Origin of the sequence: Pseudogemmobacter lacusdianii, assembly GCF_030848395.1 — a bacterium.
GTDB classification, from domain to species: Bacteria; Pseudomonadota; Alphaproteobacteria; order Rhodobacterales; family Rhodobacteraceae; genus Pseudogemmobacter; species Pseudogemmobacter lacusdianii.
On sequence record NZ_JAVDBT010000008.1, the window covers coordinates 1 to 109,677 of the forward strand.

The window sequence follows — 109,677 nt, forward strand, 5'->3', positions numbered from 1 at the left end:
CCGTCGTCGCCCTCGCCGCAACCGTCATCTTCTGGCTATGACACAAGAACGAGTCCTGACCCTAGACTGGAGACAGGCGGGCGTTCTACGGGGGAACAGGGGAGCTGAGCTGCCAATTGGCGATGGGTTAAGAGTTTATCCCGACCGCCCCACAACCGGCCCCTTGCCTCTCTCTAGCCGCAGGCCTAGGGTCCGGCGCCATGATGATACCCAGCTCCAATGCCAGTCCGACACGCGGGATCTTATTGATGATCCTTGCAATTTTTTGCTTCACCTTGATGGATGCCACCGCCAAGGGCTTGATCGAGAAATATTCAGCCCCCTTGGTCATTTGGGTGCGCTTTGCCGGGCAATTGCTGATCGTATTGGCGATTTTGGGACCACGCGTGAAGCCGATGATGCGCACGAACTTTCCCGTTCTGCATGCCTGGCGCTCGCTCTTTCAGTTCGGCGCGACGGCGTTCTTCTTCCTGTCTTTGCCCTTCATCGGACTTTCTGAAGCCACCGCCATCACCGACATCAACCCGGTCCTGATCACCCTCGGCGCCGCGCTCTTCTTGGGCGAGCGTCTGGGGCCGCGTCGGGTTGCGGGCGTCGTTGCGGCGCTGATCGGCGCGCTGATCATCATCCGTCCGGGCGCGGGTGCCTTCAACGCTTGGGCGATTTTGCCGCTTTGCTGTGCGATCTCTTACGCGGGCAGTGCGCTTTTGACCCGCAAGATTGGCGCGCAAGAGCCGGTTTGGGGCTCGATGATCTATGCTGCCCTCTTCGGCACCATCGTTGCGGGCTGTGCCGTGCCCTTCGTCTGGCAACAGATCGAGGCCGTAGATCTGTGGAAATTCGTGGTGATTGGCTGCCTTGGCACACTGGCGCAGCTTTGCATCATCCGCAGTTTTTCGATCACCGAGGCCGGGATCGTGGCGCCTTTTGCCTATCTCGGCATCATCTTTGCCACCTTCTGGGGGGCCATCTTCTACGACCAATGGCCAGACCGCTGGTCGGTGATTGGTGCGCTTGTGATCGTGGTGGCGGGCCTTTATGTCTGGAGGCGCGAGACAATTGTCGCGCGCAGGGCCAGATAGAGGGCCAGTTGGGCTGATGGCACAAACGAACGGTAACACTTTGCGGCTTTGGCTGCAGGATCGGTTTTTGCGCGGCCTTATTTGGGCGCTGATGCGGCTGCCCTATCGCTGGCGGGTGCCGCTTTGTGGTGCTGCGGTCACACATCTCGTGGCGCCGGTGGCGGGCTACCGCAAGCGCATCCGAGAGAATCTGGCCTATGTCTTGCCAGAGCTCGCACCTGTCGAGGTTGAACGCATCGTCCGCGCAGTGCCCGATAATGTCGGCCGCACCATCATTGAGATCTATTCGGGCGCCGAATTCGCCGCCCATGCCATGCGCCATCCTCTGACAGGCGGTGGCGTCGCGGCGCTTGAGGCTGCGCATCAAGCCGGCCAGCCCGTGATCCTCGTGACCGGGCATTTTGGCAACTATGACGCCAGCCGTGCCGCTTTGGTGGGGCGCGGCTACCGCGTCGGCTCGCTCTACATGCCGATGACCAACCCCTATTTCAACGCGCATTATGAAGCGGCGATTGCCGCCATCGGCAAGCCGATGTTCCCGCGCGGTAAGGCGGGTCTGGGTGCGATGGTGCGCCATCTGCGCAGTGGTGGCATGGTGGGCATGGTGGTCGACCAAAACATGAATCACGGCGCGCCTTTGAAATTTTTCGGCAAGACCGCGCTGACGGCTTTATCGGCTGCTGAGCTGGCGCTGAAATACAACGCGCTTTTGGTGCCAACCTACGGCATCCGCAGCGAGGATGGCCTTTCGTTCACCATCGTGGTCGAGCCGCCGGTGCCGCAAGGCACGCCCGAGGCGATGACGCAGGCCTTGAATGACAGCCTTGAAGTGCTGGCACGCCAACATCTCGACCAGTGGTTCTGGATCCATCGCCGCTGGAAAGGTGGCCAAAGATTTGACGGCGCAGCAGGCTCAGCCTCAGAGTAACGGCAAAGCACGCGCCGTTTCAGCTGTGATCAGTTTACCTGCGCAGCGGCTAAGATTGACGCAGGCCCCGGGTCTTGCAAAATCACCACGGCCGGATCCTCGCCGGTGACCTTTGTCGTAACCGACAAAGGCGAGTCGCCTGCCCAATCGCCCAAGACATCCCATGTGGTCACAATATTGCGGTAAGTGATCACCTGCCCCGCATTTTCGCCCCGCTCAATCTGCACCGTCTCGGCCGGCTTGTAGCGCACGAGTTGCACCTGCACGGCCGCACTCAGCGGCGTCAGCGCTTGCGCTTCGATCAACAGCACATCTCCCTGGCGCTGCACGCGAAGCGCAACATGCGCGCCTTGCGCCACATGCTGTGCGATGGCCGCACCAAGCGCGTCCGGATCATACCCCTCGACTCGGTCTTGCCCGGCCACAATCATCTGCGGCGTGTAGATCATCCGCGAGCCATTGGCGCGGGCATAGGCCTTTTGCCGGGCCGTAAAGGCGGGGTCGGCGAATTTGTCGGCCCAGCCGATATAGTCCCAATAATCGACATGCAGCGACAAGGGCAGGATCTGCGGGTTCTGCGCCAAGCCTTCAACCAGCGCATCCGCTGGCGGGCAGGACGCGCATCCTTGCGATGTAAACAATTCGACCACCACCACCGGCGTGGCCACCACAGGCTCGGCCAGCAATGGCGCGGCCAAGGTCACCCAAAGCCCACAAGTGGCGCCGACGATATGTCGCATCCTGACGATCCGGTATTTTGTTCCCCAAGCGAGTTATAGGCGGGCCAGCCCGTGCCTGCCAATCAAGGAATTGCGATTGTATGTTATAAGATGCGTCACTTCGGCCTTGACGGATGGTTTTAGCCCCTTGCCGTAGGGTCATCCAAAGATAGGCCCCCGCGCTGGACAAGGCCTCCACTAAGCTGTTTGTTAAGCACAACTTTTCTGAGCACCTCGAACGACCACCCGACCGAATGAGGCGAAGGCAAGCAGGCACTTCAAGCGCAAGGCCACAGCCCGCACATCCACAGCTTAGCCCGATCCGCCTGCCTTTGGCGCAAGCGAAACGCTTGAGGACGGCACATCCAGCGCCCCAAACTCTGTGCAAAGGCTCTGGCAATACGGCATACAATTGCATACAATAGCGCCACATCCTACGATTCACTTGCGCGCGCAGCCCTCAACGGGCATGTGTCAGCCAGTTCAGCCAGCCCGCCAAGGAGGCCCGCAGCATGACAGTCACCGTCGGTCACGACAGCAGCAAGACCCGCAAGACCCTGACCGCAGGCGGCCAGACGCTGTCTTATTACTCGATCCCCGCCGCTGAAGAAGCTGGCTTGGGCGAATTCTCGCGCCTTCCCGCCGCTTTGAAGGTGGTGCTGGAGAATATGCTGCGCTTTGAAGATGCAAAGACCGTCTCGGTCGATGACATCAAAGCCTTCTCCGATTGGGGCAAGCTGAACGGCAAGAACCCGATTGAGATTGCCTACCGCCCTGCCCGCGTCTTGATGCAAGACTTCACCGGCGTTCCGGCCGTTGTGGACCTTGCCGCCATGCGCGACGGCATCAAAGGCCTTGGCGGCGACGCACAAAAGATCAACCCGCTGAACCCGGTCGATCTGGTCATCGACCACTCGGTGATGATCGACGAATTCGGCAATCCGCGCGCCTTCCAGATGAACGTGGACCGCGAATACGAGCGGAACATGGAGCGTTATGTCTTCCTGAAATGGGGCCAGAACGCCTTCAACAACTTCCGCGTCGTGCCGCCCGGCACCGGCATCTGCCACCAGGTGAACCTTGAATACCTCGCCCAGACGATCTGGACCGACACCGACCAAGACGGCAATCTGGTCGCCTATCCCGACACTTTGGTCGGCACCGACAGCCACACCACCATGGTGAACGGCCTGGCCGTTCTGGGTTGGGGCGTGGGCGGCATTGAGGCTGAGGCCGCGATGCTGGGCCAGCCGGTTTCGATGCTGATCCCGGAAGTCGTGGGCTTCAAGCTGACCGGCAAGATGGTCGAAGGCACCACCGCGACTGACCTTGTGCTGAAGGTCGTGGCGATGCTGCGCAAGCATGGCGTTGTGAACAAATTCGTCGAATTCTACGGCGAAGGTCTTGACCATCTGCCGCTCGCTGACCGCGCCACCATTGCCAACATGGCACCGGAATATGGCGCGACCTGTGGCTTCTTCCCGATCGATGATGAGACCCTGCGCTACCTGCGCAACACGGGCCGCGAGGAATCGCGCATCGCTCTGGTCGAGGCTTATGCCAAGGCCAACGGCATGTGGCGTGGGGCGGATTACAATCCGATCTACACCTCGACGCTTGAGCTGGATATGGGCACCGTCGTCCCGGCGATCTCGGGCCCGAAACGCCCGCAAGATTACCTGCCGCTGACCGAGGCTGCCCGCAGCTTCTACAAGGTCGTCGCGGGCTATCGCGGCACCGATGTCAGCATCGATGCGCAAGAAATGGTCGATGAGGGCGGCGCAGTGCTGGCCCCGGCCAAGGATCCGCGCCGTACCGTGGCCGTCGAAGGCAAAGATTACACGATCCGCGACGGCTCGGTCGTGATCGCGGCGATCACCTCCTGCACCAACACCTCGAACCCCTATGTGATGATCGGCGCAGGCCTTGTCGCCCGCAAAGCGCGCGCTTTGGGTCTGACCCGCAAGCCTTGGGTGAAAACCTCCTTGGCACCCGGATCTCAGGTCGTGGGCGAATATCTGGAAAAAGCCGGTCTGCAAGAAGATCTCGATGCGATCGGCTTCAACCTTGTGGGCTATGGCTGCACCACCTGCATTGGCAACTCGGGCCCGCTCGGCGATCCGGCGATCTCGAAAGCGATCAACGACAATGATCTGGTGGCCACGGCTGTGCTGTCGGGCAACCGCAACTTCGAAGGCCGGATCAGCCCCGACGTGCGGGCGAACTTCCTCGCTTCGCCGCCGCTGGTCGTGGCTTATGCTTTGGCCGGTGATCTGAACATCGATCTGACCAAGGATGCTTTGGGCATTTCCAAGGACGGTAAAGAGGTCTTCTTGAAAGACATCTGGCCGACCAACCAAGAGATCGCTGACCTCGTCCATGCGACCGTAACGCGTGAGGCCTTCCAGTCGAAATATGCCGATGTTTTCAAGGGCGATGAGAAGTGGCAAGCCGTGAAGGTGTCGGATTCCGAGACCTATGACTGGCCGCCGACCTCGACCTATATCCAAAACCCGCCCTATTTCCGCGGCATGTCGAAAACCCCAGGCGTGATCAAAAACGTCGAAGGCGCGCGGGTTCTCGCGATCCTTGGCGATATGATCACCACCGACCACATCTCGCCGGCGGGCTCGTTCAAGCCCACCACCCCGGCCGGTAAATATCTGGTTGAGCGTCAGGTGCCGGTGTCGGAGTTCAACTCCTACGGCGCGCGTCGCGGCAACCACGAAGTGATGATGCGCGGCACCTTCGCCAATATCCGCATCAAAAACGAGATGCTGGACGGCGTGGAAGGCGGCTACACCAAGGGTCCGGATGGGGTGCAAACCTCTATCTTCGACGCCTCGATGGCCTATCAAGAGCAAGGCACCCCGCTCGTCATCTTCGGCGGCGTGGAATACGGTGCAGGCTCCTCGCGCGACTGGGCAGCCAAAGGCACCGCACTTCTGGGCGTGAAAGCCGTAATCGCCGAGAGCTTTGAGCGGATCCACCGTTCGAACCTCGTCGGCATGGGCGTCATCCCGTTCGAGTTCCTGCCGGGCGAAAACCGCAAGACCTTGGGCCTGAAGGGTGATGAAACCGTCACCATCGAAGGCCTTGAGGGTGATCTGAAACCGCTGAGCACGGTACCCTGCCACATCACCTATGCCGATGGCAGCACCAAGACGATCCAGATCAAATGCCGGATCGATACCGCGATCGAGATTGAATATGTCGAGAACGGTGGCGTGCTGCATTATGTGCTGCGGAACCTTGCCAAAAACTGATCCCAGTTCGGCAACAGTCTGTTCTTCGTGCAACCCCCGGTTTAACGCCGGGGGTTACTTTATTTTAACTTTTGGATGTCTAATAATTGCAAATATCGCGGGTCCGTCAGCAACTTAGCTACGAACCAGAGGTTCAGGCGATCAGCGCCCTGATCTGTAAAAACGCGATTGTGTTTTCTCGTTTTACGAGTGTCATTCGCCTATAGGGCCCATCGTAAAGCAGGACCTCATTGCCATGAGCAAGGCCATATTCCCGCCGCTCGCGCCGCAACAACGCCAAGCGCATCCCGCCAGAGCCGGGGCTCTGCGGGCGCGAAAGCGGCTCTGGTCCGGCTCTTTGCCGATGGTGGAATGGATGGTGATCTGTGGCGTCGGTGTGATGCTCTTGATGACCTAAAAGCCTTCGCTTTTAGCGGCCTGAAACGCCCGCGCGTTTACGGCGCACAGGCCTCTTCGCGACCATCTGTCACCGCCCAAAGCGTGTAGCGCGCACCGGCCTCGTTGGCAGGTTCAAGGATATTGCGAACCTCGGTAAAGGTGCTGACCTGCAAAGGCATGGGCAGATCAGTCTCATCGGCGGTCTCAGCGCCGCAACTGCGGACAACCAACCCCCAGCCTTGCGCTGCTGGCTCAATGCGCACCAGATCATTCAAAAGACCCGGCGGCATGGCCGCATCCCGCCCGACACGCTGGTAGACGCCAGAAAAGAACGCCGGATCAGGCAGACTGTCCTCGGCCCTCGCTGGCCCGGTGACACCGCTCAGCAGCGCCATCATCGCCAAACCAGCGCGGTTCATTGCAACGCCTTTTCCAATTCGGGAAGGAAGCGGGTCTCGTAATCGGTGCCGACCAACGGCCCAGTAAATTTGAACAGCACCGTGCCATCGCCGCCGATGATAAAGGTCTCGGGCGGGTTGGTGACGCCCCATTCCACACGGTTGCGGCCGATCGGATCGGTGGCCAGCGCGAAGAACGGGTTGCCGTCGCGCTGCAGATAGGCGGTGGCGTCGGCCTCGGCATCCATCATATTGATGCCCGCCACGCGAATGCCGCGCGCATCCATCTCTTTCAGCACCGGATGCTCGGCCCGGCACGGCGGGCACCAACTGGCCCAAAAGTTCAGCACCGTCACCTCACCCTTGCGCAGGTCTTCCGCCGTCAGCTGCGGGATGCCGGGCAACCCCGTCTCGGGCAGCACGGGTGCCGCTTTGCCAATGAAGGCCGAGGGCAGATCGGTGGCACTTTTGCCATCCATTCCTGCGTAAAAAAGCAAAGCGAGTCCCGCAAACAACGCCGGAGGTGCGGCCAGCAGCCATTTAGCCATCAGATTTCTCCATCCGCGCCTCACTCTCCGCCAAGGCGCGGATCGACTTGGCACGGTGCCAAACCGTCACCCCCACCAGAGCCGCCAAAAGCGCGAAGGTCGCCCCGTAAGAGGCCAGAACCGCAAAGGCGTATTTTCCCAAATCAGGCATCATGCCAAGCGCTCCCTTGCTGCCAAGGCTTGCGCGCGGCGCAGCCGGATTTCGCTGCGGGTGCGGATCAGCACCAGTGCCAAAAACAAAAGCTCAAACCCGATGATGCAGACCACCAAAGGCAGCCAGAACACGTCCGAGACGTTTTCCTTGGCATCAAGCGACAAGCTCGCGCCTTGGTGCAGGCCTTGGTTCCAGAAATTTACCGCATAGCGCGACAAAAGTGCAAAGACCGAGCCGACGATGCAAAGCACGCCCGTCAGATCGGCGGCGGTATCGGGGTTCTCCACCGCTTCCCACAGAGCGATGTAGCCCATGTAGAACAAGGCGAAGATCAAGAAGCTCGTCAGCCGCGGGTCCCAAGCCCACCAGGTGCCCCACATCGGCTGGCCCCAAAGCGCACCGGTGATCAGCGCGATCAGCGTGAAGGTCAGCCCGACCGGCGCCGCCGCTTTCGCCACCAAGGCCGAGACATGGTGCCGCCGCACGATCCAGATCAGCGAGGCCACCAGCATCACCGCCCAAGCGTTGATCGCCGCCGAAGCTGCCGGCACATGGATGTAGATGATCTTAACGGTCGAGCCTTGCTTGTAATCATCAGGCGTGAAGAAGAAGCCCCAGATGATGCCAATGCCCAAAGACAGCACCGTCAGCGCGACGATCCACGGCAAAAGCCGGCCCGAAAGGGCCATGAATTTCTTTGGATTGGCATATTCCCAGAGCGACATGGTGTTTCGTTCATTCCCCGGCTGGTCTGGATCTAGATGGTCTCGGTTACGCCTTTAGCACGTTCTGATCTAGCGGAGATTGACGCGGATTGCCGCAGCCGCCGCAAAGGGCAACAGCGCGCCGCTGACCGCGGTGATTGCCACCAAAAGCGCCAACGGCGTGACGGCATCTGCACCGCTTGCGCCGCGCTTGATCACTTCGGCGCCGAAAATCAAGGTGGGCACATAAAGCGGCAGCACCAAAAGGCTCAGGAGCAGCCCGCCGCGTTTGATCCCCACGGTAAGCGCCGCGCCAAAAGCGCCAATCATCGAAAGCGCAGGCGTGCCAGCAAGCAGCGAGAGAATCAGCCACAGATAGCTCTCGGCGGGTAGATTCAGCAAAAGCCCCAGAACCGGTGCCAACAGGGTCAGCGGCAGGCCCGTGACCAGCCAATGCGCCAGCGCTTTCACCGCCACCGCCCCCTCCATCGGCAAGGGCGAGGTGGCAAGCAAATCAAGGCTGCCGTCTTCAAAGTCGAGCGCGAAGATGCGGTCGAGCGACAGAAGGCAAGCGAGCAAAGCCCCGACCCAAAGGATGCCGGGGGCGATTTTGGCCAATGTCGTCGGCTCGGGGCCGACGCCCAAAGGCACCAGCACCGCCACCAGCAAGAAGAAGGCCAGCCCAAGGCCGAAGCCCCCCCCGGCGCGGAAGGCAAGTCGCAGATCGCGAAAGAGAAGCGCGCTCATAGGAAGGCCTCTTGAAAGGCATCCGTGCGGCGGATTGTGGCGGCGGTCGCACGGTAAGGCGTCAGGTCCAAGGTCTCGGCCTGCGCCAGCCCCAGATCGATATGGGTCGCCATCAAAGCCGCGCCACCTTGCGCCAGATGGCCCTGCACCACGCCCGCGAACAACGCGACCGAAGCGGCATCCAAACTGACCGTCGGCTCATCCAACAGCCAGATCGCCCGGCCCGACACCATCAACCGCGCCAACCCCAAACGGCGCTTTTGTCCTGCCGAAAGGCTCCCGGCCCAGCGGTTGCGCAAGGCGGTTAGGTTCATCGCCTGCAAAGCGTCTTCCACCAAATCGGTGCCATAGACCGAGGCCCAAAAGCGCAGATTTTCTTGCACGCTGAGGGTGGCTTTCAGCCCATCGGCGTGGCTGGCATAGGCCAGCGTCTCTGGTGGGACATTCAACTCTCCGGCGGCTTTTGGTTGCAACCCGGCAATCGTGCGCAAAAGCGTGGTTTTGCCGATGCCATTGGCGCCGCGCAGCACCAAAGCCTGCCCGGCGGCAAGACTGAAGCTTACGCCTTCCAGCACGGTCAGCCCGCCGCGCTGCACCGCCAGATCTTTGACCAGCAATTCCATAAGAGAGACCTAGCGCATGCGTGGCAGTTGCAAAAGCCCTGCCCGCTTATGCTGTTTAGCCGACCGGCAACAAGGCTGCGGCAATGCGGCGGCCTTCGCTGAGAAGCACGTTATAGGTGCGCGCGGCGGCGGGAGAGCTCATCACTTCAAGCCCGATCCCCGCCTCTTCAAAAGCGGCACGGAACGCTTTTGGCGGATGCGCGATGTCAGCGCCCATCCCCAACAGCAAAACGTCGATCTGCCCGGCCAGAGACAAAGGCGTCTCCAGATCCTCGAGCCCGGCCCAAAGCCCAGCATCATAAGGCGTCACCAGACAAGCGCCGCGCAGAAGATGCCCGCCGACCCGGAAAAACCCCGGCCCATAACCGTCGATCGGCTGGGCCAGGTCATAGCTGATTTCGGTCAGGCGCATCGACAAACCCGCTTAAGCGTCAATATCGGCGAATTCGTTGGAGCTTTTCTTCGGCTTGTCGCCGCGATCCACACCCAAGAACAGCACGACATTCTTCGCCATATAAAGCGTCGAATAGGTGCCCAGAACCACGCCCAAGATCATCGCGAAAACAAAGCCGCGAATCACGTCGCCGCCCCAGATGATCAGCACCGTCAGCGAGATCAGCGTTGTCGTCGCGGTCATCACCGTACGGCTCAGCGTCTCATTCGCAGTGAGGTTCATCATCTCACGCAGGGGCATGGTTTTGTACTTGGCCAAATTCTCGCGCAGCCGGTCGAAGATCACCACGGTGTCGTTGACCGAATAGCCCAAGATGGTCAGCAAAGCCGCCACGATCGACAGATCGAACCGCAGGCTAAAGAGCGAGAAGATGCCAAGCGTGACGATCACATCATGCAGCATCGCCGAGACGGTACCGACCGCCATCTGCCATTCGAACCGCATCCAGATATAGACCATGATCCCGGCCGAGCCGATGAAGACGGCCAAGACGGCCTTCCAGATCAACTCACCCGAGACTTTGGGGCCAACCGATTCGACCTGGGCAAAGACCACCGCAGGATCGACGGCTTTCAATGCCGCCTCGGCCGCTAGGATGGCATCCGAGGTCACCGCCTCTTCACCATCGCGCGCACCGATGCGGATTTGCGCCACATGCTGGTCTTCGCGGAAGCCGGGATCGTTCACCTCGGTGATGGTCACATCGCCCAGATCCAAGGGGGCCAAAGCGTCACGATAGACCGAGATATCCAAGGGCGTGGTGCTCTCGGTGCGGATCGTGGTGCCGCCCAAGAAGTCGACGCCAAAGTTCAGCCCCTTGACCGCGACAGTGCCAAGCGAGGCGACGATCATGAAGATCGAGAAGCCAAAGGTAAGCCACTGCCAGCGGAAGAAGTCGATGTTGGTCTTTTCAGGGACCAGTTTCAGACGGAATGCCATTGCTGTTCCTCCCTCAGACCACGATCGTCTTCGGACGTTTCCGGTTGAGATAAATCTCGATCACAAGCCGGGTCACATAGACCGCGGTGAACATCGAGGTGATGATGCCAAGGGTGAAGGTCACCGCGAAGCCGCGGACCGGACCGGAGCCCACCGCATACATGATAATACCGGTGAGAAGGCCGGTGATATTGGCGTCCATAATCGCCGAGAAGGCGCGATTAAAGCCCGCCTCACAGGCCTTGGCCGGAGAGGCCCCATCGCGCAATTCCTCGCGGATCCGCTCGAAAATCAGCACGTTTGCGTCAACCGCCATCCCCATGGTCAAGACGATCCCGGCGATGCCCGGCAGGGTCAGCGTGGCGCCAATCGACGACATCAGCGCGACCATGATGATCACGTTGAGGATCAGCGCGATATTGGCGAACCAGCCGAAGATGCCATAGGACAGCACCATATAAGCGATGACGGCGATGGCACCGATGATGGCAGCTTTCTTACCGGCGTCGATCGAATCCGCGCCCAGTTCCGGACCGATGGTGCGTTCCTCAAGGAACTCCATCTTGGCGGGCAAAGCCCCTGCCCGCAGCAGAACCGCCAGCTGGGTGGCCTCTTCAATGGTGAAGTTGCCAGTGATGATGCCCGAGCCGCCGGTGATCGCTTGGTTGATACGCGGCGCCGAGATGACTTGGTTGTCGAGAACGATGGCGAAGGGCTTGCCGACATTGGCGGCGGTATATTCGCCAAACTTGCGCCCACCTGCCCCATCAAAGCGGAAGCTGACGGCGGGGTTCGAATTTTGGTCAAAGGCCGGTTGCGCATCTTGCAACTGCTCGCCGGTGACGACGGGCGTATCTTCCAAGACGTAATAAACGCCCGGCTCATCCAGCGAGGGCACCAGCGAATTACGCGCACCGGGGCTGGTCGCGGGGTTGGTGGTGCGGCTGACCACCGGCTGGAAGGTCAGTTTCGCGGTGGTACCGATCAGCTCTTTCAGCTCTGTCGCCGAGCCGATGCCCGGCACTTGGATCAAGATGCGGTCGGCGCCTTGGCGTTGGATCGTGGGTTCGCGGGTGCCCGCTTGGTCCACACGGTTGCGAATGATCTCAAGGCTTTGACGCATGCTGCGCTCATCGATCGCGGCTTTCTCCGCATCCGAAAGCTGCACCACGATATCAGCACCATCCGAAGTCACTTCGATATCGGTATGGCCCACGCCGGTCAGCGAGGTGATGGGCGTTGCCAAAGCACGCACAGCCGTCAGCGCGGCCGGCATCGCCTCGGGGTTCGCAATCGTGACCCGCAGCACGCCATCGACCGAAGGGGCGCGCCGCACGCCGCCCACCTCGTTGCGAATGTCGCGCAGCGCGTCACGCACTTCAGGCCAGCGGGCGTCGATGGTGGATTTGTAAACTTCGGACAGCTCAACCCGGCCCAAAAGATGCGCACCGCCGCGCAGATCGAGACCAAGGTTCATCAAGGCCGAAGGCAGGAATGAGGGCCAGCCCGACAGGGCCTCGGCCTGTTCCGGGGTGGCCACACCTTCGCTGGCCGCAATCGCTTTGGCCGCGTCGTTATGGGCCTCAACCCGGGGGTAAAATCCATTCGGCATTGCCGCTAGGATACCCCAGCCGCAAAAGACGAAGATCAAGACACGTTTCCACATGGACGTGGGGTTCATCAAGGGGCCTCAGTCATTCACGGAAAAACTGGAGCCGGGCCCGGAGCCGGGCCACGGCTTGAAGGGACGAGCGGCAGAAGGCTCAGCTCGCGGCCGGCTCGGTCTTGTTGAGCACGGCGGTGATGGTGTGGCGCAAGACTTTGACGCGAACGTTATCAGCGATTTCCACCTCGATCATGCCATCTTCTTGCACTTTCGAGACCTTGCCGACGATGCCACCTTGGGTGACGATCTGATCGCCGCGGCGCAGAGCTTCAATCATGGCACGGTGCTTTTTGGCCTGCTTTTGCTGCGGGCGGATGATCAAGAGATACATGATCCCGAAGACCAGTACCATCGGGATGAGCATCGAACCCAGCGCGCTGGCGCCGGCTGCATCTGCGGATTGTGCAAAAGCGGGGGTAACGAACATGGGCGTCCTTTCCTGTTGCCGACCGGGAAAGAGATCCCAGCTTGAGACGGGCGCCCTTCACGGCGCATCGCGCGACATCTAAGCGGTTTTTCGCTGCGATGCCAGAGGGCAGCACTCAAGCCCGCGTGTGATTGAGTGCTGCCCAAGGCCCGCAAGCCTCACATGCGCACCCGTCACCTAGAGCATCCCCTTCACCACCGGCAGTCGTTTACAGAGCCAAGTCGCGCCCCAAGCGCCGAAAAGCGCCACCGCCGTGGGCCAAGCCGTGCCACCATCGGCGCCAAAGATCTTATAACCGACCAGCATGAAAAACGGGTGCAAGAGGTAGAGCCCAAAGGCATAGCCGGCCAAATCCGTCATCCATTGCCCCTGCCAACGCAGCCGGTAGCCGATCTCAAAGATCACCGCGCATAGGATCAGTTGGATGCTTGCAACATCCCAATCAAGCGCCAAGAGCACCGCGCTGGAGACGAAGGCCGCCGCCAAGGTGATCTCGGGCCGCCCCAACCGATGCGCCACGGCCGCCAGCGCCCCCCAAATGAAGATCGGCAGCGAAAAGGCCCATTGCGGCACGGGCGGCACAATCGGCCCGTCCGAGATCAGCCAACCCTCCAAGCCCGATTTGGCATGGATCAAACCCAAAGCGATCGACAAAGGCACCAAAATCACCGACGCCAGCACCAGTTGCGGCACGCGCTCCACATCGCGGGCAATGGCCGGGATGAAGATCATCGCCAGCGCAGCAAAGGGCAGGAACCACAGATGGATCGACGGTCCGATCAACAGGGTGAAAGGATCTGAGAGCAGCTGGAATGGCTCATCCGAGACGACCTCCCAGACCAGCCGGTAAAAGGCGCACCAAAAAAGCCAAGGGACCAGCATGCGCTTGGCGCGATTGCTCCAGAACCCGCCGCCCTGCCCCTCTTGGCCCATCGCTCGGCGGTATGAGCCCACTCCGAAATAGGCGGTCAGGATCAAGAACAGGCCAAGTGCGGGGTAGCCCACCACCGCCCAGCCCATCCCGTGATCCAAGACAATCCCCACCGCGGCCAGAAAGCGCAAAAGATCAATCACCCGGCGATATTCACGCTTGGGCTGAGGCTGCGGATTCGGTCCAGAGGAAGGCAGATCCACCGGATCCACACGCAAAGCCGTTGTCATAAAAACATTCTCCGCCTGAATTTCCGATGCAAACGCCCGCGGCAAGGTCACCGAAGAACGCCTTTCAACTTGCGGCACAGCACGGCGCAGTGAAGGAAGCATCGGTCGGATCAGGAGCTTGCTGCTAAATCCTCAAGCCCGCTCCAGTGATGCCCCCAATTCGAAAAAATCTTTGTTCAACTTGTCGCGACACTTTTAAAAAACCAGTGTCGCCCCTCCCTAGCGCGCGCAAAGCCCCGACCGCAAGTGCAGGTTGCCCCAAGGACATAGCGACAGCCCGCCGCTTGAGCCCGCTCTTCCCCCGCTGACGGTGATCTGGCATAAGCGCGCTGACAGTTTGAAACGCGCCGCAGCGCTGCGGCCCGAAAGCCTGTATCACGACCCTTTCGCCCAAAAGACAGAGGCCAAAATGCACGATATCCGCGCCATCCGGGAAAACCCTGCCGCTTTTGATGCAGCACTTGCCCGCCGGGGTCTCTCGCCTCTGTCGTCGGAGCTTTTGGCCATTGATGAGGCGCGCCGCGCCCTTATCAAACAGGCCGAGGATGCCAAAGCCGCGCAAAACGCTTTGTCAAAAGAGGCGGGCCAAGCCAAGGCCAAGGGCGATGAGGCCGAGTTTGTTCGTATTCGCGAAGAAGTCAGCCGCCGCAAAGCCGTTGAAGGCGGACTTCTCGAGCAGGCGAACGCCGAAGATCTGCGCCTGAAAGCCGCTTTGGAAGTGATCCCCAACCTGCCCTTAGACGAAGTGCCCGAGGGCAAGGATGAAGACGACAACGTCGAAATCCGCCAATGGGGCACGCCCCGCGCCTTCGACTTCCAACCGGTCGAGCATTTCGACATCGCGGGCGTCAAACCCGGGATGGATTTCAACACCGCCGCCAAGCTTTCTGGCGCGCGCTTTGTGGTGCTGAAAGGCGCTGTCACCCGCGTCCACCGCGCCTTGGCGCAATTCATGCTCGACACCCATGTCAATGAACATGAGTTGGAAGAGACTTGGACCCCGGTCTTGGTGAAGTCCGAAGCCATGTATGGCACCGGCAACCTGCCGAAATTTGCCGAGGACAGCTATAAAACCACCAATGATTGGTGGCTGGTTCCGACCGCCGAGGTGACGCTGACCAACACCGTCGCGGGCGATATCATCGACGGCGCTGATCTGCCGATCCGGATGACCGCGCATACGCAATGCTTCCGCTCCGAGGCCGGCTCGGCCGGTAAGGACACCTCGGGCATGTTGCGCCAGCACCAGTTCGAGAAGGTCGAGATGGTGACGATCTGCACCCCCGAGACCGCCTTGGCCGAGCATGATCGGATGACCCGCTGCGCCGAGACGATCTTGGAAAAGCTGGGCCTGCCCTACCGCACCATCGTGCTTTGCACCGGCGATATGGGCTTTGGCAGCCAAAAGACCCATGACATGGAAGTTTGGCTGCCCGGCCAGAACCGCTACCGCGAAATCTCGTCCTGCTCGACCTGTGGCCAGTTCCAAGCGCGGCGGATGAATGCGCGCTACCGTGCAGGCTCGGGTGCGAAACCGGATTTTGTTGCAACCTTGAATGGATCCGGCTTGGCCGTCGGGCGTTGTCTGATTGCCGTTTTGGAAAATGGTCAGCAGGCCGATGGCTCGGTTGAGCTGCCAGCGGTGCTGCACCCCTATTTGGGCGGCAAAACCCGTATTTCGGCCGAAGGTAAATTGGTCTGATATTTTAGAGAGGTGAAGGTTTGAACAACGCAATCGTCACACGTGCCGTCTTGGCTTTTGTCGCGGTTTTGGCCTTCGCCATCTCTCCGCTTTTGTTCGCAAATTTCTCAGGCTGGGAGCCGTCGCGCTTCCCGGTTGAGATTGCGCGCCATCCGATCCAACCGGCGGGCTATGCCTTCTCGATCTGGGGGCTGATCTATCTGGCGCTGGTGGTGCATGGCGCCTTCGGGCTTTTCGCCCGGCGCGAGAGCGCTGAATGGGACGCCGTGCGCCTGCCCCTGATCATCGCGGCGGCGATTGGTTTTGTCTGGATGCCGATCGCCAATGCCAGCCCGCTTTGGGGCACGCTGACGATCTGGCCGATGGCCGCCGCGGCGCTGAGCGCTTTCGTGCTGGCCGATACTGGGCAGGACCGTTGGCTCCTCTCTGGCCCCTTGGCAATCTTTGCGGGCTGGATGTCGGCGGCGGCTTGCGTCTCGACGGGCGTGTTCTTGGGTGGCTACGGGGTCTTGGCCCCCTCGACGGCGGCTTGGCTGATGGTAGCGGTGATGCTGGTGATTGCCATTTCCGTGCAGCGCTTCAAACCGGCACAGCCGCTTTATGGGCTGACCGTGATCTGGGCGCTGGTGGGCGTGGTGGTGGCCAATTGGGCTGACACGATGAACGTGGTCCTGGGCGCGAGCCTTGGCATCCTGCTGATGGCAGCCACCGTGGTTATGGCGCTGCGCGGGCGCTAAGCCCCTGCTTCCCCCGCAAAAGACAAACGGCGCGCTGATCAGCGCGCCGTTTTCATTTCAGCCTTTCGGCTTCATCTTATCTTTGTGTTTGCGCAGACGCGACGGCGTGTTGAACTTGCGGACCTTCCACGGGTTCTCGTCGCCTTGGCTGCGCAGATAAAGCCGGATCGGCGTGCCCGGCATATCGAAGTGATCGCGCAAGCCATTGACCAGATAGCGTTTGTAGCTTTCGGGCAGCTCATCGGGGCGCGAGCATTTGATCACGAAACCCGGCGGGCGGGTCTTGGCTTGGGTGATATAGCGCATCTTGATGCGATGCCCACCCGGTGCGGGCGGCGGGTGCGCCTCGGTCATGGCACCGAGCCACGAGTTCAAACGCGCCGTCGGCACACGCCGGTTCCAGACGTCATGAGCTTTCACGATGGCATCATGCAGCCGGTCAAGGCCGCGCCCGGTCTTGCCTGAGACGGTGATCAGCGGCGCGCCGCGCAACTGCGGCAAGAGACGGTCGAACATCTCTTTCAACTCGGCCAGTTTGCCCTGCTTTTCTTCCTCAAGATCCCATTTATTGACAGCAACCACCACCGCCCGACCTTCGGTCTCGGCAAAGTCTGCGATCCGCAAATCTTGGGTTTCAAACGGAATTTCAACGTCAAGCAACACGACGACGACTTCAGCGAAGCGCACCGCCCGCAGGCCATCGGCAACCGAAAGCTTTTCCAGCTTCTCCGTCACCCGCGCCTTTTTGCGCATCCCCGCCGTATCCCAAATCCGGATCGGCGTGCCTTGCCAATCGGCCCGAACCGAGATTGCGTCGCGGGTGATGCCCGCTTCCGGCCCGGTCAGCATGCGGTCTTGGCCAAGGATCTTGTTGATCAACGTGGATTTGCCCGCATTCGGGCGGCCAATCACGGCAATCTGCAACGGCTTCGACGGCGTCGCGCGATGGGCGAATTCATCGACCTCCAGCTCGGCGTCTTCTTCCGAGATATCAACCTCGATCTCAGGATTGATCTCGGCCTCACGGGCTTTGAACTCACCCTCGATCGGGCGCAGAACGTGGTAGAGGTCGTCCATCCCCTCGCCATGCTCGGCGGAAAGGCGCAACGGCTCACCCAGACCCAGCGAATAGGCCTCAAGCGCGCCCGCCTCACCGGCTTTGCCTTCAGCCTTGTTGACGCCAAGGATCACCCGCGCGCCTTTGCGGCGCAGGATCTCGGCGAAAACCTGATCCGAGGGCGTCACGCCGACCCGACCGTCCAGCAAGAAGAGGCAGACATCTGCCATATCCACCGCCCGTTCGGTCAGCCGCCGCATCCGGCCCTGAAGGGAATCGTCGGTGACCTCCTCAAGGCCAGCGGTGTCGATGATGGTGAAGCGCATGTCGAAAAGTCGCGCGTCACCCTCCCGCAAATCGCGGGTCACACCGGGCGTGTCATCGACCAGGGCGAGCTTGCGCCCGACCAGCCGGTTGAAGAGGGTCGATTTGCCCACATTGGGGCGGCCCACGATTGCGAGGGTAAAGCTCATATCAAGCGTCCGTCATCCATAAGCCCCCCGCTTACACGGGTTAGAGGCTAGCGGAAAGCCACAACCTGCCCTTTGGTCGTTACGACGTAAAGGACACCACCGGCCACAGCGGGTTGCGCTGCCGCACCGCCAGGGATTTCGGTCTGGTACACCATCGAGCCGTCGGTCGGTGAGAAGGCCGAGAGCTTCCCATCGGACGAGGCGACCCAGATCCGCTCACCCGCCAGAACCGGGCCGTAATGCGCGGTGATGGCTTGGCGTTTCTTGGGCTTGGCGTTTTCAAAATAGGGCATATCCACGGCCCAGATCAGCGAGCCATCGGCGGCATCAAGCCGCACGAGCCGCGCTTCGTCATTGACCATGAAGATCGACCCGCCAGCGATGGCCAAGGGGCCCATTGCGCCCTGCATCGCGCCCCACAGTTGCTGGCCCGAGGCCGCATCAACCGCAATGGTGCGCCCAGCACCGGTGCCTGCGTAAAGCGTCTGGCCGACCAAAGCCGCATCGCCGGTGATGTCAAAGCTGCCAGCATAGGCCCGGCCCAAGCGCTTGCCCGCGGCCGAGGAATGCCAGATCGGCGTGCCGCCGCCCGGCTTCAAAACGGCCATAAGATCGCCCGCATTCGAGGGGAAATAGACCAAGCCATCGCCCACGGTGGGCGCAGCCGCGCCAAGCCAGCCAGATTTGCCGGGTGCGCCGAAGACTTGCCAAACCACCTTGCCGGTGCCGCTGTCCAAGGCCCAAGCCGAGCCGTCGCGGCCCGAGACATAGACCCGGCCACCGTCAACCGCAGGGGCGCCAATCGCCGGTGCATCGATGCGTTGGCGCCAAATCACGCCGCCGGATTTGGCATCGAGAGCAACGACTTCGCCATAAGCGGTGGTCGCAAAGACTTGCGCGCCATTGCTGGCCAGGCCACCGCCCGAGACACCGCCGCCGGTGTCAAAGGCTGCCGTCAGATCGGCCTGCCACAAAAGTCCGCCGCCCGTCGACAATGCCGAGACGACCGCGCTCGAATCCATCGCAAAGACCCGACCGCCCGCCACCACGGGCGCGGCCGAGATGCGGTTCTTGCGGCTGTTGCTTGCGCCGATATTCGCGGCCCAAACCGCATTCGGCGCTTTCGACAAAGCGGCATGCGGCGCGACATGGCGCGCGTTGCCGTTGCGCTGCGCCCATTCGGCATTCATCTGCGCCGCCGGCAGGCTGATCGCCCGGCTCGTCGCCGCGGCGCTCTCTTGCCCCTCGGACGCCGCGCGGATCGACAGGCGTTCGCCCGGCAAGATAACCTCGCGCTCGCCACAGGCCGCCAGCAGCGTCAGCGCTGCAACGCCTGCCAAAAGCCCAAGGCGCTTGCCGCCATTCCTGCCCGAAACCAGTTTATGCGAAACTGCCACCTTGCCTGCCCTCATTCCTGTTGCCGTCCTCGGTTCAAGCGCCCGCAAAGGGATTAATCCTCGAACCCGTCGTCGATTTCTGCGGTGGGAGTGGCGGTCTCGGCCACTGGCGGCGCTTCGGGCGTACCGCCCAAAACGGTGATCATCTGCGCCGCACGGCTTTGCAGCGCGCGCGAGACGCCTTGTTCTTGGATCAAAGCCTGCAAAGCAGCGATTGCCTCGGGCGCTTTGCCCTCTTCGACCATCAGATAAGCCAGCTGTTCACGGGCCAAGGCGCTATAGGGGCGCAAAGGCTCGGCCAAGGGCTCAAGGCTGGCGCGGCGCTCGGCCACGGGCATATCGCCACCGGCCACCAAAACGCGGCGCAACACCGCCAGATCGCGGTAAGCGGGTGCCAAGCTGGCGTCGGAGATCATCCGATCCAAAGCGGCCAAAGTCGCGGCTTTGTCTTCCGCCGGATCGGCGGCTTCGATCAAGGCCAAGAGATGGGCCTGATCGCCATCGGCGCTGATCGCGGCCAAGGCGGCACGGCGATCGGCAGCATTGCCAAGGTCATAGGCTTCTAGAACGGCATCGCCAAAGGCTTCGGCCCGCGCCTCGGCTTGGGCATTGCGCCATTGCACAACACCGGTGCCGACCACGATACCGATAATCAGCACAACGCCGATCCAGCCATATTTGCGGAATACCCGGAACAGGCGGTCGCGCCGCAGTTCTTCGCTTACTTCGTCGATAAAACTGTCAGGATTGCTCACGACTTCTCCGACCTTCCTTCTTGCCCCGCAAATAAGTGGCGAGGCCAATGCTTTGGCCCGTCATCGAGGCAAAACCCTCAGACAGGCAAAACCGTCTTACAGGCAAATCTGCGGACTTGCCAAGCCCCGCACAGGTGAAGCGGCAATCCTCGCCCCCCCCGCCGCGCAAGGCGGATCACGGGCTATTTCCCCGCGAGAGCTTCGGTCAAGCGCGCGATCCATGCGTCATACCCTTCGGGCAGGGTTCCAGCGGCCTGCAGGCCTTGTAGCAGCTGCAGCGATTCCCGCTGATAGGGCGTGGCATCGGTGACATAGCTGGTGATGCGGTCCAAAGCATCTGCCACATCCAAAGTATTCCAAGGATCGCTCGGCTCTTGCGCAAGAATGCCGCGCAAAATGGCCAAAGCCTCTTCTTCGCGCTTCAGCCCTTCAGAATAAGCATTTTCGTGAAAGTAACTCTCGCCCAGCTTTTGCAGCGCATATGCGTGCTCCCGCAGTGGCTGCAACGCACCGGGCTGCTCGGCGGCCAGCGCGGCCCGCATCTCAGCCGCGCTTTGCAGCGCCGCCCGCGCCGTGGGGTAATCCTGCGCCGCCAAATGCGCCTCACCGAGCCGCAAGAGGGCCAGCGCATAGGTCCATGCGGCGCTGGTGCTCGTCGGGGCATCGGTCGAAATCTGATAGCCAACATCTGCCATCAACTGAAAGGCCCAGATCGCCGAAGGCGCATCATCGGCCCGCAAAGCCGCATCGCCGTAGCGGTTGGCCGCAACCAACCGACCCTGCTGGTAGTCCTGAACACCCGGTCGCGCGGCGATCAGCCGATCGGCAGCCGCAAGCGAGCGTTGCGCATAGTCCATCGCCTGAGTATAGGCGCCGAGCCTCGTCAACAGCTCCGACAGATCGGCGGTATAGATCATCAGGTCATAACCCGTCGGCAAATCCGATGGATCGCTATCGATCAAGGCCTGCAAGACGGTGATCGCGGCCTCGTAATGGCTGACCGCTGGTTCAGACTGGCTCATCCGCTGCAATAGCTGTGCCATCGCTATATGCGAAAACGTAATATCCAGCTGTAAGCGCCGCTGCTCGGGGTCAATCGAGGCGGTGCGCTGGCGCATCTCAAGCGCGGTCTGATGCGCGGCCAAAGCGATCTCGGGATCGCCCGCGCCCTCACTCGCCTCGGCCCATTTCTCGATGCAAAAGGCCAGATCCCGCTGCGCTTGCAGATTGCCCGGATCAACCGCCGCAATGGCCGAGCGCAGATCCCGGCAAGCGCCATAAGCCTCAAGCGCGCCGGAAAATTCATCCTCGCCCATATAAATATAGCCGACCTGCTCATGGCTGATCGACAGGTCCCGCGCCCAGATCATATTGGCTGGATCCAAGGCGACCAGCTCGGCACGCATCCCCCGCGCCGCCTCATGGTTCATCAAGGCCGAGCCGGGGTCGCCCATCCGGTGATAGACCGAGCCAACCCGCGCATACATCATCGCGGCATCGCGTTTGCGGGTGGCATTGCCGGGATCAAGCGCCAAAAGATCATCGCGGATCTTTTGCGCTTCAAGGAAGGCTGCAAGGGCCGCGTCGAGATCATCCTCGGCCAGCATCGTATCGCCCAGCCGTTCATAAGCGATCGAGAGATTGCGGCGGATCAGCGGGTCTTCAGGATGCGCCTTTTCCAGCCGCAGGGCGATTTCCAGCGTCACATCAAAGGCATCGCGCGCCCCCGCCCGGTCCCCCATCAGAACCAAAACATCGCCAATCCGCTCATGGCTGATCGAGACATCTTGGTTGTAAAGCGTGTTGTCAGGCTCCATCGCCAAGAGCGACTGGCTGAAGCTTAGGCCCTCTTGATAGGCCAAAAGTGCGCCGGGCAAATCGTTCAAAGCGGCGCGCAGATCGCCCAGAGTGTTGAGAGAAATCCCAAGATCGCGCATCAGGCTGGTGTCGTTGGGATTGGCCTTCATCTCGCGCGCGGTCAGCTCATAGGCTTGGCTATAGGCCAGCTCAGCCTCGGGCAGATGGCCTTGCTGCTGCAAAACTTGACCAACGGCGTTCCAAGCCCACATCAACTCACGCGACCAGCTGAAATCAGCGGGGCTGGCTGCGACTTGGGCCTCGGCAAAGGCGCGGCGGGTTTGATAGATGCTCAGCGCTGCATTGGTGTTGCCCGCCAAAATCTGCAAATCGCCCAAATCGCGCAGCACATCGGCATAGTCGAACCGCGTCTCGCGGTCGGGCAGATCGACCTCAACGGCCGCAAAAAGCTCCGCCGCTTTGGTCAGATCGCTGATCGCAAGATCATAGCGCAGCTCGGTGCGGGCGGCTTTGGCGTTCAGCACATGCGAGGTTGCTTCAGAGATCCGCCGCTCGGCCAGCTTTTTCTGGGTCTGAGCAATGTCTTGCGCCATCGCCGCGCCTGCCTCGGCATCAATGGCGGCGGCTTCGGTGTTCAGTGCCCGCGCCGCCTCAACCGCTCCCAAAGCCAGCTGCTCTTCGGCCTGCGTGCGCAACTCGGCCACGCGCGGATCGCTTGAGGCATAGCGCGCAAGTCCTTGCTGGAACTCAAGATATGCGGCGGCGGCTTCTAAAAGGAGGCGTTGGCGCTCTTCGGAGGATTGGCGGCCAAGATCGGCGGAAATGAGGGCGGCATAAAGCGGGGCCAGCGGCATGTTATGCGCGGCGGCGACGGCTTCGACCTCAAGCCGCAAAGCATCGGTCACCCCGGCCATCGCCAGCAAAAGCTGATCGCGCTCGGGCAGATCGCCTTGCTCGGCGATGAAGACCAACTCTGCTAAGCCGCTTTCGATATAGGGCAGCTGCTGGCCACGGCTGCGGTCATAGACATCTTGCTGCACCAAGGTGAGTGCCGATTTCAGCTCAACCCCTTTGGTGCCAAGGTGGCGCATCAGCGCGGCGGTGAAGGGCGAATTCGCCCCCGCTCCGTCCGAGGCGGTCTGACCGGGGGCGGCAGCAAAGGCAAAAAGCACGCCGTCTGAGCGGCCAATCCGGCCCAACCCCGGGCTGGGCGGCGGCAGATCGGGCGGATCGCCCGCCAAAGGCACGGCCCCGCGCCCATCGGTGGAGCCGCTCGCCCCTTGCGCGAAAGGATCATCACGACAAGCGTCCAACAGCACGATGGCCATAGGGGCGATCTCATGCAGGGCTTGGGTGATCTCTTCCAGCGGCAAAGCGCTTTCCGCCAAGGCCTGCGATGAGGCAGCATCAGCATCAGTGGGCAGAAGGTAATTCACCCCCTGCAAAGCCACGCCGTGCCCGGCATAAAAGACCAGAGCCACATCCGCACCGGCGGCATCGGTTTTGAAATCCTCAAGCGCGCGGCGCATGCGCTTGAGATCACGGTCCGCCTCAAGCCAGACCTCAAAGCCAAGGTCTTCCAGCAGGCTTTCCATCGCGCGGGCGTCATTGACCGGATTGTCCAGCTTGCGCAGGGCTTTGTAATCCTCCGTGGCGAAGACAAGCGCCACCCGCCGCTCGGCGATCGCGGCGGTGGCACAGCTGAACAGGAGGCAAAGGGCCCATAAAACGCGGCGCAGCATCATTTTGGTCCATAGGGGCAGCTGCGAGTTTGGCGTGACCGTGCTCGGCGGTCAAAGCCTTTGTCGCCAAGTCCGGCTTTCCTGACCCACGGCCAGATGCAAAAGGCGCGCAGAGTTGCCCCTGCGCGCCTTTTGTTCATCCTAGATACCGCGCTTATTGCGCCGCAATTGTCTCGGTATCGTCATCCTCGGCGCTTTGCTGCGCCCACATCGCGGCATAACGCCCCCCTTTGGCGAGCAAAGCCTCGTGGCTGCCTTGCTCGATCACCTGCCCCGCCTCGACCACCAAGATCTGGTCGGCATCGGCGATGGTGGAAAGCCTATGGGCGATCACGATCACCGAACGGCCCTGCCCCATCTCGGTCAGCGAATCTTGGATCGAACGTTCGGTCTGGGTGTCGAGCGCCGAGGTCGCCTCATCCAAGATCAGGATCGGCGGGTTCTTCAACAAGGTGCGGGCAATACCGACGCGCTGCTTCTCGCCGCCCGAAAGCTTCAAGCCACGCTCGCCCACGGTGGTGTCATAACCATCGGGCAGCGACAGGATGAAGTCATGGATCCGCGCCGCCTTCGCCGCCGCGACCACATCGGCATCGCTCGCATTGTCGCGGCCATAGGCGATATTGTAGCGAATGGTGTCGTTGAAAAGCACGGTGTCCTGCGGCACCACGCCGATCTGGGCGTGGAGTGAGCTCTGCGTCACTTCGCGGATGTCCTGACCATCGATGCGGATCGCGCCCGAGCTGACATCATAAAAGCGGAACAAGAGCCGCCCCACGGTCGATTTGCCCGAGCCGGAATGGCCGACCAAAGCCAGCTTTTGCCCCGGACCCACGCGCAAGGAAAGTCCGCGCAGGATCTCACGCTCAGGCTCGTAGGAGAAACGCACATCGTCAAAGACGATCTCGCCAGCCGTGACCTGCAAAGGCTTGGCCTCCGGCGCATCGCGCACCTCGGCTGGTTGGCCCAAAAGCCCAAACATCTGGCCCATATCGACCAAGGCCTGCCGGATCTCGCGGTAGACCGTGCCAAGGAAGTTCAACGGCATCATGATCTGGATCATATAGGCGTTGACCATGACGAAATCGCCGACCGTCAGTTGGCCCTTCTGCACGCCATTCGCGGCCAGAGCCATCACGATGACAAGGCCGATGGTGATCAGGAAGGTCTGGCCAACGTTCAGGAAAGCCAAGGTCTGGCCGGTCTTCACCGCCGCCGACTCGTAACCCTGCATGGCGCGGTCATAGCGCTGCGCCTCGCGGGTCTCGGCGTTGAAATATTTGACGGTTTCGTAGTTCAAAAGGCTGTCGATCGCCTTTTGGTTGGCATCAGTATCAAGGTCGTTCATCTCCTTGCGGATGCGCACACGCCATTCGGTGACCTTGAAGGTAAAGGCGACATAGGCGGCAATCGTTGCCACCACTGCGGCAGCGTAAACCCAGCCGAACCAGACCGCGAAGATGATGGTGACCAGCGACAGCTCAACAATCAGCGGCCCGATTGAGAAGAGCATAAAGCGGAGCAAGAAATCGACGCCCTTCACCCCCCGTTCGATGATGCGGCTTAGGCCACCGGTCTTGCGGGTGATGTGATAGCGCATCGAGAGGCGGTGGATGTGGGTGAAGGTCTCCAGCGCCAGCTTGCGCAAGGCGCGCTGGCCGACCCGGACGAAAACCGCATCGCGCAATTCGCCGAAGGCGACCGAGCCCAAGCGCGCCAGCCCGTAAGCCACCGTCAGGCCAATCGCGCCAAGCGCCAAAAGCGCGCTGGGATCATTGCCCGTCTCATTTGAGAGCGAATCCACCGCCAGCTTGTAGAAATAAGGCGTCACGATCGAGACAGCCTTGGCTGCAAAAAGCAGCAGCAAGGCCATCACCACGCGCCGCTTCACCCAAGCCTCACCTTGCGGCCAAAGATAGGGCAGCATCCGGCGGATGGTCTGCCAGCCGGACGCGCTTGCCTCAGCATTTGGTGAGGATGGAGGAACTGAGGGGGGGCTGCGACGCATGGCGGATCTGTTCTCGGGCTGTAATTTGCACAAGGGAGTAATGCAGGATGGACGGCAGCGATAGGGCGCGGAGGCTTTTAACTGCGGCTTTTTAGTTGTCTCAGCCCAAGGGATCGGCTAGGGTCAATTCAACAATACATGAATAGTTGAACTATGGACCGAAGTAAAGCCCTCGTCGTCTTTGCCGCCTTGGCGCATGAAGCGCGGCTGGATCTGATCCGGCTCTTGGTGCCTATGGGGGACCAAGGCATGGCGGCGGGTGAGATTGCCCGCAGCCTTGGCCTTGCGGCCTCGCGGCTGTCCTTTCACCTCTCAGCGATGGAGCAAGCGGGCTTGCTGGTCTCGCGCAGGGTGGCGCGCAATGTGTTTTACGCCGTCAACACCCAGCGCTTGGGCGGCGCTGTGGGCTGGCTTGTCGAAGATTGCTGCATGAAGCACCCCGGCGTGGTGGGATGCAGCCGAGGGACTGGTGGCGCACAGTCCGAGTTGGACAAGCCTGCAGAGAGCCCCGCCGAGGCAGAGACGCGCAATACGCCCAAAGGGTAAGCTTCGCTAGGCCAAGCGCCTCGGCTCCAAGGCTTAAGGCGCTGTCGGGATGGTGAAAACCTGCCCCGGATAGATCAGATCGGGGTCACGGATCGCATCACGATTGGCCTCATAGACCTGCACATACATCATCCCCTCACCGAACTGACCTTTGGCAATGGCCCAAAGGCTGTGGCCGGGCTGCACGGTGACAGAGATGCTGGCCGGCTCGGCTGGCGGCGCGGGTTCGCTCGCAACCCTGGCCACGGCAGCCGGTTCGGGGGCCAGCGCGGCAGCGACCTCTGCCGTCGCTTCAACGGCTTCGGCAACAGCGGGCTCTGCGGCAGGTTCCGCGACGGTCTCGACCTCTGGTGCGGTGATCACTGCGGCGGCAGGTTGCGCCTCGGGCGGGGCTGCCGGCGCGGGGCTGGCGGTGGCTTGCAGATCGGCCAAAGTTTCGCGCTTGAACGGCGTCTCAAAGCGGCTGGTGACCTTGCCTTCCGCATCCAGTTGATCGGCACGCAAAGTGTAGATCCCCGGAGCGGTTTCTTTCAGCGTCGTCAACCACTTGCCATTGTCCATAATCAGCACCGTTTGCAGCGGCGCATCATCGAGATAAAGCCGCACGAAAGCGCCCGGCTGACCGGTGCCGCCCAATTGCACGGCCCCGGCTTCCGTATAGGTGATCGTGTCGATATTGACCGCCGCAAGGGGCGGCTCGGCAACCGGATCCTCGGTCTCGGCAGGCGGTTCCGCCGCAGGTTCTTGCAAGACCACTGCGCCCTCATCGCTCACGAGCACAGCCAGAGGCTCTGCCTCGGCAGCGCTTTCCGCAGGCCCTACAATCGGGCCCAAAGCAATCGCAGCCCTGCCCAAAACCTCGGTGCCATCTGCAAGCTCTGCCGCGACGGTCATCAGCGCGGGTTTGGGATTGGGCGGCAAGGTAAAGAGGGCCGCAAAAGCGCCCGATGCATTGGGGCTGACCTCGGCCACCGTGGCACCATCGACCATGATCCGTACCAAAGCCGGAGGCGCTGCGCCGCCCGCGACCCGGCCCGCCACCGTCGCCGCACCATCGCCCGCAACACGCCAAGTGTCCACGCTCAGCTCGGCCACCAAAACCGGCTCTTCAACCGGCGCAACCTCCGCCGCCACTTCGACGGCTTCCGCTTCAGTCGATGGGGCCGAGTTTAAATCGGCAATCTGCGCGGGCGGCGGAGGGGCCTCGGCCCGCAGGCTTTGCCAAATGCCGTAAGAGCCGCCCGCCACGGCCAAGCCGCCAAGCCCCATCACTGCGGCGCGCCCGCCTGCCCCCAAAGCCGTCCAAAACTGCATTCTGCGCCAGTCCCCTATGCCGCAACCGCTTGATCCGCGGCTTTCCCTGACATGGGAACAAGGTTACACCCGGCTTGGCAACAGAAATTCAGGATGTGACCATGGCCAGTGCCTCAGCCCCTACCCCTGCAACTGCCCCGCTTGACGCCCCGCGCGCCGCCAACACCGCTCCCTCGATCTGCGTCTTTTGCGGTGCCCGGCCCGGCACCAACCCCGCTCATGTGACGGCGGCGCAAAGCTTTGGCAAAACCCTGGCCCGGCGCGGCTGGCGGCTGGTCTATGGTGCAGGCGATGTCGGCATCATGGGCGAAGTGGCGCGCGCGGCGCAAAACGCCGGGGCCAATTGCTTTGGCGTGATCCCGGTGCATCTGATGGGGGCCGAGCGCGGCAAGCGTGACCTCACCACTTTCGTCATCACCGAAGACATGCATGAGCGTAAAAAGGTCATGTTCATGAATTCGGATGCCATCGTCGTCCTGCCGGGCGGCGCGGGCAGCTTGGATGAGTTCTTCGAGGTGCTGACTTGGGCCCAAATCGGCCTGCACAAAAAGCCGATCCTGCTGGTGGATGTCGCAGGCTATTGGCAACCTTTGGTGGCGATGATCCAGCATATCGTGGCGGAAGGCTTCGCCGATGCCTCGCTGTTGCAGCTGTTCCAAGTGGTTCCGGATGTCGCCGCAGCCGAGGCGGCATTGGTCGCGCATTTCCCTGCCGCAAGCTGAGCGACGGACCAAAAGAAGACGGCCCGTGGTGCGATCCACGGGCCGTTTTTTATTCCCAAACAACGGCTTGGGAACAGATCTTAAAGCGTCAGCTCAGAGCTTGGCCGCCACTGCGTTCCAGTCGACCAGCTTGTCGAGGAAGTTCGTCAGGTAAGCCGGGCGCTTGTTGCGGAAGTCGATGTAGTAGGAATGCTCCCACACGTCGCAGCCCAAGAGAGCGGTTTGGCCAAAGCAGAGCGGGTTCACGCCGTTTTCCGATTTGGTGATTTTCAGCGCGCCGTCTTTGTCTTTCACCAGCCAGACCCAGCCCGAACCGAATTGGCCAGCGCCAGCAGCGGCGAAATCTTCTTTGAACTTCGCGACCGAGCCGAAAGCAGCGACCAGCGCCTCTTCCAGTTTCGCCGGGATCTCTTTGCCTTCCGGCCCCATCACTTCCCAGAAGAGGTTGTGATTCCAATGCTGCGAGGCATTGTTGAAGATACCGTTTTGCGCCACGGCGCCAGCTTGGTAGGTGCCAACCACGATCTCTTCGAGCGATTTGTTTTCCCACTCGGTGCCAGCGATCAGCTTGTTGCCGTTGTCGACATAGGCCTTGTGGTGGATGTCATGGTGGAACTCGAGCGTCTCTTTCGACATGCCGAGATCGGCCAGAGCATCATGCGCATAGGGAAGTTCGGGAAGGGTGAAGGCCATCGGACCAGCTCCTGTTGTGGGATTTCATTGACCATGAATAAGAGGGTTCAAGGCCGGAAGGTCAACCCCGCAAGGGCGGTTTTACCGCTGCCAAGCGCAGATCATCCGAAGCCAAAGCCTATCCGTTGCCCCTCTGCCTTGCCGCAAGGTCGCATAAACGGCAAAGGGCGCGGGAAATCCCCACGCCCTTACCGTCCAAGCCCTTGCAGGCATTAGATCTTTCGAAAGTTTATTCGAATTCAGAACCCGGCTGCGCCGAATGCTCCAAAAGCCCCATCACATAGCCCGCGACCGAGCGGAAGGAGACCAAAGTATAGCCGCCCTCAGCCGCCCAGAAGGCACCAGCGACTTGTGCCACACGGGTGCGGCGCAGCTCACCTTCTGCCAGTTTCGCCAGATCCGCCGGGCAAAGCTTGGCCAGCACGTCATCGGCTTTCACGCCTTCGATGCGGAAGATGGCGCGGGCATCGCTGACATCCGTGGCCAGATGATGCACGCCTTCCAAGCCCTTGGCGAGCTTGGCCATTGCCTCTTTGACCTCACCATAAGGCAGGATCAGCAGATATTCATCCGGGCTCATCCAGCCGCAACCGCGACCTGTATCGGCAGCGCCGTCCCAGACCATGCGGCGCATCTCGGGCAAGCCCGTGCCGACGGCGGCTTTCACCGCCTCGGCCAGCCCTGCCGCATCGGGCTTGGCGCGCAGTGAGATCATGCCCCAAGGGCCGATCTCACGGACTTTTGCGAAACCGTCGAACCGGGCGCCGCCCAAGGCCGAGACGGGCTGGCTTGCAAGGACCTCAGACATCTTGCTTCTCCCCTTTCGGATCCAAGAACACCGGGTCAACCACCCGCGCGCGGACCGTGCCTCCGGCCATTTTGGTGAACTCCACCACTTCGCCCATGCGCGAAGGCCCGTGCTTCAGAAGCCCCATCGCGATGCCCTTTTTCAGCACCGGCGAATAATAGGTCGAGGTGACGCGGCCTTGCACATTGCGCTGGCCGTTGGCGTTCACCCCTTCGGCCGGCACATAAGCGCCATCCTCAATGACCGAGCCGTCCAGCGTCTCAAAGCCCACCAGCTTCCAACGGTCGGGGCTGGCAAGGAAGGTCCGTTGCTGGCCACGTTTGCCAAGGAAGTCGGTCTTCTTCTTCGAGATCGCCCAATCGAGGTTGAGGTCTTGCGGGATCACCGTCCCATCGGTCTCATCCCCGATCATGACAAAGCCCTTTTCGGCCCGCATGATATGCATGGCTTCGGTGCCGTAAGGCATGACGCCTTCAGGCTGACCGGCTTCCAAAAGTGCGTTCCACAAAGCCAAGCCGTGGCTTGCCGGAACCGCGATCTCATAGGACAACTCGCCCGAGAAGCTGATCCGATGCACCCGCGCCGGAATGCCGCCCAACTCGCCATCGGCGAAGGTCATAAAGGGCATCGCCTCTTTCGAGACATCCATACCGCCCAACCGCTCCAGCACTTTACGTGCTTTCGGGCCGGCGACGGCGATCTGGGCATATTGCTCGGTGACGTTCGAGGTATAGACCTCCCAATCCCACCATTCGCATTGCAGCCAGTCTTCCATCCAACCGTGGATGCGGTCCGCACCGCCCGAGGTGGTGTGGCACAGCCAGCTGTCTTCGCTGAGGCGAATGACCACGCCGTCATCCGACAAGAAGCCCTGCTCGTTGCACATCAACCCGTAGCGGCATTTGCCGATGCCAAGGTTCGACATGACGTTGGTGTAGAGCATGTCGAGGAAGCGCCCGGCATCCTTGCCCTTGACGATGATCTTGCCCAGGGTCGAGGCGTCCAGCATCCCCACATTGCTGCGGGTGTTGAGGATCTCGCGATGCACCGCTTGCTCATGCGTCTCACCGGCGCGAGGGTAGCAATAAGGACGGCGCCACAGACCCACCGGCTCCATATAGGCGGCTTGGCCGATATGGTAGTCATGGATCGGGCTGCGGCGCAGTGGCTGGAAGATATCGCCACGGGATTCACCTGCCAAAGCGCCGATGGTGACGGGCGTGTAAGGCGGGCGGAAGGTGGTGGTGCCGACGGCCGGAATATCTTCATGCAAAGCATCAGCAAGCACGGCAAGACCGTTGATATTGCTCAACTTTCCTTGATCCGTCGCCATGCCAAGCGTGGTATAGCGCTTGGTATGCTCAACGCTGGTATAGCCCTCGCGCGCAGCCAGCTGCACGTCCGAGACCTTCACGTCGTTCTGATAGTCGAGCCACATCTTCATCTTGAGCTTCGGACCCGCGCCTTGCGGCATGATCCAAACCGGCTCCATCGCGGCTTCCGCGATGGCTTCCGCCACGGCCACCGGGGCCGAGGAGGCTTCCAGACCCAAAGCGGCCACCGCAGCAGCGCCTTGGGCAGCCGCATCGGCCAGAACCGCAGCCGCCGACAAAGCCCCGTTCGAGGCCCCTGCCGGGATCACCAAGGCCGAGCCGTCATGCGTGATCGGCGGGCGCGCGGCATCGGGGCGGAACATGCTGCATTTGCGGTCCCAAGTCAGCTTGCCGCCACAATGGCTCCACAGATGCACGACCGGCGACCAACCGCCCGACATAGCGACGCAATCGCAGGCGAGCTCGTCAAGGATCGCGCCCTCACCGGCTTGCAGGCCGATGGCGACCGAGGTGACGCGCTTGCCGCCCTTCACCTTGACGATGGCGCGACCGGCCTCGATCCGAATGCCCAGATCACGCGCCTTTTGCGGCAAAGCGCCGGTCAGTTGCGCGCGGGCATCGACGATGGCCACCACCTCAAGACCCGCCTCTTTCAGCGCAATCGCAGTGCGATAGGCGTCGTCGTTGTTGGTGACAATCACCGTGCGATCGCCGGGCGAGACGGCATAGTTCACGACATAATCGCGCACCGCCGAGGCCAGCATCACGCCGGGGATGTCATTGCCCGCAAAGGACAAGGGCCGCTCGATGGCACCTTGCGCCGCCAGCACCTTGCCGGTGCGGATGCGCCAAAGCCGCTTGCGCGGACGGCCATCGCCGGGGGTATGGTCGGCGATCTTTTCCTCGGCCAGCACATAGCCATGGTCGTAAGAGCCAAAGCCCATGCAACGCAGCTTCAGCGTGACATTCTCCATCTGCGACAGAGCCGCGACGGTGGCATCGATCCACGCCTGCGCCGGAGCGCCGTCGATCATATCGCCATCGACCGGGGCACGCCCGCCCCAATGCGCGGTTTGCTCCAAGAGAAGCACGCGGGCCCCCGCCTCAGCCGCGATGCGCGCGGCTTGCAGACCGGCGACACCGCCGCCCACGACCAGCAGGTCGCAATAGGCATAGGCCTGCTCATAGCGGTCGGCATCGCGCTCTTTCGGCGCTTTGCCAAGGCCCGCCGAGTGACGGATCACCGGCTCAAACACATGTTTCCAGAAGGGTTTCGGGAACATGAAAGTCTTGTAGTAGAAACCCGCCGGCAAGAAGCGCGAGGCATAGTTGTTCAAGACGCCCACGTCGAACTCAAGCGAGGGGAAGTGGTTCTGGCTTGCCGCTTTCAACCCGTCGAACAGCTCGGTCGTGGTGGCGCGTTGGTTCGGCTCGAACCGCGCGCCCTCGCCCATATTGATCAGCGCATTCGGCTCTTCGGCACCAGAGGCGACGATGCCGCGCGGGCGGTGATATTTGAACGACCGGCCGACCAGCATTTGGTCATTGGCCAAAAGGCCCGCGGCCAGAGTGTCACCACGGAAACCACGCATCTCTTTGCCGTTGAAGGTAAAGCTGACCGCAGCGCTGCGATCGATCAGGCGACCGCCTTTAGAGAGACGCGTGCTCATTTGAAGCCCTTCCAGTCCGGCCGCTTGGCTTTGATTTTTTCAACCAGCTCTGCCGGTGGCTCTTTGGATTGTGCAGGATAGGTGCCGAAAACCTCGAGCGTGGCGGTATCGCGGGCCGCAAGGAACCACTTGCCGCAGCCGAAGGCATGGCGCCAACGCTCAAAATGCACGCCCTTGGGGTTCTTGCGGGCGAACATATAGGCCTCGAATTCTTCATCCGAGGAGCCGGGGCCGAAGCGCGCCAGATGCGCCTCATAGCCGGGCGCAAGCTCTGTCTCTTCGGCGGCCACGCCGCAATAGGGGCAGGTGAGTATCAGCATGTCCGGTCTTTCAACACATGAAAGGCCGGGGGACGCGCGGTCCCCCAGCCTGATGACAGGTCAGCTCCCTTGCGGGAGGGATTAGTTGGGCGTTGCGTCCTCGGCTGGGACAGCCGGCACGGCAGGATCGCCGACAGGGCTTTCAGCGCCGCTTGCCGGCGGCTCGGCCACAGGGTCAGTTGCCGCCGGAGCGGTAGCGGCTGGTGCGACGACAGCGTCATTGCTGCGCATGAAAGTATAGCCACCGACAATGACAAGCAGGATGACGACGACAACGACCCAAAGGCCCGAGCTGCTCTTTGGCCGATCATCGATCGGCGGCTGGAGCGGCGGCAGATTGCGCGGGTCGCGCGGTGGCAGGCCGGGGCCGCGATTAGGTTCGAGCGCCATATGTTTCTCTCCGATGTTGCGAACACCGGAAAAACCAACGCCAAAGCCTTAGAGTTCCACGATCCCGCCAAAACGGCGGAATTTGGCCCGCCGATTTCCGAAGAATCGGCGGTTTTTTGCACCACAAATGCTTTGAGGCGCGATTTGAACATCAGTGCGCCACCCCAGCGGCGACGGATTCATCGATGAACTGGCCTTCTTTGAAGCGCCACATGTTGAAGGCCTCGGCCAAGGGGCCCGGCTCGCCTTTGGCGACCAACTCCGCCATCGCCCAGCCCGAACCCGGAATGGCCTTAAAGCCACCAGTGCCCCAACCGCAGTTGATAAAGCAATTGTGCAGCGGGGTTTTCGAAATGAGCGGCGAGCGGTCGCCGGTCATGTCAACGATACCGCCCCATTGGCGCAGCATCTTCAGACGCGACAGCATCGGGAAGGTTTCGACCAAGGCGCGCAGCGTCTCTTCGATATGGTGCCACGAGCCGCGCTGGGTGAAGTTGTTGAACCCATCGGTGCCGCCGCCAATCACCATCTCGCCCTTGTCGGACTGGCTCATATAGCCGTGCACGGTATTGGCCATCACCACGACATCCAAAGCCGGTTTGATCGGCTCGGAGACCATCGCTTGCAAAGCCACCGCTTCGATCGGCAGACGGAAGCCCGCCATCTCGGCCAACTGGCCCGAGTGACCGGCCACGACCATGCCCAGCTTGTTGCAGCCGATGAAGCCCTTGGTGGTCTCAACCCCGGTGACGGTGCCGTTCTCGGAGCGCACGCCTTTGACTTCGCAGTTTTGGATGATGTGCATGCCCATATCCGAGCAGGCCCGCGCATAGCCCCAAGCCACCGCATCGTGACGGCCGGTGCCGCCGCGCGGCTGGTAGAGCGCACCCAAGACCGGATAGCGCGGCCCATTGATATTCATGATCGGGACGATCTTTTTCACCTCTTCCGGGGTGATCCACTTCGTCTCAACGCCTTGCAGGTTGTTGGCATGCACCGTGCGCAGATAGCCGCGCACTTCGTGATGGGTCTGCGCCAGCATCATGACGCCGCGCGGGCTGAACATCACGTTATAGTTCAGATCTTGGCTCAGACCTTCGTAAAGCTGCAAAGCCTTATCATAGATCGCGGCCGAGGGATCTTGCAGATAGTTCGAGCGGATGATCGTGGTGTTGCGACCCGTATTGCCGCCGCCCAGCCAGCCCTTCTCGATAATGGCAATATTTTTGATGCCGTGGTTCTTGCCCAAGTAATAGGCAGTGGCGAGACCATGCCCCCCTGCCCCCACGATCACCACATCATATTTGGCTTTCGGCTCGGGCGAGACCCAAGCCTTCTCCCAACCGCTGTGGTAGCGCATGGCCTCTCGCGCGATTGCGAAAACCGAATAACGTTTCATCTGCTTCTCCCGACCGAGGGCCTGAGCACCCCCTATGGAACGGCAGCCAGATATATCCGCACTCTTCTGCGGCACAATCGGGAAATTTGCGACATTGCGGGGGCCGCTTTGTCGATTTTCAACCAAAGCAGCCACGCCTTGCGCCCCTGCGGCGCTTGGCCCCTTTTGCCCGCAGGCTGCTCAGGCTAAACCTGCGCAGGGCTGCGACGGCCTCCCTGCGGTAGAAACATAGGTAAGGTATGGATATCCTTTGGTTTTGGACTTTGGCGGGGGCATTGGCTTTGCTGGTCGGTGCTGGGCTTGTGCGCGGCATGTTTGGCGGCGCTAAGCTGCCCGAGGCCCAAGCCTCGCGCCAGAAAGACATTCAGATCTACCGCGACCAACTGACCGAGGTGGAGCGCGATCTGGCCCGCGGCACCCTGTCGCAAACCGAGGCTGAACGCGTCAAAGCCGAAATCGCCCGCCGCCTGATCGAGGCTGATAAAGCCGCTGGTCCAGCGATGAGCGAGGGGAAAGCCACCTCACCTTGGATCGCGGTCGCGCTGGTCGCGGGTGCAATGGCAGGCGCGCTTGTCATCTACAATCGCTTGGGCGTGCCGTGGTATCCTGACCTGCCCCTTGCCGGCCGCTTGGCGGCGGCTGATGCCGCGATGGCAAGCCGCCCCGATCAGGCCAGTGCCGAGGCGCAAGTCACCCCCCAGATCACAGAGCCGACGGGTGAATATAAAGAGCTGATCGACAAGCTCCGCGCCGCCGTTGATCCTCAAACCGCCACCGACCTGCAAGGCCTGACGCTTTTGGTGCAAAACGAAGCGGGGCTGGGCAATTTCCCCGCCGCCCGCGCCGCGCAAGCCCGGCTGATCACCGTGAAGGGCGAGGCCGCCAGCGCCGAGGACCATGCCACCTATGCCGAAATGCTGATCCTTGCAGCGGGCGGCTATGTCTCGCCGCAGGCTGAACAGGCGCTGATTGCGACTTTGTCTTTAGACCCGCAGAACGGCATGGCGCGGTATTTCTCGGGGCTGATGTTCGTGCAAGCCGGCCGCTTTGACCGCGGCTTTGTCATCTGGCAGCAACTTTTGGCCGAAAGTGCGCCCGATGCGCGCTGGATGGTGCCCTTGCGCGCCCAGATCTCGGATGTGGCAATGCGCGCCGGGGTCACGTTCGAACTGCCCGATGCGCCCGCCCTGCCCGGCCCCTCGGCCTCGGATATCGAAGCCGCCGCCGAGATGACGGCGGAAGAGCGTCAGCAGATGGTGGCCGGTATGGTCGACGGCTTGATGGCCCGGCTGGGCTCGGAAGGTGGCACGGCGGAAGAATGGGCGCGGCTCATCGGCGCGCTGGCCACTTTGGGCCGCAAAGACGAGGCCTTGGCCATCTTGACCGAGGCGCGTGAGATCTTTGGCGCCCATGCTGCCGATCTGGCGCTGATTGAAACCACGGCCAAAACCAACGGGTTGAGCGAATGATCCTTGCCGATATCACCAGCTTTGCCGAAGCCCTGCCCGCCTCGGGCGCGATCGTGGGCCTCGATTTCGGCGATAAGACCATTGGCGTCGCAATCTCGGATCTGCGTCGTCAGGTGGCGACCCCGACCGAGATCATTCGCCGGGTGAAATTCACCGAAGATGCGGCCAAGCTTTTGCAGATCATCGCCGCGCGCGAGATCCAAGGCATCGTGCTTGGCCTGCCCTTGAACATGGATGGCTCTGTCGGCCCGCGCGTGCAATCGACCCAAGCCTTTGCGCGCAATCTCACCCGGCTGACCGAACTGCCCATCGCCTTTTGGGATGAGCGTTTGTCGACCGTGGCGGCAGAAAGAGCGCTGCTTGAGGCGGATGCGTCTCGAAAACGTCGCAAAGAGGTTATTGATGCGGTCGCGGCGGGGTATATTTTACAAGGCGCGCTAGATCGCATGGCATATCAAAGGAACCAGCTTTGAAGGACGAAGACGTCTGGAAACGCGACGAAATTCAATCGCCCTGCGTCAAGCTTTGCGTTGTGCATCCCGAGGCGCGGATTTGCGTCGGCTGCTACCGCTCGATCGATGAAATCTCGGGCTGGTCGCGGATGAGCGCCGAGGCGCGGGCGCAGGTGATGACCGAGCTGCCAGCGCGCGGTGCGGGGCTTACCAAGCGCCGGGGCGGCCGGATGGCGCGGCAAACGCGGGCGGCGGAATAGCCGCGCCGCGTTTTTCTTTTTAGAAGAACACCTTGCGCAGCATGTTCAGCGCAACCAGCGTCAGAAACAACGCAAAGGCCCGTTTCAAGGGCTTGGGGTTCATCGAATGGGCCAGTTTCACGCCCCAAGGCGTGGTCAGCAGGGTCGTGCCAATGACCACCAAAAACGCCGGAAGGTTGACCGCACCGATGCTATAGGGCGGCGCCTCGGCCACCGGCAGCAGCAAAAAGCCCAAGACCGCCGGCACTGCGATCAGCACGCCAAAGCCCGAAGCCGTGGCGACGGCGCGATGGATCGGCATGGCGAAAAGCGTCATCAAGGGCACGCCAAAGGTGCCACCGCCAATCCCCATCATCGCCGAGAAGAAGCCAACGCCCGAGGCCAGAAGACCCCGCACAGGCTCGTCCGGCATCTGGTCAGCCAGCCGGGCAGAATCGCGGCCGAAGGCCATCCAAAGGCCCGCAAGCCCGGCCATCGCGCCGAAGACCGCCTGCAAAGCGAGCGACGAGACCTTGGCGGCGACAAAGACGCCCAGAGCCGAGGCGATCACCAGCCAAGGCCCCCAGGTCTTCAACACCGACCACTCCACCGCACCCTTTTTGTTATGCGCCGAAAGCGAGCGCAAAGAGGTGATGACGATGGTCGCAAGCGAGGTCGCCACACAGATCTGCATCAGCTGCGCGCCGCCATAGCCAAGGCTTTGGAAGGCGTAAAAGAACGCGGGCACCAGCACGATGCCGCCGCCGACACCCAGAAGGCCCCCGATCACCCCGGCAAAACCGCCGATCACCACAAGGGCCGCGACAAGCGGCAAAAGCGTAGCAAGGTCAGGCATGTCTCATCTCCCTTTGCGCCTTGCTTAACGCTGCGGCGCGAAGGGCGCTAGCAAATCTGCAAGCGCGGCGCGGGATTTGGGGCTTGGCCCCTCCGCTATTTGCGCAGAGCTGCTTTGCGCATCCGTGCAAGCGCGGGGTTTACGCGGCGACCTCGGCGGTCACATGGCTCAGCGCTTGCTCCACAACCTCGGGCCCCGCCCCGGGACGGCTGACTTGTGTCGAGAGCACTTGCCGCCAAGACCGCGCACCGGGCAGCCCGTGGAAAAGCCCGAGCATATGTCGGGTGATCTGGTGCAGCCGCCCGCCAGAAGACAGATGCGCCTCGATATAGGGCAGCATCTGCCGCACCACCTCGGCCCGGTCGGGGGCGTGATCCTCGCCCCAGAAGGCATCGGCGCCGATCAGGGCATGGCCCGGATCGTGATAGGCCGCACGACCGATCATAACCCCATCAAGCCCTTGATCCATAAGCTCTTTGGCCAAGGTAAGGCTGGCGATGCCGCCATTGATGCCGATGGTCAGCTCGGGGAATTCTTGCTTCATCCGCAGCACCAAGGGGTAATCCAAGGGCGGGATTTCGCGGTTTTCTTTAGGGGACAACCCTTTCAGCCAAGCCTTGCGGGCATGAACCACGAAATGCCGCACCCCAGCCTCGGCCACGGTCTCAAGGAAGCGCGGCAACATCTCTTCGGGCGCTTGGTCATCAATCCCGATGCGGCATTTCACCGTCACCGGCACGGCGGATTCGTCCTGCATCGCCCGCACGCAATCGGCGACAAGCACGGGCCGCTCCATCAAAACCGCGCCAAAACACCCCGATTGCACCCGGTCCGAAGGGCAGCCGCAGTTGAGGTTGATCTCATCATAGCCCCAGCCCTGCGCAATCTTCACCGCTTGGGCAAGCTCCGCCGGATCCGAGCCGCCCAGTTGCAAAGCCACGGGATGCTCCTCGCCCGAGAAGTCCAAAAGCTTCGCCTTCGGCCCATGCACGATCGCCGGCGCGGTCACCATCTCGGTATAAAGCATCGCCCGCCGCGTCATCAGCCGGTGGAAATACCGGCAATGCCGATCCGTCCAATCCATCATCGGCGCGACCGAGATCCGGCCCGCTGCGCGGATTTCAGCGTCTTGCGGGGTCTCGGGGCGGATTTTCGGCGCGATATTGGGGCGATCTGAGGCGGACATCGTCACTGACATGGCTGAAGGAGAAGCCCGGACCATAGCGGCTTTGTCGCCAATTCGCCAGAGCAGCCCGCCACAACGCAATCTCAAGCCCTTGAACCGCTTGTAGCACTGCGCGGGCTCGTCTAATCAGGGTCCAACCCCGGAGAGAGCCATGCGTATTCTTATCACCAATGACGACGGTATCAACGCGCCAGGCCTTGAGGTTCTGACCGAGATCGCCACCGAGCTTGCCGGCCCCGAGGGCGAGGTTTGGACCGTGGCCCCGGCTTTTGAGCAATCGGGTGTGGCCCATTGCATCAGCTATACCCATCCGATGCTCTTCGCCCAACTTGGCCCGCGCCGCTATGCCGCCGAAGGCAGCCCGGCCGATTGCGTGCTGGCCGCAATCTACGATGTCTTCCAAGGCGCCAAGCCCGATCTGGTGCTTTCGGGCGTGAACCGCGGCAATAACTCGGCCGAGAATGTGCTTTATTCCGGCACGGTTGGTGCGGCGATGGAAGCGGCTTTGCAGGGCATCCCGGCGATTGCTCTGTCGCAGTTCATGGGCCGCGAGACCGCCGCCTTGGCCGATCCTTTCGAATGCGCCCGCCAGCATGGCGCCGAGGTGATCCGCAAGCTGCTTGGCCGTGGCACTTGGACCGCCGACGATTACCGCGTGTTCTACAACGTCAACTTCCCCCCGGTCGGCGCTGCCGCCACCAAGGGGCTGAAAGTGGCCGCGCAGGGCTTCCGCCGCGATGCCGATTTCACCACCGAGCCGCATCTGTCACCCTCGGGCAAGCGGTTCCTGTGGATCCAAGGTGGACCACAGCACAGCCCCACCCTGCCCGGCACGGATGCGGCGGTGAACCTTGAGGGCTATATCTCGGTCACACCAATGCGGGCCGATCTGACGGCGCATGACCTGCTGACCGATCTGGCGAAACAACTGGGATAAGCAAGCGAAGGGGGCTGAATGACGATCGACGCCGAAGACCCCGAAGAGCTTGCACAACGCAAGATGCGATTTCTATTTGCCTTAAGGTCGCGCGGAGTGACCGATACCCGCGTTTTGACCGCGATGGAGAAGGTGGACCGGGGGCTTTTCGTCCGCGGCATCTTCGCCGAGCGCGCCTATGAAGATATGCCGCTGCCCATCGCTTGCGGCCAAACCATCTCGCAACCTTCGGTTGTCGGGCTGATGACGCAGGCGTTGAATGTGGGGCCGCGCGATACCGTGCTCGAGGTTGGCACCGGCTCGGGCTATCAGGCGGCGATCCTCGCCCAGTTGGCGCGGCGGGTCTATACGGTGGACCGCTGGCGGCGGCTGGTGCGCGAGGCGCAGGACATTTTCCATCAGCTGGGGCTGGTGAACGTGACCGCGATCACCGGCGATGGATCCTTTGGCCTGCCCGATCAGGCGCCTTTTGATCGGATCATCGTGACGGCAGCGGCAGAAGATCCGCCCGGCCCTTTGATGCAGCAGCTGAAACCGGGTGGCATTATGGTGGTGCCGGTCGGTCAATCCGATGCTGTGCAGCATCTCATCAAGGTCACCCGTGGCGAAAAAGGCTTCGAATACGAAGAACTTCGTCAGGTGCGCTTCGTGCCTCTGGTCGAAGGGCTGGGGACGGAGTAGTGTTTTTAGGTGATCCGGGATCAACCCGGACGGTGGGCAAGAGGCGGCAATCGCATGACAAACTCATATATTCCGGGCAGCCGGCGCGTTGTGAAGGGTCTGGCCTTGGGCAGCAGCCTGATGGTTCTGGCGGCTTGCGCCAATTCTCCGGGTAACTTTGACTGGGATCTGCGCGGCGGGCCGGGCAGCACGGCCGAGGTGGCGCGGCAAGTGACAGCCTCGAAACCGGTTGCCGATAGCAATGGCGTGCTCTCCTATCCGGGCTACCAACTGGCCAAGGCGCGGCGCGGCGAGACCGTGGCTGCGATGGCGGGCCGTCTGGGACTGAACGGCGAAGAGCTGGCGCGCAACAACGCCTTGCGCCCGACCGATCCTTTGCGTGAGGGTGAAATGCTCTTGCTGCCGTCGCGCGTGGCCGCGGTGCCGCAGCCGGTGATGGGCAGCACGGTTGCAACCGCGCCTGCGGGCAGCCGCCCGGTTGATATCACCTCGATTGCCACCACGGCCTTGGACAGCGTTCCGGCCTTGGCCCCGACCGCCGCCCCCTCTGCCAGCACACCGGGCGGCGGCAAAGAGCCGATCCGCCACAAGGTCGTGCGCGGCGAGACCGCTTTTGTCATCGCGCGTTCTTACAATGTCTCGGCCAAGTCTTTGGCAGAGTGGAACAATCTTGGCGCGGACATGGGCATCCGTGAAGGTCAGACCCTGATCATCCCGGTCGCCACCGGCGCACCGCCGCCTGCCGCGACCTCTGTCGTGACCAATCCCGGCTCGGGCAGCCCGACACCTGCCCCGCCCTCGGCTTCGAAACCGCTGCCGGATGAAAAGACCCAGCCGGCGGCTGAGAAGCCCAAGAACACCCCCGCCTCGCCCGATCTGGGTGCGGGATCCAAGGCAACCAAGCTGGCCATGCCGGTCTCGGGCAAGATCATCCGGGCCTATGACAAAAAGAAGAACCAAGGCATCGATATCGCCGCCCCCGCCGGCACGCCGGTGAAAGCGGCCGAGGCTGGCACGGTGGCGGCTGTCACCAAGGACACCGAACAGGTGACGATTGTGGTGATCCGCCATGCCGACAACCTCTTGACGGTCTATGCTGGCATCGACGGGCTGAAGGTGAAAAAGGGCGATAAGGTCTCGCGCGGCCAGACCCTTGGCGGCGTGCGCGCGGCCAACCCCGCCTTCTTGCACTTTGAGGTCCGCAAGGGCGTCGACAGCCTTAACCCAATGAGCTTCTTGCAGTAAGCCATTGGCAAGTTACAAAAAAGGGGCCAACCGGCCCCTTTTTTTCTTTGTGCTGCGCGGAGTTAGCCCGGCAAGGTCACGATGATACAGCCGGTCTCGGTCGCCACCACGGTATGCTCATATTGCACCGTCAGCGCGGGGGGCGAGCTGTACAGCGTCCAGCCATCGTCGCCTTGATTGGCCCATGTTCCGCCTTGCGACAGGAAAGGCTCCACCGTCAGCACCATGCCTTTGGTGATGCGGCGCCGGTCACGGTTCGGCCAAGTTGCGACCTCTTCGGGATATTCATGCAAAGACCGCCCGACGCCGTGGCTGGCAAGGTTACGGATCAGACTATAGCCTCGGTTCTGCGCAAAACGCCCAATTGCCTTACCGATATCGCCCAAGGGCTTACCGCTTGCCACTTCGGCAATGCCAATCTCCATCGCTTTGCGCCCATCGCGGCACAGGCGATCAATCTCGGGGTCGGTGGATTTCAACTGGAAACTGGCCCCGGTATCGGCAAAGAACCCGCCCTTTGAGGCAGAGACGTCGATATTGATCAGATCGCCCCTTTGCAAAACGCGCGGCCCCGGAATGCCATGCGCCACCTCTTCATTCACACTGATGCAGGTGGCACCGGGGAAATCATAGGTGACACGCGGAGCCGAAAGTGCCCCCGCCTCTTCCAAAAGCAAAGCCCCCAAAGCGTCAAGTTCCAGCGTGGTCATTCCGGGCTGGGCAGCTTGGATCATCGACTGCATGACATTGGCGCAAATCTTGCCGATCGCCTGCAACGCCGCCAGTTCTTCTTCGCCCGTCACCGTCATTGCTGCGCCCTTTGCCTGCTGTTCTAAGCCGCCCCCAAAAAGATGGCTTCGGCCTTAGACCTTCGAGACCAAAACCTTGTCGATCCGCAGCCCATCCATATCGATCACCTCAAAGCGGTAACCCTCTGCCGTAAAGGCCTCGGCCAAACTGGGCATATGGCCGAGTTGATGCAAGACAAGACCCGCCAGAGTATCATATTCCCCAGCCAAATCGCGCGGCAGGCCAAGTCGGTCACAGAACTCATCTGCAGGCATCCAGCCCGCCACCAACAAACTGCCGTCCTCACGGGTGGCAATCGCCGGCTCATCAGCCTCGGACGAGGCTTCAGCCCCGGTGATCGCTTCCAGCAAGTCAGCCGTGGTGATCATGCCTTCGAAATCACCGTATTCGTCATAGACCAAGGCCAGATTGTGCTCGGATTTGTGCAAAACTTCGATCACATCCAAAGCCTCGGTCTGATCCGAGATCACCGGCACTTCTTGCAAAAGCGCTTTCAGATCCAAAGCATCGCGGCGCGAGACCACTTGGAAGACATCCGCCAAGGTGACGATGCCCACGACATCGCCCGCCGCATTGGCCACCGGCATGCGCGGCCGCGCAATCCGGCGCACGGCGGCAATCGCCTCGGTGCTAGAAGCTTCCAATTGCAGCAGTTCAATCTCATTGCGCGGGGTCATCAGCGCACGGGCGGCGCGGTCCGAAAGCCGCATCACGCCCGCCATCATCACCCGCTCTTCATTCTCCAAAACCCCGCCTTCGGTGGCCTCGGCAAGCAGCACATGCACCTCTTCTTCGGTGACTTTGTTGTTGCTTTCACCGCTTTGGCCAAGAACCCAAAGCATGGCCTTACCGGATTTGTCCAACAGCCAAACCACCGGGGCCGCGACGATCGAGATGAAGGTCATCAAAGGGGCAACGCGGATCGCCACGGCTTCCGGGTTGCGCAAAGCCAACTGCTTGGGCACCAATTCCCCAATGATCAGGCTGAAATAGGTGATGGCCACCACCACACCGCCCACGCCCAGACGGGCTGCCCAAACCGCATCCATGCCTTGCAAGATCAGCCAGCCTTCAAGCCGCTCACCCAAAGTATCTCCGGCCAAAGCGCCCGAAAGGATGCCAACCGCGGTGATGCCGATCTGCACGGAAGAGAGGAACCGGCCCGGATTTTCACCCAGCCGCAGGGCCATGCGCGCGCCGCTGCTTTTGGCCTCTAAAGGCTTCAGCCGCGCCGGGCGCGCCGAGACAATGGCAAGTTCTGACATCGCCAGAACACCATTCACGACAATCAACGCCATGATGACGATGAGTTCGGTGATCATCGAGCTACCCCTTGCGCCTTGCGCAGCGCATGGGGCGCCCGCCTTCGACTTCGCGTTTTACGTTTCACTCGGCGACCCTCACACCGCTGCGCGCGGCCAAGTCGCAGAAGAATTGCCATGCCACCCGGCCCGAGCGCGATCCGCGCGTGGCCTGCCATTCGATGGCCTCGGCATAAAGCTGCGCTTCCGGCACGCTTACGCCGTAAGCCGCGCAATAGCCGCGGATCATCGCCAGATAATCATCCTGCGAGCAGGGATGGAAGCCCAACCACAGCCCGAAACGGTCCGAGAGCGAGACCTTTTCCTCAACCGCCTCAGAGGGGTTGATCGCGGAAGAGCGCTCATTCTCGATCATATCGCGCGGCATTAGGTGCCGGCGGTTGCTGGTGGCGTAAAGCACAACATTCTCGGGGCGGCCTTCGATGCCACCGTCGAGCACGGCTTTCAGGGATTTGTAATGCTGGTCGTCATGGCTGAACGACAGGTCATCGCAGAAAAGGATGAACCGCCGATCCGTGGCCCGCAACTGCGCCAAAAGGCGCTGGACCGTCGGCAGATCCTCGCGGCTCAGCTCGACAATCTTCAGATCATAGCCTTCCGCGCGCACCTGCGCATGGATCGCCTTCACAAGGCTGGATTTTCCCATGCCCCGCGCGCCCCAAAGAAGCGCGTTATTGGCCGGTAGGCCAGCAGCGAAATGCCGGGTGTTTTCCAGCAAAGTATCGCGCGAGCGGTCATTGCCGATCAAGAGGCCGATATCGACGCGGGACACCCGGGGCAAAGGTTGCAGCCGATCAGGGTTCGTGTGCCAGACAAAGGCCTCGGCACTGTCGAAATCCGGTGCCGGCATTGGGGCCGGAGCAAGTCGCTCCAGCGCCTCGGCAATGCGGGTCATGATCATCGTCTGGTCTGGGTCACTCACCCTTGCTCTCCATCCGCATCTTCAGCATCATCCACCCAAAGACCATCGCGTTTCAGCTCGGCCTCGCGGCGCTTTTCGATACGGCGGATCAGGAAGATCGAGACTTCATAAAGCGGATAGACGGCAAAGAACAAGATCAGCTGGCTCATGATATCGGGCGGCGTCACAAGGGCGGCCACGAAAAGGATCAGCACGATCGCATAACGGCGGGTCTTGGCCAGACCATCGGCCGAGACGAGACCGGCCTTGCCCATCAGCGTCAAAAGCACCGGCAGCTGGAAGCACAGGCCAAAGGCCAAGATTAGCTTCAGCGAGATATCCAGCGTCTCATTGACCTTACCTTGGAAGACAATATCGATGCCGGTTTTCACCACCGGCTCGGCCACCAAGACGCCTTCCGGCGCCTCGTTATAGCTGGGGATCAGCGCGCTGAGGATCGTGGCGCTGTCGGCATAGCCAAGGAAGAACTGCATCGCCATTGGCGTAACGACCAGATGCGAAAAGGCAGCCCCGGCCAAGAAAAGCACCGGCGAGGCGATCAGGAAGGGCAAGAACGCCTGTTTTTCCGAACGATACAGCCCCGGCGCCACAAAGCGCCACAGCTGATAGCCGATGACCGGGAAGCTGACCATCAACCCGCCAACCAAAGCGATATGCATCAAGGTGAAGAAATACTCTTGCGGTGCGGTGTATTGCATCACCGGGTTGGGATTGCCCAAGGCCCGCATCGCTTTTTCGATCGGCATCAACAGGAAGTCGAGGATCGGCTCGGCGACGAGGAAGCACAAGAGCATCCCCACCATGAAGGCCGCGACCGACCAGATCAACCGGCTGCGCAACTCTGCCAAATGCTCAACCAGCGGGGCCGAGCTGTGGTCAATCTCTTCGGTCTTGCTCATAGGGTCTCACCCGATGCGGGATCAGCTTTTTTGCGGGTGCGACCCGGTTTGCGTACAGGCGCTTCCGAGGCGGGTTCAACGGCCGGTTCGGCCTTCGCCGGCTTGGGCGCGGCTTTCGCGGCAGGCTCGGCAGGTGCCGCCTCAACGGGGGCAGAGATTTTGCGCAGCTTATCTGCCGCCTCTTGGGCCACGGCTTTGCGCGCGGCTTGCTGTTCGGCCAAGGCTGCTGTGGCAGGACCAAGAGTTGCGGGCTCTGCCACGGGCGTAGCCGCCAGTGCCGGAGTGGTGGGCAAATCGCTAGGTGCCACCGCAGCAGCCGCCGTTGCGGTCGCCGTAGGAGCTGCTGCCGGGGTCGCCCCGCCCGCCGGGATCACGGTCTTCTTCAGCGGATCCCACTTCTCGAACTTATCCGCAGCGCTTTTCACCGCGTTCAAGCCCGTCGCAGCGGGATTGGCCACCTTCTTAAGGTCGCTGGCCACGTCTTGGACGCCGCTGTCCTTGGCCGCCTGCTCCATCGCCCGGCTGAATTCCCGCGCCATCGACCGCAGTTTTGCGGTGATGCGCCCCAATTCGCGGAACATCCCAGGCAAATCCTTGGGGCCGATCACAATCAATGCGACCACGCCCACAAGCATCATCTCGGACCAACTGAAGTCCATATCTTACGTCCCGCCCCTCACCTTGTTGTCGGCAGTCCTGCTGCCGACAAAAGTGCTGCCGCTTACCGTTCTACCGATCAGACTTTGTCCTTTTCCGGCGTCACGTCTTTGGCGGCCTCGGAGGCGGCTTGTTCGATCTCGTCGCTGCCGTCTTTGACGCCCTTCTTGAAGGCGGTGATGCCTTTGCCGACTTCACCCATCATCGATGAGATCTTGCCGCGGCCGAACAGCACCAAAAGGACGATCGCGATCAGCAAAAGCTGCATAGGACCCGGAGCATGCATGGTTCTTCTCCCGTGAAACCGGCCTAACCGGCGGTGAGGTTGTCGAAATTACTGCGCCCAATATGGCAAGTCCCGCCGCACATCCAAGGGAGAAACCGCTGGCCGAAGGGCGCAACTGACAGTATTTTGTCAGTTGCCCTGCCGTTACGGGCGCTTTGCAGGCGGCTTTGGCCGCTGCGAATGAGGGATGGAATGAAACGCGACGCTCGGCTTTACGATCTGGTGCAGATCCTGCGCGACGGCAAATTGCACACCGCGACCGAGTTGGCCGAGCGTTTGGGCGTGTCGGACCGCACCATTTGGCGCGATATGAAGATGGCGGCTGAAACCGGCATTCCGGTGATTGGTGAGCGTGGTCTGGGCTATATCCTGCGCGCCCCACTTGTGCTGCCGCCGACCATGCTTACCCCCGATGAGTTGGACGCGCTGACCATGGGACTGCGCCATATCGAGGCGCAAGATCCGACCCGCGCCCGCGCCGCGCGCAGTCTTTTGGCGAAAGTGGCGACCTTGCTGCCGCAAGCGGGGCTTTCTGACGGTCCGGAGGCCGAGCCTTCGGACGGTTAGCGCTGCCCCGGAAAGACAAAGCAGCGGTCGCGGCGGATCATCAGCCACAAGGCGCGGCCAAGTTGCGGCATGAACACGCCGGGAACCGAGGCGGTGAGCCGCGACCCGTCCGCCTCCATCTCAAATTCCACCAGACTTTCGCGCCCCAGATAGCGCGCCCGCACCACCCGGCCCCGTGCTGCCGTGCCGTCTTGCGGCGTTGGCAAAGGTCCGCGCCCGCCACGGTCAAAGTCGATCTTCAGATGCTGCGGGCGGATGATGATCTCGACCGGCGCGCCATCGGCATGGCCGGGGGTCAGGAACTCGCCAAAGGGGGTTTGCGTCAAAGCGCCTTTGCTGGTCCCGCGGATCACGTTGATATCGCTAAAGAAGGCCGCAGCGGCTTTGTCCACCGGCGCGTTATAGATGTTATAGGGCGCGCCGCTTTGCACGATGCGTCCACCCCGCATCAAGGCGATCTCATCGGCCATCCGCATCGCCTCATCCGGCTCATGGGTGACCAGAACCACCGCGGTACGCTCTTCTTTCAAGATCTCCAGCGTGGCATCGCGGATGCCGTCGCGCAGACGGTTGTCGAGCCCGCTGAAGGGCTCATCCATCAGCATCACCTGCGGGCGCGGTGCCAAGGCGCGGGCCAAGGCGATGCGCTGCTGCTCGCCACCCGAAAGCTGGTGCGGGTGTTTCGATGCAAAGCTGGCCAGCCCCACCCGCTCCAAAAGATCGCGCACCCGCGCGGCTTTGGCCGCCGATGGGCCGCTGAGACCGAAACTGACATTCTGCGCCACGGTCAGATGCGGGAAGAGCGCGAAATCTTGGAACATCATGCCAATGCCGCGCCGCTCGGGGGGCAGATGCAGGCCCGGACCGGCCATGCGCTGACCATCGATCCAGATCTCACCCGCATCCGTCGTCTCAACGCCCGCGATCATCCGCAAAGTGGTGGATTTGCCGCAGCCCGAGGGGCCGAGGAGGCAAGTCACCTGCCCCGGCGCCACCGAAAGCGCCACATCTTGCACCACGGCGCGCCCGGCAAAGCTGCGGCTTAGGCCTTTGACCTCTAGCCGAGGAACAGCCTGCCCGGCCTCGAACTGCCCGGGCTCAGCCTTGCCTTTGCCGATGTCTTTCGCAGTCACGGTCATCACAATCCCATGCAAAACGCCAGAAAGGCCGCCGCTATCATCCAAAGCCCGCCGCTGCAACGAAACGCTTAAAGCGACAGATTGGTGGCCCCGCCATCGAGAAGGATGTTCTGCCCGACGATGAAACCGGCATGGGTCGAGCAGAGGAAGGCGCAAGCCGCACCGAACTCGGCCGGACTGCCATAACGCCCCGCCGGGATCGAGGCCATGCGCTGCGCTTGGGCTTCTTCATAGGAGATATTCTGCGCCCGCACCACGCCTTGATCCAAAGCCACCGCGCGGTCGGTGGCATGGATGCCGGGCAAAAGATTGTTGATCGTCACCCCCTTACCGGCCACTTGTCGCGCCGTGCCCGCGACAAATCCGGTCAGACCAGCGCGCGAGGTGTTCGACAGCCCCAAAACCCCAATCGGCGCTTTGACGGAAGCCGAGGTGATATTCACCACCCTGCCCCAGCCGCGCGCCATCATCCCCGGCAGCACCGCCTGCATCAGCGCAATCGGCGTCAGCATATTGGCATCAATCGCTTTCAGAAAATCCTCCCGCGCCCAATCGCTCCACAGCCCCGGAGGCGGGCCGCCAGCGTTGGTGACAAGGATATCCACCTGCGCCCCGGCCGCTGCCAAAACATCGGCCAGCCCCTCAGGCGTGGTGATATCGCATTGGACGGGGGTGATCGTCACCCCGGCCTTGCGCAGATCCTCCGCCGTCGCCTCAAGTGCTTCGGCGCCGCGGGCTGCGATCACCAGATCAACCCCCGCTGCGGCCAAAGCCTCGGCGCAGCCACGCCCAAGCCCCTTTGAGGCCGCGCAGACGATGCCCTTTTTGCCGCGAATTCCCAGATCCATGCTCCGCCCCTCTTGCCTGACTTGCCGCTAGGCTAACGCCGCAGGGCTTGGTTCGGAACCCGGTCTTTCACGCATCTTACGTCTTTTTCGCAAAAGCTTGGGGTCACAAAGCCCTCCTAGAACTGCCAGCGAGCGTTTGACCCTAGGGCCGCGCGATTGCTAAGAGAGTTGGCACCGCGATTTGCCCGATATGTACATTTGCCCACCCGCAGAAGGACCGCAGCCTGATGTCCGCCAACGACCTGCCCGGCCACGCCTGCCAGCTTTTTGCAGCGGATGCGATTTATGTGACGATCGGGGTCAATTCTGGTGAGGGGTTGGACCTTCCAGATCAAGTGCTTGCGGGTGATATCTATGAGCTTGAAGCCAGCGCCCAGCCCTTGCGGCTGGTGATGACCCGCCCCGCTGGCGGCGCCGATCCGCAGGTGGCGGCGGGCTCTGCCGTGGGGGTTGAGGGTCAAAAGCTGCGCACCGAGGCGCGCTATACGATGATGTCAGCGGGCGGCGATAAGGTTGAAATCCTGCTTCTGTCGATCGGGGGCGCGCTTTTCGCTTTGCCGCTGTCGCCGCTTTCCGCCCAGCTCGATTATACTTTGGTCAAGGTCGAGACCGCGCCGGAAGAGACCCGGCTTTCGGATCTGATCTGCGTCTCCTTCGCGCGCGGCACCCTGATCACGCTGGCCACCGGCGCGCAAAAGCCGGTCGAGAACTTGCGGCGTGGCGACAAGATATTGACCCGCGATCACGGGCCGCAGCCCTTGCGGCTCTTGCCGCGTGCCACGGTGCGGGCGCATGGCGCCTTTGCGCCGGTGGTGATCTTGGCGGGCACGCTGGGCAATTCCGGCGATCTGATCGTCAGCCAGCATCACCGGATGTTCCTTTACCAACGTCAACGCAGTCAAGGGCTTAGCACCTCTGAGCTCTTGGTGCAGGCCAAGCATCTGGTCGATGACGAGAAGGTCTTCATCCGCGAAGGCGGCGCGGTAGAGTTTTTCAGTCTGGTCTTTGACCGCCATGAGATCATCTATGCCGAGGGCATTCCGGCGGAAAGCCTGATGGTCAATGACGCCACCGTCAGCCGTCTGCCGCCCGAGATTGCGCAAGAGCTGCAATCAAGCTTCCCCGGCCTTACGCAAGTCCAGCATTTCGGCACGGAGGCCAGCCGGCAATTTCTGTCCGAGGTTGGCCCGGCAGCCCTTTTCAGCCCTGCGCCCCGTCGCCGCAGCCCGCGTTAATTGCGGCCCTTTCTGCCCCGTTTACGCGGGCCGCATTTATCGTTATGACCCGCGGCATGTTGGACAATGCCCCCCTGCTTCCGCCCGAAATCTCCCGCCGCCGGACCTTCGCGATCATCGCGCATCCCGACGCCGGCAAGACCACTTTGACCGAAAAGTTCCTGCTTTTCGGTGGCGCCATTCAGATGGCCGGACAGGTGCGCGCCAAGGGCGAGGCCCGGCGCACGCGCTCGGACTTTTTGAAGATGGAGCAAGACCGCGGCATTTCGGTCTCGGCCTCGGCAATGTCCTTTGAATACCGGCAGTACCGCTTCAATCTGGTGGATACCCCCGGCCACAGTGACTTCTCCGAAGACACCTATCGCACGCTGACCGCGGTGGATGCCGCGATCATGGTGATCGACGGCGCGAAGGGCGTGGAAAGCCAGACCCAGAAGCTTTTCGAGGTTTGCCGGCTGCGCGATCTGCCGATCCTGACATTTTGTAACAAAATGGACCGCGAAAGCCGCGATACCTTTGAGATCATCGATGAGATCCAAGAGAATCTGGCGATTGACGTGTGCCCTGCCTCTTGGCCGATCGGCTCGGGCCGCGATTTCCTTGGCGCCTATGACCTTTTGAACGACAGGCTTGAGCTGATGGACCGGGCCGACCGCAATAAAGTGGCGGAATCGATCTCGATCAATGGCTTGGACGACCCCAAACTGGCCGATCACATCCCCGCCGATCAGCTTGCGCAACTGCGCGAAGAGATCGCTATGGCGCGGGAATTGCTTCCTGCCTTTGACCGCAGCGCCTTCTTGCAAGGTGCGATGACGCCGATCTGGTTTGGCTCGGCGATCAACTCCTTTGGCGTCAAAGAACTGATGGAAGGCATCGGCAGCTTCGGCCCCGAGCCGCAGCCGCAGAAATCCGCAGGCCGCACGGTTTCGGCCGAGGAAAAGCCGGTCACGGGTTTTGTCTTTAAAGTTCAAGCCAATATGGACCCCAAGCACCGCGACCGGGTGGCCTTCGTGCGCCTTGCCTCGGGGCATTTTGAGCGCGGCATGAAGCTGACGCATGTGCGCTCGAAAAAGATCATGGCGGTGACCAACCCGGTGCTCTTCTTGGCCGCCGACCGCGAATTGGCGGATGAGGCTTGGGCCGGCGATATCATCGGCATTCCCAACCACGGCCAGCTGCGCATCGGCGATGCTTTGACCGAAGGTGAGGCGTTGCGCTTCACCGGCATTCCCTCTTTCGCGCCGGAACTGCTGCAAAACATCCGCGCCACCGACCCGATGAAGGCCAAGCACTTGGAAAAAGCGCTGACCCAATTCGCCGAGGAAGGTGCCGCGAAGGTCTTTAAACCGATGATCGGCTCGGGCTTTATTGTCGGCGTCGTCGGCGCGCTGCAATTTGACGTGCTGGCCAGCCGGATCGAACAGGAATACCAAATTCCCGTGCGATTTGAGGGCTCTAACTTCAGCTCTGCCCGCTGGATCTCGGGCGACAAGGCCGAGGTGGAAAAGCTGGTCAACGTCAACAAACAGCATATCGCCACCGACAGCGACGGCGATCTTGTCTTCCTGACCCGCCTGCAATGGGACATTGACCGCGTGCAGCGCGACTATCCCGGCGCCAGCCTGACGGCGACCAAGGAAATGATGGCCTAAAGGCGGGTATTGCGCGGGCCAAAGCCGCCAAGCGCCAGCTTGCCAAGTCCCAGCGGGCGCGCCAAACTGCGCGCCCGGAGGCATCATGTCAGACCCAATCCCGCCCGCCCCTGCCGTCGCGCAGCCCGGTTCCATGCCGGGCGATGCATCCGGACAGCAGACCTACCCCGGCGCGCCTGAGTCGCTGATTGACCTTTGGAACACCCGCCGCAAACCCCTGCGCCGCGCCGAAGGCGAGGCATTGCCGCCGCTCGACTGCGATCTGCGCGCCTTGGCGCAAGCCCGCCTTGGGCCTGAGCCGGAATTGCCGCGCGGCGCCTCGGCCCATGCCGCCAAGCGCCATGAAATCCGCCGCGAGATGGAAGGCGCAAGCGAGCTTGCCGCTCTCAACGCCCTGCTGATCGCACATCTGCGCAAGACCAAAGCCCCGCGCGGCGCCGCGCGGCTGTTCCGGCGGATCTGGGCCGAGGAAAGCGAGACGCTTCTGGCCGAGCTTTCGCCCCGATGGCTGATATCCTCGGTCATCACCTTTGGCGATCACGGCCATAATGAGGCACAGCGCCGCATCGGATTGTCGATGAACATCCTCTTTTCATTGATGAAACTTTATGAGTTTGAGCGGCTTCATTCTGGCTCCCCTGCCGCAAAGCCCTTTGCCGCCCGGCGCAGTAACAGCCAAGATCTGCCCTTGGGCATGCCGGGTTTCTCGCTTTTGAAAGGCGGGCTCGATATCAACTTCCTCGCCCAGATCTGGCAGATGGCGCAGTCTGAGCCCGTTGCGGGCCGCATCGCTTCTCAACTTTTGCAAATGCTGAACGACGATCCGGGCAATCTTTTTCGCCGACTGGGCCTGATGCGTGAGGCCTTGCGCGCGCATCGATCGACAAAGGCGCACCACAAAGCTGCGTCGCCGAATGGCGATCCCTTGGCCCAAAAGGATGCAAAAATGCCCGAATAGCGGGGTTTTTGTGCTTTAACTTGACCACAAGCCCCCCTTCCTGTATCGCGCCGATGTGGGCAAAGGCCCAATCCGCGGGGCGCCCAGAACCAGCGTCCCTTCTTAAAGTGCGGGCCGATCCCGCCATGACAGGACGCTAATGACCAAATTCTCGGACCTCGCGCTCGACCCGCGCGTGCTGCAAGCCATCGACGAAGCTGGCTATGAGAGCCCCACGCCCATTCAGGCACAAGCCATTCCCGAGGCGTTGAAGGGCCGCGACGTGCTGGGCATCGCCCAGACCGGCACCGGCAAAACCGCCAGCTTCACGCTGCCGATGATCACGCTTTTGGGCCAAGGCCGCGCCCGCGCCCGGATGCCGCGCAGCTTGGTGCTGGCACCGACGCGCGAACTCGCCGCCCAAGTCGCTGAAAATTTTGACATTTACGCCAAGCACACCAAGCTGACCAAGGCTTTGTTGATTGGCGGCGTGTCCTTTGGTGAGCAAGACAAGCTGATCGACCGTGGCGTCGACGTGCTGATCGCCACCCCCGGCCGTCTCTTGGACCATTTCGAACGCGGCAAGCTTCTCTTGACCGGCGTGCAGATCATGGTGGTGGATGAGGCCGACCGGATGCTCGACATGGGCTTTATCCCGGATATCGAGCGCATCTTCCAACTGACGCCCTTCTCGCGCCAGACCATGTTCTACTCGGCCACCATGGCACCCGAGATTGAGCGCATCACCAACACTTTCCTCGCCAATCCGGCGAAGATCGAAGTCGCGCGCCAAGCCACGACCTCGCTGACCATCACCCAAGGGCTGGTCTCTTTCACCCCCACCCGCAAGGACCGCAGCTTCACCGAAAAGCGCGCTGTGCTGCGGGAGCTTATCAAGCTTGAGGGTGAGGCCTGCACCAACGCCATCGTCTTCTGCAACCGCAAGATGGATGTGGACGTTGTCACCAAGTCACTGAAATCGCATGGTTTCAATGCAGGCGCCATCCATGGCGATCTGGCGCAATCCGACCGGATGAAGACTTTGGACGCCTTCCGTGACGGCTCTTTGCATATCCTTGTTGCCTCGGATGTGGCAGCGCGGGGCTTGGACATTCCGGCCGTGAGCCACGTCTTTAACTTCGACGTGCCCTCACATCCGGAAGATTATGTGCACCGCATTGGCCGCACCGGCCGCGCGGGTCGTCTGGGCAAGGCCTATACGATCGCGGTGCCAGCGGATGAGAAATATCTCACCGCGATCACCTCGCTGGTGAAGATGGAAATCCCGGCTTTGCCGGTGCCGGAAGGCTTGGACCTGGCTTCGGCTGGCAGCAATCGCCCGCCGCGTGAAGATCGTGCGCCGCGTGGCCGCGATGGCGAACGGGGTGGCCGCAAGGGCCGTGACCGTGACCGCGAACGTCCCCGCAAGCCGCATGGCGAAGAGGCCTCGTTGCAGCCGCTGACGGTTTCCCTGGAAACGCCGGTTGAAGCGCCGAAAGTGGAAGCCCCGAAGGCAGAGCCGCGCGAAGAGCGTCGGGATGATCGCCGCGAAGGTGGGCGCAATTCCAGCCGTGGCGGCCGCGACGGCGCACGCGACCAGAACCGTGAAGAGCGGGGCGAGCGCCGCGACACGCCGCGTGACGCAGGTCGTGAGACGGGTCGTGAGCACAGCCGTGATGCGGGCCGCGATACCAACCGCGACCAGCCGCGTGAGGCCAATCGCGAGCCGCGCGATGACCGCCGCTTTGGCCGCGATCGTCGCGATGATGGTCCGGTGGTCATCGGTCTGGGGGACCACGTCCCGGACTTCTTGACCCGCAGCTTTGCGATCAAATCGGCTCCGGTCGAAGAGAATGAAGCGCCGCAAGAAGCGGAACATAGCGAGAGCTAAGCGATTGGGGGCCTTAAGGCCCCCTTTCCTTTTGCAGCCTCTTGGGCGTTACGACTGGCATAAAAAAAGGGGCGCTCCGCAATCACGGAGCGCCCCTTTTCATAACAAAGCAAAAGCTTATTCGGCGACAAGACGGCTGATCACCACCGTCACCTCGGGCTTTTTGCCAATCTCTTCCATCGCCACCTGACGCGTCACCTTGCGGATCTCTTCCTCAAGCCGCGCATCGTCGCGCAGCACCTTGCGGCCCGCACGCGCCATATATTCGGCCAGATCGCCCTCGATCGTTTCGTTCAAAGGCCGCCCGCCCTTGCCAAGATCAGTAAGGCCCATCAGCTCGACCCAAGGATCGCCCATCGGGTCGTTCTTTTCGTCCAAGATCAGCGTCACCAAAGCATGGCCGTTCAGCGCCATGCGGATCCGGTCGCGGACCACGCCGTCCATCGCCGAGATCAGCACCGAGCCGTCAAGGTAAAGGCGGCCGGTCTCGATGAACTCGACCGCACGCGGCGCTTCTCCTGTGATGTCCATCATCGTGCCATTGACCGCGACCGCGCCAGCAATCCCGGCCTCATGCGCGATACGCGTATGCTCGGCCAGATGGCGATGCTCGCCATGCATCGGCACCAACATATCGGGCAGCAAGAGCCGGTGGACATGCTCAAGATCGGGGCGGTTAGCATGGCCCGAGACGTGGTAGAGCCCGTTGTTGTCGTCGATGATCCGTACGCCCATCTCGGAGAAGGCGTTCCAGATCTTGATGACGCCGCGCTCATTGCCCGGGATGGTGCGCGAGGAGAAGAGGAAGCTGTCGCCCGCCTTCATCTCGAACCCAAGGTATTTGCCACGGCTGAGCGCGGCCGAGGCAGCACGGCGTTCACCTTGGCTGCCGGTCACCAGAAGCATCAGGTTGCGGCGCGGGATCTCCAAAGCTTCCTCGGGCGAGATCACGCGCGGGAAGCCCGCCAGAACGCCGGTTTGCTCGGCCACGGAAAGCATCCGCTTCATCGAGCGGCCCAAGACACAGATCGAGCGGTCAGAGGCGCGGGCGGCCTCGGCCAAGGTCTTCAGACGTGCGACGTTCGACCCGAAAGTGGTGGCGACGAACATGCCGGTGGCCTTGGAGATCAGCTCGGTCAGCGGGCCGGCCAAGGTCGCTTCCGAGCGGCCTTGATGGGTCGAGAAGACGTTGGTGGAATCGCACATCAGCGCTTTCACCGGGCGCTCTGCCGCAACAGCCTCCCACGCGGCGTCATTCCACGGCTCGCCCACCACCGGGGATTGGTCAAGTTTGAAGTCGCCCGAATGCACCACCCGACCGGCGGGGCTGTCGATGATCAGCGCCGCACTTTCCGGGATCGAATGCGCAACGGGCAGGAACTGCACCTTGAAGGGGCCCGCTTCCACCACCTTAGGGCGCGGATCGACGGTGATGATCGCATCGGTCGGCAGGCCTGCCTCTTCCATCTTCAACCGACCAATGGTGGCGGTGAAGCGACGGGCATAGACTTTCTTCTTCAGCTTCGGCCACAGATGGCCAAGCGCGCCGATATGGTCTTCATGCGCATGGGTGATGAAGATGGCGTCGATCCGATCAACCCGCTCTTCCAGCCAAGCGATATCGGGCATGATCACATCCACGCCCGGCGCACCATCCATATCGGGGAAAGTCACGCCCAGATCGATCACGATCAGCCGCTCTTTCCCCGGGGCACCATAGCCATAGACGTAGCAGTTCATGCCGATCTCGCCGGCGCCCCCGAGGGGGAGGTAGATCAGGCGGTCCTTACTCATACCGTTTCCTTGTTATAGGCGTTGATGAGGACCAGACCATGCATTGTCAGGTCGTCCTCAATGGAATGGAAGACATCGGTGCCTTGGGCGAACAATCCGGCAAGGCCTCCGGTAGCAATAACTTTCACCGGCCGGGGGCGCTCACGGCGGATTTCCCGCACGATGCCCTCAATCAAGCCGACATAACCCCAGTAAACGCCCGATTGCATGCAGGCAACCGTATTGGTGCCGATGACCCGCGGCGGTTTGGCAATGTCGATATGCGGCAGCGCGGCAGCGGCCATGTGGAGCGCTTCCAGCGAGAGGTTGACGCCGGGGGCGATGACACCGCCGACATAAGCGCCGTCGCTGTCCACCACGTCAAAGGTGGTGGCAGTGCCGAAATCCACCACGATCAGGTCGCCGCCATAGCGGTCATGCCCGGCGACGGTATTGACGAGGCGATCCGGGCCCACAGTGGTGCCTTGATCGACGCGCGGCGTGACTGGCAGGCGGCATTCGGGCTTGCCCACCACCAGCGGGCGGCAGTCGAAGTAACGGTCGCAAAGGACGCGCAGGTTGAAGACGACGCGCGGCACGGTCGAGGAGATGATCGCCTCGGTCACTTGCACATCGACCTTGGTCAACGCCATGAGGCTTGAGAGCCAGACGAAATATTCGTCAGCCGTACGCTTGTGATCGGTGGCGATGCGCCAAGTGGCGAGGAAGCTTTCGCCGTCCCAGACCGAGAAAACCGTGTTTGTATTGCCGCAATCGATGGCGAGAAGCATGTTTGGTCTCTGGGTTATGGCCGAAGGCCGGGGGTTTCACACCCCCGGACCCCCGTGGAGTATTTCGGTCAAGATGAAAGATCTGGCGGGGCAGATCAGGCTTGAGGTTTAGAAGAACACCTCGGCGGCGGGGATGGCAAGGGTGGTGCTGGCCATGCGCAGGATCAGGTTGCCCTCATCGTCGATGCTCTCGAAGACGCCTTGGCGAGTCTCGGTCCCGGTGCGGGCGATGATGATCTCGCCCAGTCGGGCGGCATGGGCGAGCCAGTCTTGCCGCAAAGGGCCGAAGCCTTGAGATTGGAAGCTGGCCTCGCGGGCGGCGAAGGCCGGGGCGAGGTGGTCGAGGAAGGCGTTGGGGGTGAGGCGCAAGCCGGTTTCGGCCAGAAGGTTCACCGGCGGGGTGGCGCCGGGCTCAACAGCGCTTGGCGGCGGGCTACCGATCAGATTGACGCCAATGCCGATCGCAAGCGTGTCGCCGGAGGCCTCGAGCAGGATGCCCGCGACTTTGCCGCCATTGAGCAGCACGTCATTGGGCCATTTAAGGGTAAAGTTGTCGGCAAGGCCGGTGATCGCCACAAAGGCATCGCGGAGCGCCAAAGCGGCGGCGAAGCTGCGCAGCGCCACGGTGGCGGGAGGCTCGGTCACCCGCATCGCCAAAGTGCCGTAGAAATTGCCGATCGGGCTGACCCAAGGACGGGCGCGACGGCCCCTGCCCGCGCTTTGCTCATCCGCCAAGATCCAAAGCGGTTGCTTCAGATCGGGTGCGCGGCGGAAGGCCTCGGCGTTGGTGCTGTCGGTGCGGGCCAGAGTGATCCGGCCCGCAGCGATATTGAGGCTCATCAGCGCTGGACGAGCGATTGTGCGGCGGTCATCGCCGGGCCTTCGATGCCGAAGAGGTTGATCACCCCGATCAGCATCAGCGCGGCCACGCCAACCAACATCACCCATTGCACCGGCGCCATGCGGCTGTCAGCCGGCTCTTGCTCGGCACCGAAGTAGATGAAGTAGACGACGCGCAGGTAGTAGAAGGCACCGATCACCGAAGCCAAGGCACCGGCAACCGCAAGCCAGACCATGCCCGCATCCACCGCCGCCTTCAGCACATAGAACTTGCCGAAGAACCCGAGCATCGGCGGCACACCGGCGAGGCTGAAGAAGAGCACCAAAAGCGCCAGCGCCTTCAGCGGCTCTTTCTTCGAGAACTGGTTGAGGCTGGCGATATCGGTCACCGGACGGCCATCACGCTCCATCGACAGGATGAAGGCGAAGGTGCCGATATTCATGGTGACATAGATCGCCATATAGACCAGCGTCGCTTGCACGCCGTAAGCGGTGCCTACGGCCAGACCAATCAGCGCATAGCCCATATGGGCGATCGAGGAATAGGCCATCAGACGCTTGATGTCGCGCTGACCGATGGCCGCCACGGCGCCAAGGAACATCGAGATCACGGCAAGAGCGGCCAGCACTTGGCCCCATTGGCTGGGGATGGAGCCAAAGGCCTCATGCACCAGACGCGCGATCAGGAACATCGCCGCCACTTTCGGAGCGGTGGCGAAGAAGGCCGTCACCGGGGTGGGCGAGCCTTGGTAGACATCCGGGGTCCACATATGGAAGGGCGCGGCCGAGACTTTGAAGGCAAGACCCGCCAGCATGAAGACGAGACCGATCAGCAGACCGACGGGGACTTCGCCACCGACGGAGGCAAGGATGCCCGAGAAGGCGGTGGTGCCAGCAAAGCCATAGGTCAGCGAAGCGCCGTAAAGCAGGATGCCCGAGGACAAAGAGCCCAGCACGAAATACTTCAGACCCGCTTCCGAGGAGCGAACGGAATCGCGGCGCATGGCGGCAACAACGTAAAGCGCCAAGGATTGCAGTTCGAGCCCCATGTAGAGGGCCATGAGATCTCCGGCCGAGACCATCATCATCATGCCCAAAGAGGCAAGCGCGACAAGCACCGGGAACTCAAAGCGCAAAAGGCCGTGGCGGCTCATGTAATCTTGGCTCATCACCATGACGGCGGCGGCCGAGATCAGGATGGTGACCTTGGCAAAGCGGGCAAAGGGATCGTCGATGAACATGCCGCCAAAGGCCGCACGCTCGCCATGCTGGCCAAGACCAACCCAAAGCGCGAGGGCCACAAAGAGCCCCGCCGTGGCCCAAGTCAGCGCAACCGCCAGCTTGTCCTTGCCGGTGTAGACCGCAACCATAAGCGCGGCCATGGCCCAGAGACCCAAGATAATCTCGGGCAGGACGATGACATAATCAGGAACAGCGCTCATCTTGTCGTCCTCAGTGCAGCGCCACTGCGGCCAGCTCAGTGACCGGCAGCGAGGCGTTATAGTCGGTGATCAGCGCCGCGACAGACGGGCCGATGATGTCGGTGACCAAGCTTGGGTAGATGCCCAAGAGCAGCGTCATGAAGATCAGCGGTGCAAAGATCGCTTTCTCACGGCCGGTCATATCGGTGATGGTTTTCAAGCTGTCTTTGACGAGATCACCAAAGACAACGCGACGATAGAGCCAGAGCGCGTAAGAGGCCGAAAGGATCACGCCGCTTGCGGCCACCAGTGCCACCCAAGTGTTGACTTGGAAGATGCCCATGATGGTCAGGAATTCGCCCACGAAGCCCGAAGTGCCCGGCAGGCCGACGTTGGCCATGGTGAAGAACATGAACACCAATGCATAGCGCGGCATCCGCAGCACCAGACCACCGTAAGCATCAATCTCACGGGTGTGCATCCGGTCGTAGATCACGCCCACGGCCAAGAACAAAGCGCCCGAGATGAAGCCGTGGCTGATCATCTGGAAGATCGCACCATCCAAACCTTGCTGGTTCACCGTGAAGATCCCCATCGTCACATAGCCCATATGGGCGACCGACGAATAGGCGATCAGCTTTTTCATATCCGACTGCACCAAAGCGACCAGCGAGGTGTAGACAATGGCGATGGCCGACATCCAGAACACCACCGGCGCCAAGAGATCGGTCGCCACCGGGAACATCGGCAGGCTGAAGCGCAGGAAGCCGTAGCCGCCCATTTTCAGCAAGACCGCTGCCAGCACGACCGAACCAGCGGTCGGCGCTTGCACGTGGGCATCGGGCAGCCAAGTGTGCACCGGCCACATCGGCATCTTCACCGCGAAGCTGGCGAAGAAGGCCAAGAACAGCAGCGTTTGCATGCCGCCGACGATCTGGAAGCCCATCAGCGAGAAGCTATCGGACGAGAAGGTATGGGTCAGGAGCGAGACATTGCCCTCCCCACAGCCGCCGATGCAGGTGGTGCCAGCGGCATTAAACATCGCAATCATCGCCACCAGCATCAGCACCGAGCCGAGGAAGGTGTAGAGGAAGAATTTAAAGGCCGCGTAGATGCGGTCCTTGCCGCCCCAGATGCCGATGATCAGGAACATCGGGATCAGGCTGGCCTCAAAGAAGAGGTAGAAGAGAACCAGATCCAGCGCCGAGAAAACGCCGATCATCAGCGTCTCAAGCACCAAGAAAGCGATCATGTAATCTTTGACGCGGGTGGTGACCTCCCAAGTCGACCAGATCACGATCGGCATCAAGAAGGTGATGAGCATGATGAAGAGGATCGAGATCCCATCCACGCCCATCCGGTAGGTCAGACCCATGATCCATTCATGCTCGACCACGAATTGAAAGCCAGTGTTCGACGGGTCGAACTCGGCCAGCAGGAACAGCGAGACCAAGAAGGTCGCAGTGGTGGTGAACAAAGCCAGGCGCTTGGCGCCCATCTGGGCAGCAGGGTCATCACCGCGCATGAAGAGCGCCATGATGAGTGCTGCAACCAGCGGCAGGAAGGTGATGATTGAGAGAAGTTGTTGTGCCATTTTACCGTTCCGCCCTTACCCGGCGCCGCCCGAAAGCACCATCCAAGTGACGAGGACAACGATCCCCAGCACCATTGCGAAGGCGTAGTGGAAGAGATAGCCGGACTGCGCCCGACCGGCGAGGCGGGTGAAGAAGGGGATAATCCCCATCGCCACGCCATTGATGGTGCCATCGATGACAGCCCCGTCGCCCTTCTTCCACAGGAAGCGACCCAGCCATTTTGCAGGGCGGACGAAGAGGAAGTCATAGATCTCGTCGAAATACCATTTGTTCAGAAGGAACAGGTAGAGCGGACGCTGTTGCGCGGCGAGTTTGCCGGGCAGGTCCGGACGACGGATGTAGAAGAGCCAAGCGAAGGCCAGACCGACAAGCATGGCGATGAAGGGCGAGATCTTCACCCATTTCGGCACGTAATGCGCATCATGCAGCACATGGTTGTCGGGGTGCATGAAGATCGCACCTTTGGGGGCCACAGCAACTTCGGCCGGAGCCGCGGCGGTCTCGGCCTCAGCCGCGCCTTCGGTTGCCACAACAGCGCCTGCTGCCGGAGCCTCTTCGACCTCGGTGGTTTGGTGCTGTGCAGCCTCCATGCCGAACCAGTCGCGCACAGCGGTCTCATCGCCGAAGAAGACTTTGTACCACATCATCCCCGAGAAGGCCGCGCCAAGCGCCAGCACACCCAGCGGGATCAGCATGACAGCGGGGCTTTCATGCGGCTCGTGATGGCCGTGACCATGGTCGCCATGGGCGTGGTCGTCGTGACCATGCGCATGATCGTCGTGACCATGTGCCCCTGCCCGGCTTTTGCCAAAGAAGGTCAGGAACATCAGCCGCCAGCTGTAGAAGCTGGTGAAGCAGGCCGCGATCACCAAAAGCACGAAGGCGAAGGTCGAGCCGACAAAGGCGCTTTCAATCACGGCGTCTTTCGACAGGAAGCCTGCAAAGCCGTAATGGGTCAGCGGGATACCTACGCCGGTAATCGCCAAAGTGCCGATCATCATCGCCCAGAAGGTCAGCGGGATCTTCTTCCGCAAACCACCGTAGTTGCGCATGTCTTGCTCATGATGCGTGGCATGGATGACCGAGCCTGCACCAAGGAAGAGCATTGCTTTGAAGAAAGCGTGGGTGAAGAGGTGGAACATCGCCACCGAATAGACGCCCACACCGGCAGCCACGAACATATAACCCAGCTGCGACATGGTCGAATAAGCGATCACGCGTTTGATGTCGTTCTGCACCAAACCAATGGTCGCAGCGACAAATGCGGTGATTGCGCCAAGCACGGTGATGAAAGCCGTCGCCTCGGGCGCATATTCGTAAAGCGGCGACATGCGGCAGACGAGGAAGACACCGGCGGTCACCATGGTTGCGGCGTGGATCAGCGCCGACACAGGCGTCGGGCCTTCCATCGCATCCGGCAACCAAGTGTGCAGGAAGAGCTGCGCCGATTTACCCATTGCGCCGATGAAGAGCAGCACGCCGATCACATTGGCCGCATTCCACTCCGAGCCAAGGAAGGCGATCGTGGTCTCAGCCAAGGCCGGAGCGGCCGCAAAGATATCATCAAAGCGGATCGAATCCGTCAGGAAGTAGATCGCGCAGATGCCGAGAAGGAAGCCGAAGTCGCCAACACGGTTGACGATAAAGGCCTTCATCGCAGCAGCGCCCGCCGAGGGCTTGCGATAGTAAAAGCCGATCAGCAGGTAGGAAGCGACGCCCACCCCTTCCCAGCCGAAGAACATCTGCACCAAGTTATCCGAGGTCACCAGCATCAGCATGGCAAAGGTGAAGAACGACAAATAGGCAAAGAAGCGGGCGCGGTAGGGCTCGCCCTCTTTCCAATTGTCGTCATGCGCCATGTAGCCAAAGGAATAGAGGTGAACGAGCGCCGAGACCGAGTTCACCACGACCAGCATGATTGCGGTCAGGCGGTCGATGCGAATGCCCCATTCGCTGCCCAAAGTGCCCGATTCAATCCAGCGCAGAACAGTGATCTGCTGCGTCTCGGCGCCAATGTTGAAAAAGATAACCCAGCTCAGAGCCGCGGCAAGGAATACCGCCGCCGTGGTCAAAACCTGCGCCGGCTTTTCGCCGATGATCCGCCAACCGAAGCCACAAAGAATGGCCCCGATCAAGGGAGCAAAGAGGATGATCGTCGCCATTACTCGGTCCTGCCCTGGCTAGCTGCGCAAGCGGAAGAGCCGCAGCGCGTCGATTGGAATTCATCCGCCGCAACCGCGCCGCGCGAGCGGCAGGTCGGGCATTCAAGATCGACCATGCGGCCATTCAGGGCCGTGATCTGCATCCCGAAGACATTGGTGTCACCCGGTTTGAGGGCCATGGATCAGCCCTTCATCACGTTGACGTCTTCCACCTCGATGGTGCCGCGGTTGCGGAAGAAGACCACAAGGATGGCCAGACCGATGGCAGCCTCGGCGGCGGCGACAGTCAGCACGAACAAAGTGAAGACTTGGCCCGTGAGATCGCCCAGATAGGACGAGAAGGCGACAAGGTTGATGTTCACCGACAGCAAGATCAGTTCAATCGACATCAGGATGACGATCACGTTCTTGCGGTTCAGGAAGATCCCGAAGATGCCAATGACGAAAAGCGCTGCCGCCACCGTCAGGTAATGTTCAAGTCCCACCATCTTACGTTCCCTCAAGGCCTTTGTGGCCCGCTGTCTCTTTGCCCATGGCCGTCATCGGGCCCTGCGTTGCGCGGCTTTACGCCGCCCTATAATCGGTTGCGGCGCGAACCGCAAAACCTCTCCTGCCCTTATCCCCTGTTTTCAGAGGCTTGGCAGTTATCCTCCCGGCTTAAGCTCGGGGTAATACGTCTTGCATCCGCAATCGAGGCGGAAGCTACGGCCCATCATCGTCAGCCGGTCTTTGGTCTTGGCGCTGGCGAATTGCGCCAGCTTGCGCTTGGCACCGGCTTTGGCCGCCACTTCCAGCGTCAGATCGCCTTTGGCTGCGGCTTGGCTCAGATCTTTGACCAAAGCCTCCATCTGCCCCTGTCCGCCGCCTTGCATCAGATCAAAGCTTTGCGGACCCAAGAGCGCCGCCTTGCCGGTGTTGCAATCCATCACGATGAGGCTTGCTTCGCCGTAGCAGACATTGCCCTCATAAGTTTCTTGCAAAAGAAACCCGCCCGGCAGTTGGCTCACTTCACCCAAGCCCGCAAAGTCGATCTCGCTGACAACCGAGCGCGCTGAGCAAGCTTCGCCGCGCTCGACTGTGGTCGAAGGCGTCAATGGCGCGGGCGAGCAGGCGAGGCTGGGCGATGCCAGCAGCACCGCCATCGCCCCCCCAGCCAGATATGCCAGCGCCTTGGTCATGGATCAGAGCCCCTGCCCCGGTTTCACGTCTTTCAGCTCAAGCTGTTTGGCCGGGTCGCGCCACATTTGTTGCAGCACGTTTTGGCGCTTCACATCTTTGCGGTGGCGCAAAGTCAGAAGGATCGCGCCGATCATCGCCACCAAAAGCACCATTGCCGAGGCTTGGAAGAGGTAGATGTATTTGTCGTAAAGGATCATCCCCAAAGCGCGCGCATTGTCGACACCGTCCAGAGCGGTCGAACGCTCCGTCTCGCCCCAGAAACCAAGGCCAATCATCAATTGCATGATGAGCACCAGACCGATCAAAAGGCCAAGCGGCATATAGCGTGCCATCTCGCCCTTCAGGGCCGCAAAGTCGATGTCGAGCATCATGACAACGAAGAGGAAAAGCACCGCCACAGCGCCGACATAGACGATCAACAGCAGCATGGCGACGAATTCAGCACCCAACAGCACCATCAGCCCGGCGGCCGAGAAGAAGGTCAGGATCAACCAGAGCACCGAATGCACCGGGTTGCGCGCCACGGTCACCATCAGACCCGCCGTAACGGTGACAATGGCGAAGAGGTAAAAGGCGAAATCGACCACGGTCATGGATTAGTCTTCCTTCTTTTCGGCAAAGACGGCTTGCGCCAGCTCCAATGCCTTTTGCATGGCGGGCAAGCCGCCGAACATGCTCATCTGCCAGATCACCTCGGCGATTTCGCGCTCGGTGGCTCCGGCCTGCAAAGCATGGCGCACGGTGGCCTTAATCTGAGGCTCGGCCTGCGCGCCCAAGACGGTCAGCGCAGCCAAAGTGACGAAAAGCCGGGTTTTGGCGTCCAAGCCTTCGCGGTTGAAGGTCTTGCCAAACCACATCTCCATCATGTCCTTGGACATGGTGGGGAAAAGCTTGTCGAGCCCCGGCATCTGCATGTTTTCCAAAGCAGGGTTGAAAGAGCGCAGCATCTCTTGCCCGCTTTCCATCATCTGCTGGACCATCTTGCTGTAAGTCTCGGTCATCGCCCGGCCCTCACGCAAAGATAAAAGTTAACCGCTGCCCAGCCCATCACTTCGGTGCTGGAGACGCCCGGATTGGAAACCGTTTGCCCCGGCGTCACGGGATATTGCGGCGAGGTCAGGAGTTGCGTTTGCCCAGCCGAGACCCAGCCTTTCGGGCAAGCGCCTTCATTGCGGACCAAGATTGCGGCATCTTGGCCCAGATCCCCTGCCCCAGCCGGGCCCATCGCACCCGCCGGACCTTCGGCCCCTTCCGGGCCAACCGGACCGGCAGGCCCTTGCGGACCGGCCGGACCAACGGGACCTTGCGGCCCCAATCCACCCGCCGGACCGGCAAGACCTTGCGGTCCTGCAACCCCAGCCGGGCCAACCGGGCCCGATGGCCCCATCAGAGCCGGTGCCGTGACGAATTGGTCATGGACAAGCGCCGAAAGCCCGAGGGCGATAACGCCCCCGGCCACAGCAGCCAATCCTGTTTCCAACCAACGCATCAGCGATCCTCAGCGGTAAGGCGCGTCGAGTTCAAGGTTCCGCGCGATTTGGGCTTCCCAACGCGCGCCATTCGCCAAAAGCTTGTCCTTGTCGTAGAACAGCTCTTCACGGGTCTCGGTCGAAAATTCGAAGTTCGGGCCTTCGACGATGGCATCCACCGGGCAAGCCTCTTGGCAGAAGCCGCAATAGATGCATTTCGTCATATCGATGTCGTAGCGCGTCGTGCGGCGCGAGCCGTCTTCACGGGGCTCGGCGTCGATGGTGATGGCTTGCGCCGGGCAAACGGCCTCGCAGAGCTTACAGGCAATGCAACGCTCTTCGCCATTGGGATAACGGCGCAGAGCATGCTCGCCGCGGAAACGGGGCGACAAAGGCCCCTTTTCATGCGGGTAGTTCACGGTCGGCTTCGGCGCGAAGAAGTATTTCATGCCAAGGGCAAAGCCCTTGATGAAATCCGTCATCAGGAAATAGCGTGTGGCGCGGTTCCAGTCGATATTGGCCATCTCAGCCTCCCACCGCCCAGCGGGCCCAGAAGCCGCCAAGCACTTCGAATTTTGCAAGGAACGCCACCAGCACAACCCAAGCCAGCGACAGCGGCAGGAAGACTTTCCAACCGATCCGCATCAGTTGGTCGTAGCGGTAACGCGGCACGATCGCCTTGACCATCGCGAACATGAAGAACCATGCCCACATCTTGGCCACCATCCACCACCAGCCATCGGGCAGGAAGGGCACGGGCGAGAGCCAGCCGCCGAAGAAGAAGAGCGACAGCAAAGCGCACATCAGGAAGATGGCGATATATTCACCGGCCATGAACAAAAGATACGGCGTCGAGGAATATTCGACCATGAAGCCGGCGACGAGTTCGGATTCAGCTTCCGGCAAGTCGAAGGGCGGACGGTTCGTCTCGGCCAAAGCCGAGATGAAGAACAAGATCAGCACCGGGAAGTGCGGCAGCCAATACCAGCCAAGCGCGCCGTAACCAGTGTCTTGCGCCGCCACGATCGCCGACATGTTCATCGAGCCGGTCGAGATGATGAGACCGATGATGATCAGACCCAGCGAGACCTCATAAGAGATCATCTGTGCCGCCGAACGCAGCGAGCCGAGGAAAGCGTATTTCGAGTTCGACGCCCAACCGCCCATAATCACGCCGTAAACTTCCAGCGAAGAGACGGCGAAGACAAAGAGGATGGCAACGTTGATATCGGCCAGAACCCAACCTTCATCGAAGGGGATCACGGCAAAGGCCAGCATCGCCAGCACGAAGGAGAGCAAAGGTGCGAGGAAGAACACCGGGCGGTCAACACCCGCCGGGATCACGATCTCTTTCACCACATATTTCAGCGCATCGGCGAAGGTCTGCAGCAGACCCCAAGGGCCCACCACGTTCGGCCCGCGACGCATTTGAACTGCGGCCCAAATCTTGCGGTCGCCATACACCATGAAGATCAGCGATCCCATGACGAAGGCAACCACTGCAAGGCTTTGCAGGATCAACAGGACTGCCGTCCCCAGGGTCGTGTCAAAGAAGCTCATGTTCCGTCCCTTACACCGTCGGTATGCCCAGTTCACCGCAATCCATCACCGTCACTTCGGCGTCGATGGTATGCCGTCCCCGAGGCAGAGCGGCTGAGATGAGATAAACCGCATCCCCCCGCCAAGTCTCATTCGTTCGTGCCACCTGCGTTTGCACATGGCGCGCAAACCCAAATCCTCGGATCAGCGCATATTGGGCTGCCGCACAGCGGCCGTATCGTTCCACATCGGCCTCATTACGCGCGCCGGTCATGGCGACACGAAACTTGACCATTTCTCCGTCCAAAAGCACCGTCTCAATCCCCAAGTATGAGGGATTGAGCGGCCCCTGTGACACCTCCGCACCGCCCGTGCAAGCCCCGACCGCCGCCGTTGAGGCGAAGATCAGGCCCGCCGCAAGGCGCTGAGGAAGCAAGCGTGCCATGCTTACTCGGCCGCCAGCGGCGCGGACTGCCGCGCTTTGGCCATAGCCGAAAGCTCTGCCATGACCTGAGACGCGCGTGCAACCGGGTTCGTCAGGTAGAAGTCCTTGATCACATTGCGGAAGCTGGCTTTGCCCAAGGGCAAGATTTCCAGCGCCTGCCACTCATTTTCCGCCGGCTCATCAATGCGGCCCAGATGCGGATGTGCAGCAACAAGTGCGCTGCGCAAAGCAGCCAGCGAATCCCACGGCAGTTGCGCACCGACTTCAGCCGAAAGCGCACGCAGGATCGCCCAGTTCTCCTTCGCCTCACCCGGCGCAAAGCCTGCGCGAAGCGCCAGCTGCGGGCGACCTTCGGTATTGACGAAAAGCCCGTTCTCTTCCGTCCAAGCCGCACCCGGAAGGATGATGTCGGCGCGGTTGGCACCGCGATCGCCATGGCTGCCTTGGTAGATCACAAAGGGACCGGGGGCGATTTCGACCTCGTCGGCGCCGAGGTTGTAGATCACCTCAGCCCCTTCGGTCGCCGCCACCAGACCGCCTTCGGTCACAGCGCCCACGTCCATCGCACCCACGCGGCTTGCCGCCGTGTGCAGCACCAGAAGCTTCGCGCCCGAGGCCTCGCAGATCTTCATGGCTTGCGCCAGAACCGCCGCGCCATCGGCCTCATTCAAAGCGCCCTGCCCGATGATGACCACAGCGCCTTTGTCTTGCAACGCGCTCAGGTCAGAACCTGCATGCGCCTCCAAAGCGGCGCGGTCAGCGCCGAGATGCGCATAATCATAGGTCAGATCCACGGCTTCGCCGATCAGCGCCACATTGGCACCAAGCGTCCAAGCCTTGCGAATACGGGCGTTCAGCACCGGCGCTTCCACGCGCGGGTTCGACCCGATGATCAGCACCGATTTCGCCGCATCGATATCTTCGATCCGGGCATTGCCGACATAGGCCGAGCGGTTGCCGATCGGCAGACGCGCACCATCGGTGCGGGCCTCAACCTTGCCACCCAGCGACTCGATCAGCTGTTTCAGCGAATAGGTCGCCTCGACCGAAGCGAGATCGCCGACCAGACCAACGGTTTTGCGGCCCTTCATCGCGGCAGCGGCTTTTTCCAAAGCCTCACCCCAAGTGGCTTTGCGCAACCGGCCATTCTCGCGGACATAAGGCACGTCCAGACGCTGGCGGCGCAACCCGTCCCAGATGAAGCGGGTCTTGTCCGAGATCCACTCTTCATTCACGCCGTCATGGTTGCGCGGCAGAATGCGCATCACTTCGCGGCCTTTGGTGTCGATGCGGATGTTCGAGCCCAAAGCATCCATCACATCGATGCTTTCGGTCTTGGTCAGCTCCCACGGGCGGGCGGTGAAAGCGTAAGGCTTCGAGGTCAAAGCGCCGACCGGGCAGAGGTCAATGATATTGCCCTGCAGGTTCGAATCCAAAGTCATATTGAGATAGGAGGTGATCTCGCTATCCTCGCCGCGACCGGTTTGGCCCATCTGGGTGATGCCGGCCACTTCCGAGGTGAAGCGCACGCAACGGGTGCAGGAAATGCAGCGCGTCATTGCGGTCTTGACCAAGGGGCCAAGGTTCAGCTCATCCGAGGCGCGCTTCGGCTCGCGGTAGCGCGAGAAGTCCACGCCATAAGCCATCGCTTGGTCTTGCAGATCGCATTCGCCGCCTTGGTCGCAGATCGGGCAATCGAGCGGGTGGTTGATGAGCAGGAACTCCATCACACCTTCGCGGGCCTTTTTGACCATCGGCGAGGTGGTCTTCACCACCGGAGCCTCACCATTCGGGCCCGGACGCAAGTCGCGGACCTGCATCGCGCAAGAGGCGGCCGGTTTCGGCGGGCCACCGACGACTTCCACAAGGCACATCCGGCAGTTGCCAGCGATCGACAGCCGCTCATGGTAGCAAAAACGCGGGATCTCGACCCCGGCCGCTTCAGCCGCCTGGATGATGGTCATTGCCCCATCCACCTCGACCTCGATGCCGTCGATATTGATCTTTTTCAGGTTCGACATGCCGCTACTCCGCCGCCACGCTGCCGCAAGCTTTGGTGCGCCAAAGCTGTGCATCTTTCAAATGAGACCAGCCAAAGGCATGATCGCTGTCGCCATGGCTTTCGCGATGACGCCAGCGGGACATACCCTCGGCCGCGGTCGGATGGCTGCCCGCAGGCACCCACCACAGAACCAGATTTCCGTTGCCCTTCGCCGCATACCACTCCGCTTTGCGGGCGTAAAACTGGCGATGGACCGTATTCCAGACGAAATGCTCCAAAGCTTCGACCGAAGTCCAGACCGAGAGCGAATGGGCGATATTGGGGTGGTTGAGCTGGGCGCGATCCTCATCCGAGAGATCGCTTTCCAAGGCGCCGTCCCTGCCCGCATCCTCATCCGTCATGCGCCAGACATAGCCCTCAGCGCTTTCGGCAATCGCATAGACCCGGTCGAGACCATTGGCGAAATCCGCGGTGCGCGGATCCTCCCAGCCATAGGCCAGCGTGCCGAAGTTATATTCGGCAAGCTGCATGTCGCGGGAAAGGGTCGGGGTTGATGTCATCCCTTATCCCTTAGCAAATAGCCGATCAGCGAGCTTTTCGCGATCTCAGCGCGACCAATCTTGCAATGCGCAGCGGCATCGCCCTCTTTGGCGCCGGATTTTGCCAGCCAAGCAATGGCTTCTTTCTTGCCGCGGGCCTTTTCAGTCTTCGAAGTGACGAAGTTCTTCACCTCGGCCGAGCTATAGCCCTTTTTCAAGGCGTAATCGCGCAGCTTGTTCAGCTCACCCAAAGCGCGCAGCTTGCGCGGCTCCATGGCGGGGCATGTGTCGGCGATCTTATCGGCGATGAAGCCCTGCAACAGGATATTGTTGATATGGGCTTCTTTGTTGATGGGCTCCAGCGCCAAAGCGGGCGCGGCACCGAGCAAAGCAACGGCGATCAAAGTGGGTTTCAACGACAGGGTAAACGGGCGCATCTTGGCCTCCTTGGCATAATAAGATGCCATGAAGGTGGGGGCGCAGGGCGTTGATATGCCATGACAAGGGGCGGTTCTCGCGGGGACGTGAAGCGGCGTCATGCGCAGCCCTCCACATAGACCCAAGTACCCGCCTCAAACCGGTCGTAGATAGAGGCTTTGACTTTGCCGCCGCACAAAGCGTCGGCGTCACGACGGGCGGCAATGCCATCCCACATCGCATAAGCCGGGCCATTGGTGCGCGTCACGCGCACGGCCTTGCCCGCTTGCACCAAACTCGCACCGATATCGGCGCGCGGAGCCACAGGCGCCGGGCTTGCGGCGACGCAAGCGGCCAAGGGCAAAACCAAAAGCGGAAGGGCGGCTCTCATAGACAGCCCTCGACGAAGACCCAAGCCCCGTCCGAGCCAAGAATAGGCGCGGCCCCGGCATTGGCAATCATGCCTTGCGCAGCGCAGGTGGCAGACAGCACTTCGCGAGCACGGTAGCCCTCATCCGCCATCGAGCCGCCATCCGCGCGCGCAACCCGAACCGAACCACTGCCCGCTGGCGCAAGCGACACCGCTGCACCATTAACCGTGGTCTGATCCACCACAGGCCGGTCGATCTGCGTCAGATAATCTGCGCCGCCCAAAGAGACGGTTTCTTGCAGCGGAGTCGCCACAGCATTGGGATCAGCCGCGCCCGTGCTGGCCATGTCTTCAGCCCCAGCGGCAAAGCCGCAGGGCAGAAGCGCAAAAGCCAGAAGAAGGGCGCGGGCGCGCATCACTCAGCCGCCAAAGCTGCCGAGATCCGGCCGGTTTTCTTGGCCTTGATCCGGTCTTCAATCTCGCCGCGGAAGTTGCGGATCAGGCCTTGGATCGGCCAAGCCGCCGCATCGCCAAGCGCACAAATCGTGTGGCCTTCGACTTGCTTGGTCACTTCCAAGAGCATGTCGATCTCTTCGATCTCAGCCTCGCCGGTCACGAGACGGCCCATGACGCGCATCATCCAGCCGGTGCCTTCGCGGCAAGGCGTGCACTGGCCGCAGCTTTCATGCTTGAAGAACTTCGACAGACGCCAGATCGCTTTGATTACGTCCGTGCTTTGATCCATGACGATCATGCAAGCGGTGCCGAAAGACGACTTCAGCTCGCGCATGCCGTCATAATCCATGATGGCGTTTTCGCATTGCTCGGCGGTCAAGATCGGGCAAGACGCGCCGCCCGGGATCACGGCCTTGAGGTTGCTCCAGCCGCCCCGCACGCCGCCGCCATGCACTTCGATCAGCTCGCGCATCGAGATCGACATCGACTCTTCGATGACGCAGGGCGTCATCACATGGCCCGACATCGCGAAAAGCTTCACGCCCGCGTTGTTCGGACGGCCGAAGGAGGCGAACCATTCCGGGCCACGGCGCAGGATGGTCGGCACGACGGCGATGGATTCGACGTTGTTCACCGTGGTCGGGCAGCCATAAAGGCCCGCACCTGCCGGGAACGGCGGTTTCATCCGGGGCATGCCCTTCTTGCCTTCAAGGCTTTCCAGCAAAGCGGTCTCTTCTCCGCAGATGTAAGCCCCTGCCCCGTGGTGCAGGTAAAGGTCGAAATCCCAGCCGGATTTGGCGGCATTCTTGCCCAAAAGTCCCGCGTCATAGCATTCGTCGATCGCGGCCTGCAGCGCCTCACGCTCGCGGATATATTCGCCGCGAATGTAGATATAGGCGGCATTGGCGCCCATCGCGAAAGAGGCAATCAAAGCGCCTTCGATCAGCGTATGCGGATCATGGCGCATGATCTCGCGGTCTTTACAGGTCGCGGGCTCGGATTCGTCGGCATTGATCACCAAATAGGACGGACGCCCATCCGAAGCTTTCGGCATGAAGGACCATTTCATGCCGGTCGGGAAGCCCGCACCACCGCGCCCACGAAGGCCCGAGGCTTTCATCTCATCCACGATCTTATCGCGGCCGCGCGCGATGATCGCCGCCGTGCCGTCCCAATGACCGCGCGCCATAGCGCCCTTCAGGCTGCGATCATGCATCCCGTAAAGGTTGGTAAAGATCCGGTCCTGATCCTTGAGCATCGTCTTTTCCTTATCCCCGGCGCGCGCGCCAGATCTGATACGTCACGACCAGCGCCCAAAGGAACGCAGCCAGTGCGGCAAGGTCGAAAAGGAAGGCGAAACGCGGGCTCCAGCCCATCTCGCCCCCAACCACTTGCAGCCCCATCCACAAGATCATCGTCACCGCCAACACCACGGCCACCAATCGGGCCGAGCGGGCGTTGCGAAGCTCTTGTGCGTCGGGCTTGGTCATGGCTTGCCCTTAGTAGTCGTTCGAGCGGGCGCGTTCGAGGAAACGCTCCAGCCCTTCGGTCACGATGATCTTGGCCTGCGCCACCCAACGATCGCGGGTGATCCGGCCTTTGAAACGGTCCATCTTCGCATCGAAGAAGGCAACGTCTTCTTCGCTCCAACCAGCGATCTGGTCGAAGTGGAAGACACCGTTGTCGTTGAGAAGCTTCTCAGCCACCGGGCCGATGCCTTCGATCTTCTTCAGATCATCGCCAGCGCCCGCGCGCGGCGCGGCAAGCTGACGGGCGTCCAAAGCTGCAGCGGGCTTCGCGTCGCCGGTTGCCGTGTTCTGGCCCGGAGCCGCAACGGCCACACCAGCCGGAGCGGTGGCATCCGTCTCAGGCTTGCCTGCCGAAAGCGCCTCACCCAAAGCCGGATCAAGGCCCTTCTCAGCCTTGCGCACAGCTGCAGTTGGCTTTGCAGCTTTCGGCGTCTCGGGCTTGGCGATCCAAGGCGTCGAGAGCGGCACTTCGGTGCCGTCGATACGCTTAACGGTATCGCCGATGCTCAAGGCCAGGCCCACGGAAGCATTGCGCTCCACCCGGCCCTCGGCATGGGCTTGCAACGAGGTCAAACCGGCTGCGGGCTCGGACGAATAGCGCCCGATCTGCGAGCCCGGCACCGGCACTTCGCCGGTGGTGAAGCGCGCGATCAGCTGACGCAGTTTCTCGGGCGTGAGATCTTCGTAATAATCCTTACCGATCATCGCCATCGGCGCGTTGGCGCATGCGCCAAGGCACTCGACCTCTTCCCAAGAGAATTTGCCATCAGCCGAGAGCGTATGCGGCGCCGGCGCGATCAACTCTTTGCAGACCGCGATCAGATCTTCTGCCCCGCAGATCATGCAAGACGTGGTGCCGCAGATCTGGATATTCGCCACCGAACCAACCGGTTGCAGTTGGAACATGAAGTAGAAGGTCGCGACTTCCAGCACGCGAATATAGGCCAGCCCCAAAAGGTTGGCGACATTTTCAATCGCGGGACGGCTGAGCCAGCCCTCCTGCTCTTGGGCGCGCCACAGAAGCGGGATCACCGCCGAGGCCTGACGGCCCGCGGGATATTTGGCGATCTGGCCCTCGGCCCAAGCCAAGTTGGCCGGGGTGAAGGCGAAGGAGTCCGGCTGAACCGGATGCAGGCGGCGGAGCATTAGCGGTCAACCTCTCCGAACACGATATCAAGCGTGGCGATGATGGCCGAAACGTCGGCCAGCTGGTGGCCTTTGGCCAGATAATCCATCGCCTGCAAATGCAGATAGCCCGGCGCGCGGATCTTCGAGCGATAGGGTTTGTTGGTGCCATCGGCGACCAGATAGACGCCGAATTCACCCTTCGGCGCCTCAACCGCCGCGTAAACCTCACCTGCCGGGACGTGGAAGCCCTCGGTGTAAAGTTTGAAATGGTGGATCAGCGCCTCCATCGAGGTCTTCATCTCACCGCGTTTCGGCGGGGTCAGCTTGCCGCGGGCCAGAACGTCGGTCTGGGCCGAGCTTTCGCGCAGTTTGGCGCAGGCTTGCAGGATGATCTTGGTCGATTCCCGCATCTCGGCCATGCGGCAAAGATAGCGGTCATAGCAGTCGCCATTCTTGCCGACCGGGATCTGGAAGTCGAATTCGTCATAGCATTCATAGGGTTGCGCGCGGCGCAAATCCCAAGCCATGCCCGAGCCGCGCACCATCACACCCGAGAAGCCCCAGTCCAAAGCGTCTTGCTTCGAGACCACGGCGATATCCACGGTGCGCTGCTTGAAGATCCGGTTTTCGGTCAAGAGCGTGTCGAGATCGTCGATGAACTTCGGGAAAGCCTCGGCCCAAGTCTCGATATCATCGATCAGTGCCGGCGGCAGGTCTTGGTGCACGCCACCGGGCCGGAAATAGGCCGCATGCAGACGCGCGCCACAGGCCCGCTCGTAGAAGATCATCAGCTTTTCGCGCTCTTCAAAGCCCCACAGCGGCGGGGTCAGCGCGCCCACGTCCATCGCACCGGTCGTGAGGTTCATCAGGTGGTTCAGCACCCGGCCGATTTCCGAGTAAAGCACGCGAATGAGCTGCGCCCGGCGCGGCACCACGGTGCCGGTCAGCCGCTCGATCGCCAAGCACCAAGCATGTTCTTGGTTCATCGGCGCCACATAGTCGAGGCGGTCGAAATAGGGCAGGTTTTGCAGATAGGTCCGCGATTCCATCAGCTTCTCGGTGCCGCGATGCAGCAGGCCGATATGCGGGTCGCAGCGTTCAACGATCTCGCCGTCCAGCTCCAGCACCAGACGCAAAACGCCGTGTGCCGCAGGGTGTTGCGGGCCGAAGTTGATGTTGAAGTTGCGGATGCGCTGTTCGCCGGTCTCGAAATCCATCGAGCCGTCGTCATAGGTGTTGCGCCGGATATCGCCGTCCATCACTTCGCCTCTGCTTTCTGATCACCCGGGAGGATGTATTCCGCCCCTTCCCAAGGCGACATGAAGTCGAACTGGCGGTATTCTTGCACCAGTTTCACCGGCTCATAGACCACGCGCTTTTGCACTTCGTCGTAACGCACTTCGACATAGCCCGTGGTGGGGAAGTCTTTGCGCAAAGGATGACCACGGAAGCCGTAGTCGGTGAGGATGCGGCGCAGGTCCGGATGCCCCGAGAAGAGGATACCGAACATATCGAAGACTTCGCGCTCTTCCCAGTTCGCCGCCGGATGCAGGCCAACCAAAGACGGCACCATCTCATCTTCGCGCACAGCCACTTTCACCCGGATGCGCTGGTTCCGCTGCATCGACAGGAAGTGGTAGACCACGTCAAACCGCGCCACGCGCTGCGGGTGATCCACAGCGGTAATATCCACGAGCGAAGTGAACTGGCACGAGCTGTCATCGCGCAGATATTCGATCAGCGTGGTCAGATGCGCCAGATTGGCGGTCACGGTCAGTTCACCAAAGGCGACCTCGGTGGATTGCACGGCATCCACCTGCTTCAGCGCGATCAGCGCGCCCAGTTCAAGCAAAGCTTCGGACATCCGCTTACCTCACCAACGTGCCGGTGCGGCGGATTTTCCGCTGCAACTGCAAGATCCCATAGAGCAATGCCTCGGCCGTGGGCGGGCAGCCCGGCACATAGACATCGATCGGCACGATGCGATCGCACCCGCGCACCACCGAATAGCTGTAGTGGTAATAGCCGCCGCCATTGGCGCAGCTGCCCATCGAGATCACATAGCGCGGCTCGGGCATCTGGTCGTAGACCTTGCGCAGAGCCGGGGCCATCTTATTGGTCAAAGTGCCCGCAACGATCATCAAGTCCGACTGACGCGGCGAAGCGCGCGGGGCGGTGCCAAAACGCTCAAGGTCATAGCGCGGCATCGAGGTATGCATCATCTCAACCGCGCAGCAGGCCAGACCAAAGGTCATCCAATGCAGCGAGCCGATGCGCGCCCAGTTGATGATATCCTCGGTCGAGGTCAGCAGGAAACCTTTGTCCTGCAACTCACGATTCAGGGCTTGAACGGCAACCTCATGGTCGCCACCGGCCGTATTGGCCCCGGTCATCACTCCCATTCCAGAGCCCCCTTCTTCCATTCATAGGCAAAGCCGACGGTCAGAACCCCAAGAAAGATCATCATCGACCAGAAGGCCAACATCGAGATTTCGCCAAATGCCACCGCCCATGGGAAGAGGAAGGCGACCTCAAGGTCAAAGATGATGAACAAGATCGAGACCAGATAGAAGCGCACATCGAACTTCATCCGGGCATCGTCAAAGGCGTTAAAACCGCATTCGTAAGCCGAGACCTTTTCGGGGTCCGGGTTGCGCACCGCGATCACGGCAGCGGCAAGGATCAGAACGATCCCAAGGCCGACAGCGATCGCGAGCAGAATGAGGATCGGTAGATACTCTCGGAGAAGCGGGTCCACGAGATACTCCTTACAGCTGGCCACGGGCGAGCTGCGGGTGCTGGCCACCCGCTTCTACTCTTGGTCCCTCGTTTACTCTCGCCCTTTGGCGGGGTCAACGGACCGGGGGTGAAAACCAATGGTTGCACATGCAGAAAATGCGCATTTTGCCGCAGTGCTCCCCTGCGCATTCCGAGTGTTTTAGTTGGTTATTGAGGGCATTCAATGTGCCACGCCCGGTCGCGGATGACAGACATAGTGTCGCGCGCGACTTAATCGCACCACCCAGCCCGGCGCCCCCCGTCATAGGGGCGGCCATGGCCCGCTGCCAGCATCATGCGGCTGGCGTTTTGGCCGTCCAAAACCAGATGGACCAGCACGCGGCGGTATTTGTCTTGGCCGGAAATTTCCACCCGCACCTCTTGCGCCGCATAGATCATCGCCTTCAACGCCTCCTTGGCAGCTTGGGCCAAACGGATTTCAGCCGGGCATTGGCCCCGCATCTCGGGCGTGTCGATATCCATAATCCGCGCCGCTTGCTGCCCATCAGGGCAGTCCAACCCCAGCGAGTCGCCGTCGATGACATAGGCGACGCGGCAGCCCTGCCCCGGTTGCACGGGCGGATCGGCCCAGTGCACCAACGCCAACATCCCCAGCACCGTGAGGAAGATATAGGCGACCAAATTCAGATGACGCAGCAAGCCTATTGCACCTGCGGCGCGGTTGCGGCCTCAACCTCATCGGCCTGCCCGATGCGCAAAACCTCGGCGCGCAAGATACGGGCGATTTGCGCGGCATCCTCGGGACTGAAGGTCAGCGGCAAGCGCAGATCGATGAGGCCTGCAAGGATGCGGTCGGTCTGCGGACAGGATTGTGCGCCCGCGTAGCGCCAATGCACATAGCGGCTGGTGAAGGCGACGGGATCGCCCGCGCCGAACCATTTCAGCTCAACTCCGCGCGCAGCAGCGGCGGCGAGAAGCGCCACAATGCGCGGCTCCTCCCAATCGGGGAGCAGGAATTGGAACGAAGACCCGACATAGGCCTCTTCCTCGGGACGCGGGATCAGGCGCAGGCCGGGGGTGGCTTGCAAGCCTGCCTCAAGGGTTTGGTAAAGTGCGGCCCAGCGTTGGCGGCGCTCAGCCAGCATGGCGATTTGCGGGCGCAGGATCGCCGCCCGCAGATTGTCCATCCGCCCGGAAACATTGGGAATATCGAGCTTGATCGCCTCAAACACTTCGGGCTCCGGTGCTGCGGGATGCTTGCCGTAAAGCATGTAAGAGCCCGACAAGAGCACCATCTTCGCAGCGATCTGCGGATCATCGGTGATCAAAAGTCCACCCTCGCCCGAGTTCATATGCTTATAGGTCTGCGTCGAATAGCAGGCGACCGTGCCGTGCCGACCACTGGCGATCCCGCGCCACTCCGCCCCCATTGTATGGGCGCAATCCTCAATCACCGTCACACCAAGGCGCGCACAAAACGCCATCAGCGCCTCCATATCGCAGACGTGGCCGCGCATATGGGAGAGCAGCAAGAGCTTCGCGCCCGAGGCTTTCGCTTGCGCCTCCAAATCGGCAAAATCGATCACCAGATCCGCAGTGATCTCGACAAAGACCGGACGGCCCCCGGCGGCGGCAATCGCTCCCGGCACGGGTGCCAAAGTGAAAGCATTGGTTAGGACCGGATCGCCCGGCGCCATACCGCAAGCCCGCAAAGCACAGCCCATCGCATAACCGCCCGAGGCGACGGCAAGGCAATATTTCGCCCCTGTAAAGGCGGCAAATTCCACCTCGAGCAAAGCGGCCTCCGCCGTCTCACCCGGCACGGTATTGTAGCGATGCAGCCGCCCGTGGCGCAGGACCGCCAAAGCCGCCGCAATCCCCGCCTCCGAGATCGGCTCTTGCTGGGTGAAACTGCCGGTAAAGACCTCAGCCGTGCTCATTCCGGACGCCCCCCTGCGGCTTCAATGCGGCGCTCATGCCGGATCAGCACGAACAGCCAAACCCAGATCGCCGCAAGGATGAATGCCGCAGTGCGATAGGCGATATCGGGGTTCTGCACCACGCGGCCCTCATCCATGAAATGCGCAAACAGCAACGCAAAGAACAAAGTGCCCAAGAGCATGGCGATATTGGTGATGGCCGAGATGCCGCCCTGCAACTCGCCTTGCGCATCCTCGGGCACCCGGCGGGTGAGGATCGCGGTCAGGATCGGATGCACGAACCCTTCAGGCCCATGCAACAGCGTCAGGATCAGCACGGCGACCACGCCGGTGGCCAGCCAGCCATAGCCCGCCACAACAAGCACCGAGGCCGCAAGCCCAAAGAGAATCGTATTATATTCGCCAAAGCGCTTGGTCACCGGTCCGGTGAGGAAGGCCTGGCAGACCGCCGAGACCAGACCAAAGGCCGCTAAGGTCAGCCCGACCATCTGCTCGGACCAGCCGAATTTCGCGATGCCCCAGAAGGACCAGACCGCCGGGTAAACCGCGGTGCCAAAGAAATAGACCCCCATCAGCAGGCACAAGGGCAAGACGCCGCGATAGGTAGAGAAGACCTTGAAGGCTCCAAAGGGATTGGCGCGCATCCATTCAAACTTGCGCCGGCTTTCCAAGGGCAGCGACTCGCGCAGCACAAACCAGCCATAGGCGAAATTGGCCAATGAGATCGCGGCGGCAACCCAGAACGGCACCCGCGCGCCAAAGCCGCCCAAAAGACCGCCAATCGCCGGGCCAATGATGAAGCCCACACCAAAGGCCGCGCCCATCAGGCCAAAAGCGCGGGCGCGCTCTTCGGGGGCGGTGACATCGGCAATATAGGCCGAAGCGATGATCCAGCTGGAGCCGCAGATGCCTGCGATCACCCGGCCGATGAAAAGCCATACCAGATTGGGTGCCCAAGCCATCAGGATGAAATCCAAGCCCAGCCCGAAAATTGCCAGCAAAAGCAATGGCCTGCGCCCGTAGCGGTCTGAGAGGTTGCCCATGAGCGGCGCAAAGGCGAATTGCGCCAGCGAGAAGGCGGCGAACATCCAGCCGCCGATCCATGCCGCCTCGCCGATGCCAACATGGCCCACATCTTCGATCAGCTTTGGGAGCACCGGCATGATGATGCCAAAGCCCACCATATCTAGAAAAACGGTTACCAAAACGAAGATCACCGCATGGCGCGCAGCCGCGGGCGTTTGGTCAGAGGCGGCGGGGGTTTCGGCGGATGTGTTCATGGCCGCAGGCATAGGCCCGCACGGCAAGATTTGTCAAACCCAGCACCGACACGCGGTGATGACGGAATTTGTCATTGGTCAGGCCCGCCGCTTTGGCGCATCTTCACAAGCAAGGCAGAGACGGCCCCAACAGCTCGACGCTGGGATAGCCCCCTGCACCACGATTGTCGCTTTTCCCCCTGTGATCCCGGCCCTTCATGCTGGGAGTAAGAAAGGATCGTCCCGATGCGCTTGAAATCTTTCCTGACCCGCCCCGTTCTCGCTGGCTTTGTTGCGCTTAACCTTGGGTTTGCCGCCTTGCCCGCCCGCGCCGATCTTGTGATCCAAGGGCGTGCTGCGCAGGCGCTGCATTGCTCGGCCATGCTCTATATGGTCTCTGAGCAGCTCTATAACGCTGGCTATATGAACCGCTCCGAGCTGAACTGGGCCCAAGGCGCTGCGGTGAAAATGCTCGATTATGTGCCGGGCACCGATGACCAAAAGGTCGCCGCCATGGGCCAACGCTTTGACAAGATCAGCCGCACTCGTTCGCTTGAAGGGCTGATGCAGGAATATAATGACACCTCGACCTGGTGTCAGAAACATTTCCTTTAAAGCAATGGCTTAGCGCTGGTCGAGCAGCTGGCGCGCCAGTTCGGGCAATTGCTCAAAATGCTCCAACAACGCATCGGGCTGCAGGCGAGACACGCCTGCGCCCTCATGCCCAAAGGTGACCAAAGCGATCGGCACACCTGCCGCGCGGGCGGTGCGGTAGTCGGTCTCGGTATCGCCCAACAGCATGCTGCGCGGCGCGTCACCCGCTTGGCGCACCGCCAGATGATAGGGCGCGGCATCGGGTTTGCGCACCGGCAAAGTATCTGCCCCGACCAAAGCGCCGAAATAATCGCGCACATGCAGCGCGCGCAGCAAAGTCTCGGCCAGCCCCTCGGGCTTATTGGTGCAAACCGCCAGCGCACGCCCCTCCGAGCGCAAAGTCTCAAGCGCCGCGACAACGCCGGGATAGAGCACGGTATGCACGCAAATCGCATCGGCATAGGCGGTCAGCAGCGGCTGATACCAGCGGTTCACCACCTCTTCATCGACCGGCCCCAGACGGCCCAGCCCGCGCCGCAGCATCGCCCGCCCGCCGTTCAGCGCCTCTTGCGCATCCTCGGGGCCGAGCTGATCGCCCACCCCCATGGCCCGAAAACAACTGTTGGCAGCGGCCAAGAGATCGCCCGAGGTATCGGCCAAAGTGCCGTCGAGATCGAAGACCACACAGCTCGACGCTTGCAACATCTCGAAACTCTCCGTTATTCGCAGCCCCTTGGCGGCACCCTACGCCCCGCGTAGAACGTCATCACAAAAAAAGGAAGGGGCAGCATGCAGGTCTCACTGATCATCTTGGCGGCGGGCCAAGGCTCGCGGATGAACTCGGACCTGCCAAAGGTCTTGCACCGCGTGGCCGCCGCCCCGCTTTTGCACCACGCGATGAGTGCTGCCCGCAGCCTTGAACCTGCGCGCACCGTTGTGGTCGTAGGGCATGGCGCTGATGAGGTTCGCGCCGCGGCCGAGCGCTTTGATCCGCAGGCCGAGACGGTGCTGCAAGCCGAACAGCTCGGCACCGGCCATGCCGTGGCACAAGCCGCCCCCTTGCTGGCCGAGGCGCCGGGCGAGGTGATCGTGCTTTACGGCGACACGCCCTTCATCCGGCCCGAGACCTTGCAAGCCATGCTGGACGCCCGCGCGCAGCATGATGTGGTGGTTCTTGGCTTTAATGCTGCAAATCCAGGCCGTTACGGGCGATTGCTCACCCAAGGTGAGAGCCTTCTGGCGATCCGCGAATATAAAGACGCATCGGATGAAGAACGCGCGATAAGCCTCTGTAATTCCGGCGTTATCTGCGCTTCTTCGAAGAACCTCTTCACACTGGTCGCTCAGCTTGGCAATGCCAATGCGGCGGGTGAATATTACCTGACCGATGTTGTAGAACTCGCTCGCGCCGACGGTCAATCCGCCGGTGTGGTGATCTGCGATGAGGCGGAAACGCTTGGGATTAACACCCGCGCAGAACTGGCTGATGCAGAAGCGAAATTCCAAAATCGCGCGCGGGCTGAGGCTTTGGAAAATGGCGTCACCCTGACCGCACCCGACACGGTTTACTTCGCGCTCGACACTTTCATTGGCCGCGACGCGATCATTGGCCCGAATGTCATCTTTGGCCCCGGTGTCACCATTGAATCCGGCGCCGAGATCCGGGGCTTTTGCCATCTTGAAGGCGCCCATGTCAGCCGCGGCTCTGACGTTGGCCCCTTTGCCCGCCTGCGCCCCGGCGCTGAACTGGCCGAGCATGTGCATGTCGGCAATTTCGTTGAGATCAAGAACGCCATCCTCGACGAAGGCGTCAAAGTCGGCCATCTGAGCTATATCGGTGATGCCGATATCGGCGAGCGCACCAATATTGGCGCGGGCACGGTGACCTGCAATTACGATGGGGTAATGAAGCACCGCACCCGCATCGGCAAAGACGTTTTCATCGGCTCGGACACCATGCTGGTCGCCCCGGTGAGCATTGGCAATGCGGCGATGACCGGCTCGGGTTCGGTGATCACGCAAGATGTGCCGGCCGAGGCCTTGGCGCTTGGCCGCGCTCCGCAGGTGACGAAACCCGGCCTTGCGACCCGGTTGATGGACAAATTGCGCGCGATCAAAGCCGCAAAAGCGAAAGGCTGAACCATGTGCGGGATTGTCGGTGTGCTGGGCCATCACGAGGTGGCGCCACTTCTGGTCGAAGCGCTGAAACGGCTGGAATATCGCGGCTATGACTCGGCGGGGATTGCGACGGTGAACCAAGGCCAGCTCGACCGCCGCCGCGCGGTGGGCAAGCTGGTGAATCTCTCGGATCTCTTGGTGCATCAACCGCTTGCGGGCAAAGCAGGCATTGGCCACACCCGTTGGGCGACCCACGGCGGGCCCGAATTGCGCAACGCCCACCCCCACCGTGCCGGCCCCGTGGCTGTGGTGCACAATGGCATCATCGAGAACTTCCGCGCTTTGCGCGAAGAGCTGGCCGCCGATGGCTATGCGCAGGAATCCGAGACCGATACCGAGACCGTCGCCCTGCTTGCCAAGCGCGAGATGGACCGCGGTGCCGCTCCGGTTGAGGCCGCCCGCCTCACCCTCAAACGCCTGCACGGCGCTTTTGCTTTGTGCTTCCTCTTCGACGGCGAAGAAGACCTGATGGTCGCCGCCCGCAAAGGCAGCCCGCTGGCCGTGGGTTGGGGCGAGGGAGAGATGTTCATCGGCTCGGACGCCATTGCATTGGCGCCGATGACCGACCGGATCACCTATCTGGAAGAGGGCGATTGGGTCACCGTAACCCGCGCCGGCGCGCAGATTTTCGACGCACAAGACCAGCCGGTCGCGCGCCCCGAGACCCGCGTTCAGCTGGACGCGACCCGGATCGAAAAGGGCGGCTATAAGCATTTCATGGCCAAAGAGATTGCCGAGCAACCGCTGGTGATCGCCGATGCTCTGCGCCATTACACCGGCGGCGGGCAAAGCCTGCGCCTGCCCGAAGAGCTTGATTTTGCTAGCATTGACCGCGTGACCTTGGTCGCTTGCGGCACCGGCTCTTACGCCTGCCATGTGGCGAAATACTGGTTCGAACAGATCGCTGGCCTGCCCGCCGAGATCGATATCGCCTCGGAATTCCGCTACCGCGACCCGGTGCTTTCGCCTGCCTCGATGGCGGTCTTTGTCAGCCAATCGGGCGAGACGGCGGATACTTTGGCCGCGCTCCGCTATGCCACTGGCAAGGTCGCGCAGGTGGTCTCGGTGGTGAACGTGCCGACCTCCTCGATCGCGCGCGAGGCCGATCTTGCACTTCCGATCCTTGCCGGGGTTGAGGTCGGGGTTGCCTCGACCAAGGCCTTCACCTGCCAGCTCACCGTTCTGGCGCTAATGGCGCTGAAAGCGGGCCTCGATCGCGGGCGGCTGACGCCGGAAGCGGTGGCCAAGCAGCTTGCCGTTTTGGGCACATTGCCGGGCCTGATGAGCGCGACTTTGGGCCTATCAGACGCCGTGGCGCAGGTCGCAACCGATCTGGCCAAAGCGCAAGACATCCTTTTCTTGGGGCGCGGAACCATGTTCCCGCTTGCCATGGAGGGAGCCCTTAAACTTAAAGAAATAAGCTACATACACGCCGAAGGTTATGCATCAGGTGAACTGAAGCACGGCCCCATCGCGCTGATTGATGCCCAAGTGCCGGTGATCGTTCTGGCCCCGAAAGACGGGCTTTTCGAGAAGACCGTCTCCAACATGCAAGAGGTGATGGCGCGCAACGGCAAGGTGCTCCTGCTCTCAGATGCCGCAGGCATTGCCGAAGCCGGCGCGGGCACTTGGAAGACCCTGACCCTGCCGCAGGTGGACCCGCTCTGGGCGCCGATCCTCTATGCGCTCCCCGCCCAACTTCTGGCCTATCACACCGCCATTGCCAAAGGCACCGATGTGGACCAACCCCGTAACCTTGCCAAATCGGTGACTGTCGAATGACCCCCTTTGAAGAGCTTTTGTCGCGCGAAACCCCCGAGCGTGCGGCGGAAGCTGCCGCCTATCACAAAGCCCCTCGCCGCTATCTGGGCCTGACCACGGCTGAACTGGCCGAGCTGGTGCAGGGCTGGCGCGACGCTCGCTCGGTTGAAGAGCGCGTGGCTTTGGCCGATGAGCTGTGGCAAAGCGATGTGCATGAGGCGCGGATGGCGGCGGCCAAGCTTCTCGTGCAGGCGCGGATCCGGCCGGACGCGGGCGTTTGGGCGCTGATCTGCGCTTGGGTGCCGCAGCTTGACGCTTGGGCGATCGCCGATGCTGTGACGGATGCCGGTGCGCGGCGGCTGGTGGCAGATCCAACCCGGCTTGACGAGGTTGAGGCTTGGACCGGTTCCGAGCATCTTTGGTCCCGCCGCGCGGCCCTCGAGATGACGCGGCCTTGGGCCAAGCTCAGCAAGGTGAAGCCCGAGGATCTGGCGATCCGCGAGCGTGTGCTGGCTTGGGCCGAGACCTACACGACGGACCGCGATTGGTTCATCCAAAAATCCCTCGCCGATTGGCTGCGCGATCTGTCGAAACATGACCCCGAACGCAGCCGGTTGTTCCTTGAAGAGCATGGCGAGAAGATGAAGCGCTTTGCCCGCAAAGAAGCCGGCCAGCATCTCGGATGAGCGCCTGACGGCGCAAGCTTTTGTCTCGCCTCTGCGCGCCTCGCGGCGCGCAACCGGCTCGGGCGGCCTCCGGTGGGGATATTTGAAAATTCTGAAAGAAATCCGCCTCTTTCAGAACTTAAATATCCTCGGGGAGTGTGGAGGTGGGGCGAAGCGCCCCGCCCTTCAGCTCACGATCCCAAGATCGTCATTTGCGGCAGATCGGTCAGGCTGATGCCAAGCGCCTGATAGGCCGAGAGTGACATCAAAGCCGCCCCGCTGCCCGGCCGCAGTTCCACCGCCAGCACCTTGCCATTGGGCGCGCGGACCGAGCCTTTTTGCACCTTACTGACCAAAGAAGTCTGCACCCAAAGCCCCGCATCCGCCGGTGAGCCCAAAGCCACCACTTGCGTGCCCAAGGCGCCTCCGCTGGCACCGGCCGCCAAAGCCGCCTGTTTTTCAGCCGCCGAAGTCGTATCCAAAGCCGCAACCGACTGCCCAGAACCCAAACCGGCCAGCGGTTGCGTCTGCACGGGTGAGGCAAATTCGGTGGCAAGACCGGGATCAGCGGGTGCCGCCTTGCGGCCCGGCAGCGCCGAGCAAGCCGCCAAAGACAAAAGTAAAACCGGCACTAGGTAAAGGCGCATAGCAAGCACTCACTCTCTTCTTTTCAAAGGAGGATAGTCCCCAGTCCCTGCCCTCGCAACCTCTTGAACATGCGCCAAGCGGCGCGCCGCCCGCTTATGATCTTAGATGCCGCCCCTCTGCCCATCCGTGCCGCTTTCAAGCTTGTGCGGTGACCGCGCCGACCTTAGGTTAACCTCATGTCCGCAGCCCCGCTCATCGACCCGTTCCACCGCGCCATCTCCTATCTGCGCGTCTCGGTCACCGACCGTTGCGATTTTCGCTGCACCTATTGCATGGCCGAGCATATGACCTTCTTGCCGAAGGCCGATTTGCTGAGCCTTGAAGAGCTGGACCGGCTTTGCACCTCGTTCATCGGGCTTGGCGTGGAAAAGTTGCGCATCACTGGCGGCGAGCCTTTGGTGCGCAAAGGCATCCTGACCTTTTTCGAGGCGATGGCGCGGCATCTGCAAACCGGCGCTTTGAAAGAGCTGACGCTGACCACCAATGGCAGCCAATTGGGCAAATATGCCCAAGCCTTGGCCGATTTGGGGGTGAAGCGGATCAACGTCTCGCTCGACACTTTGGACCCGGCGAAATTCGCCCAGATCACCCGCTGGGGCCGCTTGCCTCAGGTCTTGGATGGCATCGCGGCGGCCAAGGCGGCCGGGCTGCGGGTCAAGATCAATGCCGTGGCTTTGCAAGGCTTTAACGAGGATGAGCAGTTCAGCCTGACCGAATGGTGCGCCCGCGAAGGCCATGATCTCACTTGGATCGAAGTGATGCCGATGGGCGAGATTGAGCCTGCGCGGCTGGGCCAATATTGGAGCCTGCGCGAGCTGCGCCGCCGCTATGAAGACCGCTACAGCGTCACTGATCTCGCCGAGCGCACTGGCGGCCCTGCGCGATATGCGCGGCTTGAAGAGAGCGGGCAGAAGATCGGCTTTATCACGCCTTTGACGCATAATTTCTGCGAAAGCTGCAACCGGGTGCGGCTGACTTGCACGGGTGAGCTTTACATGTGCCTTGGCCAAGAGGATATGGCCGATCTGCGCGCGCCTTTGCGGGCCAGCCCAGATGACGCGCTTTTGGAGCAAGCGATCCGCGCCGCGATCGCGCGCAAGCCCAAGGGGCATGATTTTGACTACAGTCGGCAAAGCGTCTCTGGTCAGATGACCCGCCACATGAGCCATACCGGCGGATAAGCCTTTAAATTTATTATAAAATCGACCGGAAGCGATATTCCCCCCGCCTCCGGTCGATCGTCGCTGTTGGGCTGGCCCATTTGCGACTTCAAGCACCAACCCACGGCCCATTGGGGAGCTATAAGCCGGGGGGAAGTGCCTTTGATAAAGCTTATTTCGTCAGGATCAGCTTGCCCATCCGAGTGATCCGCAGGGTGTAAAGCTGCCCCTCAAGGTCGATCCGAGCCAAGCTGCCGCCTTCGGTCAGGACGCGGGCCTCATGCACCGGGGTTGCGTCAGCGGTCAGCCAAGGGGTCAGGAAAGGTTCTGCACGCATATTCATTTCCGCATCTCCAAATGGTCGATCAACGCCTCAAGCCGGGCGCAGGGCATCAGCCCATCGAAAAGACCGGCCATCGCGCGGCGCAGCAGCTCGAAAGCATCTACGGCGGGGGCTTCAAGCCGCGAAACCTGCGGGGACATGGCGCTCTCCTATGGGGGTAAAACACACCGGGCTAGCGCTAGAGAGCCGCTTTGCTTGGTCACAGCTACATTCCTGACTAATTTAATAACCTTTGTCAAGCGCGCTGGAGGGCGTGATTGAAAAAGGGGGGGGCAACCTGCCGGTGCCCCCCCTTCTTTGACCGCGTTCTGCAAAGGAGCGCTTACTTGCCCCAGGTTTTCTCCAGCACCCGCATCCAGTTCGAAAAGGCTAGCTTTTCAACCAGTTCAGCGCCGAATTGGTGGTCCAAGCAAGCCTGCACCAGACGCGGCAGGCCTTCGACATCTGCGATCCCGGCAGGCATCATCGCCCCGTCGAAATCCGAGCCAAAGCCCACACGATTCTCGCCCAAGCGCGAAATCAGATGGTCGAGATGGCGCATCATCACATCCCAGTCGAAATTGGGGTCTTCAAGCCCGTCCGGGCGCAGGAAGCCCACGGCGAAGTTCAGCCCCACCATGCCGTCGCTTTCGGCAATAGCATCCAGCTGCCAATCGGTCAGGTTGCGGGTCGAATGGCAGATGGCATGGGCGTTGGAATGGGTGGCAACCAGTGGCGCATCCGAGACGCGCATCACATCGCGAAAGCCGGCCGCGTTGAGATGGCTCAGGTCCAGCATGATCCGCAAGCTGTTGCATTCGCGGACCAAAGCCTCCCCCGCCGGGGTCAGACCGGGGCCGGTGTCGGGATCTGCGGGAAAGCGGAAAGGCACGCCATGGCCAAAGATCGTCGGGCGCGACCAGACCGGCCCCAAAGAGCGCATCCCCACCGCATGGAAGAGATGCAAAGCATCGAGATCGGCGCCAATCGCCTCGGCGCCCTCCATATGCAGCACGCCCGCAATCGCCCCCGCATCCACGGCCGCGCGAATATCTTTGACCGTCAAGCAATGGCGGAAGGCGCCGCCCGAGGCCCGCACCATCCAATGGAACAGCCCCGCCTGATGCATCGCCGGGCCGATCGCCTCGGGCGCGTGGATCAGCTCGGGCAAGGGCATGTCATAGGGCGGCGCGCGAAAGCCAGCGACGGCATCATCGCCTTCGTCGTCATAGGGCGAGGGCACATAGATGGCGAACATACCGCCCGCAAAGCCGCCGGCTTGCATGCGCGGCAGGTCAAGATGGCCCTTCCCTTCGCCGGTCAGAAAGATCTCGGACCGCCGCTCGGGCGCCATGTGCAGCCGCAAGAGGATGTCATTATGACCGTCGAAAACCTTTTGCATGGCAGGCCGCGCTCCTAGGGATGGTTGGCGCGCATCTGAACCGGCGAGAGACCGATTGGCAAGGTTTTACGGCATGCCCTGCGCCAGCATACGGGGCGCAAAAGGGGCGCATGACGCGCCCCTTCCATAGCCTTCAACCCGTCACTTTCAGCCCAAAGCGTAGCCCGCCCCGCGCACCGTGCGCAAAGGATCGTCGCCGCCCTCAGCCATCAGGCTTTTGCGCAAGCGGCCGACATGGACATCGACGGTGCGGGTGTCGACATAGATGTCGCGGCCCCAAACCCGGTCCAAAAGCTGATCGCGGCTCCAGACGCGACCGGGCTTTTCGATCAAAGCGGTCAGCAAGCGAAACTCGGTCGGGCCAAGCTTCAGCACCTTATCGGCGCGGTAGACCCGGTGGGTTTCGGGATCAAGGCGAATGTCGCCCCATTCCAGCACCACGCCAGCGGTCGAGGGGCGAACCCGGCGCAGCTGCGCGCGCGCCCGCGCCATCAACTCCAGCACCGAATAGGGCTTAATCACATAATCATCGGCGCCGGTCTCAAGTCCGCGGATCCGGTCCACCTCTTCGGCGCGGGCCGAGAGCATGATGATCGGGATGCGCCGCGTCTCGGGGCGCATCTTCAACTGGCGACAGACTTCGATCCCGGAGAGCTTGGGCATCATCCAATCGAGGATGATGATATCGGGCCCCTCTTCTTCCACCAGCAGCAAGGCATCTTCACCATTATCCGCTGCGATGACACGAAAGCCTTCTGCATCAAGGTTATAAGCCAGAACCTCACGCTGAGCGGGTTCATCCTCGACCAGCAGAACCACGGGCCTTTCGTCTTGCGCCATCACCATCTCCTTCAACAGTCGCCGGGTTTAGCCTTGCAAAAGCCCGGTTGATTCCACCTTTGGCCGCGCCACATCGGGCAGCTGGCCGCGCACAAAATAAATCACCTGCTCGGCAATCGAGGTGGCGTGGTCGCCCACCCGCTCGATGTTCTTGGCGATGAAATGCAGATGCATACAGGCCGAGATGTTGCGCGGGTCTTCCATCATATAGGTCAGGAATTCGCGGAACAAAGCGTTGTAAAGCTGGTCGATCTCATGGTCACGCTGGCGCACCTCTTCGGCGCGTCCGGCATCGCGGGCCACGAAAGCATCCAGCGCATCGGAGAGCATCGCCACCACGGCCCGCGCCATCCTCCGGATCGCCCCGCCCGAACTGCCCACCGGCGCCATCGGCAGCAAAACCAGCGCGCGTTTGGCCAAGTTCTTGGCGTAATCCCCCGACCGCTCCAGCGCCGAGGCGATGCGCATCACCGAAAGCACCAGCCGCAAATCGCCCGCAGCCGGGGCCTCAAGCGCCAAAAGCCGCGCACAATCGGTCTGGATCTCTTCTTCCAGCGCATCAATCGCCGCATCGCCCTGCCGCACCCGCTCGGCCAAGGTCGCGTCGCGGCGTTCAAGCGCTTCTGCTGCATCCAAAAGGGCCGCCTCAACCAGCCCGCCCAACTTCATCACGCGGGCCTGCACGGCTTCCAGATCGGTGTCGAAGCGGCGGCGAATATGTGGGTCCAGCATGGTCAATCCTTCGCGGGCCGGGGATGCGCGGGCTGCCCGGACTTTGGGTGGTGTCGCACAGCCCTGAGACATCTGCGTAACGAGTTTGTGACAGTTTGATGAAAATGTGCAATGCAGCGCGCGGGCCAGACGCGGGCAGTTTAGCGCGATTTGGCCAAAAGCGCCTCAATCTCAGCCCGCGCGGGCATCGCCCCTGCCGTACCGGGGCGCGTCACCGAAATCCCCGCCGTGGCACAGCCAAAACGCACCGCCTCAATCACCTCGCGCCCCTCGGTCAGCGCCACGGTAAAGCCGCCATTGAAGGCATCGCCCGCGCCCGTGGTCTCGACCACCGGCCCCGCGCTGATCACCGGCACATGCACCGAGCGTTCTGCATCCCGGTAAAGCGCGCCATTGCCGCCAAGGGTGATCAACACCGCCCCCACACCCCGCGCCAGCAAAGCATCCGCGGCCTGCTCGGCGCTGGTAAGATCAGTGACTGGAATGCCGGTCAGGATCTCGGCTTCGGTCTCATTGGGGGTTAGGTAATCGCAAAGCTGCAGCATCTCATCGCTGAGCGGCGCAGCCGGCGCGGGGTTCAAGATCGTCGGCACGCCAGCGGCACGGGCGATCTGCAGCCCGCGCAAGGCCGCCGGGATCGGCTGTTCCAGCTGGGTCACAAAGGCCGCAGCGCCCTTGATAAGCCCTGCCCGCGCCTCGACATCCGCAACCGAGATTCGCGCCGCCGCCCCCGGCGAGACGATGATCGCATTGTTGCCGGTGCCAGATTCGAGGAAAATGAAAGCCGCCCCGGTGAAGCTTTCGCTGTCCTCTTCGACCTCGGCCTTCACCCCGGCGCGTGCCCAAGTTTGCCGTGCGATCTGCGCAAAATCATCGCGGCCAAGCCGGGTGATGAAATGTACCCCCGCCCCTGCTTCGCCTTGCGCCATTGCCGCCGCGACGGATTGATTCGACCCCTTCCCCCCCGGCCCCAAGGCAAAGCCCTCACCGATGATCGTCTCGCCCATCTTTGGCTGGCGAATGGCCCGGTAAGAGGTGTCGGCGACGAAAATGCCAAGGATCACAATCGGTTTCATAAGCGACCTCTCTTCAGAGCAAGGAAAACATCGGCAGCGCATCAACAGAGCGCGCACCGCCCGCCAACCAACGGGCTACGCCCCGCCCGCCGTCATTACCACCGAATCTGGCCCTGACGCCACTGCACTGGACACAAGCTCGCGTCAGGACTTGCCCCAAGCCCGGTTATCTGCGCATCATAATTTGTGACTTCCGATCAAAACTTTGTGGCCATCTTTCTGACGCTGTAAGTCCGCCATCTGTGCTTTGACTGTTGCGATCCTCGGCCCGTCTCCACCAAGCATCCCTAACCTGCCCTGAACCAATGACATTAACCTATTCTTGGCCAAATCCCGACCGCGACTACGCCAATGGCGCCTTCATCCCTGAAGGCGACAGCTATCTGCCGACTTGGAATGCGGTGGCGGGTGCGTTTCGCGCCAATGCTGGGGATCGGGCACGTCTGGACCTGCCTTACGGTCCCGGCGCGCGGCAGAAGTTTGACCTTTTCCTGCCCTCCCGCCCGCCCGAGGGCGTCTGCGTCTTTGTGCATGGCGGCTTTTGGATGGCGACGGGCCGTGAGAGCTGGTCGCATCTGGCGGCAGGGCCTTTGGCTTGGGGCTGGGCGGTGGCAATGCCGTCCTACACTCTGGCCCCCGATGCGCATATCTCTGAGATGACGCAGGAAATTGCCGCTGCCTGCCGGGCGATCTCGGCCGAGATCGATCTGCCGATGGTGGTTACCGGCCATTCGGCGGGCGGCCATCTCGCGGCGCGGATGGGTTGCGCGGATATCAATCTGCCGATGATCCACCGTGTGCTGCCAATCTCGCCTTTGGCGGAACTGGGACCGCTGATGGCAACGCAGATGAACCAAACCCTGCACATCACCGAGGCCGAATGCGCGGCAGAAAGCCCCGCGCGGTTGTCGTTGCGCGAAGGTGTCTCGGCGCGCGTGTGGGTCGGCGCCGATGAACGCCCTGCCTTCTTGTGGCAAGCGCGCACCTTGGCCGAGGAATGGGCCTGCCCCATGACGGCCGAGCTGGCGCGGCATCATTTCGACGTTGTCGACTCGCTGGCCGATCCGCATTCCGAATTGGTCGAGCTTTTGTTGGAAAGCTAAGGCTCGAGCCACAGCACAAAAGCTGCAGAACAGTCTGCGCTGAAAGGCCCCGGCAAAAACCGCGGGCCTTTTTTACCTTCCCAAAGCCAGCCCAGCGCCATCTGCCGCGACGTTATCACCACGAATCCGGGGGAAATGCCCTCTCGCTTATACCTTAGTGAAAATATCAGCTTTACTCTTCCAAGTGTTTTTGTCACCTATAGCCCAACCCGCAGCCAGCCGTGTTGGTCAGCCAGCGACATGACGTCTATGGAGGTGACTTATGGACCGTCCGCAGGCCGAAGCGGCCAGCCCGTCGGCCCTTCACGCTGCCGCGCCGAAGCTTTTCGGAACCGAACCTTGCCACGACGCCCGGGTGCTGACCGGCGGCGGCAACTCGGCCAGAATTTTGCTGGGAGATCAGGTCTATGCCCTGCGCATCACCAAGGCCGGCAAGTTGATCTTAACCAAGTAAAGCGGGCTTTGGCCTGCTGTCTTCTCGAGTGACCCGAACCCCAAAGGCGCTTTGCGATGATCGTCTGTAGCTGTCTGAACATCTCCGACCATGACATCCGCAAGGCGGTGGATTGGATGCGTGCCGCAGACCCCGACACGGTGATCACCCCCGGGAAGGTCTATCACGCTTTGGGCAAACGCGCCGATTGCGGCGGCTGCATGCCGTTGTTTCTTGATACGATGCGCGCGCGCGACAGCTTTGCTGTGGCCGGAGGCGAAGCCCCGCCAATGCTGCGCAACCGCTTGGCCAGACTTGCGCGCGGATAAGTTGCGACACGGCGCTATTATTCAATCTATTGAAGATCTTACCTTTACCAAAAGCGCGCATAGACATTGCGACAAAGCATGACTAACCTTTCCCTCAGTCCATGCCACGGCAGCCTGTCGAAGCCGGGAAAAGTCCGACACAAAGTGAAAGGTACGGCCATGAAGGGCGACGCAAAAGTCATTGAATATCTGAATGCTGCACTGCGCTCTGAGCTGACGGCGGTGAGCCAATATTGGCTGCATTTCCGCCTGCAAGAGGATTGGGGATTCGGTCATCTGGCGGCGAAAAGCCGTGCCGAGTCGATCGAAGAGATGCAGCACGCCGACAAGTTGATCGCGCGGATCATCTTCTTGGAAGGCCATCCGAACCTGCAAAAGCTTGATTCCCTGCGGATCGGCCAAAACATCCGCGAGACGCTGGAATGCGATCTGGCCGGTGAGCATGATGCCCGCACGCTCTACATCGAAGCGCGGCGGCATTGCGACACGGTGGGCGATTTCGTCACCCGTTCACTCTTCGATGAGCTGATCGCTGATGAGGAAGGCCATATCGACTTCCTTGAGACCCAGCTGAGCCTTTATGACACTTTGGGCGCGGCACAATACGGGCTTTTGAACGCCAAACCAGCGGATCAGGCCGAGTGAGCTAAGGCAGCCGGAGGGGCTTCGCGCCCCTCCGGACCTCCCCGCGGAGTATTTAAGTCAAGATGAAAGGGCTTTGCGTTTCGGCGCAGGGCCCTTTTGCATTGCGGCCCCTGACCGAGGTGACGGCGCAAGCTCTGGCCTGCTGCGGCAGCTAGATGAATGAATTGCATATCAAAATTCTATTTGATCTGTGATGTGCTCCGTCGCAGGCTGACCGGGATATCTTGAAGGATCCCGCCATGTCGCAGCCCAATCATCGGCCCAGCACTCTTGCCACCACAACCCTGCCCAAGGTGGTGCGCGCCAAGGGCTCGTATCTTTGGGATGCCAATGGCAAGCAATATATCGATGGCTCGGGCGGGCCTGCGGTCTATAGCATCGGCCATGCCAATGAAGAGGTGAATGCCGCGATCATCGCCCAGTTGCAGAATATCGCGCATGGCTATCGCTACAATTTCACCACCGATGCTTTGGAAGAGCTGACCGAGATCCTGCGGGACCGCTGCGGCGGGGATCTGCGCGAGATGGTCTATGTCACCGGCGGCTCCGAGGCGGTGGAGAGCTGCCTCAAGATCGCGTTGCAGTACCAAACCGCGATCGGCCAGAAATCGCGCCGGATCTTCATCAGCCGCGAGCGGTCTTGGCATGGCAACACCTTCGGCTCGATGGGGGTTTCGGGATTTGTCGAGCGCACCGTGGCCTATGAAGGCGCCTTCATCCCTTCGGTGAAGCTGTCACCTGCCAATGAATACCGCCCCATTGCCGGGGCCACCGCCGAGACCGCGGGGGCGGCCGCAGCCGCCGAGCTCGAAGCCGCGATCCTGCGGCTGGGGCCGGAAAAGGTGGCCGCTTTCATCTTTGAGCCGGTGGTGGGTGCGGCGGGCGGCTGCGTACCCGCCCCTCCGGGCTATGCAGCAAAAGTGCGCGAGATTTGCAGCCGATATGGGGTCTTGATGATCTCGGATGAGGTGATGTCGGGCGCGGGTCGCACCGGCACCTGGCGCGCTTTGGCCTATGACGGGGTAGAGCCTGATATCATGTCGGTCGCCAAGGGCCTTGCTGCGGGCTACCAACCCCTTGGCGTTGCGATCTATTCCACCAAGATCCATGAGGCGATCATCGCCGCCGATGGCGCCATCGGCACCGGCCACACTTTCACCGGCCATACCACCGCCTGCGCCGCCGGGGTGGCGGTGCAAAAGATCATCCAGCGCGAAGGGCTTTTGGACCGCGTCAAAGCCAATGGCCCAAGGCTGAAATCTTGGCTGGGCGAGGCTTTGGCGGGCGTCGATGCCATCGGCGATATCCGCGGCCGGGGCCATTTCATCTGCGCCGAGCTGGTCGCCAACCGCGCCACCAAGGCCCCCTTCCCAGCCGAGCGCAAGCTCTTCGCCAAGATCCGCGCGCAGGCGATGCAGAACGGCCTTATCTGCTATCCGGTGGGCGGCAATGTCGACGGGGTGAACGGCGATATCGTCATCTTCGCCCCGCCCTATAACTGCACCGACGCCGAGTTGACCGAGATCGTCGACAAAGGCGCGCGGTCGATCCGTGAGGTTTTGACAGCGGAAGGGCTGGCCTGATGTCGAAGATCATCATTTCCTGTGCGGTCACGGGTTCCATTCACACGCCTTCGATGTCGCCGCATCTGCCGGTGACAGCGGATCAGATCGCCCAGCAAGCGGTTGATGCCGCCAAAGCCGGGGCCACGGTGCTGCATTTGCATGCCCGCGATCCTTTGAACGGCCGCCCCTCCTCGGACCCGGCGCATTGGGCGGGGTTTCTGTCGCGGATCAAGCTCGGTTGCGATGCGATCATAAACATGACCACCGGCGGCTCGGCGGTGATGACGATGGAGCAGCGGCTGGCGGCGCCTTTGCAGGCCCGGCCCGAGCTGTGCAGCCTTAACATGGGGTCGATGAACTTTGCGCTTTACCCGATGCTGGGCAAAGGCCGCGACTGGCTGCATGAGTGGGAAGAGCCCTTCCTGCGCAACTCGGACGATCTGGTCTTCAAAAACACCCCCCGCGATATTGAGGCGGTCTTGCAGCTGATGGGCGCCGATCGCGGCGCGCGGTTTGAGTTTGAATGCTACGATGTCAGCCATCTCTATATGCTGAAGCATTTCCAAGACCGTGGACTGGTGCAGGGGCCGATCTTCCTGCAATTCGTGATGGGGGTACTGGGCGGCATCGCGGCCGAGCCTGAGCATCTCATCCACCTGAAGACCACCGCCGATCGGCTGTTCGGTGACGGTTACCTCTGGTCGGTTCTGGCAGCGGGCCGCAAGCAGATGGCAATGGCGGCAATGGCGGCGGGCATGGGTGGCCATGTCCGGGTCGGGCTTGAGGACAATCTTTACATCTCGCAAGGCGTGCTTGCGCCGTCGAACGCCGCACAGGTGGAAAAGGTGCGTGAGATTGTCGAGCATCTGGGCCGCGTTGTCGCCAGTCCCGATGAGGCCCGCGTCCTGCTGGGCACCAAAGGTGCGGCTCAGGTGGCGTTTTGAGCCTGCTTCTCAGCGCCAGCCCCACAGCGGCACAGCTGGCCTATGGCTTGCGCGCTTTGGCAACCAGCATGGACGATCCCTACCGGATGGAGGAAGCCTTGCTTGCCAAAGCCTTAGCCCGCGGCGCTTTACAAGGCGTCGTGGCGCTTGAGGGCGAAGACATCCGCGGCGTCGCGGCCTATTCCGCCTTCCCCTCCACCACCCGCGGCCAGATCGGCGCTTTCGTCACCGACCTTTGGGTGGATGAGCGGATGCGCGGCACCGGCCTTGGCCGCCAGCTATTGGCACGGGTGCGCGATGAGATGGCAGCGGCTTGGGGCGGCTCCTTCATCCGGCTCAATTATTACGATGACAACAAGGGCGCTGCGGGTTTCTACGACCGTTTGGGCTTTCAGCCCCGATCGCAAGAAATCTGGGTGACTTTGGAGAAAGAAAGGCTGGCGGCTTTATGAAAGCCTATCTCGACGCGCGGCAAAAGCTGCATGACCCCAAGCACTTCATGGCCAATGGCACGGTCTCGCCCAACCCCGAGGTGCCCGCCCGTGTCGGCGTCTTGCAAGCCGGGGCCGAGGCTGCGGGTTGCCGGTTTGAAGCGCCTGAGGACCACGGCATGGGCCCGATTGCCGCCGTGCACTCGGCCGAATACCTGACCTTCCTGCGCCATGCCCATCGCCGTTGGAGCCGGATCGAGGGCGCCTCGGACGAGGTGATCCCCAATATCCACCCCGCCTCGCGCCGCGACAGCTATCCCAAATCCGTGCTGGGCCAAGCCGGGTTCCATCAGGCCGACACCGCTTGCCCCATTGCCTCGGGCACATGGGAGGCAGCCTATTGGTCGGCGCAAACCGCCGTCACAGCGGCCCATGCCGTGGCAAAAGGCACCCGCGCCTATGCGCTCTGCCGCCCGCCGGGGCATCACGCTTTCGCCGATCTCGCGGGCGGATTTTGCTTTCTCAACAATGCTGCCATCGCGGCCGAGGCTTTGCGCCTACAAGGCCTGCGCCCAGCGATTTTGGATGTGGATGTGCATCACGGCAACGGCACGCAGGGCATCTTCTACCACCGCTCGGATGTGCTGACCGTCTCGATCCACGCCGATCCGATCCGGTTTTACCCGTTCTACTGGGGCCATGCGCATGAGCGTGGCGAGGGCGAAGGTCTGGGCTATAACCTCAACCTGCCCTTGCAGCGCGGCACCGGCGATCAGACCTATATGGAGAGCCTCGCCCAAGGCTTGGACGCGATCGAAAGCTTCGGGGCCGATGTGATCGTCATCGCCCTTGGCCTTGATGCGCATGAGAATGACCCGTTCAAGGGCCTCCGCGTCACCACCCCCGGCTTTGCGCAGATCGCCAGCGCGATTGCCGCCACCGGCAAGAAGCTCCTCGTGGTGCAAGAGGGCGGCTATATGTCGGACGATCTGGGTCCGAACCTGACCTCCTTCCTTCAGCCATTGGTCTAACACCATGGCATTGCGTGGCTTTTTTACGCCCGGCCCCTTTGACGATGGCAGCCCCGTCACCGGGCATTACTATGAAATGGCCAGCGCCGACCCGGCCCGCCCACAGGTCTGGGGCTACACCGACCGCATCAGCCACGCCCCCGGCGAGGAATTGCGCCTGCACATCTGCGCCTCCGCCGCACAAGTAACCCTGCGGATCGAGCGGGACGGGATCACGCCAGAGCTGATGCACAGCGCAGAAATCCCCGGCGGCCTTGCCCCAACGCCTGCCGATTGCTCGACCAAAGGCTGCGACTGGCCCGAGCGGTTCCGCATGGTGCTGCCCGCGCATTGGAAAAGCGGCGTCTACCGCATCCACCTCTCGGTCCCCGGCCATGAAAGCCAGCACATGTTCGTGCTGCGCGCCGCGCAACCCCAGCATAAAATCGCGATGATTTTGGCGACCGGAACTTGGTGCGCCTATAATGATTGGGGCGGGTCGAACCATTATCAGGGGCTTTGCGGGCCGGAAGGGCACGACTTTGCCTCGCATGTCTCGGTGCTGCGGCCTTGGGCCACTGGCTTTGTCGCTTGGCCGGATGATGCCCCGCGCATCCCCCATGCCACCCCTCCGGGCCGCCCGCCGGATTATCCGCATATGGATTATGCCCGCGCCCATGGCATCTCGAAGAAATACGCCTCCTCGGGCTGGGCGGCGTTTGAGCGTCCCTTCGCGCTTTGGTGCGAGGCGCAGGGCATTGGCCTTGACTACCTCACCCAGCATGACCTGCAACGCGACCCTGATTGCCTTCAGGGCTACCCGCGCGCGCTGATCGTCGGCCATGACGAATATTGGAGCTGGGAGATGCGCGACGCGCTGGAAGCTTGGCTCGACAAGGGCGGCCAGCTCTGCCGCTTTGCCGGGAATTTCTTTTGGCAAACAAGGCTTAGCGCCGATCTGGCCACGCAAATCTGCTACAAATCCCGCGCTGGCACCGAAGACCCAACCCCCGACCGCCGCCGCCTCACCGATCATTGGGACCACCGCGAGATTGCCCGCCCCGCCACGCTAACCCTTGGCCTGACCGGCGCCGCAGGCGTCTACGCCGGATGGGGCCGCACCGCCGCGCATGGCGCTGGCGGCTTCACCCTCTACCGCCCCCGTCACTGGGCCCTGCGCAGCACCGGCCTTGGCTACGGCGATGTCTTGGGGCGGGATTCCAAAATCTTCGCCTATGAAGTCGACGGCATCGAACATGAGATGCGCCACGGCCTGCCCTTCGCCGCGCCCAAGGCGGCGCTGGCGGGTGATCTCACCATCATCGGCCTCAGCCCCGCCACCACTTTGGCCCATAGCGAGGGGCAGCATGACGCCGATCCCTTCATCGCCGATGAGGATGCTGTGGGCCTTGCGCAATCGCTTTACGGAAGGGTCGATGAGGAAACCCTTGCGCGGGTCACCCATGGCAATGGCGCGATGGTGGAATACCGCCGCGGCAAAGGCGCGGTCTTCAACGCAGGCTCTTGCGAATGGGTTGCGGGGCTGATCGCCGGAGACAGCCCGGTCGAACAAGTCACCCGCAACGTGCTTTTGGGCAAATGGCTCTAGCCTACCAAACCGGGTTTTCGTGCCGCGTCTTGCCATAGCGCGACAGCCCCGGGCTTAGCGCGAAAAGGCTCGCTTGCAAGGCATGGTAGATGTCGGGCTTACCGGCGAATTGCGTGACGGTGGGCTTGCCTGCCGCATCAATCTCTGGGAACCAACCGCCCCGCTCGGCATCGATGAAATGCTCTGCCGCGAAGGTCCAAAGCCGACGATACCAAATCTCATCGCCCGGATTGCGTTCCAGCTTGATCAAAGCCGCCAGCACGCCAATGGCTTCCGTCACCGGCCACCAATAGCGATCCCGGATGCGCGGGGCGCCGTCAAATTCCAGCGTATAGAAGATGCCCCCCTTCTCATCATCCCAACCATCGCGCAAAGCGGCCTCGGTGATCGCCCGCGCCAAAGCTGGTGAGCCATCCTCGGGCCGCCCCGCCAGATCCCACCATTGCAGCAAAAGCCGAGCCCATTCAAAGGAATGGCCGGGAGTGGTGCCCGCCGGGCGGAACATCGGATTGCCGGAATAGTCCCGGTCCACCGACCAATCCTGCCGGTAATGCTCGGGGATGGCATGGCCGTATTGCGGGGCCTGCTGGCGCAGGAAGAAGTCCAAAATTCGCCCGGCGCGGTGCAGATAAATCGCCTCCCCCGTCGCCTCATAAGCGGCCAGCAGCGCCTCAACCCCGTGCATATTGGCGTTCATGCCGCGATAATCGGAAAACGGCGTCCAATCGCGGTTCCACTCATCGGCAAGGAGGCCCGCAGCCTCCTCCCACAGATGCTGGTTCAGCACCTGCGTCGCCTCAGCAATCAGATGATCCGCCAATGGATGCCCCGCCGCCTTCGCCGAGGAGCCTGCGAGAAGCACGAAAACATGGCCATAGGTCAGCTTGCGTTGGTCGTGAATTTCATCCCCGTCCAGCGCCCAAAGCCAGCCGCCAAATTGCGGGTCACGGTGGTGCGAGGCCAGATAGCGCATGCCCTGATCGATAAGCGCATCCGCCCCCTGCCACCCGGCACGTTTCGCCATGGCATAAGAATGCACCAGCCGCGTGGTGGTGTGCAGCTCTTGCACCGCATTCGGCAGGGGTTTTCCTTCATAATCTAGCGTATGAAAGCCGCCCGCAGGCTTTGGTGAGACGGCAAAGAACCGCAAAGCCGCCGCCGCATCCTCGGCCAAAAACGCCCGGTGGCCCGGATCATCCAGCCAAAAGCCAGCTGCTTGCGGATCGCCCGGAACCTGCTTCACCATCTGCCCCTCCCTCGCCTTTTCGCCAGTATAAGCAGCGACAAGAGCACGGCGCCAGCCAGATAAAACCCCCTTTAGCGCGCGCCGATCCACCAGGCCAAAACCGTCGTGATAAGCATGACGGCCGCCAAAGCCACCGCACCGATCGGAACTTGCAAGGCGCTAGGCGCGCGGTCCTTTGCGGCAAAGATCTCGTAAAAATGCGGATCGAAGCGACCATCCATCATCTCGCACCTCCAAGGCTCGGGTTTCGGGATCCGTGAGCCAAGCTCTGCACAAACCGCACCGCCTTGGCGCGATCCTCCTGCCGCAAAAGCCCATCGCGCAGCGCCTTGCCCTGCGGCCAAGGACCATAGCCCGAGGCGACATTGATATGCCCCGCATGCCCCAGATCAACCAAACTTGCCCCCCAAGCCGTGGCCAGATCGCGGGCCCGCGTGTAGCCCATCCAAGGGTCATTGCGACTGGCAACCACGGTCACCGGCAAGTCCAGACGCCGCTCGGGGATAGGGCCAAAATGGCCAATCCGATCGTTGCCCTCTGTTTCAGCCGGAGCCACCAACATGGCCGCGCGCACCCTAAGCTGAGGCCATGTGCTCAGAAGCCGCGCGATCAGCACCGCCCCCAAAGAATGCCCAACCAGAACGGAATCAGGATGTTGCATGATCATCGCCGCCAGCTCGACCTCCCATAGCTGCGGCATCGGGCGCGATGGATGCGACAGTTCAACCATCAGCGCCTTGGGATCCGTCGCCGCCCACCAATTCTGCCAATGCGGGCCGGGCGATCCGTCCAGACCGGGAACGATCAGGGTCTTGGTCATGGCCTTTGCTCCTATTGGAAATGGCTCGCCCTTTAATCTACCAAACTTGTCGTGATTGGCGATTCTAAAGACTGCCAGCCAAAGGGAAGATCCTTCCCCCTGCCCGCCTCCCCACAAATCCGGCCTCGCCTGGCTTCCTGCGCTGCGCGAAGAGCCTGCGCCGAGAACAGGCCCGTCAAATCACGACAAACTTTAGCGTGAATATTCCCTTGCGCCCTAATCGACCCTATGGCTGCATAGACAGAGAGCCTTAGCCGCGCAAAATAGGAGAGTTTCGATGACAGCAGCCCCGCAAAGAGGCAACCGACCAGCCCTTGTGCTGGGCCGAGCAGCGCCCGTTCCGCTGATCTCAGATCACACCTGCGCCGTGGGGCTGATCGACCGCCGCACAGGGCGCCCCCACCGGATCAATGGTCAACCAGTTGTGCTTTATACCAAAAAGCCCGCCGCCGCAGTGGCCAAGCTGCTCTCAGGCCGCGATGTCACTGTCTGGGAAGCGCGGGTCGATCTGATCGAAACCTAGTGCAGTCTCGGCCACATTCAGCTCAAAGAGCTCCCCACCATCAGCGGAACCGCCGCATCCGCGACCGATCGCTTTCGAACATGCGGATGTGATGGTGCCCCCAGAGGGGCTCGAACCCCCGACCCCCTGATTACAAATTCTATGCCTATGGTATGTTGAGTCGAGTTTAGCGACTCCATATATCCACAGATCAATGGGTTAGCGTATCCGCTAGTATAGCGGGTCCTGTATAACCACAACATCTGGTTAGCACAAAATTAGCACACTGCCTCCAATGGATCAGTCCAAAGGAGAGAGACAGTGAAAGTGCAAGCGTGGTGGGCTGACATGCCAACCGAGCAACTTCGTGAGTCTGCATGGGAACGTCAGATGGGCGTGGCAGGGATGGAGGCTTTCGAGCAGTCCAGATACCGGGCTAACGGCACCCAGAAGGAGGCTTCGGAGACTTCGGCTGGACAGAAGCTCATGCGGAAGTTGCTCACCCGAGCGACCGAAGCCATCGAAAAGATGCAGGCTGAAATCATCGACAGGCACCGCGTCGAGCGGGCGGTCAAAGGCACGGTCCTCATGGTCCCTGCTGACACCTGTGCGGTCATTGCCCTCAAGATCATCTTGGATCGGACCTTCACGATCATCAATGGGACCGATGGCTTCAGCTTCCAGACCATCTGCAAGGAAGTTGCCAAAGGCATCGAACTCGAACTCAATTTCCGCAACTGGGTGCGAAAGTCCAAGGAGTCGGCCAAGGCTTACGCTGAGGCCCAAGGATATAAGTCTGTCCCAAAGTCGATGGCCGAGAGGCTGATCGAAGATGAAGGCCGCGACCGTCAGTCGATCTGGCGATGGAAGAAAGCCTTTGCGGAACTGAACGAGTTCAAGTGGGACAACCTCGCCCAGCATTACTGTGGTGATGCCTTAGTGACCACGGTCGTTGAGGCCCTGCCCGACTGCTTCGTCTTCGTCTCTGAAATGCGGAGAGGCAAAGCCATGAAATACGTCCGCATGACCCCTGAACTTCGCAAGACCTTTGAAGAGATGGAAACCCGTATGGCCCGCCTTCAGGTCATCAAGAAACCCATGCTGTCCCGGCCCCGGCCTTGGAGGAAAGAAGACTAATGCCTCACCCTCAGAAACCTCTGAAGTCTTACGATGAAGAAGACTGGGAGGAATATTACGCCGACCCCCAAAACTTCGCCCGTATGTTCAGCGACTATGACTGTCTGCGGACACAGAAAGGCGACCTATCAACCTCCCAAGAGGCTCAATTGGACGTGATCCAACGGAGCATCGCCCAGCGCATTGCCCATTAAGCGGCAAGAAGCAATCCCAACGTGAATTTCGAGGCTTGAGCATGACTGTTCAATATGAAGGCGGCTATTTCATGATCCCTGAGCCTTTGGTTCGGGGCTACGGGCCAAACGCCCACACCGCAAAGGATATGACGAAGCTCTCTGGATACACCGTGGAGGCCGTCAATCACATCCAAGACACGCCTTGGCAGATCAACCCTATGATGTTCGATCTGATCACCCGCATCGCTGAGGAAGGCGCCAACCTAACTCTAACGGCCCACGGCGAAGAGGAAGTGATCCTCCGAGTTGAGGAACCCGTGGACCCAAGGTCCTACGACCCGATCTTTGACGACATGACCAAGGAGGTCTGGGAAGGCTTAGAGGCCAAGGCCAAGCAAGAGTTCAAGTCCAAGAGGGCAAGAGCCTTGACCCGCTGGGAGGAAGAGCTTGGCGAATACCGAGCAACCCAACGCATCCTTGAGATGGCAAGGGAGATGGCTCAATTCGAGCTATTCTACTTCCCCCACAACCTCGACTTCAGAACCCGCATCTACCCGATCCCGACCGACCTGACGCCGCAATCCAATGACCTCTCAAAAGGTCTTCTTCGGTTTGCCCGTCCATGCCGTTTGGGTAAGGAAGGGGTGTTCTGGATGGGCTTCACCGTGGCCTCACAATGGGGTGAGGACAAGCTATCCCCGGCTGACCGCTTCCGCTTTGCCTCTGAGGAAACCTTCTTCAAGCAATGCGAGGCTTGGGTCGATGATCCTTATACCAACCGGGGCTGGCTCAAGGCTGACTCCCCATTCCAGTTCCTTGCTGTGGCCCATGAGTGGGTCTGGGCAATGCGCTCAAGTGACCCTGAGTCCTTCATGAGCAAACTGCCGGGGAACCTCGACGGCTCCTGCAACGGCGCTCAACACCTGTCTATCATGTCTCGGGACCTTGTGGGGGCCACCGCGACCAACTGCCGTTCGGCTGAGAAGACAGGCAACAAACGGTTCGACCTCTACATGGAGGTCGCTGACCGGGTATGGGCAAGGGTCGAGCAGGATGCCGCCCAAGGAGAGGCTGTGGCGCTTGAGTGGGTGCCTAAGATGATGAACCCGAGTGATCGTCGCAAGGTGGTCAAACGGGCTGTCATGACGGTTCCCTATGGGGTCACGGAGTATGGTGTTGCTGAGTTCATGATCAAGGACAAGCACGTCGAGCGGGACCGCTGGGACGCTGCTAAATACATGCGGGACCTGATCATGGAGTCCATTGACGCCACTATGGCTGAGGGCCGGAAGCTGCAACGCTGGTTCCAAGCCTGTGCCGTGAAGTGCGCCCAAGCTGGTCTGCCCCTGATCTGGGACACCCCGGCTGGGTCCAAGGTGACTCAAGCCTATCGGAACGTCATCCAGAAACGCATCCAATCCTTCTCTGCCAAGTTCTACGTCTACGAAGAACCCACGGCTGACGAGGACGAAGAAGACTTCCTTCGCCGGATCGGGATGGACGAAAAGAAGATGGGAACAGCGGCCCCGCCAAACGTGGTCCATAGCTGCGATGCTTCGCACCTTCAGATCACGACCTGCCGGATGGCTGATGCTGGGATCAAAGACTTCTCAATGATCCATGACAGCTTTGGTTGCCACTTTGCCCACATGAGTCTGATGCGGGAAATCCTGCTTCAGTCAATCGTGGACATGTATGCCGACAACTATCTGGAACGCTGGAAGGAGTCGGTCGAGCGTTATAGCGGCCTGACAATGCCTGAGCCGCCTCAGTTGGGTCAGTTTGACCTGAATGAAATCCTCGGAAGCGAGTTCTGCTTCTCTTGAGGACAAAAGTGTCACCGTAAAAGGACTGACACAGGGTAAGGATCGCTCCAATGGATCGGTCCAAGCTCAGCCTTTGAAGTGTCACCGTAAACGGACTGACACAGGGCAAGAATCCCAACCTTTAAATCCAAAGGCCCGTGGGCCAACGATGGAGAACACCATGAAGAAGATCACCCTTACGCTGACGATGGCACTGGCACTGGCTGGCTCCGCTGTGAGGGCAAACGAACAGCCCCAGTTCGTCAACTTCGACGGTTGCGAAGGCAAGCTGGTCGAGGGGACCAACTATTATAACTTCGTTGAACCGGGCTGCAAAACCTACAGCCGCATCCACGGTAGCACCCCCGGCGAAGACAAGCGTGAAGAGATGCGCCAAGCGAAACAACGCGAACAAGCGGCGAAGAAGTAATCGCTGCCTCAGGGACACCCCCTGAAACATCATGAGTCCCGGCCTTAGTGCCGGGGCTTTTTATCTTGGACTAATCCAACGGAGAGAGTGGATGAACAAACTCATGACGGTCCTCTTGACCGTCCTCACGCTGGGACGAGGCAATGCCTTGGACTCCATCCTGAGCGACTTCAAGAAGTCCATCAACAAGCTCGACCGCTACATGGAAAAGCAGGTCGATAAGCACGGGAAGAACCTGAGCAAAATCGACAAGCTGTCTGAAATGAACAACGCCATCGACGCAGCGGTGGTGAAGGCAGCGGCGGTCAAGGACAACCTGCGTAGCTTGATCAAGGAATAATAATGGCAAGATTCGAGTTCAAAACCCACGTCAGTCCGAAGGTTGAGGCCATGTGGTGCTTCCTTTCGGCACCCCAAGCGCCCTTCAAAGAGGGGGCTGCTGCAATGTATGCCATCACGGGTATTTTGGACGACACCGAAGACAACCGTGCGTGGATCGACGGCATCATCTCAACGGCTCAAGCCGAGGCTAAGAAGGCCGGGGTGAAGCTGAAGAAGGTCTTCCACAACCCCTTCGAGTTCCCCGAGGACGTTGACGAGGATGAATACCTTGTTGACCCCGCGACCGGAAAGTCGAAACGGCCAGAACAATTCCGTGGTAAGATCATCTTCAAGGCGAAGACCCAGTTCCAGCCGGGTCAGATTGACTCCGCCCGTGTGGACCTCCCACCGGATGTGAAGATTTTCGGCGGCGACATCGTGAAGATCAAATTCGCGGCTGAGCCTTACGAGAATGGCGCTAACAGCGGTATCACCCTCCGGCTCCGCACCGTCCAGTTGCTTGAGAAGCGCACTTCGTTCAACCGTGGCCCGGACACCGATGGCTTCGAGGATGAAGATGGCTATCGCGCTGGTGGCGGTGGTGGTGAAGGACACGAAGACTTCTGATGGAGTGGGTAGGCTTTGACATCAAGGCCGAACCCGTCCCTGCATCCCGTCCTAAGGTCACGGCACGAGGCATGGCTTATTACCCTGCCCGCCATACGGCCTACGTCGAGTTCCTGAAGAAATATCTCAAAGAGGTCCCTGCCCTAGCGGCTAAGGCTCTCTTTGAGGTCAAACTTCTGTTTGTCATGCCCCGATACAAAACATCGGAGTCAAATACCCATAGGGCTGATGTGGACAACCTGTCCAAGCTGCCTCTGGACTGCATGACCAAGGCTACCGACGAGGACGGGAACCGCCGCTTTTGGGAGGATGACTGCAAGATCGTCCACCTGACAGTGCTGAAGCGGTTCGCAAGGGAGGGAGAGGAACCCCACACGAAGGTCCGACTACGAGCCTTAGAAGGTGATGTGGACGACCTAGTTGACGAGGCATTTCACCAATGACCAAGACACCTGAGAAGTCCAAGGCCCAATTAGCGTTGGCTAGAGCATGGGCCTCAGGGGTGTTCGATGCTCGGGCGCAACTCCCAACCGGAGGGGCCGTCATTCGGATCGACTCCGTGGACGAAGCCCTACTGAAGCGGTTCCAAGAGACCGTGGGCGTAGGTCAGATCAAGATTGACGACACGAAGAGAACCAAGGGTCCGGTCTATATCTACCGGACTATGAACTTGGATGACTCCCGAGAACTCCTGAAGTTCGTCTCTCCGTTCCTGTCAGCCAGAAAGTTGCGCCAAAGCTCTGAAGTGCTTGGCCGCATTGAGAGAAACCCCACATGGCGAAAGAAGAACCCAGAGAAGGCCGCTTCGTGCGTAACTGTCCTTGCCCCGAGTGCGGAGGGACAAGCCGAGCAGCACTCTACTCCAACGGATGGATACACTGCTTCGCCTGCGACGGTAACTTCCCCGTAGAGGGTGCTTCTTCCAGTGGATCAGTCCAAAGGAAGACCAAAATGGATAAGCCCCGGATCGTCGGGGAAAGTCAGGCCCTCCCCAAGCGTGGTATTTCCGCTGAGGTCTGCAAGCGGTTCCACTACCAAGTAGGCACCGTCCCCAACGACTACCCCTGTCACCCCGACTCGACCATTGCGAAGATGAAGGGGAAGACGGTCCACATCGAAAACTTCTATGACGGCGAGGGGAACCTTGTTGGTCAGAAGCTCCGCGATAAGGACAAGAACTTTGCTGTCATTGGTGACATTGGGGACCGACTGTTCGGTTCGCATACCATCAAGAAGGGCGGCAAGGTCCTCATGGTCACTGAGGGGGCCATCGACTGCATGTCCTATGCTGAGGTTCGTAAGAACTGGGACGTGGTGTCGATCCCTAACGGCGCTGCGGCTGCCGCGAAGGCCATCAAGGCCAACGTGCCACTGCTTGAGAGCTTCGAGAAGGTGGTCTTCTGTTTCGACAATGACGAGGCAGGGCAGAACGCACTCGAAGCCTGTAAAGGCATCCTCTCTCCGGGGAAGATGCACATTGCAGCCCTACCCGGCGAATACAAGGACCTGAATGAAGCTCTGGTCGCTGGGGATGTGAAGGCTTTTATCCATGCTGTGAGCAACGCAGAGAGTGTCCGTCCTTCTGGGCTGGTTGAGGTTGATGACATCATCGAAGAGGCCATGAAGCCTATCGAATGGGGTCTCCCTTGGTTCCTCAAGACGCTCACCAAACTGACCTATGGTCGGCGCTACGGTGAAATCTATGGCATTGGCGCACCAACTGGCGGCGGTAAGACCGACTTCCTAACTGAGCAGATCGCCTATGATGTGACTGAGTTGGGTCTGAACGTGGGGGTCTTCTTCCTCGAACAGAAGCCCACTGAGACCGTCAAACGGATCGCTGGGAAGCTGGCTGATCGACGCTTCCACGTCCCTGACGATGGATGGACCTTGGATGAACTCCGAGAAGCCGCCAACAGGCTACGGGGCAAGATCACCTTCTATGACTCCTTTGGTGAGACTGACTGGACCGAGGTCAAAACCCGGATCAGGCACGTCCACATGACCAAGGGGACCCGTATCTTCTACGTTGATCACCTGACGGCTATGGCCGACACGGCTGACGAGAAGGGAAGCCTTGAGCAGATCATGAAAGAGCTTGCTGGCCTAGCCAATGAGCTAAACGTCATCATCACCTTTGTTTCCCACCTTACGACCCCTGACGGCACCCCTCACGAAGAGGGCGGTAGGATCGCGGTGCGGCACTTCAAAGGCTCAAGGTCCATTGGCTTCTGGTCGTTCTACCTCTTCGGTTTGGAGCG

At 61.3% G+C, this 109,677-nt stretch carries 116 protein-coding genes (1 of these 116 only partly in view); 41 read left to right on the top strand and 75 right to left on the bottom strand.

The annotated features are described in order from the left end of the window. Positions 1 to 203 precede the first annotated feature (203 nt). Complete coding sequence (locus Q9295_RS09450; RefSeq protein ID WP_306680508.1) at positions 204 to 1,082, top strand: DMT family transporter; 879 nt, start codon at positions 204 to 206, stop codon at positions 1,080 to 1,082. 16 nt (positions 1,083 to 1,098) lie between these two features. Then, positions 1,099 to 2,010 (top strand): lysophospholipid acyltransferase family protein, encoded by a 912-nt coding sequence (locus Q9295_RS09455; protein WP_306680308.1) that lies wholly within the window; start codon positions 1,099 to 1,101, stop codon positions 2,008 to 2,010. Positions 2,011 to 2,039: 29 nt separating this feature from the next. Here the strand turns inward: Q9295_RS09455 and Q9295_RS09460 are convergent, their stop codons facing one another. Further along, a complete protein-coding gene (locus Q9295_RS09460) occupies positions 2,040 to 2,750 on the bottom strand; it encodes a DUF1223 domain-containing protein (protein WP_306680309.1) in 711 nt (236 codons plus the stop codon). Between the two features lie 491 nt (positions 2,751 to 3,241). On the opposite strand from Q9295_RS09460, the gene acnA reads away from it, so the two are divergent. Together acnA and Q9295_RS09470 are read left to right on the top strand one after the other, a co-directional pair. After that, complete coding sequence (gene acnA, locus Q9295_RS09465; protein WP_306680310.1) at positions 3,242 to 5,995, top strand: aconitate hydratase AcnA; 2,754 nt, start codon at positions 3,242 to 3,244, stop codon at positions 5,993 to 5,995. Between the two features lie 235 nt (positions 5,996 to 6,230). Continuing rightward, positions 6,231 to 6,392, top strand: coding sequence for a hypothetical protein (locus tag Q9295_RS09470; RefSeq protein WP_306680311.1), 162 nt, complete (start codon positions 6,231 to 6,233; stop codon positions 6,390 to 6,392). A 37-nt stretch (positions 6,393 to 6,429) separates the two neighbouring features. On the opposite strand, the gene Q9295_RS09475 is transcribed toward Q9295_RS09470, so the two are convergent. The 11 genes from Q9295_RS09475 to Q9295_RS09525 all read right to left on the bottom strand — a co-directional run bounded on the left by Q9295_RS09475 (position 6,430) and on the right by Q9295_RS09525 (position 14,194). Further along, positions 6,430 to 6,792 (bottom strand): hypothetical protein, encoded by a 363-nt coding sequence (locus Q9295_RS09475; RefSeq protein ID WP_306680312.1) that lies wholly within the window; start codon positions 6,790 to 6,792, stop codon positions 6,430 to 6,432. Then, a complete protein-coding gene (locus Q9295_RS09480) occupies positions 6,789 to 7,319 on the bottom strand; it encodes a DsbE family thiol:disulfide interchange protein (protein ID WP_306680313.1) in 531 nt (176 codons plus the stop codon). Before Q9295_RS09480 ends, Q9295_RS09475 begins: the two co-directional genes overlap by 4 nt. Further along, positions 7,312 to 7,473, bottom strand: coding sequence for a heme exporter protein CcmD (ccmD, locus tag Q9295_RS09485; protein ID WP_306680314.1), 162 nt, complete (start codon positions 7,471 to 7,473; stop codon positions 7,312 to 7,314). Before ccmD ends, Q9295_RS09480 begins: the two co-directional genes overlap by 8 nt. Further along, positions 7,470 to 8,198, bottom strand: coding sequence for a heme ABC transporter permease (locus Q9295_RS09490; RefSeq protein WP_306680316.1), 729 nt, complete (start codon positions 8,196 to 8,198; stop codon positions 7,470 to 7,472). Before Q9295_RS09490 ends, ccmD begins: the two co-directional genes overlap by 4 nt. 69 nt (positions 8,199 to 8,267) lie before the next feature. After that, entirely contained in the window at positions 8,268 to 8,924 is a 657-nt protein-coding gene (gene ccmB / locus Q9295_RS09495) for a heme exporter protein CcmB (RefSeq protein WP_306680317.1), read from the bottom strand. Further along, positions 8,921 to 9,547 carry a heme ABC exporter ATP-binding protein CcmA gene (gene ccmA / locus Q9295_RS09500; RefSeq protein ID WP_306680318.1) on the bottom strand — a complete coding sequence of 209 codons (627 nt, stop codon included), beginning with the start codon at positions 9,545 to 9,547 and terminating at the stop codon, positions 8,921 to 8,923. The genes ccmB and ccmA overlap by 4 nt, the downstream gene beginning before the upstream one ends. A gap of 55 nt (positions 9,548 to 9,602) precedes the next feature. Continuing rightward, entirely contained in the window at positions 9,603 to 9,959 is a 357-nt protein-coding gene (locus tag Q9295_RS09505; protein WP_306680319.1) for an Mth938-like domain-containing protein, read from the bottom strand. 12 nt (positions 9,960 to 9,971) lie between these two features. Further along, positions 9,972 to 10,940 (bottom strand): protein translocase subunit SecF, encoded by a 969-nt coding sequence (gene secF / locus Q9295_RS09510; RefSeq protein ID WP_306680320.1) that lies wholly within the window; start codon positions 10,938 to 10,940, stop codon positions 9,972 to 9,974. Between the two features lie 13 nt (positions 10,941 to 10,953). Further along, the gene (gene secD / locus Q9295_RS09515; RefSeq protein ID WP_306680321.1) at positions 10,954 to 12,621 is read right to left on the bottom strand and encodes a protein translocase subunit SecD; all 1,668 of its coding nucleotides are present in this window, start codon (positions 12,619 to 12,621) and stop codon (positions 10,954 to 10,956) included. 82 nt (positions 12,622 to 12,703) lie between these two features. After that, a complete protein-coding gene (yajC, locus tag Q9295_RS09520) occupies positions 12,704 to 13,033 on the bottom strand; it encodes a preprotein translocase subunit YajC (RefSeq protein ID WP_306680322.1) in 330 nt (109 codons plus the stop codon). A gap of 177 nt (positions 13,034 to 13,210) precedes the next feature. Further along, a complete protein-coding gene (locus Q9295_RS09525; RefSeq protein WP_306680323.1) occupies positions 13,211 to 14,194 on the bottom strand; it encodes an acyltransferase family protein in 984 nt (327 codons plus the stop codon). Positions 14,195 to 14,603: 409 nt separating this feature from the next. Here Q9295_RS09525 and serS point away from each other — a divergent pair, with 409 nt between their 5' ends. Then, the gene (serS, locus tag Q9295_RS09530; protein ID WP_306680324.1) at positions 14,604 to 15,896 is read left to right on the top strand and encodes a serine--tRNA ligase; all 1,293 of its coding nucleotides are present in this window, start codon (positions 14,604 to 14,606) and stop codon (positions 15,894 to 15,896) included. Between the two features lie 20 nt (positions 15,897 to 15,916). Next, positions 15,917 to 16,633, top strand: coding sequence for a TspO-related membrane protein (locus Q9295_RS09535; protein ID WP_306680325.1), 717 nt, complete (start codon positions 15,917 to 15,919; stop codon positions 16,631 to 16,633). A 57-nt stretch (positions 16,634 to 16,690) separates the two neighbouring features. Here Q9295_RS09535 and der read toward each other — a convergent pair whose 3' ends face one another. The 5 genes from der to Q9295_RS09560 all read right to left on the bottom strand — a co-directional run bounded on the left by der (position 16,691) and on the right by Q9295_RS09560 (position 25,883). Beyond that, positions 16,691 to 18,163 carry a ribosome biogenesis GTPase Der gene (gene der / locus Q9295_RS09540; protein WP_306680326.1) on the bottom strand — a complete coding sequence of 491 codons (1,473 nt, stop codon included), beginning with the start codon at positions 18,161 to 18,163 and terminating at the stop codon, positions 16,691 to 16,693. A gap of 47 nt (positions 18,164 to 18,210) precedes the next feature. Continuing rightward, the gene (locus tag Q9295_RS09545; protein WP_306680327.1) at positions 18,211 to 19,560 is read right to left on the bottom strand and encodes an outer membrane protein assembly factor BamB family protein; all 1,350 of its coding nucleotides are present in this window, start codon (positions 19,558 to 19,560) and stop codon (positions 18,211 to 18,213) included. A gap of 53 nt (positions 19,561 to 19,613) precedes the next feature. Further along, positions 19,614 to 20,315: a tetratricopeptide repeat protein gene (locus Q9295_RS09550; protein ID WP_306680328.1), complete on the bottom strand. Its 702-nt coding sequence runs from the start codon at positions 20,313 to 20,315 to the stop codon at positions 19,614 to 19,616. 182 nt (positions 20,316 to 20,497) lie between these two features. Further along, positions 20,498 to 23,875 (bottom strand): caspase family protein, encoded by a 3,378-nt coding sequence (locus Q9295_RS09555; protein ID WP_306680329.1) that lies wholly within the window; start codon positions 23,873 to 23,875, stop codon positions 20,498 to 20,500. Between the two features lie 154 nt (positions 23,876 to 24,029). Beyond that, on the bottom strand, positions 24,030 to 25,883 hold the full coding sequence (locus Q9295_RS09560; protein ID WP_306680330.1) for an ABCB family ABC transporter ATP-binding protein/permease: 1,854 nt from the start codon (positions 25,881 to 25,883) through the stop codon (positions 24,030 to 24,032). 153 nt (positions 25,884 to 26,036) lie between these two features. Here Q9295_RS09560 and Q9295_RS09565 point away from each other — a divergent pair, with 153 nt between their 5' ends. After that, the gene (locus Q9295_RS09565) at positions 26,037 to 26,429 is read left to right on the top strand and encodes an ArsR/SmtB family transcription factor (protein WP_306680331.1); all 393 of its coding nucleotides are present in this window, start codon (positions 26,037 to 26,039) and stop codon (positions 26,427 to 26,429) included. A 33-nt stretch (positions 26,430 to 26,462) separates the two neighbouring features. On the opposite strand, the gene Q9295_RS09570 is transcribed toward Q9295_RS09565, so the two are convergent. Continuing rightward, entirely contained in the window at positions 26,463 to 27,743 is a 1,281-nt protein-coding gene (locus Q9295_RS09570; RefSeq protein WP_306680332.1) for a LysM peptidoglycan-binding domain-containing protein, read from the bottom strand. Positions 27,744 to 27,844: 101 nt separating this feature from the next. Here Q9295_RS09570 and Q9295_RS09575 point away from each other — a divergent pair, with 101 nt between their 5' ends. Further along, positions 27,845 to 28,465, top strand: coding sequence for an LOG family protein (locus Q9295_RS09575; RefSeq protein ID WP_306680333.1), 621 nt, complete (start codon positions 27,845 to 27,847; stop codon positions 28,463 to 28,465). Positions 28,466 to 28,558: 93 nt separating this feature from the next. On the opposite strand, the gene Q9295_RS09580 is transcribed toward Q9295_RS09575, so the two are convergent. The 6 genes from Q9295_RS09580 to Q9295_RS09605 all read right to left on the bottom strand — a co-directional run bounded on the left by Q9295_RS09580 (position 28,559) and on the right by Q9295_RS09605 (position 35,079). Then, entirely contained in the window at positions 28,559 to 29,158 is a 600-nt protein-coding gene (locus Q9295_RS09580; protein WP_306680334.1) for a superoxide dismutase, read from the bottom strand. Between the two features lie 229 nt (positions 29,159 to 29,387). After that, the gene (locus Q9295_RS09585) at positions 29,388 to 29,966 is read right to left on the bottom strand and encodes a sarcosine oxidase subunit gamma (protein ID WP_306680335.1); all 579 of its coding nucleotides are present in this window, start codon (positions 29,964 to 29,966) and stop codon (positions 29,388 to 29,390) included. Further along, a complete protein-coding gene (locus Q9295_RS09590) occupies positions 29,959 to 32,970 on the bottom strand; it encodes a sarcosine oxidase subunit alpha family protein (RefSeq protein ID WP_306680336.1) in 3,012 nt (1,003 codons plus the stop codon). The genes Q9295_RS09585 and Q9295_RS09590 overlap by 8 nt, the downstream gene beginning before the upstream one ends. Next, entirely contained in the window at positions 32,967 to 33,290 is a 324-nt protein-coding gene (locus Q9295_RS09595; protein WP_306680337.1) for a sarcosine oxidase subunit delta, read from the bottom strand. Before Q9295_RS09595 ends, Q9295_RS09590 begins: the two co-directional genes overlap by 4 nt. Positions 33,291 to 33,371: 81 nt before the next feature. After that, positions 33,372 to 33,680, bottom strand: coding sequence for a hypothetical protein (locus tag Q9295_RS09600; protein WP_306680338.1), 309 nt, complete (start codon positions 33,678 to 33,680; stop codon positions 33,372 to 33,374). 151 nt (positions 33,681 to 33,831) lie between these two features. After that, on the bottom strand, positions 33,832 to 35,079 hold the full coding sequence (locus Q9295_RS09605; RefSeq protein ID WP_306680339.1) for a sarcosine oxidase subunit beta family protein: 1,248 nt from the start codon (positions 35,077 to 35,079) through the stop codon (positions 33,832 to 33,834). A 239-nt stretch (positions 35,080 to 35,318) separates the two neighbouring features. Between Q9295_RS09605 and ccmI the strand changes: the two genes are divergently transcribed. From ccmI to Q9295_RS09620, 3 genes are read left to right on the top strand one after another with little or no spacing between them, the layout of a single operon-like run. Continuing rightward, the gene (gene ccmI, locus Q9295_RS09610; RefSeq protein ID WP_306680340.1) at positions 35,319 to 36,548 is read left to right on the top strand and encodes a c-type cytochrome biogenesis protein CcmI; all 1,230 of its coding nucleotides are present in this window, start codon (positions 35,319 to 35,321) and stop codon (positions 36,546 to 36,548) included. Continuing rightward, positions 36,545 to 37,021, top strand: a complete 477-nt coding sequence (gene ruvX, locus Q9295_RS09615; RefSeq protein ID WP_306680341.1) for a Holliday junction resolvase RuvX — start codon at positions 36,545 to 36,547, stop codon at positions 37,019 to 37,021. Before ccmI ends, ruvX begins: the two co-directional genes overlap by 4 nt. Next, positions 37,018 to 37,260 (top strand): DUF1289 domain-containing protein, encoded by a 243-nt coding sequence (locus tag Q9295_RS09620; protein ID WP_306680342.1) that lies wholly within the window; start codon positions 37,018 to 37,020, stop codon positions 37,258 to 37,260. The genes ruvX and Q9295_RS09620 overlap by 4 nt, the downstream gene beginning before the upstream one ends. Before the next feature lie 19 nt (positions 37,261 to 37,279). On the opposite strand, the gene Q9295_RS09625 is transcribed toward Q9295_RS09620, so the two are convergent. After that, the gene (locus Q9295_RS09625; protein WP_306680343.1) at positions 37,280 to 38,095 is read right to left on the bottom strand and encodes a sulfite exporter TauE/SafE family protein; all 816 of its coding nucleotides are present in this window, start codon (positions 38,093 to 38,095) and stop codon (positions 37,280 to 37,282) included. Between the two features lie 139 nt (positions 38,096 to 38,234). Continuing rightward, complete coding sequence (gene dusA, locus Q9295_RS09630) at positions 38,235 to 39,281, bottom strand: tRNA dihydrouridine(20/20a) synthase DusA (protein ID WP_306680344.1); 1,047 nt, start codon at positions 39,279 to 39,281, stop codon at positions 38,235 to 38,237. Positions 39,282 to 39,432: 151 nt separating this feature from the next. On the opposite strand from dusA, the gene surE reads away from it, so the two are divergent. From surE to Q9295_RS09645, 3 genes are read left to right on the top strand one after another with little or no spacing between them, the layout of a single operon-like run. After that, on the top strand, positions 39,433 to 40,218 hold the full coding sequence (gene surE, locus Q9295_RS09635) for a 5'/3'-nucleotidase SurE (protein WP_306680345.1): 786 nt from the start codon (positions 39,433 to 39,435) through the stop codon (positions 40,216 to 40,218). Positions 40,219 to 40,236: 18 nt separating this feature from the next. Beyond that, complete coding sequence (locus Q9295_RS09640) at positions 40,237 to 40,899, top strand: protein-L-isoaspartate(D-aspartate) O-methyltransferase (RefSeq protein WP_306680346.1); 663 nt, start codon at positions 40,237 to 40,239, stop codon at positions 40,897 to 40,899. A gap of 54 nt (positions 40,900 to 40,953) precedes the next feature. Continuing rightward, complete coding sequence (locus Q9295_RS09645; protein WP_306680347.1) at positions 40,954 to 42,144, top strand: peptidoglycan DD-metalloendopeptidase family protein; 1,191 nt, start codon at positions 40,954 to 40,956, stop codon at positions 42,142 to 42,144. A gap of 62 nt (positions 42,145 to 42,206) precedes the next feature. Here the strand turns inward: Q9295_RS09645 and map are convergent, their stop codons facing one another. From map to Q9295_RS09675, 6 genes are all read right to left on the bottom strand, one after another. Then, complete coding sequence (gene map / locus Q9295_RS09650) at positions 42,207 to 42,953, bottom strand: type I methionyl aminopeptidase (protein WP_306680348.1); 747 nt, start codon at positions 42,951 to 42,953, stop codon at positions 42,207 to 42,209. A 54-nt stretch (positions 42,954 to 43,007) separates the two neighbouring features. Further along, positions 43,008 to 44,276 (bottom strand): hemolysin family protein, encoded by a 1,269-nt coding sequence (locus Q9295_RS09655; protein ID WP_306680349.1) that lies wholly within the window; start codon positions 44,274 to 44,276, stop codon positions 43,008 to 43,010. Between the two features lie 64 nt (positions 44,277 to 44,340). Next, positions 44,341 to 45,177, bottom strand: a complete 837-nt coding sequence (locus Q9295_RS09660; RefSeq protein WP_306680509.1) for an ATP-binding protein — start codon at positions 45,175 to 45,177, stop codon at positions 44,341 to 44,343. Positions 45,178 to 45,194: 17 nt separating this feature from the next. After that, the gene (gene tatC / locus Q9295_RS09665; protein WP_306680350.1) at positions 45,195 to 46,097 is read right to left on the bottom strand and encodes a twin-arginine translocase subunit TatC; all 903 of its coding nucleotides are present in this window, start codon (positions 46,095 to 46,097) and stop codon (positions 45,195 to 45,197) included. Then, complete coding sequence (gene tatB / locus Q9295_RS09670; protein WP_306680351.1) at positions 46,094 to 46,756, bottom strand: Sec-independent protein translocase protein TatB; 663 nt, start codon at positions 46,754 to 46,756, stop codon at positions 46,094 to 46,096. The genes tatC and tatB overlap by 4 nt, the downstream gene beginning before the upstream one ends. A gap of 77 nt (positions 46,757 to 46,833) precedes the next feature. Further along, positions 46,834 to 47,040, bottom strand: coding sequence for a twin-arginine translocase TatA/TatE family subunit (locus tag Q9295_RS09675; protein ID WP_306680352.1), 207 nt, complete (start codon positions 47,038 to 47,040; stop codon positions 46,834 to 46,836). 192 nt (positions 47,041 to 47,232) lie between these two features. Here Q9295_RS09675 and Q9295_RS09680 point away from each other — a divergent pair, with 192 nt between their 5' ends. Further along, positions 47,233 to 47,607, top strand: coding sequence for a helix-turn-helix transcriptional regulator (locus Q9295_RS09680; protein ID WP_306680353.1), 375 nt, complete (start codon positions 47,233 to 47,235; stop codon positions 47,605 to 47,607). Here Q9295_RS09680 and Q9295_RS09685 read toward each other — a convergent pair. Next, positions 47,604 to 48,746: an ABC transporter ATP-binding protein gene (locus tag Q9295_RS09685; protein WP_306680354.1), complete on the bottom strand. Its 1,143-nt coding sequence runs from the start codon at positions 48,744 to 48,746 to the stop codon at positions 47,604 to 47,606. The genes Q9295_RS09680 and Q9295_RS09685 overlap by 4 nt on opposite strands. A 68-nt stretch (positions 48,747 to 48,814) precedes the next feature. Further along, complete coding sequence (locus tag Q9295_RS09690; RefSeq protein WP_306680355.1) at positions 48,815 to 49,594, bottom strand: SDR family oxidoreductase; 780 nt, start codon at positions 49,592 to 49,594, stop codon at positions 48,815 to 48,817. Between the two features lie 227 nt (positions 49,595 to 49,821). Here Q9295_RS09690 and Q9295_RS09695 point away from each other — a divergent pair, with 227 nt between their 5' ends. From Q9295_RS09695 to Q9295_RS09710, 4 genes are all read left to right on the top strand, one after another. Further along, positions 49,822 to 50,829: a Hint domain-containing protein gene (locus Q9295_RS09695; RefSeq protein ID WP_306680356.1), complete on the top strand. Its 1,008-nt coding sequence runs from the start codon at positions 49,822 to 49,824 to the stop codon at positions 50,827 to 50,829. A gap of 56 nt (positions 50,830 to 50,885) precedes the next feature. Further along, a complete protein-coding gene (locus Q9295_RS09700; RefSeq protein ID WP_306680357.1) occupies positions 50,886 to 52,484 on the top strand; it encodes a peptide chain release factor 3 in 1,599 nt (532 codons plus the stop codon). Positions 52,485 to 52,569: 85 nt separating this feature from the next. After that, a complete protein-coding gene (locus Q9295_RS09705) occupies positions 52,570 to 53,442 on the top strand; it encodes a hypothetical protein (protein ID WP_306680358.1) in 873 nt (290 codons plus the stop codon). A gap of 139 nt (positions 53,443 to 53,581) precedes the next feature. Beyond that, positions 53,582 to 55,312, top strand: a complete 1,731-nt coding sequence (locus Q9295_RS09710; RefSeq protein ID WP_306680359.1) for a DEAD/DEAH box helicase — start codon at positions 53,582 to 53,584, stop codon at positions 55,310 to 55,312. A gap of 117 nt (positions 55,313 to 55,429) precedes the next feature. Here the strand turns inward: Q9295_RS09710 and Q9295_RS09715 are convergent, their stop codons facing one another. The 30 genes from Q9295_RS09715 to Q9295_RS09860 all read right to left on the bottom strand — a co-directional run bounded on the left by Q9295_RS09715 (position 55,430) and on the right by Q9295_RS09860 (position 80,926). Next, the gene (locus Q9295_RS09715; RefSeq protein WP_306680360.1) at positions 55,430 to 57,106 is read right to left on the bottom strand and encodes a ribonuclease J; all 1,677 of its coding nucleotides are present in this window, start codon (positions 57,104 to 57,106) and stop codon (positions 55,430 to 55,432) included. Then, positions 57,103 to 57,876, bottom strand: a complete 774-nt coding sequence (locus Q9295_RS09720; RefSeq protein ID WP_306680361.1) for a type III pantothenate kinase — start codon at positions 57,874 to 57,876, stop codon at positions 57,103 to 57,105. The genes Q9295_RS09715 and Q9295_RS09720 overlap by 4 nt, the downstream gene beginning before the upstream one ends. A gap of 108 nt (positions 57,877 to 57,984) precedes the next feature. Further along, complete coding sequence (locus Q9295_RS09725; RefSeq protein WP_306680362.1) at positions 57,985 to 58,716, bottom strand: biotin--[acetyl-CoA-carboxylase] ligase; 732 nt, start codon at positions 58,714 to 58,716, stop codon at positions 57,985 to 57,987. Next, positions 58,716 to 60,158, bottom strand: coding sequence for an NADH-quinone oxidoreductase subunit NuoN (gene nuoN / locus Q9295_RS09730; RefSeq protein WP_306680363.1), 1,443 nt, complete (start codon positions 60,156 to 60,158; stop codon positions 58,716 to 58,718). The genes Q9295_RS09725 and nuoN overlap by 1 nt, the downstream gene beginning before the upstream one ends. Positions 60,159 to 60,168: 10 nt before the next feature. Continuing rightward, positions 60,169 to 61,731, bottom strand: a complete 1,563-nt coding sequence (locus tag Q9295_RS09735; protein ID WP_306680364.1) for an NADH-quinone oxidoreductase subunit M — start codon at positions 61,729 to 61,731, stop codon at positions 60,169 to 60,171. Positions 61,732 to 61,746: 15 nt separating this feature from the next. Further along, positions 61,747 to 63,894: an NADH-quinone oxidoreductase subunit L gene (gene nuoL / locus Q9295_RS09740; RefSeq protein ID WP_306680365.1), complete on the bottom strand. Its 2,148-nt coding sequence runs from the start codon at positions 63,892 to 63,894 to the stop codon at positions 61,747 to 61,749. Then, on the bottom strand, positions 63,894 to 64,073 hold the full coding sequence (locus Q9295_RS09745) for a hypothetical protein (protein ID WP_306680366.1): 180 nt from the start codon (positions 64,071 to 64,073) through the stop codon (positions 63,894 to 63,896). Before Q9295_RS09745 ends, nuoL begins: the two co-directional genes overlap by 1 nt. A 3-nt stretch (positions 64,074 to 64,076) precedes the next feature. Next, complete coding sequence (nuoK, locus tag Q9295_RS09750; protein ID WP_306680367.1) at positions 64,077 to 64,382, bottom strand: NADH-quinone oxidoreductase subunit NuoK; 306 nt, start codon at positions 64,380 to 64,382, stop codon at positions 64,077 to 64,079. A 156-nt stretch (positions 64,383 to 64,538) separates the two neighbouring features. Then, positions 64,539 to 65,072: a hypothetical protein gene (locus Q9295_RS09755; RefSeq protein WP_306680368.1), complete on the bottom strand. Its 534-nt coding sequence runs from the start codon at positions 65,070 to 65,072 to the stop codon at positions 64,539 to 64,541. Between the two features lie 3 nt (positions 65,073 to 65,075). After that, on the bottom strand, positions 65,076 to 65,666 hold the full coding sequence (locus Q9295_RS09760) for an NADH-quinone oxidoreductase subunit J (protein ID WP_306680369.1): 591 nt from the start codon (positions 65,664 to 65,666) through the stop codon (positions 65,076 to 65,078). A 3-nt stretch (positions 65,667 to 65,669) separates the two neighbouring features. Next, a complete protein-coding gene (locus Q9295_RS09765; RefSeq protein ID WP_306680370.1) occupies positions 65,670 to 66,074 on the bottom strand; it encodes a carboxymuconolactone decarboxylase family protein in 405 nt (134 codons plus the stop codon). Further along, a complete protein-coding gene (locus tag Q9295_RS09770; RefSeq protein ID WP_306680371.1) occupies positions 66,071 to 66,562 on the bottom strand; it encodes a hypothetical protein in 492 nt (163 codons plus the stop codon). Before Q9295_RS09770 ends, Q9295_RS09765 begins: the two co-directional genes overlap by 4 nt. A gap of 9 nt (positions 66,563 to 66,571) precedes the next feature. Then, complete coding sequence (gene nuoI, locus Q9295_RS09775; protein ID WP_306680372.1) at positions 66,572 to 67,066, bottom strand: NADH-quinone oxidoreductase subunit NuoI; 495 nt, start codon at positions 67,064 to 67,066, stop codon at positions 66,572 to 66,574. A gap of 1 nt (position 67,067) precedes the next feature. After that, positions 67,068 to 68,102 carry an NADH-quinone oxidoreductase subunit NuoH gene (nuoH, locus tag Q9295_RS09780; RefSeq protein ID WP_306680373.1) on the bottom strand — a complete coding sequence of 345 codons (1,035 nt, stop codon included), beginning with the start codon at positions 68,100 to 68,102 and terminating at the stop codon, positions 67,068 to 67,070. Between the two features lie 10 nt (positions 68,103 to 68,112). Next, positions 68,113 to 68,526 (bottom strand): YNQ4 family lipoprotein, encoded by a 414-nt coding sequence (locus Q9295_RS09785; protein WP_306680374.1) that lies wholly within the window; start codon positions 68,524 to 68,526, stop codon positions 68,113 to 68,115. Between the two features lie 2 nt (positions 68,527 to 68,528). Continuing rightward, a complete protein-coding gene (gene nuoG / locus Q9295_RS09790) occupies positions 68,529 to 70,547 on the bottom strand; it encodes an NADH-quinone oxidoreductase subunit NuoG (protein ID WP_306680375.1) in 2,019 nt (672 codons plus the stop codon). 4 nt (positions 70,548 to 70,551) lie between these two features. Continuing rightward, complete coding sequence (locus Q9295_RS09795) at positions 70,552 to 71,088, bottom strand: DUF3291 domain-containing protein (protein WP_306680376.1); 537 nt, start codon at positions 71,086 to 71,088, stop codon at positions 70,552 to 70,554. Next, positions 71,085 to 71,504 carry a DUF5333 domain-containing protein gene (locus Q9295_RS09800; RefSeq protein WP_306680378.1) on the bottom strand — a complete coding sequence of 140 codons (420 nt, stop codon included), beginning with the start codon at positions 71,502 to 71,504 and terminating at the stop codon, positions 71,085 to 71,087. Before Q9295_RS09800 ends, Q9295_RS09795 begins: the two co-directional genes overlap by 4 nt. 98 nt (positions 71,505 to 71,602) lie before the next feature. Further along, a complete protein-coding gene (locus tag Q9295_RS09805; protein WP_306680379.1) occupies positions 71,603 to 71,875 on the bottom strand; it encodes a hypothetical protein in 273 nt (90 codons plus the stop codon). After that, on the bottom strand, positions 71,872 to 72,270 hold the full coding sequence (locus Q9295_RS09810) for a hypothetical protein (RefSeq protein WP_306680380.1): 399 nt from the start codon (positions 72,268 to 72,270) through the stop codon (positions 71,872 to 71,874). The genes Q9295_RS09805 and Q9295_RS09810 overlap by 4 nt, the downstream gene beginning before the upstream one ends. After that, positions 72,270 to 73,568, bottom strand: coding sequence for an NADH-quinone oxidoreductase subunit NuoF (gene nuoF, locus Q9295_RS09815; protein WP_306680381.1), 1,299 nt, complete (start codon positions 73,566 to 73,568; stop codon positions 72,270 to 72,272). The genes Q9295_RS09810 and nuoF overlap by 1 nt, the downstream gene beginning before the upstream one ends. A 10-nt stretch (positions 73,569 to 73,578) precedes the next feature. Continuing rightward, on the bottom strand, positions 73,579 to 73,800 hold the full coding sequence (locus Q9295_RS09820; protein WP_306680382.1) for a DUF5337 family protein: 222 nt from the start codon (positions 73,798 to 73,800) through the stop codon (positions 73,579 to 73,581). A 9-nt stretch (positions 73,801 to 73,809) separates the two neighbouring features. Continuing rightward, the gene (locus tag Q9295_RS09825; RefSeq protein WP_306680383.1) at positions 73,810 to 74,985 is read right to left on the bottom strand and encodes an NADH-quinone oxidoreductase subunit E; all 1,176 of its coding nucleotides are present in this window, start codon (positions 74,983 to 74,985) and stop codon (positions 73,810 to 73,812) included. Then, the gene (locus Q9295_RS09830; protein ID WP_373457448.1) at positions 74,985 to 76,226 is read right to left on the bottom strand and encodes an NADH-quinone oxidoreductase subunit D; all 1,242 of its coding nucleotides are present in this window, start codon (positions 76,224 to 76,226) and stop codon (positions 74,985 to 74,987) included. The genes Q9295_RS09825 and Q9295_RS09830 overlap by 1 nt, the downstream gene beginning before the upstream one ends. Further along, positions 76,226 to 76,831: an NADH-quinone oxidoreductase subunit C gene (locus Q9295_RS09835; RefSeq protein WP_306680385.1), complete on the bottom strand. Its 606-nt coding sequence runs from the start codon at positions 76,829 to 76,831 to the stop codon at positions 76,226 to 76,228. The genes Q9295_RS09830 and Q9295_RS09835 overlap by 1 nt, the downstream gene beginning before the upstream one ends. A gap of 4 nt (positions 76,832 to 76,835) precedes the next feature. Then, positions 76,836 to 77,369 carry a NuoB/complex I 20 kDa subunit family protein gene (locus tag Q9295_RS09840; RefSeq protein ID WP_306680386.1) on the bottom strand — a complete coding sequence of 178 codons (534 nt, stop codon included), beginning with the start codon at positions 77,367 to 77,369 and terminating at the stop codon, positions 76,836 to 76,838. After that, positions 77,360 to 77,725, bottom strand: coding sequence for an NADH-quinone oxidoreductase subunit A (locus Q9295_RS09845; RefSeq protein WP_306680387.1), 366 nt, complete (start codon positions 77,723 to 77,725; stop codon positions 77,360 to 77,362). The genes Q9295_RS09840 and Q9295_RS09845 overlap by 10 nt, the downstream gene beginning before the upstream one ends. A 251-nt stretch (positions 77,726 to 77,976) precedes the next feature. After that, positions 77,977 to 78,405, bottom strand: a complete 429-nt coding sequence (locus Q9295_RS09850) for a thermonuclease family protein (RefSeq protein WP_306680388.1) — start codon at positions 78,403 to 78,405, stop codon at positions 77,977 to 77,979. A 2-nt stretch (positions 78,406 to 78,407) separates the two neighbouring features. Next, the gene (locus tag Q9295_RS09855) at positions 78,408 to 79,646 is read right to left on the bottom strand and encodes a DegT/DnrJ/EryC1/StrS family aminotransferase (RefSeq protein ID WP_306680389.1); all 1,239 of its coding nucleotides are present in this window, start codon (positions 79,644 to 79,646) and stop codon (positions 78,408 to 78,410) included. Continuing rightward, positions 79,643 to 80,926 (bottom strand): TCR/Tet family MFS transporter, encoded by a 1,284-nt coding sequence (locus Q9295_RS09860; protein ID WP_306680390.1) that lies wholly within the window; start codon positions 80,924 to 80,926, stop codon positions 79,643 to 79,645. The genes Q9295_RS09855 and Q9295_RS09860 overlap by 4 nt, the downstream gene beginning before the upstream one ends. Before the next feature lie 225 nt (positions 80,927 to 81,151). Here Q9295_RS09860 and Q9295_RS09865 point away from each other — a divergent pair, with 225 nt between their 5' ends. Next, entirely contained in the window at positions 81,152 to 81,520 is a 369-nt protein-coding gene (locus Q9295_RS09865) for a hypothetical protein (RefSeq protein ID WP_306680391.1), read from the top strand. Positions 81,521 to 81,529: 9 nt separating this feature from the next. On the opposite strand, the gene Q9295_RS09870 is transcribed toward Q9295_RS09865, so the two are convergent. After that, entirely contained in the window at positions 81,530 to 82,204 is a 675-nt protein-coding gene (locus Q9295_RS09870; protein ID WP_306680392.1) for an HAD-IA family hydrolase, read from the bottom strand. Between the two features lie 84 nt (positions 82,205 to 82,288). On the opposite strand from Q9295_RS09870, the gene glmU reads away from it, so the two are divergent. From glmU to Q9295_RS09885, 3 genes are read left to right on the top strand one after another with little or no spacing between them, the layout of a single operon-like run. Then, complete coding sequence (gene glmU / locus Q9295_RS09875) at positions 82,289 to 83,638, top strand: bifunctional UDP-N-acetylglucosamine diphosphorylase/glucosamine-1-phosphate N-acetyltransferase GlmU (RefSeq protein ID WP_306680393.1); 1,350 nt, start codon at positions 82,289 to 82,291, stop codon at positions 83,636 to 83,638. Positions 83,639 to 83,641: 3 nt separating this feature from the next. Then, a complete protein-coding gene (glmS, locus tag Q9295_RS09880) occupies positions 83,642 to 85,459 on the top strand; it encodes a glutamine--fructose-6-phosphate transaminase (isomerizing) (RefSeq protein ID WP_306680394.1) in 1,818 nt (605 codons plus the stop codon). Beyond that, positions 85,456 to 86,124 carry a DNA alkylation repair protein gene (locus tag Q9295_RS09885; protein WP_306680395.1) on the top strand — a complete coding sequence of 223 codons (669 nt, stop codon included), beginning with the start codon at positions 85,456 to 85,458 and terminating at the stop codon, positions 86,122 to 86,124. Before glmS ends, Q9295_RS09885 begins: the two co-directional genes overlap by 4 nt. Positions 86,125 to 86,294: 170 nt before the next feature. Here the strand turns inward: Q9295_RS09885 and Q9295_RS09890 are convergent, their stop codons facing one another. Then, complete coding sequence (locus Q9295_RS09890; RefSeq protein WP_306680396.1) at positions 86,295 to 86,750, bottom strand: hypothetical protein; 456 nt, start codon at positions 86,748 to 86,750, stop codon at positions 86,295 to 86,297. A gap of 177 nt (positions 86,751 to 86,927) precedes the next feature. Here Q9295_RS09890 and moaA point away from each other — a divergent pair, with 177 nt between their 5' ends. Beyond that, entirely contained in the window at positions 86,928 to 87,932 is a 1,005-nt protein-coding gene (gene moaA / locus Q9295_RS09895) for a GTP 3',8-cyclase MoaA (protein WP_306680398.1), read from the top strand. A gap of 151 nt (positions 87,933 to 88,083) precedes the next feature. On the opposite strand, the gene Q9295_RS09900 is transcribed toward moaA, so the two are convergent. The 6 genes from Q9295_RS09900 to Q9295_RS09925 all read right to left on the bottom strand — a co-directional run bounded on the left by Q9295_RS09900 (position 88,084) and on the right by Q9295_RS09925 (position 92,283). Next, complete coding sequence (locus tag Q9295_RS09900; RefSeq protein WP_306680399.1) at positions 88,084 to 88,248, bottom strand: hemin uptake protein HemP; 165 nt, start codon at positions 88,246 to 88,248, stop codon at positions 88,084 to 88,086. Positions 88,249 to 88,250: 2 nt separating this feature from the next. Beyond that, on the bottom strand, positions 88,251 to 88,394 hold the full coding sequence (locus Q9295_RS09905; protein ID WP_306680400.1) for a hypothetical protein: 144 nt from the start codon (positions 88,392 to 88,394) through the stop codon (positions 88,251 to 88,253). A 182-nt stretch (positions 88,395 to 88,576) separates the two neighbouring features. Next, positions 88,577 to 89,635 (bottom strand): dipeptidase, encoded by a 1,059-nt coding sequence (locus Q9295_RS09910; protein WP_306680401.1) that lies wholly within the window; start codon positions 89,633 to 89,635, stop codon positions 88,577 to 88,579. A gap of 147 nt (positions 89,636 to 89,782) precedes the next feature. Next, positions 89,783 to 90,475: a phosphate regulon transcriptional regulator PhoB gene (phoB, locus tag Q9295_RS09915; RefSeq protein ID WP_306680402.1), complete on the bottom strand. Its 693-nt coding sequence runs from the start codon at positions 90,473 to 90,475 to the stop codon at positions 89,783 to 89,785. 27 nt (positions 90,476 to 90,502) lie between these two features. After that, positions 90,503 to 91,207: a phosphate signaling complex protein PhoU gene (gene phoU, locus Q9295_RS09920; RefSeq protein ID WP_306680403.1), complete on the bottom strand. Its 705-nt coding sequence runs from the start codon at positions 91,205 to 91,207 to the stop codon at positions 90,503 to 90,505. A gap of 140 nt (positions 91,208 to 91,347) precedes the next feature. Continuing rightward, positions 91,348 to 92,283, bottom strand: coding sequence for a ribokinase (locus Q9295_RS09925; protein WP_306680404.1), 936 nt, complete (start codon positions 92,281 to 92,283; stop codon positions 91,348 to 91,350). A gap of 305 nt (positions 92,284 to 92,588) precedes the next feature. On the opposite strand from Q9295_RS09925, the gene Q9295_RS09930 reads away from it, so the two are divergent. From Q9295_RS09930 to Q9295_RS09970, 9 genes are all read left to right on the top strand, one after another. Then, the gene (locus Q9295_RS09930) at positions 92,589 to 93,386 is read left to right on the top strand and encodes a hormone-sensitive lipase (RefSeq protein ID WP_306680405.1); all 798 of its coding nucleotides are present in this window, start codon (positions 92,589 to 92,591) and stop codon (positions 93,384 to 93,386) included. Between the two features lie 262 nt (positions 93,387 to 93,648). Further along, positions 93,649 to 93,840: a hemin uptake protein HemP gene (gene hemP / locus Q9295_RS09935; protein ID WP_306680406.1), complete on the top strand. Its 192-nt coding sequence runs from the start codon at positions 93,649 to 93,651 to the stop codon at positions 93,838 to 93,840. A 56-nt stretch (positions 93,841 to 93,896) separates the two neighbouring features. Next, positions 93,897 to 94,148 carry a (2Fe-2S)-binding protein gene (locus Q9295_RS09940; protein WP_306680407.1) on the top strand — a complete coding sequence of 84 codons (252 nt, stop codon included), beginning with the start codon at positions 93,897 to 93,899 and terminating at the stop codon, positions 94,146 to 94,148. A 159-nt stretch (positions 94,149 to 94,307) separates the two neighbouring features. After that, the gene (bfr, locus tag Q9295_RS09945; RefSeq protein WP_306680408.1) at positions 94,308 to 94,793 is read left to right on the top strand and encodes a bacterioferritin; all 486 of its coding nucleotides are present in this window, start codon (positions 94,308 to 94,310) and stop codon (positions 94,791 to 94,793) included. Between the two features lie 239 nt (positions 94,794 to 95,032). Then, positions 95,033 to 96,376: an aminotransferase class III-fold pyridoxal phosphate-dependent enzyme gene (locus Q9295_RS09950; RefSeq protein WP_306680409.1), complete on the top strand. Its 1,344-nt coding sequence runs from the start codon at positions 95,033 to 95,035 to the stop codon at positions 96,374 to 96,376. Continuing rightward, positions 96,376 to 97,302 carry a 3,5-dioxohexanoate:acetyl-CoA acetone transferase gene (gene kce, locus Q9295_RS09955; protein ID WP_306680410.1) on the top strand — a complete coding sequence of 309 codons (927 nt, stop codon included), beginning with the start codon at positions 96,376 to 96,378 and terminating at the stop codon, positions 97,300 to 97,302. Before Q9295_RS09950 ends, kce begins: the two co-directional genes overlap by 1 nt. Next, positions 97,299 to 97,754, top strand: a complete 456-nt coding sequence (locus tag Q9295_RS09960) for a GNAT family N-acetyltransferase (protein WP_306680411.1) — start codon at positions 97,299 to 97,301, stop codon at positions 97,752 to 97,754. Before kce ends, Q9295_RS09960 begins: the two co-directional genes overlap by 4 nt. Beyond that, a complete protein-coding gene (locus Q9295_RS09965; RefSeq protein WP_306680412.1) occupies positions 97,751 to 98,764 on the top strand; it encodes a histone deacetylase family protein in 1,014 nt (337 codons plus the stop codon). Before Q9295_RS09960 ends, Q9295_RS09965 begins: the two co-directional genes overlap by 4 nt. A 4-nt stretch (positions 98,765 to 98,768) precedes the next feature. Then, entirely contained in the window at positions 98,769 to 100,352 is a 1,584-nt protein-coding gene (locus tag Q9295_RS09970; RefSeq protein ID WP_306680413.1) for a N,N-dimethylformamidase beta subunit family domain-containing protein, read from the top strand. A gap of 1 nt (position 100,353) precedes the next feature. Here Q9295_RS09970 and Q9295_RS09975 read toward each other — a convergent pair whose 3' ends face one another. The 3 genes from Q9295_RS09975 to Q9295_RS09985 all read right to left on the bottom strand — a co-directional run bounded on the left by Q9295_RS09975 (position 100,354) and on the right by Q9295_RS09985 (position 102,418). Beyond that, positions 100,354 to 101,598: an AGE family epimerase/isomerase gene (locus Q9295_RS09975; RefSeq protein ID WP_306680414.1), complete on the bottom strand. Its 1,245-nt coding sequence runs from the start codon at positions 101,596 to 101,598 to the stop codon at positions 100,354 to 100,356. Positions 101,599 to 101,669: 71 nt separating this feature from the next. After that, a complete protein-coding gene (locus tag Q9295_RS09980; protein ID WP_306680415.1) occupies positions 101,670 to 101,822 on the bottom strand; it encodes a hypothetical protein in 153 nt (50 codons plus the stop codon). Further along, positions 101,819 to 102,418 carry an RBBP9/YdeN family alpha/beta hydrolase gene (locus tag Q9295_RS09985; protein WP_306680416.1) on the bottom strand — a complete coding sequence of 200 codons (600 nt, stop codon included), beginning with the start codon at positions 102,416 to 102,418 and terminating at the stop codon, positions 101,819 to 101,821. The genes Q9295_RS09980 and Q9295_RS09985 overlap by 4 nt, the downstream gene beginning before the upstream one ends. A 277-nt stretch (positions 102,419 to 102,695) precedes the next feature. Here Q9295_RS09985 and Q9295_RS09990 point away from each other — a divergent pair, with 277 nt between their 5' ends. The 8 genes from Q9295_RS09990 to Q9295_RS10025 form a co-directional block, all read left to right on the top strand. Then, positions 102,696 to 102,941, top strand: coding sequence for a hypothetical protein (locus tag Q9295_RS09990; RefSeq protein ID WP_306680417.1), 246 nt, complete (start codon positions 102,696 to 102,698; stop codon positions 102,939 to 102,941). A gap of 300 nt (positions 102,942 to 103,241) precedes the next feature. Further along, the gene (locus Q9295_RS09995; RefSeq protein WP_306680418.1) at positions 103,242 to 104,057 is read left to right on the top strand and encodes a hypothetical protein; all 816 of its coding nucleotides are present in this window, start codon (positions 103,242 to 103,244) and stop codon (positions 104,055 to 104,057) included. Between the two features lie 235 nt (positions 104,058 to 104,292). Then, a complete protein-coding gene (locus Q9295_RS10000; protein ID WP_306680419.1) occupies positions 104,293 to 106,059 on the top strand; it encodes a DNA-directed RNA polymerase in 1,767 nt (588 codons plus the stop codon). A gap of 160 nt (positions 106,060 to 106,219) precedes the next feature. After that, on the top strand, positions 106,220 to 106,468 hold the full coding sequence (locus tag Q9295_RS10005) for a hypothetical protein (protein WP_306680420.1): 249 nt from the start codon (positions 106,220 to 106,222) through the stop codon (positions 106,466 to 106,468). Positions 106,469 to 106,559: 91 nt separating this feature from the next. Next, positions 106,560 to 106,808, top strand: a complete 249-nt coding sequence (locus Q9295_RS10010; protein WP_306680421.1) for a hypothetical protein — start codon at positions 106,560 to 106,562, stop codon at positions 106,806 to 106,808. A 2-nt stretch (positions 106,809 to 106,810) separates the two neighbouring features. Continuing rightward, positions 106,811 to 107,416, top strand: a complete 606-nt coding sequence (locus Q9295_RS10015; protein ID WP_306680422.1) for an ssDNA-binding protein — start codon at positions 106,811 to 106,813, stop codon at positions 107,414 to 107,416. Next, complete coding sequence (locus tag Q9295_RS10020) at positions 107,416 to 107,859, top strand: RusA family crossover junction endodeoxyribonuclease (RefSeq protein WP_306680423.1); 444 nt, start codon at positions 107,416 to 107,418, stop codon at positions 107,857 to 107,859. Before Q9295_RS10015 ends, Q9295_RS10020 begins: the two co-directional genes overlap by 1 nt. A 508-nt stretch (positions 107,860 to 108,367) precedes the next feature. Beyond that, positions 108,368 to 109,677, top strand: partial view of a toprim domain-containing protein gene (locus Q9295_RS10025; RefSeq protein WP_306680424.1) — the 5' portion only. It continues 181 nt past the right edge of the window; 1,310 of the gene's 1,491 nt are visible here — the first part of the coding sequence; its start codon is at positions 108,368 to 108,370; the stop codon falls past the right edge of the window.

Coding starts and splice junctions, on each gene's coding strand:
- Q9295_RS09720 (WP_306680361.1), bottom strand. CDS start 57,876: ATGCTTCTCGCCATCGATTGCGGCAATACAAACACGGTTTTCTCGGTC.
- Q9295_RS09570 (WP_306680332.1), bottom strand. CDS start 27,743: ATGCAGTTTTGGACGGCTTTGGGGGCAGGCGGGCGCGCCGCAGTGATG.
- Q9295_RS09890 (WP_306680396.1), bottom strand. CDS start 86,750: ATGCGCCTTTACCTAGTGCCGGTTTTACTTTTGTCTTTGGCGGCTTGC.
- Q9295_RS09575 (WP_306680333.1), top strand. CDS start 27,845: ATGGCCAGTGCCTCAGCCCCTACCCCTGCAACTGCCCCGCTTGACGCC.
- Q9295_RS09990 (WP_306680417.1), top strand. CDS start 102,696: ATGACAGCAGCCCCGCAAAGAGGCAACCGACCAGCCCTTGTGCTGGGC.
- Q9295_RS09965 (WP_306680412.1), top strand. CDS start 97,751: ATGAAAGCCTATCTCGACGCGCGGCAAAAGCTGCATGACCCCAAGCAC.
- Q9295_RS09660 (WP_306680509.1), bottom strand. CDS start 45,177: ATGATCATGACCCGCATTGCCGAGGCGCTGGAGCGACTTGCTCCGGCC.
- Q9295_RS09980 (WP_306680415.1), bottom strand. CDS start 101,822: ATGATGGATGGTCGCTTCGATCCGCATTTTTACGAGATCTTTGCCGCA.
- Q9295_RS09715 (WP_306680360.1), bottom strand. CDS start 57,106: ATGAGTAAGGACCGCCTGATCTACCTCCCCCTCGGGGGCGCCGGCGAG.
- serS (WP_306680324.1), top strand. CDS start 14,604: ATGCACGATATCCGCGCCATCCGGGAAAACCCTGCCGCTTTTGATGCA.
- Q9295_RS09835 (WP_306680385.1), bottom strand. CDS start 76,831: ATGTCCGAAGCTTTGCTTGAACTGGGCGCGCTGATCGCGCTGAAGCAG.
- ccmD (WP_306680314.1), bottom strand. CDS start 7,473: ATGATGCCTGATTTGGGAAAATACGCCTTTGCGGTTCTGGCCTCTTAC.
- Q9295_RS09985 (WP_306680416.1), bottom strand. CDS start 102,418: ATGACCAAGACCCTGATCGTTCCCGGTCTGGACGGATCGCCCGGCCCG.
- ruvX (WP_306680341.1), top strand. CDS start 36,545: ATGATCCTTGCCGATATCACCAGCTTTGCCGAAGCCCTGCCCGCCTCG.
- Q9295_RS09645 (WP_306680347.1), top strand. CDS start 40,954: ATGACAAACTCATATATTCCGGGCAGCCGGCGCGTTGTGAAGGGTCTG.
- nuoN (WP_306680363.1), bottom strand. CDS start 60,158: ATGAGCGCTGTTCCTGATTATGTCATCGTCCTGCCCGAGATTATCTTG.
- Q9295_RS09820 (WP_306680382.1), bottom strand. CDS start 73,800: ATGACCAAGCCCGACGCACAAGAGCTTCGCAACGCCCGCTCGGCCCGA.
- Q9295_RS09585 (WP_306680335.1), bottom strand. CDS start 29,966: ATGTCTGAGGTCCTTGCAAGCCAGCCCGTCTCGGCCTTGGGCGGCGCC.
- Q9295_RS09940 (WP_306680407.1), top strand. CDS start 93,897: ATGATCGTCTGTAGCTGTCTGAACATCTCCGACCATGACATCCGCAAG.
- Q9295_RS09840 (WP_306680386.1), bottom strand. CDS start 77,369: ATGGGAGTGATGACCGGGGCCAATACGGCCGGTGGCGACCATGAGGTT.
- moaA (WP_306680398.1), top strand. CDS start 86,928: ATGTCCGCAGCCCCGCTCATCGACCCGTTCCACCGCGCCATCTCCTAT.
- Q9295_RS09605 (WP_306680339.1), bottom strand. CDS start 35,079: ATGAAACGTTATTCGGTTTTCGCAATCGCGCGAGAGGCCATGCGCTAC.
- Q9295_RS09640 (WP_306680346.1), top strand. CDS start 40,237: ATGACGATCGACGCCGAAGACCCCGAAGAGCTTGCACAACGCAAGATG.
- Q9295_RS09760 (WP_306680369.1), bottom strand. CDS start 65,666: ATGACCGTGGTCGATTTCGCCTTTTACCTCTTCGCCATTGTCACCGTT.
- Q9295_RS09745 (WP_306680366.1), bottom strand. CDS start 64,073: ATGGCCCTCAAACCGGGTGACACCAATGTCTTCGGGATGCAGATCACG.
- Q9295_RS09900 (WP_306680399.1), bottom strand. CDS start 88,248: ATGCGTGCAGAACCTTTCCTGACCCCTTGGCTGACCGCTGACGCAACC.
- phoU (WP_306680403.1), bottom strand. CDS start 91,207: ATGCTGGACCCACATATTCGCCGCCGCTTCGACACCGATCTGGAAGCC.
- Q9295_RS10010 (WP_306680421.1), top strand. CDS start 106,560: ATGAACAAACTCATGACGGTCCTCTTGACCGTCCTCACGCTGGGACGA.
- Q9295_RS09675 (WP_306680352.1), bottom strand. CDS start 47,040: ATGCATGCTCCGGGTCCTATGCAGCTTTTGCTGATCGCGATCGTCCTT.
- Q9295_RS09825 (WP_306680383.1), bottom strand. CDS start 74,985: ATGCTCCGCCGCCTGCATCCGGTTCAGCCGGACTCCTTCGCCTTCACC.
- Q9295_RS09480 (WP_306680313.1), bottom strand. CDS start 7,319: ATGGCTAAATGGCTGCTGGCCGCACCTCCGGCGTTGTTTGCGGGACTC.
- Q9295_RS09860 (WP_306680390.1), bottom strand. CDS start 80,926: ATGAACACATCCGCCGAAACCCCCGCCGCCTCTGACCAAACGCCCGCG.
- Q9295_RS09555 (WP_306680329.1), bottom strand. CDS start 23,875: ATGCTGCGCCGCGTTTTATGGGCCCTTTGCCTCCTGTTCAGCTGTGCC.
- Q9295_RS09460 (WP_306680309.1), bottom strand. CDS start 2,750: ATGCGACATATCGTCGGCGCCACTTGTGGGCTTTGGGTGACCTTGGCC.
- Q9295_RS09625 (WP_306680343.1), bottom strand. CDS start 38,095: ATGCCTGACCTTGCTACGCTTTTGCCGCTTGTCGCGGCCCTTGTGGTG.
- Q9295_RS09725 (WP_306680362.1), bottom strand. CDS start 58,716: ATGAGCCTCAATATCGCTGCGGGCCGGATCACTCTGGCCCGCACCGAC.
- Q9295_RS09680 (WP_306680353.1), top strand. CDS start 47,233: ATGAAACGCGACGCTCGGCTTTACGATCTGGTGCAGATCCTGCGCGAC.
- secD (WP_306680321.1), bottom strand. CDS start 12,621: ATGAACCCCACGTCCATGTGGAAACGTGTCTTGATCTTCGTCTTTTGC.
- Q9295_RS09735 (WP_306680364.1), bottom strand. CDS start 61,731: ATGGCACAACAACTTCTCTCAATCATCACCTTCCTGCCGCTGGTTGCA.
- map (WP_306680348.1), bottom strand. CDS start 42,953: ATGACGGTGACGGGCGAAGAAGAACTGGCGGCGTTGCAGGCGATCGGC.
- Q9295_RS09525 (WP_306680323.1), bottom strand. CDS start 14,194: ATGACAACGGCTTTGCGTGTGGATCCGGTGGATCTGCCTTCCTCTGGA.
- bfr (WP_306680408.1), top strand. CDS start 94,308: ATGAAGGGCGACGCAAAAGTCATTGAATATCTGAATGCTGCACTGCGC.
- nuoK (WP_306680367.1), bottom strand. CDS start 64,382: ATGGTGGGACTTGAACATTACCTGACGGTGGCGGCAGCGCTTTTCGTC.
- Q9295_RS09655 (WP_306680349.1), bottom strand. CDS start 44,276: ATGATCACCGAACTCATCGTCATCATGGCGTTGATTGTCGTGAATGGT.
- Q9295_RS09685 (WP_306680354.1), bottom strand. CDS start 48,746: ATGACCGTGACTGCGAAAGACATCGGCAAAGGCAAGGCTGAGCCCGGG.
- Q9295_RS09595 (WP_306680337.1), bottom strand. CDS start 33,290: ATGCTGATACTCACCTGCCCCTATTGCGGCGTGGCCGCCGAAGAGACA.
- Q9295_RS09600 (WP_306680338.1), bottom strand. CDS start 33,680: ATGGCGCTCGAACCTAATCGCGGCCCCGGCCTGCCACCGCGCGACCCG.
- Q9295_RS09580 (WP_306680334.1), bottom strand. CDS start 29,158: ATGGCCTTCACCCTTCCCGAACTTCCCTATGCGCATGATGCTCTGGCC.
- Q9295_RS10020 (WP_306680423.1), top strand. CDS start 107,416: ATGGAGTGGGTAGGCTTTGACATCAAGGCCGAACCCGTCCCTGCATCC.
- Q9295_RS09855 (WP_306680389.1), bottom strand. CDS start 79,646: ATGAGCACGGCTGAGGTCTTTACCGGCAGTTTCACCCAGCAAGAGCCG.
- Q9295_RS09925 (WP_306680404.1), bottom strand. CDS start 92,283: ATGAAACCGATTGTGATCCTTGGCATTTTCGTCGCCGACACCTCTTAC.
- nuoG (WP_306680375.1), bottom strand. CDS start 70,547: ATGTCGAACCTGAAAAAGATCAATATCGACGGCATCGAGGTCGAGGTG.
- Q9295_RS09755 (WP_306680368.1), bottom strand. CDS start 65,072: ATGACCAAGGCGCTGGCATATCTGGCTGGGGGGGCGATGGCGGTGCTG.
- Q9295_RS09470 (WP_306680311.1), top strand. CDS start 6,231: ATGAGCAAGGCCATATTCCCGCCGCTCGCGCCGCAACAACGCCAAGCG.
- Q9295_RS09455 (WP_306680308.1), top strand. CDS start 1,099: ATGGCACAAACGAACGGTAACACTTTGCGGCTTTGGCTGCAGGATCGG.
- phoB (WP_306680402.1), bottom strand. CDS start 90,475: ATGGCGCAAGACGAAAGGCCCGTGGTTCTGCTGGTCGAGGATGAACCC.
- tatB (WP_306680351.1), bottom strand. CDS start 46,756: ATGGACTTCAGTTGGTCCGAGATGATGCTTGTGGGCGTGGTCGCATTG.
- Q9295_RS09705 (WP_306680358.1), top strand. CDS start 52,570: ATGTCAGACCCAATCCCGCCCGCCCCTGCCGTCGCGCAGCCCGGTTCC.
- Q9295_RS09710 (WP_306680359.1), top strand. CDS start 53,582: ATGACCAAATTCTCGGACCTCGCGCTCGACCCGCGCGTGCTGCAAGCC.
- acnA (WP_306680310.1), top strand. CDS start 3,242: ATGACAGTCACCGTCGGTCACGACAGCAGCAAGACCCGCAAGACCCTG.
- Q9295_RS09565 (WP_306680331.1), top strand. CDS start 26,037: ATGGACCGAAGTAAAGCCCTCGTCGTCTTTGCCGCCTTGGCGCATGAA.
- kce (WP_306680410.1), top strand. CDS start 96,376: ATGTCGAAGATCATCATTTCCTGTGCGGTCACGGGTTCCATTCACACG.
- nuoI (WP_306680372.1), bottom strand. CDS start 67,066: ATGGCCAATATCGACTGGAACCGCGCCACACGCTATTTCCTGATGACG.
- Q9295_RS10000 (WP_306680419.1), top strand. CDS start 104,293: ATGACTGTTCAATATGAAGGCGGCTATTTCATGATCCCTGAGCCTTTG.
- glmU (WP_306680393.1), top strand. CDS start 82,289: ATGCAGGTCTCACTGATCATCTTGGCGGCGGGCCAAGGCTCGCGGATG.
- Q9295_RS09950 (WP_306680409.1), top strand. CDS start 95,033: ATGTCGCAGCCCAATCATCGGCCCAGCACTCTTGCCACCACAACCCTG.
- der (WP_306680326.1), bottom strand. CDS start 18,163: ATGAGCTTTACCCTCGCAATCGTGGGCCGCCCCAATGTGGGCAAATCG.
- Q9295_RS09810 (WP_306680380.1), bottom strand. CDS start 72,270: ATGCGCGCCCGCGCCCTTCTTCTGGCTTTTGCGCTTCTGCCCTGCGGC.
- Q9295_RS09795 (WP_306680376.1), bottom strand. CDS start 71,088: ATGACATCAACCCCGACCCTTTCCCGCGACATGCAGCTTGCCGAATAT.
- Q9295_RS09695 (WP_306680356.1), top strand. CDS start 49,822: ATGTCCGCCAACGACCTGCCCGGCCACGCCTGCCAGCTTTTTGCAGCG.
- hemP (WP_306680406.1), top strand. CDS start 93,649: ATGGACCGTCCGCAGGCCGAAGCGGCCAGCCCGTCGGCCCTTCACGCT.
- yajC (WP_306680322.1), bottom strand. CDS start 13,033: ATGTTCGTTACCCCCGCTTTTGCACAATCCGCAGATGCAGCCGGCGCC.
- nuoH (WP_306680373.1), bottom strand. CDS start 68,102: ATGAGCTTCTTTGACACGACCCTGGGGACGGCAGTCCTGTTGATCCTG.
- Q9295_RS09970 (WP_306680413.1), top strand. CDS start 98,769: ATGGCATTGCGTGGCTTTTTTACGCCCGGCCCCTTTGACGATGGCAGC.
- nuoF (WP_306680381.1), bottom strand. CDS start 73,568: ATGCTCAAGGATCAGGACCGGATCTTTACCAACCTTTACGGGATGCAT.
- surE (WP_306680345.1), top strand. CDS start 39,433: ATGCGTATTCTTATCACCAATGACGACGGTATCAACGCGCCAGGCCTT.
- glmS (WP_306680394.1), top strand. CDS start 83,642: ATGTGCGGGATTGTCGGTGTGCTGGGCCATCACGAGGTGGCGCCACTT.
- Q9295_RS09805 (WP_306680379.1), bottom strand. CDS start 71,875: ATGAGAGCCGCCCTTCCGCTTTTGGTTTTGCCCTTGGCCGCTTGCGTC.
- Q9295_RS09490 (WP_306680316.1), bottom strand. CDS start 8,198: ATGTCGCTCTGGGAATATGCCAATCCAAAGAAATTCATGGCCCTTTCG.
- Q9295_RS09590 (WP_306680336.1), bottom strand. CDS start 32,970: ATGAGCACGCGTCTCTCTAAAGGCGGTCGCCTGATCGATCGCAGCGCT.
- Q9295_RS09885 (WP_306680395.1), top strand. CDS start 85,456: ATGACCCCCTTTGAAGAGCTTTTGTCGCGCGAAACCCCCGAGCGTGCG.
- Q9295_RS09505 (WP_306680319.1), bottom strand. CDS start 9,959: ATGCGCCTGACCGAAATCAGCTATGACCTGGCCCAGCCGATCGACGGT.
- dusA (WP_306680344.1), bottom strand. CDS start 39,281: ATGTCCGCCTCAGATCGCCCCAATATCGCGCCGAAAATCCGCCCCGAG.
- Q9295_RS09800 (WP_306680378.1), bottom strand. CDS start 71,504: ATGCGCCCGTTTACCCTGTCGTTGAAACCCACTTTGATCGCCGTTGCT.
- nuoL (WP_306680365.1), bottom strand. CDS start 63,894: ATGGCGACGATCATCCTCTTTGCTCCCTTGATCGGGGCCATTCTTTGT.
- Q9295_RS09785 (WP_306680374.1), bottom strand. CDS start 68,526: ATGGCACGCTTGCTTCCTCAGCGCCTTGCGGCGGGCCTGATCTTCGCC.
- Q9295_RS09700 (WP_306680357.1), top strand. CDS start 50,886: ATGTTGGACAATGCCCCCCTGCTTCCGCCCGAAATCTCCCGCCGCCGG.
- ccmB (WP_306680317.1), bottom strand. CDS start 8,924: ATGAGCGCGCTTCTCTTTCGCGATCTGCGACTTGCCTTCCGCGCCGGG.
- Q9295_RS09450 (WP_306680508.1), top strand. CDS start 204: ATGATACCCAGCTCCAATGCCAGTCCGACACGCGGGATCTTATTGATG.
- Q9295_RS09560 (WP_306680330.1), bottom strand. CDS start 25,883: ATGCGTCGCAGCCCCCCCTCAGTTCCTCCATCCTCACCAAATGCTGAG.
- Q9295_RS09770 (WP_306680371.1), bottom strand. CDS start 66,562: ATGCGTTGGTTGGAAACAGGATTGGCTGCTGTGGCCGGGGGCGTTATC.
- tatC (WP_306680350.1), bottom strand. CDS start 46,097: ATGAGCAAGACCGAAGAGATTGACCACAGCTCGGCCCCGCTGGTTGAG.
- ccmI (WP_306680340.1), top strand. CDS start 35,319: ATGGATATCCTTTGGTTTTGGACTTTGGCGGGGGCATTGGCTTTGCTG.
- Q9295_RS09765 (WP_306680370.1), bottom strand. CDS start 66,074: ATGACCGAGACTTACAGCAAGATGGTCCAGCAGATGATGGAAAGCGGG.
- Q9295_RS09910 (WP_306680401.1), bottom strand. CDS start 89,635: ATGCAAAAGGTTTTCGACGGTCATAATGACATCCTCTTGCGGCTGCAC.
- Q9295_RS09930 (WP_306680405.1), top strand. CDS start 92,589: ATGACATTAACCTATTCTTGGCCAAATCCCGACCGCGACTACGCCAAT.
- Q9295_RS09870 (WP_306680392.1), bottom strand. CDS start 82,204: ATGTTGCAAGCGTCGAGCTGTGTGGTCTTCGATCTCGACGGCACTTTG.
- Q9295_RS09475 (WP_306680312.1), bottom strand. CDS start 6,792: ATGAACCGCGCTGGTTTGGCGATGATGGCGCTGCTGAGCGGTGTCACC.
- Q9295_RS10015 (WP_306680422.1), top strand. CDS start 106,811: ATGGCAAGATTCGAGTTCAAAACCCACGTCAGTCCGAAGGTTGAGGCC.
- Q9295_RS09690 (WP_306680355.1), bottom strand. CDS start 49,594: ATGGATCTGGGAATTCGCGGCAAAAAGGGCATCGTCTGCGCGGCCTCA.
- ccmA (WP_306680318.1), bottom strand. CDS start 9,547: ATGGAATTGCTGGTCAAAGATCTGGCGGTGCAGCGCGGCGGGCTGACC.
- Q9295_RS09905 (WP_306680400.1), bottom strand. CDS start 88,394: ATGTCCCCGCAGGTTTCGCGGCTTGAAGCCCCCGCCGTAGATGCTTTC.
- Q9295_RS09830 (WP_373457448.1), bottom strand. CDS start 76,226: ATGGACGGCGATATCCGGCGCAACACCTATGACGACGGCTCGATGGAT.
- Q9295_RS10005 (WP_306680420.1), top strand. CDS start 106,220: ATGAAGAAGATCACCCTTACGCTGACGATGGCACTGGCACTGGCTGGC.
- secF (WP_306680320.1), bottom strand. CDS start 10,940: ATGGCATTCCGTCTGAAACTGGTCCCTGAAAAGACCAACATCGACTTC.
- Q9295_RS09975 (WP_306680414.1), bottom strand. CDS start 101,598: ATGGTGAAGCAGGTTCCGGGCGATCCGCAAGCAGCTGGCTTTTGGCTG.
- Q9295_RS09865 (WP_306680391.1), top strand. CDS start 81,152: ATGCGCTTGAAATCTTTCCTGACCCGCCCCGTTCTCGCTGGCTTTGTT.